This window comes from Streptomyces nitrosporeus, assembly GCF_008704555.1.
Classification (GTDB): Bacteria; Actinomycetota; Actinomycetes; order Streptomycetales; family Streptomycetaceae; genus Streptomyces; species Streptomyces nitrosporeus.
On record NZ_CP023702.1, the window covers coordinates 2,571,123 to 2,686,465 of the forward strand.

At 72.1% G+C, this 115,343-nt stretch carries 97 protein-coding genes and 4 pseudogenes (2 of these 101 cut by a window edge); 39 read left to right on the forward strand and 62 right to left on the reverse strand.

Annotated elements, in window-relative coordinates; genetic code table 11:
* Positions 1-620, reverse strand: partial view of a ferritin-like fold-containing protein gene (locus CP967_RS11130; RefSeq protein WP_150487832.1) — the 5' portion only. Its footprint begins 127 nt before the window's first position; 620 of the gene's 747 nt are visible here — the first part of the coding sequence; its start codon is at positions 618-620; the stop codon falls past the left edge of the window.
* A 474-nt stretch (positions 621-1,094) separates the two neighbouring features.
* Here CP967_RS11130 and CP967_RS11135 point away from each other — a divergent pair, with 474 nt between their 5' ends.
* Positions 1,095-3,176 carry a DEAD/DEAH box helicase gene (locus tag CP967_RS11135; protein WP_229888179.1) on the forward strand — a complete coding sequence of 694 codons (2,082 nt, stop codon included), beginning with the start codon at positions 1,095-1,097 and terminating at the stop codon, positions 3,174-3,176.
* 216 nt (positions 3,177-3,392) lie between these two features.
* Positions 3,393-4,238, forward strand: a complete 846-nt coding sequence (locus tag CP967_RS11140; RefSeq protein WP_150487834.1) for an alpha/beta fold hydrolase — start codon at positions 3,393-3,395, stop codon at positions 4,236-4,238.
* A gap of 88 nt (positions 4,239-4,326) precedes the next feature.
* On the opposite strand, the gene CP967_RS11145 is transcribed toward CP967_RS11140, so the two are convergent.
* Complete coding sequence (locus CP967_RS11145) at positions 4,327-5,238, reverse strand: NYN domain-containing protein (protein ID WP_150487835.1); 912 nt, start codon at positions 5,236-5,238, stop codon at positions 4,327-4,329.
* A 209-nt stretch (positions 5,239-5,447) separates the two neighbouring features.
* On the opposite strand from CP967_RS11145, the gene CP967_RS33945 reads away from it, so the two are divergent.
* Positions 5,448-5,600, forward strand: a complete 153-nt coding sequence (locus tag CP967_RS33945; RefSeq protein WP_167535367.1) for a hypothetical protein — start codon at positions 5,448-5,450, stop codon at positions 5,598-5,600.
* Positions 5,601-5,686: 86 nt separating this feature from the next.
* Here CP967_RS33945 and CP967_RS11150 read toward each other — a convergent pair whose 3' ends face one another.
* The 4 genes from CP967_RS11150 to CP967_RS11165 form a co-directional block, all read right to left on the reverse strand.
* Positions 5,687-6,292, reverse strand: coding sequence for a MarC family protein (locus CP967_RS11150; RefSeq protein ID WP_150487836.1), 606 nt, complete (start codon positions 6,290-6,292; stop codon positions 5,687-5,689).
* Between the two features lie 157 nt (positions 6,293-6,449).
* Positions 6,450-7,316, reverse strand: a complete 867-nt coding sequence (locus CP967_RS11155) for a PHP domain-containing protein (protein WP_150487837.1) — start codon at positions 7,314-7,316, stop codon at positions 6,450-6,452.
* Between the two features lie 252 nt (positions 7,317-7,568).
* Entirely contained in the window at positions 7,569-8,213 is a 645-nt protein-coding gene (locus CP967_RS11160; RefSeq protein WP_150487838.1) for a DUF6758 family protein, read from the reverse strand.
* 76 nt (positions 8,214-8,289) lie between these two features.
* Positions 8,290-8,874, reverse strand: coding sequence for a suppressor of fused domain protein (locus CP967_RS11165; RefSeq protein WP_150487839.1), 585 nt, complete (start codon positions 8,872-8,874; stop codon positions 8,290-8,292).
* Between the two features lie 415 nt (positions 8,875-9,289).
* On the opposite strand from CP967_RS11165, the gene CP967_RS11175 reads away from it, so the two are divergent.
* Both CP967_RS11175 and CP967_RS11180 read left to right on the forward strand, forming a co-directional pair.
* Entirely contained in the window at positions 9,290-10,405 is a 1,116-nt protein-coding gene (locus CP967_RS11175; protein ID WP_150487840.1) for a magnesium and cobalt transport protein CorA, read from the forward strand.
* A 58-nt stretch (positions 10,406-10,463) separates the two neighbouring features.
* On the forward strand, positions 10,464-10,982 hold the full coding sequence (locus tag CP967_RS11180) for a hypothetical protein (protein WP_150487841.1): 519 nt from the start codon (positions 10,464-10,466) through the stop codon (positions 10,980-10,982).
* A gap of 35 nt (positions 10,983-11,017) precedes the next feature.
* Here CP967_RS11180 and CP967_RS11185 read toward each other — a convergent pair whose 3' ends face one another.
* Entirely contained in the window at positions 11,018-11,767 is a 750-nt protein-coding gene (locus tag CP967_RS11185; protein WP_150487842.1) for a hypothetical protein, read from the reverse strand.
* A gap of 168 nt (positions 11,768-11,935) precedes the next feature.
* On the opposite strand from CP967_RS11185, the gene CP967_RS11190 reads away from it, so the two are divergent.
* The 3 genes from CP967_RS11190 to CP967_RS11200 are packed head-to-tail and all read left to right on the forward strand — an operon-like array spanning position 11,936 to position 14,943.
* Entirely contained in the window at positions 11,936-13,210 is a 1,275-nt protein-coding gene (locus tag CP967_RS11190; RefSeq protein WP_150487843.1) for a magnesium transporter MgtE N-terminal domain-containing protein, read from the forward strand.
* Positions 13,200-13,766, forward strand: coding sequence for a DUF1003 domain-containing protein (locus tag CP967_RS11195; RefSeq protein WP_150487844.1), 567 nt, complete (start codon positions 13,200-13,202; stop codon positions 13,764-13,766). Before CP967_RS11190 ends, CP967_RS11195 begins: the two co-directional genes overlap by 11 nt.
* A 43-nt stretch (positions 13,767-13,809) precedes the next feature.
* On the forward strand, positions 13,810-14,943 hold the full coding sequence (locus tag CP967_RS11200; protein ID WP_150487845.1) for an Mrp/NBP35 family ATP-binding protein: 1,134 nt from the start codon (positions 13,810-13,812) through the stop codon (positions 14,941-14,943).
* Positions 14,944-15,009: 66 nt separating this feature from the next.
* Here the strand turns inward: CP967_RS11200 and CP967_RS11205 are convergent, their stop codons facing one another.
* The 5 genes and pseudogenes from CP967_RS11205 to sigE all read right to left on the reverse strand — a co-directional run bounded on the left by CP967_RS11205 (position 15,010) and on the right by sigE (position 20,303).
* On the reverse strand, positions 15,010-15,672 hold the full coding sequence (locus CP967_RS11205; RefSeq protein ID WP_150487846.1) for a hypothetical protein: 663 nt from the start codon (positions 15,670-15,672) through the stop codon (positions 15,010-15,012).
* Between the two features lie 244 nt (positions 15,673-15,916).
* A complete protein-coding gene (locus CP967_RS11210) occupies positions 15,917-16,363 on the reverse strand; it encodes a sec-independent translocase (protein ID WP_150487847.1) in 447 nt (148 codons plus the stop codon).
* Between the two features lie 115 nt (positions 16,364-16,478).
* Entirely contained in the window at positions 16,479-18,467 is a 1,989-nt protein-coding gene (locus tag CP967_RS11215) for a S1C family serine protease (RefSeq protein ID WP_150487848.1), read from the reverse strand.
* Between the two features lie 90 nt (positions 18,468-18,557).
* A pseudogene (locus tag CP967_RS11220) lies at positions 18,558-19,545 on the reverse strand (anti-sigma factor family protein).
* Positions 19,542-20,303, reverse strand: coding sequence for an RNA polymerase sigma factor SigE (sigE, locus tag CP967_RS11225; RefSeq protein WP_190174965.1), 762 nt, complete (start codon positions 20,301-20,303; stop codon positions 19,542-19,544). Before sigE ends, CP967_RS11220 begins: the two are co-directional and overlap by 4 nt.
* 174 nt (positions 20,304-20,477) lie before the next feature.
* Between sigE and CP967_RS11230 the strand changes: the two genes are divergently transcribed.
* Positions 20,478-21,143, forward strand: coding sequence for an O-methyltransferase (locus tag CP967_RS11230; RefSeq protein WP_150487850.1), 666 nt, complete (start codon positions 20,478-20,480; stop codon positions 21,141-21,143).
* Positions 21,144-21,238: 95 nt separating this feature from the next.
* On the opposite strand, the gene CP967_RS11235 is transcribed toward CP967_RS11230, so the two are convergent.
* On the reverse strand, positions 21,239-21,406 hold the full coding sequence (locus tag CP967_RS11235; protein WP_003966491.1) for a DUF3117 domain-containing protein: 168 nt from the start codon (positions 21,404-21,406) through the stop codon (positions 21,239-21,241).
* A gap of 312 nt (positions 21,407-21,718) precedes the next feature.
* Between CP967_RS11235 and chcB the strand changes: the two genes are divergently transcribed.
* Positions 21,719-22,531, forward strand: a complete 813-nt coding sequence (gene chcB, locus CP967_RS11240) for a 2-cyclohexenylcarbonyl CoA isomerase (protein ID WP_150487851.1) — start codon at positions 21,719-21,721, stop codon at positions 22,529-22,531.
* Positions 22,532-22,604: 73 nt separating this feature from the next.
* Here the strand turns inward: chcB and CP967_RS11245 are convergent, their stop codons facing one another.
* Both CP967_RS11245 and CP967_RS11250 read right to left on the reverse strand, forming a co-directional pair.
* Positions 22,605-23,186: a DNA-3-methyladenine glycosylase I gene (locus tag CP967_RS11245; protein ID WP_150487852.1), complete on the reverse strand. Its 582-nt coding sequence runs from the start codon at positions 23,184-23,186 to the stop codon at positions 22,605-22,607.
* On the reverse strand, positions 23,183-23,599 hold the full coding sequence (locus CP967_RS11250; RefSeq protein ID WP_229888215.1) for a cell division protein DivIVA: 417 nt from the start codon (positions 23,597-23,599) through the stop codon (positions 23,183-23,185). The genes CP967_RS11245 and CP967_RS11250 overlap by 4 nt, the downstream gene beginning before the upstream one ends.
* A 163-nt stretch (positions 23,600-23,762) precedes the next feature.
* Between CP967_RS11250 and folP the strand changes: the two genes are divergently transcribed.
* Positions 23,763-24,623 carry a dihydropteroate synthase gene (gene folP, locus CP967_RS11255; protein WP_167535503.1) on the forward strand — a complete coding sequence of 287 codons (861 nt, stop codon included), beginning with the start codon at positions 23,763-23,765 and terminating at the stop codon, positions 24,621-24,623.
* A gap of 189 nt (positions 24,624-24,812) precedes the next feature.
* Here folP and CP967_RS11260 read toward each other — a convergent pair whose 3' ends face one another.
* Entirely contained in the window at positions 24,813-25,598 is a 786-nt protein-coding gene (locus CP967_RS11260) for an LOG family protein (protein ID WP_150487855.1), read from the reverse strand.
* A gap of 88 nt (positions 25,599-25,686) precedes the next feature.
* On the reverse strand, positions 25,687-26,766 hold the full coding sequence (dapE, locus tag CP967_RS11265) for a succinyl-diaminopimelate desuccinylase (protein ID WP_150487856.1): 1,080 nt from the start codon (positions 26,764-26,766) through the stop codon (positions 25,687-25,689).
* A 138-nt stretch (positions 26,767-26,904) separates the two neighbouring features.
* Here dapE and CP967_RS11270 point away from each other — a divergent pair, with 138 nt between their 5' ends.
* Positions 26,905-27,825 (forward strand): VldE C-terminal domain-containing protein, encoded by a 921-nt coding sequence (locus CP967_RS11270; RefSeq protein ID WP_150487857.1) that lies wholly within the window; start codon positions 26,905-26,907, stop codon positions 27,823-27,825.
* 259 nt (positions 27,826-28,084) lie between these two features.
* Positions 28,085-28,414, forward strand: coding sequence for an ATP-binding protein (locus CP967_RS11275; RefSeq protein ID WP_150487858.1), 330 nt, complete (start codon positions 28,085-28,087; stop codon positions 28,412-28,414).
* 47 nt (positions 28,415-28,461) lie between these two features.
* Here CP967_RS11275 and dapC read toward each other — a convergent pair whose 3' ends face one another.
* On the reverse strand, positions 28,462-29,565 hold the full coding sequence (gene dapC, locus CP967_RS11280; protein WP_150487859.1) for a succinyldiaminopimelate transaminase: 1,104 nt from the start codon (positions 29,563-29,565) through the stop codon (positions 28,462-28,464).
* A gap of 117 nt (positions 29,566-29,682) precedes the next feature.
* Positions 29,683-30,003 carry a ferredoxin gene (fdxA, locus tag CP967_RS11285; RefSeq protein WP_014048159.1) on the reverse strand — a complete coding sequence of 107 codons (321 nt, stop codon included), beginning with the start codon at positions 30,001-30,003 and terminating at the stop codon, positions 29,683-29,685.
* Positions 30,004-30,119: 116 nt separating this feature from the next.
* On the opposite strand from fdxA, the gene CP967_RS11290 reads away from it, so the two are divergent.
* Both CP967_RS11290 and CP967_RS11295 read left to right on the forward strand, forming a co-directional pair.
* Positions 30,120-31,151 carry a GNAT family N-acetyltransferase gene (locus tag CP967_RS11290; protein WP_150487860.1) on the forward strand — a complete coding sequence of 344 codons (1,032 nt, stop codon included), beginning with the start codon at positions 30,120-30,122 and terminating at the stop codon, positions 31,149-31,151.
* A gap of 75 nt (positions 31,152-31,226) precedes the next feature.
* Positions 31,227-32,081, forward strand: a complete 855-nt coding sequence (locus CP967_RS11295) for a transglutaminase-like domain-containing protein (protein ID WP_150487861.1) — start codon at positions 31,227-31,229, stop codon at positions 32,079-32,081.
* Between the two features lie 144 nt (positions 32,082-32,225).
* Here CP967_RS11295 and CP967_RS11300 read toward each other — a convergent pair whose 3' ends face one another.
* From CP967_RS11300 to CP967_RS11315, 4 genes are all read right to left on the reverse strand, one after another.
* Positions 32,226-34,373, reverse strand: a complete 2,148-nt coding sequence (locus CP967_RS11300) for a hypothetical protein (RefSeq protein ID WP_150487862.1) — start codon at positions 34,371-34,373, stop codon at positions 32,226-32,228.
* 175 nt (positions 34,374-34,548) lie between these two features.
* The gene (locus CP967_RS11305; RefSeq protein WP_150487863.1) at positions 34,549-35,010 is read right to left on the reverse strand and encodes a DUF6113 family protein; all 462 of its coding nucleotides are present in this window, start codon (positions 35,008-35,010) and stop codon (positions 34,549-34,551) included.
* On the reverse strand, positions 35,007-35,924 hold the full coding sequence (gene mshB, locus CP967_RS11310) for an N-acetyl-1-D-myo-inositol-2-amino-2-deoxy-alpha-D-glucopyranoside deacetylase (protein ID WP_150487864.1): 918 nt from the start codon (positions 35,922-35,924) through the stop codon (positions 35,007-35,009). The genes CP967_RS11305 and mshB overlap by 4 nt, the downstream gene beginning before the upstream one ends.
* Positions 35,925-36,011: 87 nt before the next feature.
* Complete coding sequence (locus CP967_RS11315; protein WP_150487865.1) at positions 36,012-36,206, reverse strand: hypothetical protein; 195 nt, start codon at positions 36,204-36,206, stop codon at positions 36,012-36,014.
* Positions 36,207-36,372: 166 nt separating this feature from the next.
* On the opposite strand from CP967_RS11315, the gene CP967_RS11320 reads away from it, so the two are divergent.
* Positions 36,373-38,499, forward strand: a complete 2,127-nt coding sequence (locus CP967_RS11320) for an alpha/beta fold hydrolase (RefSeq protein ID WP_150487866.1) — start codon at positions 36,373-36,375, stop codon at positions 38,497-38,499.
* 38 nt (positions 38,500-38,537) lie between these two features.
* On the opposite strand, the gene CP967_RS11325 is transcribed toward CP967_RS11320, so the two are convergent.
* The 15 genes from CP967_RS11325 to CP967_RS11395 all read right to left on the reverse strand — a co-directional run bounded on the left by CP967_RS11325 (position 38,538) and on the right by CP967_RS11395 (position 59,863).
* The gene (locus CP967_RS11325; protein ID WP_150487867.1) at positions 38,538-39,626 is read right to left on the reverse strand and encodes a hypothetical protein; all 1,089 of its coding nucleotides are present in this window, start codon (positions 39,624-39,626) and stop codon (positions 38,538-38,540) included.
* A 229-nt stretch (positions 39,627-39,855) separates the two neighbouring features.
* Entirely contained in the window at positions 39,856-41,133 is a 1,278-nt protein-coding gene (locus CP967_RS11330; protein WP_150487868.1) for an ABC transporter ATP-binding protein, read from the reverse strand.
* Complete coding sequence (locus CP967_RS11335; RefSeq protein ID WP_150487869.1) at positions 41,123-42,100, reverse strand: ABC transporter ATP-binding protein; 978 nt, start codon at positions 42,098-42,100, stop codon at positions 41,123-41,125. The genes CP967_RS11330 and CP967_RS11335 overlap by 11 nt, the downstream gene beginning before the upstream one ends.
* A 13-nt stretch (positions 42,101-42,113) precedes the next feature.
* On the reverse strand, positions 42,114-43,106 hold the full coding sequence (locus tag CP967_RS11340; protein ID WP_150487870.1) for an ABC transporter permease: 993 nt from the start codon (positions 43,104-43,106) through the stop codon (positions 42,114-42,116).
* A complete protein-coding gene (locus CP967_RS11345; protein ID WP_150487871.1) occupies positions 43,099-44,022 on the reverse strand; it encodes an ABC transporter permease in 924 nt (307 codons plus the stop codon). The genes CP967_RS11340 and CP967_RS11345 overlap by 8 nt, the downstream gene beginning before the upstream one ends.
* Positions 44,023-44,121: 99 nt before the next feature.
* Complete coding sequence (locus tag CP967_RS11350; protein WP_150487872.1) at positions 44,122-45,756, reverse strand: peptide ABC transporter substrate-binding protein; 1,635 nt, start codon at positions 45,754-45,756, stop codon at positions 44,122-44,124.
* A 167-nt stretch (positions 45,757-45,923) separates the two neighbouring features.
* Entirely contained in the window at positions 45,924-47,066 is a 1,143-nt protein-coding gene (locus tag CP967_RS11355) for an ABC transporter ATP-binding protein (RefSeq protein ID WP_150487873.1), read from the reverse strand.
* The gene (locus CP967_RS11360; protein ID WP_150487874.1) at positions 47,059-48,117 is read right to left on the reverse strand and encodes an ABC transporter ATP-binding protein; all 1,059 of its coding nucleotides are present in this window, start codon (positions 48,115-48,117) and stop codon (positions 47,059-47,061) included. Before CP967_RS11360 ends, CP967_RS11355 begins: the two co-directional genes overlap by 8 nt.
* Positions 48,118-48,128: 11 nt before the next feature.
* Positions 48,129-49,073 carry an ABC transporter permease gene (locus CP967_RS11365; protein ID WP_150487875.1) on the reverse strand — a complete coding sequence of 315 codons (945 nt, stop codon included), beginning with the start codon at positions 49,071-49,073 and terminating at the stop codon, positions 48,129-48,131.
* Positions 49,066-49,995, reverse strand: coding sequence for an ABC transporter permease (locus CP967_RS11370; RefSeq protein ID WP_150487876.1), 930 nt, complete (start codon positions 49,993-49,995; stop codon positions 49,066-49,068). The genes CP967_RS11365 and CP967_RS11370 overlap by 8 nt, the downstream gene beginning before the upstream one ends.
* Positions 49,996-50,114: 119 nt before the next feature.
* Entirely contained in the window at positions 50,115-51,740 is a 1,626-nt protein-coding gene (locus tag CP967_RS11375) for a peptide ABC transporter substrate-binding protein (protein ID WP_150487877.1), read from the reverse strand.
* 442 nt (positions 51,741-52,182) lie between these two features.
* Positions 52,183-54,057, reverse strand: coding sequence for a translational GTPase TypA (typA, locus tag CP967_RS11380; protein WP_150487878.1), 1,875 nt, complete (start codon positions 54,055-54,057; stop codon positions 52,183-52,185).
* 336 nt (positions 54,058-54,393) lie between these two features.
* On the reverse strand, positions 54,394-56,520 hold the full coding sequence (locus tag CP967_RS11385) for an ABC transporter family substrate-binding protein (RefSeq protein ID WP_150487879.1): 2,127 nt from the start codon (positions 56,518-56,520) through the stop codon (positions 54,394-54,396).
* Positions 56,521-56,852: 332 nt separating this feature from the next.
* On the reverse strand, positions 56,853-58,379 hold the full coding sequence (locus CP967_RS11390; RefSeq protein WP_229888178.1) for a DUF6056 family protein: 1,527 nt from the start codon (positions 58,377-58,379) through the stop codon (positions 56,853-56,855).
* Positions 58,376-59,863, reverse strand: a complete 1,488-nt coding sequence (locus CP967_RS11395; protein ID WP_150487880.1) for a glycosyltransferase — start codon at positions 59,861-59,863, stop codon at positions 58,376-58,378. Before CP967_RS11395 ends, CP967_RS11390 begins: the two co-directional genes overlap by 4 nt.
* A 226-nt stretch (positions 59,864-60,089) precedes the next feature.
* On the opposite strand from CP967_RS11395, the gene CP967_RS11400 reads away from it, so the two are divergent.
* Entirely contained in the window at positions 60,090-62,174 is a 2,085-nt protein-coding gene (locus tag CP967_RS11400) for a TPM domain-containing protein (RefSeq protein ID WP_150491798.1), read from the forward strand.
* Positions 62,175-62,268: 94 nt separating this feature from the next.
* Positions 62,269-62,982 (forward strand): PspA/IM30 family protein, encoded by a 714-nt coding sequence (locus CP967_RS11405; RefSeq protein ID WP_150487881.1) that lies wholly within the window; start codon positions 62,269-62,271, stop codon positions 62,980-62,982.
* A 167-nt stretch (positions 62,983-63,149) separates the two neighbouring features.
* Here the strand turns inward: CP967_RS11405 and CP967_RS11410 are convergent, their stop codons facing one another.
* From CP967_RS11410 to CP967_RS11435, 5 genes are all read right to left on the reverse strand, one after another.
* Positions 63,150-65,783 carry a SpoIIE family protein phosphatase gene (locus CP967_RS11410; protein WP_190174993.1) on the reverse strand — a complete coding sequence of 878 codons (2,634 nt, stop codon included), beginning with the start codon at positions 65,781-65,783 and terminating at the stop codon, positions 63,150-63,152.
* 190 nt (positions 65,784-65,973) lie between these two features.
* Positions 65,974-66,405: an ATP-binding protein gene (locus tag CP967_RS11415; protein WP_150487883.1), complete on the reverse strand. Its 432-nt coding sequence runs from the start codon at positions 66,403-66,405 to the stop codon at positions 65,974-65,976.
* Between the two features lie 379 nt (positions 66,406-66,784).
* Entirely contained in the window at positions 66,785-67,186 is a 402-nt protein-coding gene (locus CP967_RS11425) for an NUDIX hydrolase (RefSeq protein ID WP_150487884.1), read from the reverse strand.
* Between the two features lie 137 nt (positions 67,187-67,323).
* Positions 67,324-67,524, reverse strand: coding sequence for an SPOR domain-containing protein (locus CP967_RS11430; RefSeq protein WP_150487885.1), 201 nt, complete (start codon positions 67,522-67,524; stop codon positions 67,324-67,326).
* Between the two features lie 287 nt (positions 67,525-67,811).
* Positions 67,812-68,564 carry a GntR family transcriptional regulator gene (locus CP967_RS11435; protein WP_150487886.1) on the reverse strand — a complete coding sequence of 251 codons (753 nt, stop codon included), beginning with the start codon at positions 68,562-68,564 and terminating at the stop codon, positions 67,812-67,814.
* A 278-nt stretch (positions 68,565-68,842) separates the two neighbouring features.
* Between CP967_RS11435 and CP967_RS11440 the strand changes: the two genes are divergently transcribed.
* Positions 68,843-70,186, forward strand: coding sequence for a glycoside hydrolase family 18 protein (locus tag CP967_RS11440; RefSeq protein ID WP_150487887.1), 1,344 nt, complete (start codon positions 68,843-68,845; stop codon positions 70,184-70,186).
* An 84-nt stretch (positions 70,187-70,270) separates the two neighbouring features.
* Here the strand turns inward: CP967_RS11440 and CP967_RS11445 are convergent, their stop codons facing one another.
* Positions 70,271-71,854, reverse strand: a complete 1,584-nt coding sequence (locus CP967_RS11445; protein ID WP_150487888.1) for a S8 family peptidase — start codon at positions 71,852-71,854, stop codon at positions 70,271-70,273.
* Positions 71,855-72,449: 595 nt separating this feature from the next.
* On the opposite strand from CP967_RS11445, the gene CP967_RS11450 reads away from it, so the two are divergent.
* Positions 72,450-75,044 (forward strand): discoidin domain-containing protein, encoded by a 2,595-nt coding sequence (locus CP967_RS11450; RefSeq protein WP_150487889.1) that lies wholly within the window; start codon positions 72,450-72,452, stop codon positions 75,042-75,044.
* 130 nt (positions 75,045-75,174) lie between these two features.
* Here the strand turns inward: CP967_RS11450 and CP967_RS34565 are convergent, their stop codons facing one another.
* Positions 75,175-75,846, reverse strand: coding sequence for a hypothetical protein (locus tag CP967_RS34565; RefSeq protein WP_229888176.1), 672 nt, complete (start codon positions 75,844-75,846; stop codon positions 75,175-75,177).
* A 124-nt stretch (positions 75,847-75,970) separates the two neighbouring features.
* Entirely contained in the window at positions 75,971-76,759 is a 789-nt protein-coding gene (locus CP967_RS11465; RefSeq protein WP_229888175.1) for a hypothetical protein, read from the reverse strand.
* A 677-nt stretch (positions 76,760-77,436) separates the two neighbouring features.
* Here CP967_RS11465 and CP967_RS11470 point away from each other — a divergent pair.
* On the forward strand, positions 77,437-78,471 hold the full coding sequence (locus tag CP967_RS11470) for an RICIN domain-containing protein (RefSeq protein WP_150487891.1): 1,035 nt from the start codon (positions 77,437-77,439) through the stop codon (positions 78,469-78,471).
* A gap of 407 nt (positions 78,472-78,878) precedes the next feature.
* Positions 78,879-79,094 carry a DUF6243 family protein gene (locus CP967_RS11475; protein WP_150487892.1) on the forward strand — a complete coding sequence of 72 codons (216 nt, stop codon included), beginning with the start codon at positions 78,879-78,881 and terminating at the stop codon, positions 79,092-79,094.
* A 122-nt stretch (positions 79,095-79,216) separates the two neighbouring features.
* On the opposite strand, the gene CP967_RS11480 is transcribed toward CP967_RS11475, so the two are convergent.
* The 5 genes and pseudogenes from CP967_RS11480 to ychF all read right to left on the reverse strand — a co-directional run bounded on the left by CP967_RS11480 (position 79,217) and on the right by ychF (position 85,444).
* Entirely contained in the window at positions 79,217-81,397 is a 2,181-nt protein-coding gene (locus tag CP967_RS11480; RefSeq protein WP_229888174.1) for a DEAD/DEAH box helicase, read from the reverse strand.
* Positions 81,398-81,873: 476 nt separating this feature from the next.
* Positions 81,874-83,095: pseudogene (locus tag CP967_RS11490) on the reverse strand (IS256 family transposase).
* Between the two features lie 401 nt (positions 83,096-83,496).
* Positions 83,497-83,910, reverse strand: coding sequence for a DNA-binding protein (locus CP967_RS11500; protein ID WP_150487894.1), 414 nt, complete (start codon positions 83,908-83,910; stop codon positions 83,497-83,499).
* Positions 83,892-84,176: a hypothetical protein gene (locus CP967_RS11505; RefSeq protein ID WP_028438980.1), complete on the reverse strand. Its 285-nt coding sequence runs from the start codon at positions 84,174-84,176 to the stop codon at positions 83,892-83,894. The genes CP967_RS11500 and CP967_RS11505 overlap by 19 nt, the downstream gene beginning before the upstream one ends.
* A 179-nt stretch (positions 84,177-84,355) precedes the next feature.
* Positions 84,356-85,444 carry a redox-regulated ATPase YchF gene (gene ychF, locus CP967_RS11510; protein WP_150487895.1) on the reverse strand — a complete coding sequence of 363 codons (1,089 nt, stop codon included), beginning with the start codon at positions 85,442-85,444 and terminating at the stop codon, positions 84,356-84,358.
* Positions 85,445-85,863: 419 nt separating this feature from the next.
* Here ychF and CP967_RS11515 point away from each other — a divergent pair, with 419 nt between their 5' ends.
* Complete coding sequence (locus CP967_RS11515; RefSeq protein ID WP_167535368.1) at positions 85,864-86,496, forward strand: DUF6542 domain-containing protein; 633 nt, start codon at positions 85,864-85,866, stop codon at positions 86,494-86,496.
* Positions 86,497-86,558: 62 nt separating this feature from the next.
* Here CP967_RS11515 and ppgK read toward each other — a convergent pair whose 3' ends face one another.
* Positions 86,559-87,296: a polyphosphate--glucose phosphotransferase gene (gene ppgK / locus CP967_RS11520; RefSeq protein WP_150487896.1), complete on the reverse strand. Its 738-nt coding sequence runs from the start codon at positions 87,294-87,296 to the stop codon at positions 86,559-86,561.
* Positions 87,297-87,354: 58 nt separating this feature from the next.
* The gene (locus CP967_RS11525; RefSeq protein ID WP_150487897.1) at positions 87,355-88,335 is read right to left on the reverse strand and encodes a 4-hydroxy-3-methylbut-2-enyl diphosphate reductase; all 981 of its coding nucleotides are present in this window, start codon (positions 88,333-88,335) and stop codon (positions 87,355-87,357) included.
* A gap of 87 nt (positions 88,336-88,422) precedes the next feature.
* Between CP967_RS11525 and CP967_RS11530 the strand changes: the two genes are divergently transcribed.
* The 4 genes from CP967_RS11530 (at position 88,423) to CP967_RS11545 (ending at position 92,231) form a co-directional block, all read left to right on the forward strand.
* Positions 88,423-89,766: an APC family permease gene (locus tag CP967_RS11530; protein WP_150487898.1), complete on the forward strand. Its 1,344-nt coding sequence runs from the start codon at positions 88,423-88,425 to the stop codon at positions 89,764-89,766.
* A 209-nt stretch (positions 89,767-89,975) separates the two neighbouring features.
* Positions 89,976-91,187, forward strand: a complete 1,212-nt coding sequence (gene xseA / locus CP967_RS11535; protein WP_150487899.1) for an exodeoxyribonuclease VII large subunit — start codon at positions 89,976-89,978, stop codon at positions 91,185-91,187.
* A 43-nt stretch (positions 91,188-91,230) separates the two neighbouring features.
* Positions 91,231-91,497 carry an exodeoxyribonuclease VII small subunit gene (locus CP967_RS11540; RefSeq protein WP_150487900.1) on the forward strand — a complete coding sequence of 89 codons (267 nt, stop codon included), beginning with the start codon at positions 91,231-91,233 and terminating at the stop codon, positions 91,495-91,497.
* A gap of 143 nt (positions 91,498-91,640) precedes the next feature.
* Entirely contained in the window at positions 91,641-92,231 is a 591-nt protein-coding gene (locus tag CP967_RS11545) for a malonic semialdehyde reductase (protein WP_150487901.1), read from the forward strand.
* A 185-nt stretch (positions 92,232-92,416) separates the two neighbouring features.
* Here the strand turns inward: CP967_RS11545 and CP967_RS11550 are convergent, their stop codons facing one another.
* Positions 92,417-92,980 carry a DUF4245 domain-containing protein gene (locus CP967_RS11550; RefSeq protein WP_150487902.1) on the reverse strand — a complete coding sequence of 188 codons (564 nt, stop codon included), beginning with the start codon at positions 92,978-92,980 and terminating at the stop codon, positions 92,417-92,419.
* A 144-nt stretch (positions 92,981-93,124) separates the two neighbouring features.
* Between CP967_RS11550 and glpX the strand changes: the two genes are divergently transcribed.
* A complete protein-coding gene (gene glpX / locus CP967_RS11555; protein WP_150487903.1) occupies positions 93,125-94,156 on the forward strand; it encodes a class II fructose-bisphosphatase in 1,032 nt (343 codons plus the stop codon).
* Between the two features lie 153 nt (positions 94,157-94,309).
* Here glpX and CP967_RS11565 read toward each other — a convergent pair whose 3' ends face one another.
* Together CP967_RS11565 and CP967_RS11570 are read right to left on the reverse strand one after the other, a co-directional pair.
* Complete coding sequence (locus CP967_RS11565) at positions 94,310-94,681, reverse strand: WhiB family transcriptional regulator (RefSeq protein ID WP_150487905.1); 372 nt, start codon at positions 94,679-94,681, stop codon at positions 94,310-94,312.
* A 165-nt stretch (positions 94,682-94,846) separates the two neighbouring features.
* The gene (locus CP967_RS11570) at positions 94,847-95,548 is read right to left on the reverse strand and encodes a DUF1707 SHOCT-like domain-containing protein (protein ID WP_150487906.1); all 702 of its coding nucleotides are present in this window, start codon (positions 95,546-95,548) and stop codon (positions 94,847-94,849) included.
* Positions 95,549-95,741: 193 nt separating this feature from the next.
* Between CP967_RS11570 and CP967_RS11575 the strand changes: the two genes are divergently transcribed.
* From CP967_RS11575 to CP967_RS11590, 4 genes and pseudogenes are all read left to right on the forward strand, one after another.
* Positions 95,742-97,409, forward strand: a complete 1,668-nt coding sequence (locus tag CP967_RS11575) for a fumarate hydratase (protein ID WP_150487907.1) — start codon at positions 95,742-95,744, stop codon at positions 97,407-97,409.
* A gap of 327 nt (positions 97,410-97,736) precedes the next feature.
* Positions 97,737-99,140: a class II fumarate hydratase gene (locus CP967_RS11580; protein ID WP_150487908.1), complete on the forward strand. Its 1,404-nt coding sequence runs from the start codon at positions 97,737-97,739 to the stop codon at positions 99,138-99,140.
* A gap of 72 nt (positions 99,141-99,212) precedes the next feature.
* On the forward strand, positions 99,213-99,908 hold the full coding sequence (gene fomD / locus CP967_RS11585) for a cytidylyl-2-hydroxypropylphosphonate hydrolase (RefSeq protein WP_150487909.1): 696 nt from the start codon (positions 99,213-99,215) through the stop codon (positions 99,906-99,908).
* A 393-nt stretch (positions 99,909-100,301) separates the two neighbouring features.
* Positions 100,302-102,018 (forward strand): annotated as a pseudogene (locus CP967_RS11590) (SpoIIE family protein phosphatase).
* Between the two features lie 72 nt (positions 102,019-102,090).
* On the opposite strand, the gene CP967_RS11595 reads toward CP967_RS11590, so the two are convergent.
* Complete coding sequence (locus CP967_RS11595) at positions 102,091-104,295, reverse strand: transglycosylase domain-containing protein (RefSeq protein WP_150487910.1); 2,205 nt, start codon at positions 104,293-104,295, stop codon at positions 102,091-102,093.
* A 220-nt stretch (positions 104,296-104,515) separates the two neighbouring features.
* On the opposite strand from CP967_RS11595, the gene CP967_RS11600 reads away from it, so the two are divergent.
* The 5 genes from CP967_RS11600 (at position 104,516) to CP967_RS11620 (ending at position 109,455) form a co-directional block, all read left to right on the forward strand.
* Complete coding sequence (locus CP967_RS11600; protein ID WP_150487911.1) at positions 104,516-105,487, forward strand: SPFH domain-containing protein; 972 nt, start codon at positions 104,516-104,518, stop codon at positions 105,485-105,487.
* Positions 105,484-105,774 (forward strand): type II toxin-antitoxin system antitoxin, encoded by a 291-nt coding sequence (locus tag CP967_RS11605; RefSeq protein ID WP_150487912.1) that lies wholly within the window; start codon positions 105,484-105,486, stop codon positions 105,772-105,774. Before CP967_RS11600 ends, CP967_RS11605 begins: the two co-directional genes overlap by 4 nt.
* A 137-nt stretch (positions 105,775-105,911) precedes the next feature.
* A complete protein-coding gene (locus tag CP967_RS11610) occupies positions 105,912-106,436 on the forward strand; it encodes a PadR family transcriptional regulator (RefSeq protein ID WP_150487913.1) in 525 nt (174 codons plus the stop codon).
* Positions 106,433-107,119, forward strand: coding sequence for an ABC transporter ATP-binding protein (locus tag CP967_RS11615; protein ID WP_150487914.1), 687 nt, complete (start codon positions 106,433-106,435; stop codon positions 107,117-107,119). The genes CP967_RS11610 and CP967_RS11615 overlap by 4 nt, the downstream gene beginning before the upstream one ends.
* Positions 107,116-109,455 carry an ABC transporter permease gene (locus CP967_RS11620; protein ID WP_150487915.1) on the forward strand — a complete coding sequence of 780 codons (2,340 nt, stop codon included), beginning with the start codon at positions 107,116-107,118 and terminating at the stop codon, positions 109,453-109,455. The genes CP967_RS11615 and CP967_RS11620 overlap by 4 nt, the downstream gene beginning before the upstream one ends.
* 115 nt (positions 109,456-109,570) lie before the next feature.
* Here CP967_RS11620 and CP967_RS11625 read toward each other — a convergent pair whose 3' ends face one another.
* Positions 109,571-110,530, reverse strand: a complete 960-nt coding sequence (locus tag CP967_RS11625; protein WP_150487916.1) for a hydrogen peroxide-inducible genes activator — start codon at positions 110,528-110,530, stop codon at positions 109,571-109,573.
* A gap of 143 nt (positions 110,531-110,673) precedes the next feature.
* On the opposite strand from CP967_RS11625, the gene CP967_RS11630 reads away from it, so the two are divergent.
* Together CP967_RS11630 and CP967_RS11635 are read left to right on the forward strand one after the other, a co-directional pair.
* The gene (locus CP967_RS11630) at positions 110,674-111,228 is read left to right on the forward strand and encodes a peroxiredoxin (RefSeq protein ID WP_150487917.1); all 555 of its coding nucleotides are present in this window, start codon (positions 110,674-110,676) and stop codon (positions 111,226-111,228) included.
* A 6-nt stretch (positions 111,229-111,234) separates the two neighbouring features.
* Positions 111,235-111,768, forward strand: a complete 534-nt coding sequence (locus CP967_RS11635) for an alkyl hydroperoxide reductase (RefSeq protein WP_150487918.1) — start codon at positions 111,235-111,237, stop codon at positions 111,766-111,768.
* Positions 111,769-111,879: 111 nt separating this feature from the next.
* Here the strand turns inward: CP967_RS11635 and CP967_RS11640 are convergent.
* The 4 genes and pseudogenes from CP967_RS11640 to phoH2 form a co-directional block, all read right to left on the reverse strand.
* Positions 111,880-112,167, reverse strand: a pseudogene (locus CP967_RS11640) (type II toxin-antitoxin system death-on-curing family toxin); the annotation flags it as partial.
* Between the two features lie 15 nt (positions 112,168-112,182).
* Entirely contained in the window at positions 112,183-113,619 is a 1,437-nt protein-coding gene (locus CP967_RS11645) for an AI-2E family transporter (RefSeq protein ID WP_150487920.1), read from the reverse strand.
* A 146-nt stretch (positions 113,620-113,765) separates the two neighbouring features.
* A complete protein-coding gene (locus tag CP967_RS11650; RefSeq protein WP_150487921.1) occupies positions 113,766-114,476 on the reverse strand; it encodes an aggregation-promoting factor C-terminal-like domain-containing protein in 711 nt (236 codons plus the stop codon).
* A gap of 390 nt (positions 114,477-114,866) precedes the next feature.
* Positions 114,867-115,343: the final stretch of an RNA 5'-3' helicase PhoH2 gene (gene phoH2 / locus CP967_RS11655; RefSeq protein WP_150487922.1), read on the reverse strand. Its footprint extends 846 nt past the window's final position; 477 of the gene's 1,323 nt are visible here — the last part of the coding sequence; its start codon lies beyond the right edge, outside the window; the stop codon is at positions 114,867-114,869.

Genomic DNA, 115,343 nt, shown 5'->3' on the forward strand with positions numbered 1-115,343 from the left:
TCGCGGTCGGCGACCACCCGCTGCGCCTGGGAGAGCGCCTCCCCCATCAGCCGGCGCGCCCACAGGGCGAGCCTTCCGCCGACCCGGGGCTCCGCCTCGATGGCCGCGCGCACCTTCTCGACCGCGAAGTTGCCGTGCCCGGTGTCGTCGAGCACCGCGAGGACCAGGGAGCGGGTGTCGGAGTCGAGGCGGGCCGCGATCTCCCGGTAGAAGTCACTGGCGATCGAGTCGCCGACGTACGCCTTGACCAGGCCCTCCAGCCAGTCCGAGGGGGCGGTCTGCCGGTGGAAGTCGTCCAGGGCCCTGGCGAAGGGGTCCATGGCCGCGGTCGGCTCCTCGTCGATCGCGGTGAGCCGGTCGGTGAGCTGCTCGAAGTGGTGGAACTCGGCGGACGCCATCCTGGCCAGGGCCGCCTTGTCACCGAGCGTCGGCGCCAGCTTGGCGTCCTCGGCGAGCCGCTCGAAGGCCGCCAGCTCCCCGTAGGCGAGCGCGCCGAGCAGGTCCACCACCGCGGCGCGGTACTGGGGGTCGGCGGAGGCCGTGGCCCAGTCCCGGGCGGCGATCCCGGTGGGTACGGGTGCTCCGTCGGTTGCTTCCGTGGCGTTGTCAGGCGTCTCCATGGAGCGCAGAATAGCCCGCTCGCCACAGGGCGGACGGGCCCGGCCGATCGAAGACATCACACCGTTCCCATGAATTCGCCCAACACACATGCGCGAATCCGGGGTACAGTGGTATTGCGCTTACTGAGCATTTTTCTTGTGCCAGAAGCGCGACCTTGAATGAGGATGCCCGGTCGGTGGCCCGATCGGCTCCGACCCGACAGCCCTCCACGCGGGTCGTACACCACGTACGACCGCAGATGAGGGGCCCCCTCAGCGGCACGAGCGCTCGAGCGACGGCAGTGGTCCCGCGCCACCCGGCCCTCCCAGGGCCGGATGACCAACCCAGGCACGGTTGGACCCCCGCGTTCGCCTCGGGCCGCGTCTCACAGAAGAGGCAGCACCCTGACTACGTTCCGCGACCTCGGAATCCTCACCGAGACGGCCGAAGCCCTTGAGGCGGTCGGCATCACTTCCCCCTTCCCCATCCAGGAGATGACGCTCCCCGTCGCGCTCTCCGGCTCCGACGTCATCGGGCAGGCCAAGACCGGCACCGGGAAGACGCTGGGCTTCGGCCTGCCGCTTCTGGAGCGTGTGACCGTCCCCGCCGACGCCGAGGCGGGCCGGGCGGCCCCCGAAGAGCTGACGGAGGCGCCGCAGGCGCTGATCGTCGTCCCCACCCGCGAGCTGTGCCAGCAGGTCACCAACGACCTGCTCACCGCCGGCAAGGTCCGTGACGTCCGCGTGCTCGCGATCTACGGCGGCCGGGCGTACGAGCCGCAGGTGGAGGCCCTCAAGAAGGGCGTCGACGTCGTCGTCGGCACGCCCGGACGGCTGCTCGACCTGGCGGGCCAGCGCAAGCTGGACCTGTCGCACATCCGCGTCCTCGTCCTCGACGAGGCCGACGAGATGCTGGACCTCGGCTTCCTGCCCGACGTCGAGCGCATCATCACCATGCTTCCGGCGAAGCGGCAGACCATGCTGTTCTCGGCGACCATGCCCGGTGCGGTCATCTCGCTGGCGCGCCGCTACATGTCGCAGCCGACGCACATCAACGCCACGTCGCCCGACGACGAGGGCACGACGGTCAAGAACACGACGCAGTTCGTCTACCGCGCGCACTCGATGGACAAGCCCGAGATGGTCTCCCGCATCCTCCAGGCGGAGAGCCGCGGGCTCGCGATGATCTTCTGCCGTACGAAGCGGACGGCCGCCGACATCGCCGAACAGCTGGAGCGGCGCGGTTTCGCGTCCGGCGCGGTCCACGGCGACCTCGGCCAGGGCGCCCGCGAGCAGGCGCTGCGCGCCTTCCGCAACGGCAAGGTGGACGTCCTCGTGTGCACCGACGTCGCCGCCCGCGGCATCGACGTCGAGGGTGTGACACATGTCATCAACTACCAGTCGCCCGAGGACGAGAAGACCTATCTGCACCGCATCGGCCGCACGGGCCGCGCGGGCGCCAAGGGCACCGCGATCACGCTGGTGGACTGGGACGACATCCCGCGCTGGCAGCTGATCAACAAGGCGCTGGGCCTGAGCTTCCCGGACCCCGCCGAGACGTACTCCACCTCTGCCCATCTCTACGAGGACCTCGGCATCCCGGCGGGCACCAAGGGTGTGCTGCCGCGGGCCGAGCGGACCCGGGCGGGTCTGGGCGCGGAGGAGATCGAGGATCTCGGTGAGACGGGAGGCCGCGGCCGCAAGTCGTCCGCCGCAGCCCCCGCACCGCGTACGGAGCGGGCGCCGCGCACGCCGCGTCAGCGCCGCCGCACCCGGGGCGGGGCCGAGGCGACGGCGGACGCCGCCGTCGCCACCGTGCCGGCGCCGTCCCCGGAGGCCGGTGCCGACGAGCCCGCCCAGCCGCGGACCCCGCGCCGCCGGCGCCGTACCCGTGTCGGCGTGGCCGAGGGTGCCGTCGAGGCCGCGGTGGCCGTCGTCGACGCGCCGGCCGTGGCCGAGGCTCCCGCCGGGGCTCCGGCCGTGGCCGAGGCGGAACCGGCCGCCGGGACCAAGCCGCGCAGGCGTCGTACACGTGCCGCGGAGGCGGCGGTGGCCGAGGCCCCGGACGCATCCGTGGCCGAGGCGGAGCCGGCCGCCGGGACCAAGCCGCGCAAGCGCCGTACACCTGGCGCCGCTCCCGAGGCCGAGCCGGTGGTGGCCGCGGCCGTCGCGCCCGTGGTCGACTTCCAGACCGTGGCGATGGCCGCGGCGGAGCCCGTGACCACCCGGCCGCGCCGCCGTCCGCGCGTCGTGAAGCCGGTCGCCGACGAGGTGGACTTCCAGATCGCCCCGGTCTCGGAGCCGGCGGGTGAGTCCCGGCCGCGTCGCCGCCCCCGCGCCGCCGCGAAGCCGAAGACCGAGGCCGTGGCCCCGGCGGCACCCGTCGCCGAGTCCCCGGTGGAACCGGCGGACGCGGCGGCGGAGACCAAGCCCCGCCGTCGCCGGGCCCGTGCCGCCGTGAAGACGGAGGACGCCCCGGTGGCCGAGGCCGTGGCGGGTGAGGACGCGGCCCCCGCGAAGCCGCGCCGCCGCCGCAGCCGTACGACGGCCGCCGCCACGGAGTCGGCCGAGGCCTGATTCCGGCACGTCAGGCCGGGCCGAGGGCCCCGGGTCCCGCATCTCGCGGGCCCGGGGCCCTCGGCGTGTCCGGGCGCCCCTCCGGCATGTCCGGCCGTGGCGCGAAGGCCCGCGGGAGCTCCCCCGCCGGTGCCCGCGCCGGGGGCCGCCGGGCCGGCTCCCGGCGGGGCGGGGCGGGGCGGGCACCGGTCGCCGGGACGGCGATAACCTCGCCCCATGAGCCGGCCTCCGACCTTCACCCCGCCGCCCTGCGCCCGTGCCCGCGTCCTGCGCACCGGGCGCGGGGACTTCGCCGTACTGGACGCCGCACCGCGTACCCCGCCGCGTGCCACCGCGCTGCTGCTGCCCGGTTACACCGGTAGCAAGGAGGACTTCATCGCGATGCTCGAACCGCTGGCCGGGGCCGGGTTCCGGGTGGTGTCGGCGGACGGCCGAGGACAGTACGAGACCGAGGGGACGGGCCGTCAGGAGGATTACGCCCAGAAGGAGTTGGCTGCCGACGTGCAGGCGCAGGCCGCCGCGCTCGACGCTCCCGGCGGTGTCCACCTGGTCGGGCACTCCCTCGGCGGCCAGATCGCCCGGGCCGCGGTGCTGGCCGACGCCTCGCCGTTCCGGTCGCTGACGCTGATGTCGTCGGGACCCGCCGAGATCTCCCCGGCGCAGCAGGAGAAGGTCCGGCTGCTCGGCGAGGTGCTGGCCACCCTGACCATGGAGCAGGTGTGGCGGGCGATGCGCGCCCTGGATCCTCCCGAGGACGCCGACGCCGACGGCGGTGAGGACATGCGCCGCCGCTGGCTGCGCCACGATCCGGCGCAGCTGCTCGCCACGGGGGCGCAGCTGTCGGCGGAACCGGACCGGGTCGACGAGCTCGCCGCGCTGGCGTTGCCGGTCCATGTGGTCTCGGGCGGGACCGACGATGTCTGGCCCGTGCCGCTGCTGGACTCGATGGCACGCCGGCTGGGCGCCCGCCGCACCGTGATCGAGGGCGCCGAGCACTCCCCGAACACGGCGCGGCCGGCCGAGACGGCGGCGGCGCTCGTCTCGTTCTGGGACGACCTCTGATCCGAGCCGGATCCCGTCCGGGGGGCGGCCCGTCTGCCGGTCCGGACCGGGTTCGGGCCGGTCCGGCGGTCCGCCGGGGCCTGCCGGGTCAGTACTGCGCCTGGAGGTGCTGCCAGAAGCCGTCGCGCAGCGCGCGCCGGAGGTGGGCGTGCCCGCGGAGGGAGCGCTGGAGCAGCCGCTCGGCCTCGACGAGCAGGTCCTGGTCGACGGAGCCGGGGAGGTAGGGGCGGCCGGGCAGCAGGTCGGCGAGGGCGTCCCGGCCGCGGGTGGCGAGCCAGCCGGCGGCGATCTGCGCACCGACGAAGCGCACGTCCTCGCGTGCGGGGGCCGGGCTGTCCTCCTCGTACATCGTGACGGGGCGCCGGGTCACGTACGGCCGGCAGAAGTCGAGGTCGAAGGTGCGCTGGCTGTCGACCTCCCAGAGCAGCGGCTCGGCCTGGTTGCGGCCCTCCCCCGCCTCGATGCCCCAGAGGTGGACGCGGGCGCCGTACCCCTGGGCCGCCTCCACGGCCGACACCAGGTCCTCGTCGCCGCCGACGAGGGCCGCGTCGCTGACGGCCCGGTGCCGGGCGAGCGATTCGAGGTCGGAGCGGATGAGTGAGTCGACGCCCTTCTGCTGGTTGTTGGCGTTGAGGTTGCCCAGTCTGACCTTGACGTCGGGCAGTTCGGCGATGGCCTGCTGCTCGGTGGTGTGGATGCGGCGCCGGGCGCCGTCGTACCAGTAGACGCGGAGCAGTCTGCTGTCCGCGAAGATGGTGCGGGCCTTGTCGATGAACGCCTCGATCAGCCCTTCCGCGTCGAGGTCGAAGGAGCGGCGGTCCTCGGTGCCGGTGACGAGGAGTCCGGCGGCGGCGTAGACATAGCCCGCGTCCACGAAGATCGCGTGGGTGGAAGGGGTCTTCGAGACCTCGGCGAGCACCCGCTGGAGCAGCTCGTTGGTGCGGTCCAGCTGTTCGCGGAGGCCGGGCCCGCCGTCCGGCTGCGGGTCCCTCCCGTTCATGCCGGCCTCATCGGCTGCGTACGGCTCGTTACCGACGGGTACTTAGGCATCCAAAAATTTTCCTTAGCATAGGGAATGTTTGCAGGCTGCAAGTCGTTGGACCCTTTGTGGAGCGCGGGACGCGAGCGTCGTGTGCTCCCATCCTCTCGGACGGCAGACCCGTCCATCCAGTAGTTCTCCATCAGGAGGATCAGACGAAGGGAAGCCTTATGCGCTTCGAGATCACGCGCCTGGACGACGTCGACGGTACCGCCGTGGACAGCACCGTCGTGGACGCCGCCTCCGTCAACCGGATCGTGCAGCAGGCCGCCTCCATCGGCCAGCGCATTCTGATCCGTCCGGCCGACACGCCGGTTTCGTAACGCCTTGGGCCGCACGGCGCGGCCGAGCCGACGCAGATGCGCCCCCGTACGGAAGACGTCCGTGCGGGGGCGCGGTGCTGTCCCGGTCAGGCGTTCTGGACGACCTGGGTGACCCCGTTGATGATCTGCTGCACCGCGATGGCGGAGAGCATCATGCCGGCGAGCCGGGTCACCAGGACCACTCCGCCGTCCTTGATGACCCGGATGATCAGCAGCGAGTAACGCATCGCGAGCCAGAGCACCAGGTGCATGGCGACGATCGCCGACCAGACCGATATCTGGCCGCCCACGCCGTCGGCGTCCTGCACGGCGAGGATCACCGAGACGATCGCGCCGGGGCCTGCGAGCAGCGGCATCCCCAGCGGTACGAGGGCCACGTTGACGTCCTTGGTCTGCGTGGGCTCGTCCGTCTTCCCGGTGAGCAGGTCCAGCGCGATCAGCAGCAGGAGGAGCCCGCCCGCGATCATCAGGGCGGGGACCGAGACGTGGAGGTAGTCGAGGATCTGCTGGCCGAGCACGCCGAAGACGGCGATGACTCCGAAGGCCACGGCGACCGCCTGGGCGGCCATCCGGCGCTGCACCTTGGCGGGGCGGCCCGCGGTGAGGGCCAGGAAGATCGGGGTGATTCCGGGCGGATCCATAATCACAAAAAGGGTGAGAAAGAGGGATCCGAAGACAGCGACGTCGAACACAGTGAGCCTTGCGAGAGAAGAGCGGGCCGAAACAGGGGGCGCCCGCGGCACCGGACGGGCGCGCGGGGGTACGGAAGACAGGAGCGGTGACGGGGAGCCGGGCGCACGGGAGCGCACGGGACCCGGGGGGCGGCGGCCGGAGCGCGCGGAGGGCGCGTTACGCCTGGAGGGCTCCACCGGCGCCCGGCACGGGGAAGGCTCCCGTGGCGCGCCGGGTGATCTCGCCGTAGATCTCGGGGTCGGTGGTGTACTCCCCGAGGCGGACGGTCTTACGGGTGCCGTGGTAGTCGCTGGAACCGGTGGGCAGCAGGTCCAGCTCGGCGGCGAGCGCGCGCAGGCGGGCCCGGGCCGGCTCGTCGTGGTCCATGTGGTCGACCTCGATGCCGTCGAGGCCGGCCTCGGCCAGACCCGCGATCACGGCTTCGGGCACCACCCGGCCGCGCTTCACGGCCATCGGGTGGGCGAAGACGGTGACTCCGCCCGCGGCCTTGACCAGGCGGACGGCGTCGAACGGGTCGAGTTCGTGCTTCCCGGCGTAGGCGCGGCCCCCGTCGCCGAGCCAGGCCGGGGCGAAGGCGTCGGAGACCGAGCCGACCACCCCGAGCTCGACCAGCGCGGTGGCGACGTGCGGACGGCCGACCGAGCCGTCCCCGGCGATCCGGGCGACCTGCTCCCAGGTGACGGGGACCCCGAGCTCCTGGAGCTTGCGCACCATCGCCTTGGCGCGCGGCACCCGGTCGTCCCGCACCAGTTCGCGTTCCCGCGCCAGTTCGGGCTCGGCGGGGTCGAAGAGGTACGCCAGCATGTGCACGCCGATGCCGTCGACGCGGCAGGACAGCTCGGCGCCGGTGACCAGGGTCAGCCCCTCGGGCAGCGCCGCCACCGCCTCCGCGTGGCCGCCCACGGTGTCGTGGTCGGTGAGGGCGACGACGTCGAGGCCCGCAGCGGCGGCGTTCGCCACCAGCCGGGCGGGGGTGTCCGTGCCGTCCGACGCGGTGGAGTGGGTGTGCAGATCGATGCGCACGACGCGGACTCCGGTGCTGGTGGACGGGCAGGGACGCTCAAAAGGATAACCGGCGCTTTCCGGGCCCGGGGCCCCCGGCCGGGCCTGTCCGGTCACACCCGCGCCCGGGGCCGGGCCTGTCCGGCTCCTATACCCGCGCCCGGGGGCCGGGCCTGTCCGGCCTTCCACACCCGCGCCCGGGGCCGCCCCTCGTGTCCGGGCCGGTGCCGCCGCGTCCCGGCGCCCTCCCCGCGCCCGCCCCGGGCGGACCGCTCAGGGCCGGGAGAGCAGCCGGGGGGTGAGGGCCCCACAGGGCACGAGGTCCACCTCGGCGCCCGCGTCCCGCAGATCGGTCAGCACCAGCTCGTCGTACATCAGGAGTCCGGACTGCTCGGGCCAGAGGATCGCCCAGAGCCACAGTCCGCGCGCCTCGCCGGCGAAGACCGCACGGTCGCCCGGGGCGTCCTTGACGTGCCACAGCGGGGTGGGCCGCCCGGCGGCCAGCACCTTGGCGTCGGGCGCCCCGGCGACGTCCAGGCCGGTACCGGGGTCGGGCCCGTCGAGGCCGGCGTACCGCGCCCCGAGCCCGACGCCGAGTTCCTCGGCGACCAGCACCAGCTCGCCCATACCGCCGAGCGGGCCGGGGCCGGAACAGGCGACGGCGGTGGCACGGCCGCCGCTGCGGTCGTCGCCCGCGTACGCCGCACCGGTGAGCAGCCAGCCCACCGGGAGCGGCCAGGGCATCCACACCGGCACCCTGGAGCGGTGCACCACGACGCCCAGCGACTCCACGCTCGGCGGGATCACCGGCTGCATGGGGTGGACCGGGCCGTGCGCGGCACACTGCCAGGAATCGGTGAAGAGACCGGGCGCCCTGACCCGGCCTCCGCACTTCGGGCAACTGGGTTCGCCCCTCATAACGCCCCACGGTCCTCTCCGGCCGCCGCCGCGTCAAGGACGATCACCCGTCCGCAGCGCGGCGGACCCCGGGCGGTCAGTCCAGCGGTACGGAGCCGCGCAGCGGGTCGCGCAGGTCGGTGCCCCGCGCGAGCCAGCGCTCCTGGAGTTCCTGGGCGCCCCGGACGCGCTTCCACGCGGCCTCGTTGTGCGTCATCGGCAGCAGGGGCAGGAAGCGCACCGGGTCCATCGGCCCGTCCAGCTCCAGGTCCTCCACGAGGCCGCCGGGTTCGGCGACCAGGACGGAGCTGAACGGCGCGCCGGGCCAGAGCGGCTGTCCCAGGTCGAGGGAGGCCCCCGGCGCGACGACCAGGCCCTCGACCTGGGGCGAGGCGGCGAGTACGGCCAGGGGCCGCAGCACCTGGTCGGTGTCGGCGCGTCCCGCCCGCACGGACAGGACCAGTTCGGCGCGGGGCCCCTTCACCGGGTCGGCCAGCGGGGAGGTGGGGTCGGCCATGGGCTGCCCGGACATCCCGAGCGTGACGTAGCGCACCACGTCGCCGTCGGCGAAGCGGAGCACCTCGATGCGGTCGGTGCCGATGAACGTCACCCCGGCCCGCGCGTCCGGCTCGCCCAGGGCGCTGCGGAGCCGGGCCTCGACCAGCTCAAGAATTTCTCCCATGCGGCGAGCATAGAACGGGTCTGCGACGGGCAAAGTAAGGGATTGGCCCATGGGCGGCTGATAGCCTGGGGCGTCGGTCGGGACAGCGCGCAGAAGCGGCTTTCGGTCCTGACAACACGTGATCCCCCACGGGGGACCGGCCGGAGGAGGTGGGGCTGCGGTGGATCCAAGTCGACCGTGCAGTACCAGCCGCCCTTCCGTGCGAGGCCTCCTCTCCGCCGTCTGACGCTCCCGTCGGACCTGCCCACGGCCGTTCGCGCACCGGAAGAGCCCCTCGTTTCCGCTTCTGCCTGTCTGTAGCGAACGCCGTCATCGCGCCGTGCGCGGTGCCGCCCGCTTTGCGGACGTGGGTCCACGTCCTCGTTCCGGGCTGTTCCACGCCCCGCCGACGGCTCTCCGTGAAGAGGAGCCAGCCATGTCGATGATCCGTGACCTGCGCGCCGCGGTGCGCCCGTCCCTGCGCAAGAGCAGCACCCCGTACAGCGGCTACGACACCACCCGCGATCCCTCCGCCTCCAGCGCCGTGGTGGACTGCGCTGTCTACCGGGACGGGCGCCGGGTCACCGAGGCCGCCTGCCTGACGCCGCACGAGGCGATGCTGCGGGTCCGGGAGGAGGGCGGTTTCGCCTGGATCGGCCTGCACGAGCCGACCGAGGAGGAATTCGCCGGTATCGCCCGCGAGTTCGGCCTCCACCCGCTCGCCGTCGAGGACGCCGTCCACGCCCACCAGCGGCCGAAGCTGGAGCGGTACGACGAGACGCTCTTCACGGTCTTCAAGACCATCCACTACGTCGAGCACGCCGAACTCACCGCCACCAGCGAGGTGGTGGAGACCGGTGAGGTGATGTGCTTCACCGGCCGGGACTTCGTCATCACGGTCCGGCACGGCGGCCAGGGGTCGCTGCGCGGGCTGCGCCACCGGATGCAGGACGATCCGGAGCTGCTCGCCAAAGGGCCCTCGGCCGTGCTGCACGCCATCGCGGACCATGTGGTCGACGGGTACATCGCGGTGGCCGGCTCGGTGCAGGACGACATCGACGAGGTGGAGATCGACGTCTTCTCCACCCCGGCGAAGGGCGGCCGCCGCGGGTCGGACGCCGGCCGGATCTACCAGCTCAAGCGTGAGGTGCTGGAGTTCAAGCGGGCCGTCTCACCGCTGCTGCGCCCGATGCAGCTGCTCAGTGAGCGGCCGATGAGGCTGATCGACCCCGACATCCAGAAGTATTTCCGCGACGTCGCCGACCACCTGGCCCGGGTGCACGAGGAGGTCATCGGCTTCGACGAGCTGCTGAACTCGATCCTCCAGGCCAATCTGGCGCAGGCGACGGTCGCCCAGAACGAGGACATGCGCAAGATCACGTCCTGGGCCGCGATCATCGCCGTACCCACGATGATCTGCGGGGTCTACGGCATGAACTTCGACCACATGCCCGAACTGCGCTGGACCTACGGCTATCCGATGGTCCTGGGTGTCATCGCCGTGGTCTGTTTCTCCATCCACCGCTCCCTCAAGCGCAACGGCTGGCTGTAGGAGCCCCCGGCGGAAAGAGGGTCCGGGGCTCCGGTGCCCCGTCCCATAGAGTGCGGGCATGACTGCTGCTGACACGCTGCTGGGCCGGGCCCTGATCGAGGAGGCCACCAAGAAGTCGGGGCTGGTCTGGGTGCGCGGCTCCGGCCCCGCCCGGGCGTTGTGGCACGTCTGGCACGAGGGTGCGGCCGTGCTGGTCGGGGACGGCCCCGGTGAACAGCCGCTGCCCGCGGGGCTCGACGCGGGCGGTACCGCGGAGGTGACCGTGCGCAGCAAGGACAAGGGCGGCCGGATCGTCGCCTGGACGGCGGCGGTCACCGTCCTCGAACCGCGCTCCGCGGAGTGGGAGGCGGCGGTCGGCGAGCTCAAGGGCAAGCGGCTGAACGCACCGGACGCCGAGCGGTTGGCCGAGCGCTGGGCGCGGGAGTGCCGGGTGGTACGGCTGACGCCCGGCGAGCCCCTGCCCGAGCTGCCGCGGACCTCCCTGGCCGCGGTGCCCCTGCCGACCGGGGCGACCACCAGGCGGCCCGTGCCCGCCGCCCTCCCCCGGCTGCTGCTGAAGCGCCGCGGGAGGAGCTGAGTCCGGCCGGGCCCCCTGCCCTCAGCTCTCGGCCCTCAGCCCGAGGACTTGGGGAGTTCGCCGCCGTAGTCGACCGTCTCGTCCTCGGCCGGTGCCTCCAGTTCGAAGGCGTGGCCCCAGTCGGCGAGGGTGACCGACCCGCCGCCACCGCCCCGGGCGACCCGCAGGGGGTAGGGGGTGCCCTTCAGGGAGACGTCGAGCGTGCCGCCCTCACCTTCTCCCCCCGTGATCTGCACGGTACGCACCCCTCCGACCGAGCCGCGGTCGCCCTTGCCGACCTTTCCGTGCAGGGTCAGCACACCGTCGAGGAGGGTCTTCTTCTCCGTGAAGCCGCGCAGTTGCCGGTAGGTCGGATCGTCCTCGGGGACCTTCACGTACTTGCCCCCCAGCTTGCCGGCGGCCTGGGCGCTCCCGTCGTCGCTCCCGTCCTTCCAGAAGCCGGCGTCGGCCTTGAGGTACAGCTCGTCGCCGATCCGGAGCAGGGCGAAGGTGTTCTCCCTGGAGGTGACCGAGCCGGTACCGCCGTCGGCGCTGAGCTGCATGTTCAGGGAGTACGTACCGCCTTTGCTGACGAGTTTCCCGGTCAGCCGCACCGCTCCGGCCGCGTCGGCCGCGGCCCGTGTCCTCGTCTCGATCTGTGCCGCCGTCAGCTTCCCGACCCCGTTGGTCCCCGCGTCCGGGTCCTCGCCCGCGCAGGCCGTCAGCGCGGCGGTCAGTCCCGCGCAGAGCACCACGGTGAGCGCGGTCCGGCGGCGGGCCCGGACGGCGGGGGCCAAGGGGGTCACGGCGCACTGCCTCTCATCTGTGTCTGGGTGGCAGACCGCAGCGTACCCGTGCCCCGTGTCCCGTCCGGAGCCGCTCCGGACGGCCGGTCCGCCGGAGCGGCCCGGACCGGTACGGGCTAGCCTGATCACGGCGGAAGACGGACACGGCGGACGGAGGGAGGCCCGGAGATGGCGGCTGGTGTGCCCCGGGTCTTCGTCTCGCACCTGGCCGGCGTCCCCGTGTTCGACCCCAACGGCGACCAGGTCGGCCGGGTCCGGGACCTGGTGGCGATGCTGCGGGTCGGCGGGAAGCCTCCCCGGCTCCTCGGCATGGTGGTCGAGGTGGTGAGCCGGCGCCGGATCTTCCTCCCGATGACCCGGGTGACGGGCGTCGAGTCCGGCCAGGTCATCACCACCGGTGTGGTCAACATGCGGCGCTTCGAGCAGCGCCCGACCGAGCGACTCGTCCTCGGCGAGTTCCTTGACCGGCGGGTGCGCCTGGTGGAGACGGACGAGGAGGTCACGGTCCTGGACGTGGCCATCCAGCAGCTGCCGGCCCGCCGTGACTGGGAGATCGACAAGTTCTTCGTGCGCAAGGGGCGGGGCGGGGCGCTGCGCCGCAAGGGCGAGACCCTGACCGTGGAGTGGCCGGCGATCAGCGGCCTCTCGCTGGAGCAGCACGGGCAGGGCGCCGAGAGCCTGGTCGCCACCTTCGAGCGGCTGCGCCCCACCGACGTCGCCAACGCCCTGCACCACCTGACGCCGAAGCGCCGGGCGGAGGTCGCGGCGGCGCTGGACGACGACCGGCTCGCGGACGTGCTGGAGGAGCTCCCCGGCGACGACCAGGTGGAGATCATCGGCAAGCTGGAGGAGAACCGCGCCGCGGACGTGCTGGAGGCGATGGACCCGGACGACGCGGCCGACCTGCTCTCCGAACTGCCGGAAGCCGACAAGGAGCGCCTGCTGACCCTGATGCGGCCGGGGGACGCGGCCGACGTACGCCGGCTGCTGTCGTACGAGGAGCGGACCGCGGGTGGGCTGATGACGACCGAGCCGATCATCCTGCGGCCCGACGCGACGGTCGCGGACGCGCTGGCCCGGGTGCGGCAGCAGGACCTCTCCCCCGCGCTGGCCGCCCAGGTCTACGTGTGCCGCTCCCCGGACGAGACCCCGACCGGCAAGTACCTGGGCACCGTGCACTTCCAGCGGCTGCTGCGCGACCCGCCGTTCACCCTGGTCAGCTCGCTCGTGGACAGCGACCTCGTGCCGCTCGCGCCGGACACCCCGCTCTCCGAGGTGACGAGCTATCTGGCCGCGTACAACCTGGTGTCGGTGCCGGTGGTGGACGAGAGCATGTCCCTGCTGGGCGCGGTGACCGTCGACGACGTCCTGGACCACCTGCTGCCCGAGGACTGGCGGGAGACCGACTTCGACAGCGGGGAGGCGGTCGGCGGTGGCCGCTGAGGACCGTGACCGCGTGAAGAGCGGTCCGTCGGGCGCGTCGGGCATCGTCCGTCCGCCCCGGTCGCGGCTCGACCAGCCGAAGGCCCCCCGGCGCCGTCTGCTGCCGGAGTACGACCCGGAGGCGTTCGGGCGGTTCTCGGAGCGCATCGCGCGGTTCCTGGGGACCGGGCGGTTCATCGTCTGGATGACGCTGACGATCATCCTGTGGGTGGTGTGGAACATCGTCGCGCCCGAGCACCTGCGCTTCGACGAGTACCCGTTCATCTTCCTCACCCTGGCGCTGTCCCTCCAGGCCTCCTACGCCGCCCCGCTGATCCTCCTCGCGCAGAACCGGCAGGACGACCGCGACCGGGTCACGCACGAACAGGACCGCAAGCAGAACGAGCGCTCGATCGCTGACACCGAGTACCTCACGCGGGAGATCGCCTCGCTCAGGATGGGCCTCGGTGAGGTCGCCACCCGGGACTGGATCCGCTCGGAGCTGGAAGCCCTGGTGAAGGACATGGAGGAGCGCCGGATCATCTCCTCCGCCGAGAGTGACGAAGCCGACCGCTGAGGCGCTACCCGCGCGTAGCACCCGGCGCCGTACCATCGTCCCTATGGCTACGGAAGACGCGGTGCGCGAAGCACTGGCGACAGTGAACGACCCGGAGATCCACCGACCGATCACCGAGCTGGGCATGGTGAAATCCGTCGATATCGATCCTGACGGTGTGGTCGCTGTCACCGTGTACCTCACGGTCTCCGGCTGTCCGATGCGGGAGACGATCACCCGGAACGTCACCGAAGCGGTGGCCCGTGTCGAGGGCGTGTCGCGGGTCGAGGTCACGCTCGACGTGATGAGCGACGAGCAGCGCAAGGAGCTCGCCGCCTCGCTGCGCGGCGGTACGGCGGAGCGGGAGGTCCCGTTCGCCAAGCCCGGTTCGCTGACCCGGGTCTACGCGGTCGCGTCCGGCAAGGGCGGCGTCGGCAAGTCCTCGGTGACGGTGAACCTCGCCGCGGCGATGGCGGCCGACGGTCTCAAGGTCGGCGTGGTGGACGCGGACATCTACGGCCACAGCGTGCCCCGGATGCTCGGCGCGGACGGCAAGCCCACCCAGGTCGAGAACATGATCATGCCGCCGTCCTCGCACGGCGTGAAGGTGATCTCCATCGGCATGTTCACCCCGGGCAACGCCCCGGTGGTCTGGCGCGGCCCGATGCTGCACCGCGCGCTCCAGCAGTTCCTCGCCGATGTGTACTGGGGCGACCTGGACGTGCTGCTGCTCGACCTGCCGCCGGGCACCGGCGACATCGCGATCTCCGTGGCCCAGCTCGTGCCGAACGCCGAGATCCTGGTCGTCACGACCCCGCAGCAGGCGGCGGCCGAGGTGGCCGAGCGGGCCGGCTCGATCGCCGTGCAGACGCACCAGAAGATCGTCGGTGTCGTCGAGAACATGTCGGGCATGCCCTGTCCGCACTGCGACGAGACGGTCGACGTGTTCGGCTCCGGCGGCGGTCAGCGGGTCGCGGACGGCCTGACGAAGACGGTCGGCGCCGAGGTGCCGGTCCTGGGCTCCATCCCGATCGACGTACGGCTCCGGGAGGGCGGCGACGAGGGCAAGCCCGTCGTGCTGTCCGACCCGGACTCCCCGGCCGGTGCGGCGCTGCGGTCCGTGGCGCAGAAGCTGGGGGGCCGTCAGCGCGGCCTGTCCGGCATGTCGCTGGGGCTGACCCCGCGCAACAAGTTCTGACGCGCCGTCGGGCGTACGCGGACGGGCCGGCCCTCGCACGGGGGCCGGCCCGTCGGCGTACCCGGCTCAGTTCTCGTACGTCCTGATGTCGCCGATCACCGCGAAGCCCAGGCCGTAGGCGCTCAGCCCGCGTCCGTACGCGCCGATGTGGACACCGTCGGGCGCCGAGCCCGCGAGGACCCAGCCGAACTCGGACTCGCGGTAGTGGAAGTCCACCGGTACGCCGTCCACCGGGAGCGACAGCGACGACCAGGGGGCCTGGCCCAGTTCGTCGGCGAGCGCGAAAGCGGTCTCGGTCTGCTGGCTCAGCCACTCGCTCCGCAGGACGTGGTCCATCTGCGCGGGCCAGGTGCGGGTGAGCAGACCGGAGCCCGCCAGCAGCGCCGCCGAGGACGCGGTGACGGCCTCCAGCACCCCGGTGCCGTCGCCGCTGTGGCGCAGCGGGCCCGCGCCGACCGTGACCACCACCGCGAAGCGGGCCTTCTCCGCGTTCTCACCGAAGCGCAGGACGGGTTCCTCGCCGTGGCCGGTGCAGCCGTGCTGGACCACGCCCTCCGCGTCGGCGGTGACCTGCATCAGCCAGCGTTCACCGGTGAACGCGTCGTCCAGGCCGTACCAGGGGAACGGCGCCTTGAGATAGCCGTCGACGGTACGCCGGGCCGCCGGCCCGCCCTCCGCGGGATCGGTACCGGGGGCACCGTCCGCCTCTGCCCGACTCGTCGTCTCCATCTGCCCGGCCGCCTCCTCGATCTGTCACTGCTCCGGAGCGGCCCTCCCCCTCGGGTGTGGGCAACCTCGCAACCGGACAGATGGAGAGAATAGCCATACGGTCGTGGCGAGCCGGGAATGACGGCCGTCCGGGCGGTGTCCGGCCCGGTCCGCCGGTGAGCGGGAAGCCGGTGCGCGGCCCCTTCCGGGCCGGTCCCGGTGTCCGCCGCGGACCTCGGTCCGTGACCCCGCGCCCGGTGTCCGCTCAGGTGGCGTCCGCGTCGAAGGGCGGGCGTTCGTCCTTCGCGGGTGCGGCGGGCTTCTTCAGGAGGTCGGGCGTGGCGGCGCCGGCCGCCGCGGCGGCGGGCGCGGCGGGCGCGCTCTCCCGGCCGTTCACCGCGTCGGTGACCTCGGCCATCTCCTTGCGCAGGTCGAAGCTCTCGCGGATCTCCTTCAGCCCCAGGTCGTCGTTGCCCTCCGCGAGCTGCTTGCGGAGATACGTCTTGGGGTTGAGGTCCTCGAACTCGAAGTCCTTGAACTGCGGCCCGAGCTCCGACCGGATGTCCTCCTTGGCGCTGTCCGAGAACTCACGGATCTTGCGGATGGTCCGCGTGACGTCCTGGATGACCTTCGGCAGCTTCTCGGGGCCGAAGACGAGCACGGCGAGAACCACGAGCGTCAGCAGTTCGAGTGCGCCTATGTCGTCGAACACCTTGTTGCTCCTCGTGTTCTCTGCGGGTTCTTCGCGGTTCCGCCCCGGGGTGCCGTGGCCCGGACCGCTCCACGGTACCCGGGGAAGCTGTCCGTGCGGTACCTGCCGATGGCCGTCAGGTGCCGCTCGCCGAACCGAGTGTCAACGTCATGGACAGGTCCTTGCCTCCGCGGATCAGCCGGAGGTCCAGCCGGTCCCCCGGCCGGTGGGCGCGAATCTTGATGATCAGTTCCTCGCCGCTGTGCACCCGCTGGCCCTGCACCTCGGTGATGACGTCACCCGTCCGGATCCCGGCCCTGTCCGCCGGGCCGCCCTCCGTCACCGCGGGTCCGCCGTCGGCGGCCTTGCCGCCGACCCTGGCGCCGTCCCCGGTGAACTGCATGTCCAGCGTGACACCGATCACGGGGTGGGTGGCCTTCCCCGTGTTGATCAGCTCCTCGGCGACCCGTTTCGCCTGGTTGATGGGTATCGCGAAGCCCAGGCCTATGGAGCCGGACTGGCCGCTGTCGGAGCCGGACCCGGTGCCGGCCGCGCGGATGGCGCTGTTGATGCCGATGACCCTGGCCTCGGTGTCGACGAGGGGCCCGCCGGAGTTGCCCGGGTTGATCGGGGCGTCGGTCTGCAGGGCGTCGACGTAACTGACGTCACTGCCGTCGCCCTTCTCGCCGCCCGCGGTGATCGGCCGCTGCTTGGCGCTGATGATGCCGGAGGTGACCGTGTTGGACAGGTCGAAGGGCGCACCGATGGCCACCACCGGATCACCGACCTGGACGTTGTCGGAGTTGCCGAGCGGCAGGGGCGCGAGCCCCGACACGCCGGTGACCTTGACCACCGCCAGGTCGTAACCGCTGTCCTGGCCGACGATCTCGGCCGACGCGGTCTCACCTCCGCTGAAGGTGACCGTGATGTCGCCGGAGGTTCCCGCCGGGGCGACGACATGGTTGTTGGTGAGGATGTGGCCCTTGGCGTCGAGCACGAAGCCCGTGCCGGTCCCCGACTCCGCGGCACCGCTGACGTGCAGGGTCACCACGCTGGGCAGGGCGCGCGAGGCGATCCCGGCGACGCTGTCCGGCGCCCGGCCCCCGCTGTCCCGGCCCGCCTGGGGCAGTTCGACGGTGGTGAGGCCGCCGTTGCGCTCGACGTACGCGCCGACCCCGCCCCCGATGCCTCCGGCGACCAGGGCGAGCAGCACCGCGCCCGCCAGGAGCGCTCCCCGGCGGCTCCTGCGCGGCTGCCCCGCGGTGGCGGAGTCCGGGGCGCTCAGGGGCTGGTGGGGCGGCCGGGGGGCTCCCCAGGGGTCGTAGCGGAGCCACTGGCCGGTCTGCTGCGGGTGCGCGGCGGCCCGGGGCTGGTGCTGTGCCGGGCCGGGCTGGCCGAAGGGAGCGGGCTGGTCGGGCTGGCCGAAGGGAGCGGGCTGCTGGGCGGTACCGGAGGACCCGGCCTGCTGGTGCGGCAGTGTGTGCGCCGCGGAGGGCGGTGCGAAGCCCGCGCCCGGGGGCGGGTACTCCTCGGCCGGCGGGGCGTGCGGGGGAGCCCCCGGGCCGTGCGGGCCCGCGTAGGGCGGGGGTACGGGGGTGCCGTGGGCGGGGGTCGGCACCGGCCGCTGGACGGGCGGCGCGGGGGCCCAGGGCCCCGGTTCGCCGTAGGGCGGGGTGCTGTACTCGTCGGCCGGGTGCAGCGGCCGCGGCCGGGGCGCGGGCTCCCCCGCCGCCACTGCGGCCTCGGCGGGCGCGGACGGTACGGGAGGCCCGGCCTGCGGGACACCGGCGGGCGGAGGGCCGGGCGGGGCGGCGGGCGCGGGCGGCTCGGCGCGGGCCGGCTCGGACGGGTCTGCCACCGGCTCGGCGCGGGGGCCGGGTCCGGGGGCCGGCGGTGCGAGCCGGAACGACTCGTCGGCCTCGGCGGCGGGGTCCATCCCGGGCTCCGCCTGGCCCGTGGCCGGGGGCGCGGGGCTCTCGGCGGGGCCGGCCGCGGGGGCCTGCCCCGTGCCGGCCGTGCTGCCCGGCGCGGGCACCGCGTCTTCCGGCCCGGCGGGGTGGGCGCGCCCCGTGGAGGGGCGGTTCCACCACTTCGTCCTGGGCCCGCTGGGCTTCCCGTCGTCCATGCTCTCCCCGCCCCTGGCCTCTGCGTGCCTCCGCGGAGGCGTTCCTCCCGGAATTCAACCAGGTTTGCCGACCCGTGCGCAGAGGCCGCTTCAGCGCAACGGTGAGAGCGGTATCGCCCGGTCGGCCGACGGTGGTGACGCGGAGGCGGTCGCGGAAGGCGGTACCGACCGCGGATCGGCCGCACGGCCGGGCGGGGACGAGAACAGCGGTCCCGCGTCGGTCGGGCTTATCAGCGGCGGCACGGTCACGTTCAGCGCCGGAAACGCCTGCCCGTGCCCGAGGACCTGCCCGTGCCCGAGGAGCGGCGCGGTGACCAGCAGGGGGGGAGGGCGCCGTCACCAGGACCGGGCCGGGGGGCGCGGACACCGGGGGGACGGGGGCCGGGCTCCGGCCGGACCGGTCGCCGACGGCCAGCGCGCCGCCGCCGCTGCGGCTGGCCGCGGAGCTCCCGCCGCCCGTGCGCGTCTGCTCGTCGAGCGGGGTGGCGGTGGTGCCCGCCCCCTCCGCTCTGAGCGGTGTCTCGGGGGCGTACTCCAGCGGCAGGGTGCCGCCGAGCGCGATGGCCGCCAGGGACACGGCCCCGGCCGCGGCGAACGCGAAGCGCCGGGCACGCAAGGAGGAACGGTCCGCCTCACGGCCCGCCCCGTGCACGGGGAACCCCGCACGGACAGGACCGCCGGGCAGCACCGCGGTGGAACCGTGTGCCGTGGGGAGGTAGCCGAAGCCGCCGGGGGCGCTCCCCGAGCGCCCCCGGGGGTGCCGTGTCACCGGGAAGACGTCCTCCCCGAACCGGCCGGCGCCGCCGAAGGGCCCGTCCGGCCCGCCGCCTCCGCCGCCGGACCCCGCGGGAAGGCCCTGGAGGCGGGCGAGGAAGCCCTCGGAGGGCGGCGGAGGGGTGGAGGCGGCGAAGGCGCTCTTGAGGCGGCGCTGGGCGTCGGCCTCGGCCTTGCAGCGGGAACAGGTCGCCAGGTGGGCCAGGACCCGTTCACGCGCGTCGTGTTTGAGCTCGCCGTCGACGAGCGCGGCGAGGCGGTCCCCCAGGTGCTGCTCCGCGGGGGTCGGGCCGGTGGGACTCACGCCGTTCCGACCTCCCCTGTCAGCACCGCGTCCGCCAGGGAGCGCTGCTCGGCACGGGCCTCGGGCGAACGGTGCCGCAGCGCCTTGCGCAGGTGCGAGCGCCCGCGGTGGATACGGCTGCGGACGGTGCCCAGCTTCACGCCGAGCGTGGCGGCGATCTCCTCGTACGAAAGGCCCTCGATGTCGCAGAGCACGACCGCGGCGCGGAATTCGGGCGCGAGGGTGTCCAGCGCCTGCTGGACGTCCGCGTCGAAGTGCGTGTCGTTGAAGACCTGCTGCGGGGACGGCTCCCGGCTCGGGAGCCGTTCGGCGGCGTCGTCGCCGAGCGAGTCGAAGCGGATCCGCTGCTTGCGGCGGACCATGTCCAGGAAGAGATTGGTCGTGATCCGGTGCAGCCAGCCCTCGAAGGTGCCGGGCGTGTACGTCGACAGCGACCGGAAGACCCGGACGAAGACTTCCTGCGTCAGGTCCTCGGCGTCGTGCTGGTTACCCGTCAGCCGGTAGGCGAGGCGGTACACGCGACCGCTGTGCGTGCTGACGATCTCTTCCCATGAGGGTGGGGTCCACGCCTGGGAATCCGCATCTGAGGCGAAGGTCGCGGTCGGTGCGGAAACGTCGGAAGAACGGTCAGCGGTGTCGGTCACGGATTTCGGCTCACCCGCCGACCTGAGAAAGCGCCGCAGCACTCCGCCCCGATCCACAGGCGCAGCCGCACCTCCCCTATCGGCTCTGGTGGTGTCCAGTGGAGCCCCTACCATAGCCACCTCGCCCGTTAGCTCCGGATAAGCCTTTATTCCCTGAGGGCCCCGGAGGTCCGGGGAGCAAGGGAACATTCCGGGCCGGCCGCCGGGCCGGGCACCGTGTTTTCCCCTGCGTGTTCCTAACGTCCGGTCCCATCTGCGGGTTCCCGGTCACAGCGGATACAGTCACCGTTGCGTCAACTACGGGGACAGGAGAGGGTCATTACCGCCAACCGGCAGACGAGCTGGGCGTTCGCCGACGCCTTTGTCGGCGAGGACGAAGCCCTGCTCAGGGCCCGGGAACGGGCTCACGAGGCGGGGATCCGCTCGGTGTCCCCCGGCACCGGCGCCGCGCTGCGCCTGCTCGCTGCCACCGCGGACGCCAAAGCCGTGGCCGAGATCGGCACGGGCACCGGCGTGTCCGGCATCTACCTGCTCCAGGGCATGCGGCCGGACGGCGTACTGACCACCGTCGACCCGGAGCCCGAGCGTCAGCAGTTCGCACGTGAGGCGTTCCGCGCGGCCGGCTTCGCCACCAATCGCGCGCGCTTCATCCCCGGGCGCGCGCTCGACGTACTACCGCGGCTCGCCGACGGCGGATACGACCTCGTCTTCTGCGACGGCGACCGGCTGGAGGGCCTGGACTACCTCGCTGAATCGTTGCGCCTGCTGCGGCCCGGCGGGCTGGTCTGCTTCGAGGGCGTCTTCGCGGACGGGCGCACGGTCGACTCCGCCGCGCAGCCGGCCGAGGTGCTGCGCCTGCGTGAGCTGCTGCGGGCCGTACGGGAGAGCCCCGTGCTCCTCGCGACCCTGCTGCCGGTGGGCGACGGACTGCTCTGCGCGGTACGCCGCGGCTGAGCCGGCCCCGGGGGGCCCGGCGGGCCCGCGGCGCACCACTGCCCCGGCACGCGGGGCGTGCCGGGGCAGTCAGGTGTGAAGGGTGGGCGCTCCGCTCAGCCGACGACCTTCTTCAGCGCGTCGCCGAGCGCGTCGGCCTCGTCCGGAGTCAGCTCGACGACAAGCCGACCGCCGCCTTCGAGCGGAACGCGCATGACGATGCCCCGCCCCTCCTTTGTCACCTCGAGCGGGCCGTCGCCCGTCCGCGGCTTCATGGCCGCCATGCTCGTTCCCCTTCCTGAAACCAGCTCATCGCAACCGGCGGCCCCATGACAGGCGCTGCCTCACCGGCGTCGAACACAATGCTTCCTCCGCATTATCCCGCATCACAGACCCCGATGACCAACATCGGTCGGCATCGCTTGGGCAACGCGCTCTCTCAAAACCACCCAATTCGGCGATCCGGCTGCGATACTGCGCCGCTGCCGCCCCTCAGCCGAGAGCCAATTGTTAGACGTGGGTCACATTTCCGGCCCGCCCGTCGTCGGCCATGCTTGCCTGGACATCCGATGCCGGAGCCGTAAGGGGACCGAGGAATGGCCGACACCATGGCAGACGCCGTGCTCATGGACGTGGAAGACGGGCTCGCGACGATCACGCTCAACCGTCCGGGGGCGATGAACGCCATGGACACCGCGGCCAAGGCCGCACTCCGCGACGCGCTGGCAGAGGTCGCCCGGGACACCGCCGTACGAGCGGTTCTGCTGACCGCCACCGGGCGCGCCTTCTGTGTGGGCCAGGACCTCAAGGAGCACGTGTCCAAGCTCACCGAGGCACGTGAGCAGCCGGGCGGCAACGCGCTGAGCACCGTCAAGGAGCACTACAACCCGATCGTGCGGGCCCTCACCGGGATGGAGAAGCCCGTGGTCGCGGGCGTCAACGGGGTGGCGGCCGGGGCCGGCTTCGGGTTCGCCCTCGCCGCGGACTACCGCGTGGTCGCCGACACCGCCTCCTTCAACACCTCGTTCGCCGGGGTGGCGCTGACCGCCGACTCGGGGGTCTCCTGGACGCTGCCCCGGCTGATCGGGGCGAGCCGCGCCGCGGACCTGCTGTTCTTCCCGCGTTCCGTCACGGCGCAGGAGGCGTACGAGCTGGGCATCGCGAACAAGGTGGTGCCCGCCGCCGACCTCGCCGAGGAGGCGCGGGCGGTGGCCCGCGCGCTGGCCGACGGCCCGACGGTGGCGTACGCGGCGCTCAAGGCGTCCCTGGCCTACGGAGCGGGGCACACACTCGCCGAGACGCTGGAGAAGGAGGACGAACTCCAGACGAAGGCGGGCGCCTCCCGGGACCACACCGCCGCGGTCGAGGCGTTCCTGGCCAAGCGGACGCCGGAGTACCTCGGCAGGTGACGGCCTCACCCGCGGCCGCCGGCGGATGAGGAGGCCGCGGGCGGAGGCGGATGAGGAGGCCGCGGGCGGGGGGTCAGCCGCCGCCCCGGGCCACGCAGTCGGCCAGGTGGTCGTCGACCAGACCGCATGCCTGCATCAGGGCGTAGGCCGTGGTGGGGCCGACGAAGCGGATGGACCGCTTCTTGAGTTCCTTGGCCAGTGCCGTGGACCCGGGGGTGACGGCCGGGACGTCGCCGAGGGTGCGGGGGGCCGGGCGGGCCGCGGGGTCGGGGGCGTACGACCAGATCAGGGCGTCCAGCTCCCCCTTCTCCCATCCGGCCAGCACCTTGGCGTTGGCCAGGGTGGCGTCGACCTTGGCACGGTTGCGGATGATGCCGGGGTCGGCGAGGAGGCGTTCCCGGTCGGTGTCCGTGAACTCCGCGACGGCCGGGATGCTGAAGCCGGCGAACGCGCTGCGGAACCCCTCGCGGCGGCGCAGGATCGTCAGCCAGGAGAGCCCGGACTGGAACGCCTCCAGGCAGAGCCGCTCGAAGAGGGCGTCGTCGCCGCGGACCGGGCGGCCCCACTCCGTGTCGTGGTAGGTGAGGTAGTCCTCGGTGGCGAGGCCCCACGGGCAGCGCAGGCGGCCGTCCGCCGCGGGACGGGCCCCGCTCACCGGCGCTCCTCCCCGTCCGCCGCCCCGCCGTCCCCCGGCTCCGCGGGGCCCGTCCCGCCCTCCGGGCGGTCACCGGACCGCTTGAAGAGGTCGGGGCCGGTCACCGCGGTCGCCTGGGCGCCGGCCAGCGCGGATTCCAGTTCGGCGATCCGGGCGTCCCGCTCGGCGAGTTCGGCGCCGAGCCGGCCGAGGGCGTCGTCCACGTCCGTCATGCGGTAACCGCGCACCGCCAGGGGGAGCCGCAGGGCCTCGATGTCGGCGCGGCCGACGGGCCGTCCGGCGGGCAGCGGGTCGGTGAGCCGTTCCGGCTCGGCGTCCTGCAGGACGGCGCCGCCACCACCGCCGACCACCGCCAGCGTGACCGCGGCCACCACCACGGCCATCGTGAGCAGCAAGAACCAGAACACGCGCATCTCCCCTGGGAGCCGAAACCTGTCCGGGTCAGATCGTGCCATGCGCCGCCGGAGGTTAGGGTCTTTGGTTTGGATCGGTCCGGCCCCGGGGCCCGGCGCGATCCGGGTTCGAGGCCCTGGGGTGCGGGTGACCGATGAGGAGGAAGCAGGCATGCGAAGCGGTGTGCTCAGGCTGGGACGACGGGAGTTCGGCGTACACGAACCGGTGGTGATGGCCATCGTGAACCGGACCCCCGACTCGTTCTACGACCAGGGCGCGACCTTCCGCGACGAGCCGGCCCTCTCCCGGGTCGAGCAGGCGGTGGCCGAAGGGGCGGCGATCATCGACATCGGCGGGGTGAAGGCGGGGCCCGGCGAGGAGGTGACGGCCGAGGAGGAGGCGCGCCGCACGGTCGGTTTCGTCCGCGAGGTGCGCCGCCGCCACCCGGACGTGGTGATCAGCGTGGACACCTGGCGGCACGAGGTGGGCGAGGCCGTCTGCGAGGCGGGGGCCGATCTGCTGAACGACGCCTGGGGCGGTGCGGACCCGAAGCTGGCCGAGGTCGCCGCCCGCCACGGCGCCGGGCTGGTGTGCACGCACACGGGCGGCGCCGAGCCGCGCACCCGGCCGCACCGGATGGCGTACGAGGACGTGATGGCGGACATCCTGCGGGTCACGGCGGGCCTCGCCGAGCGGGCCGTGGGGCTCGGGGTCCGGCCGGACGGGATCATGATCGACCCGGGGCACGACTTCGGGAAGAACACCCGGCATTCGCTGGAGGCGACCCGCCGCCTGGAGGAGATGACGGCGACGGGCTGGCCGGTCCTGGTCTCGCTGTCCAACAAGGACTTCGTCGGGGAGACGCTCGACAGGCCCGTCAAGGAGCGGGTGATCGGGACGCTCGCGACGACCGCGGTCTCGGCCTGGCTGGGGGCGCGGGTGTACCGGGTCCACGAGGTGGCCGAGACACGGCAGGTGCTGGAGATGGTGGCGTCCATCGCGGGCCACCGCGCTCCGGCGGTGGCCCGTCGCGGCCTGGCGTAGGCCGACCGCCGGCCGCCGACGACCCGTGCCCGCACCGCCCGGAGGGCGCGGGCCGGAGGGCGCGGGCCGGGCGGACAGGGCGGGCGGATGCGTACGGGCCGGGCGGACAGGGCGGGCGTACGGGCCGTGGGAACGGGCCGGGCGGACCGGCGGGCGGGTGCGTACGGGCCGCAGAGGGCGGGCGGGCGGCTACCGCCCGACCTCCTTGGTCACCAGCCGCACCGCCTCGTCCACGTCGTCCGTGACGTGGAAGAGCAGCAGGTCCCGCTCGGACGCCTTGCCCTGGGCGACCACCGTGTCCCGCAGCCAGTCCACGAGGCCGTTCCAGTAGGCCGAGCCGAACAGCACGATCGGGAAGCGCGTCACCTTGCCCGTCTGCACCAGGGTCAGGGCCTCGAAGAGCTCGTCGAGGGTGCCCAGGCCGCCCGGCAGGACGACGAACCCCTGGGCGTACTTGACGAACATCATCTTGCGGACGAAGAAGTAGCGGAAGTTGAGCCCGATGTCGACGTGCGGGTTGAGCCCGGACTCGAAGGGCAGCTCGATGCCCAGCCCGACGGAGATGCCCTCGGCCTCCCGGGCACCCTTGTTGGCCGCCTCCATCGCCCCGGGGCCGCCGCCCGTGATCACCGCGAACCCCGCCTCGACCAGCGCGTTGCCGAGCCGTACGCCGGCTTCGTACTCCGGGGTGCCGGCCGCGGTGCGGGCCGAGCCGAAGACGCTGATGGCGCTCGGCAGTTCGGCGAGCGTGCCGAAGCCCTCCACGAACTCCGACTGGATGCGCATGACCCGCCAGGGGTCGGTGTGCACCCACTCGGAGTCACCCTCGGAGTCGAGCAGCCGCTGATCGGTCGTGCCGGGCTGCACCTGGTCCCTGCGGCGCAGTACCGGCCCCAGCCGCTGTTCCTCCGGCTTGACCGCGCCCTCGGGAATCTGCGCGCCCTCGGGGATCCGTGCGTCCTCCGGGTTGCCCATGACCTGCTCCCTCCGCCGACCCGCGATGTGCGTGCGTCGTCGCTTCAGCGTAGATCGGCGGAGGTTACGAACAGGGGAATACCGCGGGTCAGCCGGTCAGCCAGGAGCGGAGCCGCTCCTCGCAGTGCGTGATCCGTTCGACCCGGACGTGCTCGTCGCGCTTGTGGGCGAAGAGCGGGTCCCCGGGACCGTAGTTGACGGCCGGGATGCCGAGGGCCCCGAAGCGGGAGACGTCGGTCCAGCCGAACTTGGGCTTGGCGGTGCCGCCGACCGCCTCCATGAACGCCTTGGCCGCCGGGTGCGAGAGGCCGGGCATCGCCGCGCCCGAGTGGTCGTCCACCGTGAACTCGGCGACACCGCAGTCCGCGAACACCTCGCGGACGTGCGCCTCCGCCTCCTCGCCCGAGAGGTCGGGCGCGTACCGGTAGTTGACCACCACGGTGCAGGTGTCCGGGATCACGTTGGTGGCGACCCCGCCCTCGATCCTGACGGCGTTGAGGCCCTCGCGGTACTCCAGCCCGTCGATGACCGGGCGGCGCGGCTCGTACGCGGCGAGCCTGGCCAGCACCGGCGCCGCGGCGTGGACGGCGTTGGACCCCATCCAGCCGCGCGCGGAGTGGGCCCGCTCCCCGTCGAGCCGCAGGAACATCCTCAGCGTGCCCTGGCAGCCGCCCTCCACCTCGCCGTCGGACCCCTCCAGGAGGACCGCGAAGTCGCCCTCCACCCAGTCGGGGTGGGCCTCGGTCACCCTGCCCAGCCCGTTGAGGTGGGCGGCGACCTCCTCGTTGTCGTAGAAGACGAACGTCAGGTCGCGGTTGGGCTCGGGCACCGTCGCCGCGATGCGCAGCTGGACCGCGACACCCGACTTCATGTCGGAGGTCCCGCAGCCCCACAGCACGCCGTCGTCGTCGAGCCGGGACGGCACGTTGCCGGCGATCGGCACGGTGTCGATGTGCCCCGCCAGGACGACGCGCTCGGCGCGGCCGAGGTGGGTGCGGGCCACGATGTTGTTGCCGTACCGGTCGACCGTCAGGTGCCCCAGCGGGCGCAGGGCCGCCTCGATCGCGTCGGCCAGGTCTTTCTCCTGCCCGCTGACCGACGGGAAGTCGACGAGCCGGGCGGTGAGGGCCGGGCCGTCCAGGGCGAGGTCAAGGGTGTGTCCGTCCATGGCCACGACCCTAGTCCGTCGCCGCGCCCCGCCACCGGCCTGTCCGGGTGCCGGGCCGGCCGCCCGCCCCGGGGACCCGGCGGGGGTACCGGCGGCAGGGGGCTCGGCTCCGCCCGTACCCTCCAGTACGGTGGGCGCGTGCCCCGGACCGAGACTCCCGCCCGCCGCAGCCTCCTCTCCCGTGCCACGGCCTCCCTCGCCGTCCTCACGGCCCTGGGCGGCTATGTGGCCGTGCAGTACGCCACCGGCCCCCAGGGGTCGCCGCGCTGCACCGTGCGCTCCGACGGCGGGGGCGACGGGGGCGGGTCCGGCGGCTACGAGCTGAGCCCCGAGATGGCCGCCAACGCCGCGACGATCTCCGCCGTGGGCACCGCACGGGGGCTGCCGGAGCGCGCGGTGACCATCGCCCTGGCCACGGCGCTCCAGGAGTCCTCGCTGCGCAACATCGACCACGGCGACCGGGACTCCCTCGGCCTCTTCCAGCAGCGGCCCTCGCAGGGCTGGGGGACGGCCGAGCAGATCATGGACCCGGTGTACTCCGCCGGTGAGTTCTACGAGCATCTGGCCGAGGTACCGGGCTATTCACGGCTGCCGCTGACCGAGGCGGCGCAGCGGGTGCAGAAGAGCGGCTTCCCGCAGGCGTACGCGAAGCACGAACCGGACGCGGCGCTGCTCTCGGCGGCGCTGACCGGACGCGCCCCCGCCTCCCTGAGCTGTTCGCTGCCGAAGGAGACCGCGGGGGCCGCCGGGAGCGCGGAAGAGGTGCGGTCCGACCTGGTGCGCTCCTTCGGGAAGGACGTGCTGCCCGCGACGGAGTCCGCCGGTGCGGCCGCCGCGGGCACGGTGTCGGTGCCGGTACGGGACGGGACGCGGACGGCCGGCGGCGACCGCTCCCGGCGCGGCTGGGAGCTCGCGCACTGGGCCGTCGCCCGGGCCGGCACGCTGGGCATCGCCGAGGTCTCCTACGACGGCCGGGTGTGGAAGCCGGAGACGGGCTGGCGGAAGCAGCGCACGGATCCCGCCTCCACCGCCTCGGTCCGGATGCGGCTCGCCCGCTAGGGACCGTACGGGGCAGCGGGGCGGCGGGCCGGGCGGGGCACCGGCCGTACAGGGACCGGCCGTACAGGGCGGCGGGCCGGGCGGCCCTTCCGTGGCCGGCCGTGCGGCGCATTACGGAGTCTTTACCGCGGCGCCCCGCAACCTCCCCCGCCCCCGGGCCCGTTGTCAGGGCGTCCGATCGCCGGACAGGCGGATTCCGTTCCGCCGCGGCCCGCCGGCGCCCCGCCGGCGCCCGTCGACCTCCCGTCGAAGGAGCATCATGTCCCTCCCCCTGTCCCGCCGGATCGCCCGTGCCGCACTGCTGATCGCCGCGGGGGCGGCCTCCGCGGCCGGCGCCGCGGGCACCGCCGGTGCCGCAGGCCTCCCGCAGGCCCCGGAACTCGGCGGCCTGACCCAGCTCGACGGCGCGCGTGTCGGCGACACCCTGGACTCCACGGCGAAGCAGGGTGCCGAGGTCGCGAACGGGACGGGTGGCAAGGTCGTGGGAACGGCCCTGCCCGCCGCCTCCGGCGCCCTCCGGACGGCAGGCACCGTCGCCGACGGCGAGCTGGCGGACGACTCACTGCCCAAGGGCCTGCCGCTGGGCTGACGGCCGCCGTGCCGGGCCCGCCGCCCGTGGCGGCGGGCCCGCCGGCCTCAGGACAGCCGCTTGACCGCCGCGTCCACCCGCTCGTCGGTGGCCGTCAGGGCGACCCGTACGAAACGGTCGCCGGCGGGCCCGTAGAAGTCGCCCGGAGCCACCAGGATGCCGAGTCCGGCCAGGTGCGCCACGGTGTCCCAGCAGCCCTCGCCGCGGGTGGCCCACAGGTAGAGGCTCGCCTCGCTGTGCTCGATCCGGAAGCCGTGCGCCTCCAGCGCCGCCCGCAGCGCGGTGCGGCGTCGTGCGTAGCGTTCCCTCTGCTCGGCGACGTGGGTGTCGTCGCCGAGCGCGGCGACGGTCGCCGCCTGGACGGGGGCGGGGACCATCATCCCGCCGTGCTTGCGGATCTGGAGCAGCTCGCCGAGCACCGCCGCGTCACCGACGACGAAGGCGGCACGGTATCCGGCGAGGTTGGAGCGCTTGGACAGCGAGTGGACGGCGACGAGGCCCTCGTGGTCGCCGCCGCAGACGTCGGGGTGGAGCACGGAGACCGGTTCGGCCTCCCAGCCGAGCTCCAGGTAGCACTCGTCGCTGAAGACCAGCACCCGGTGTTCACGGGCCCAGGCGACGATCCGTGCCAGCTCCTCCTTCGCCAGCACCCGGCCGGTCGGGTTGGACGGCGAGTTGAGCCAGAGCAGCCGGAGTCCGGCCGGGTCCAGTTCCGTCGGGTCGTCGTAGGCGACGGGCTCCGCGCCGCAGAGCCGCGCCCCCACCTCGTAGGTCGGGTAGGCGAGCCGCGGGTAGGCGACCTTGTCGCCGGCGCCGAGCCCGAGCTGGGTGGGCAGCCAGGCCACCAGTTCCTTGGAGCCGACGACCGGCAGGACGTTCTCGTGCGTCAGGCCCGTGGCTCCGAGCCGCCGCCCGGCCCAGCCGGTCAGCGCGTCCCGCAGCGCCGGGGTCCCCCACACCGTCGGATAGCCCGGGCTGTCGGCCGCCGCGACCAGTTCCCGCTGGATCAGGCCGGGCACCGGGTCGACGGGGGTGCCGACGGACAGGTCCACGAGGCCGTCCGGGTGGGCAGCGGCCGTCGTCCTGTAGGACGTGAGCTTGTCCCAGGGGAAGACCGGAAGGCGTGAGGAGACGGGTGCTGCTGCGGACACGGGACTCTGCTTTCTCGTACGTGGGGGTGGGCCCGGCGCGTACACGGGCCCGGAGAACACCTCGGTCCCGCACGGTGACGAACCGTACGGGACCGGGCGGCGCTCATGGGGCCGGTGTCACTGGTTCTGCGGCGGCAGCGCGGCGACGAACGGGTGGTCGCGCTCGATGAGGCCCAGCTTGGAGGCGCCGCCCGGCGAGCCGAGGTCGTCGAAGAACTCGACGTTCGCCTTGTAGTAGTCCTTCCACTCCTCCGGGGTGTCGTCCTCGTAGAAGATCGCCTCCACCGGGCAGACCGGCTCACAGGCTCCGCAGTCGACACACTCGTCCGGGTGGATGTACAAGGACCGCTGGCCCTCGTAGATGCAGTCGACGGGGCACTCTTCGATGCAGGCCTTGTCCTTGACGTCGACACAAGGCTGTGCGATGACGTAGGTCACGCTGTCGTTCCTCCTCGGTAGGGCGTTGGCTCTCGCGCGGGAGCGCGGCGTCGTCGATGCCCGCCCTAGTATCTCCGTTCCGGAGCATGAACCGAACAGGAGGGGCGGACTCAGCGGTGGAATTCACCATCAGCGGACGGCTCGAGGTTCGCATAACACCTGCTGACGTGGGTAAACGTGTATCGGTCCGGCAGGTGTTGGAAGGCGGCCGCGAGGGTGCCGGGTTCACGGACACGGTAGGGGTTCTCACATCGTGGACCGGCGGCGTGCTGTCCGTCACGACGAAAAGTGGACAGAGTGTCCACATTCCGGAGCCGGCGCTGGTGGCGGGGAAGACCGTACCGGCGGCTCCGGCGCGCCGGCGCGGTCCGGCCGCCTCCTTCGAGGAGCTCACCCGTGTCACCGCGCGCGCCTGGCAGCCGGTGGAGGAGGAGGCGCTCGGCGGCTGGCGGCTGCGTGCCGCGGCCGGTTTCACCCGCCGCGCCAACTCCGTTCTGCCGCTCGGCGATCCGGGCCTCCCGCTGGAGGCGGCCCTGGAGCGGGTGGGGCGCTGGTACGCGCAACGGGGCCTGCCCGCCTACGTCCAGGCCGGTACGGGCGCCGAAGGCGCCCAGGAGGGGCTCTGTGCCGGGCTGGAGGAGCACGGGTGGCGGCGCGAGGTGTCGGCCGAGGTGCGGATCGCCGCGCTCGCCCCCCTGGGCGACCTGGAGGCGGACGCCTCCCGGGTGCGGCTCGCCCGTGCCGCGGACGACGCCTGGCTCTCCCGCTACCAGCGTTTCAGCACCCTGGGGCGCGCCCCAGGCGCCCCCGTGCTGAAGGTGCTGGGGAGCGGTCCCTCGGTGTGGTTCGCGTCGGTGCCGGGTGACGGCCCGGACGCGGTTCCCGCCGCGATCGGGCGTGCGGTGGTGGACGGCCGCTGGGCGGGGTTCATGGCCGTGGAGGTGGGCCCGGAGCACCGTCGGCGCGGCCTGGGCACCGCGGTGATGACGGCGCTCGCCCGCCGGGCCCTCGACGAGGGCGCCTCGGCCGCCTGGCTCCAGGTCGAGACGGACAACGGGGCGGCCCGCGCGCTGTACGACGGCATGGGCTTCGCCACCCACCACCTGTACCACCACTTCCGGGCCGCCGAGGGCGTGTTTCGAAAGTAGCGCCGTCCGCCCGGAGGGCGGGAAGGCGGGACTTTCGAAACACGCCCCAGGTCCCAGCAGCAGGAGCAGAACGGTATGGACGCCAGGGATCCCGGCAGGGCGGAGCGCCGACGGCGGTTCGCGGACGAGGCACGCGCCGAGCGGCCGGATATCGCCCTGCTCTGCCTGCTGCTGGGCGCGGAGGCGGTACCGGCCGACCCCGCCTCCCCGGCCGATCCGTACGGCATCGACGCCGCGCAGGCGGAACTGGACCGGCTGGCGGGGATGGTGCCGTACGGGGCGCGTCCCGCCCGTGCCTGGGTGCCGGTGTTCCACGAACTGCTGGGCGGGCGCTACGGTTTCGGCGGTCTGCCCGCCGACTACCGGCGGCTGGAGTCCTCGCTGCTCCAGGAGGTCCTGCGCCGGCGGCGGGGCCTGCCGATCCTGCTCTCGGTGGTCTGGACGGAGGTCGCGCGCCGGGCGGGCGTCCCGGTGTACGGGCTGGCGCTGCCGGGTCATTACGTGGTCGGCTTCGGCGACCCCGCCGAGGGCGTGCTGGCCGACCCGTTCGCCGGCGGGGCCCCGCTGAGCGGCGAGGACGCCGCGCTGCTGGTGGCGGGCACGACCGGGGTGCGGCCGGACATGTCGGCTTTGGTTCCCGCGGATCCCTCGAAGACGGTGCTGCGGATCCTGGCCAACATCAGGGCGTGGGCGGCGGCCAGGCCCGAACGCACGGATGTGGCGCTGTGGGCTCTGGAGTTGTCGCTGCTGCTGCCCTCGCACCCGGCCGGGCTGCGTTACGAGCGGGCCGAGCTCCTGGTGCGGCGCGGGGAGTTCCTGCGGGGGGCGGCGGAGATGGAGGAGTACGCGGAGATCGTCGGCGCCGTCGAGCCGGCGGCGGCCGAGGAGATCCGCCACCGCGCACGGGCCGCCCGGTCACGGCTCAACTGAGCCGGTGCGGGCCGGGCCGCCACCCGCCCGGCCCGCACCGCCGCCGTACCGGCACCACGAGCGCGTACGGCACCGCCCCCGCCGGGTCCTCCGGGCGGGGGCGGTGCCGTAGCGGGAGCGGAGCCGCAGGACGGGCGTGCGGCGTCAGCCCTCGCCGCCGAGGTCGATGACGACGGTGCGCTCGGCGGGGGTCTTGCCGAGCAGGGCGGTCTGCATGGCGTGCGCCACGTCGTCGGCGCCGACCTGGTGCTGCTTGCCGTCGCCCTTGGTGATCATGATGCCGTCGAAGACGCCGTCGAGAAGGGTCTCGATCGCCTTCTTGTCGTACACCTCGACCAGCCGGCCGTCGACCGGCTTCATGGACAGGATCTTCGGCAGCGACAGGGCGGGGCCGAAGTCGATCGACTTCGGTCCTGCCTTGATCGTGATCAGTCCGGACATCGCCGGTTCGGCGAACTCCTTCATCGCCCGGTCCAGTTCGGCCTGGCCGATGGTGGGCTCCGTCTCGGTGACGGGGAGTTCGACGACGGATGCCTTCCCGGTCTCGACCTGCGCACGGTAGGCGTCCCGTACGGAGATCAGCGACCGGTTGACGTCCAGTCCTTTGCCCGGCTTGCCGGGGACGGCGACCGCCTTGTTCGGCTCGAACCTGATCGTGCCGTCGTTGCCGCCGGACGAGACGCCGGCGAGGTCGGCCAGGGCGACGCCCAGCTTCTCCTCGTCGACCGGGATCACGGGGTCGGCGGGGCGCGCCCCGCCGAACAGCGAGCCGATCACGGAGACCGGGTTGTAGTCGCTGCCCGCGGCACCGCGCACGGTCTCCTGGCTGTCCAGGGTAAGGCCGGCCTTCTCCGGGTCGAGCTGCTGCTTCCTGCCGTCCACGGAGAGCTGGAGAGGAGCGTGGACACGCTTCCCGAAGGCGGCTTCCAGCCTGGAGACCGCCTCCTCCTTCGTGCCTCCGCCGATGTCCACACCGAGGACGGTGGTGCCCTTGGGAACCTCCGAGTGGTTCATCAGGAGCCCGGCACCGTACGCGACGCCCAGCAGGACCACGAGACCGGCGCCCAGCAGGACCAGCTTGGAGCGCCCCTTCCTGGCGGGCGGCGCGGGCCTCGGCTCCGGCTCGGGGGCCGGGGCCGCGGGCCTGCCGGAACCAGGGCGTCCGGGTGCGGCGGGGCCGCCGCCGGGCCCGCCGGGGAACGGCGGGCGGGGCTCGGCGGGCACCACCGGGACACCGCTGGTGAGGGTGTCGCCGGAGACGTTGCCGCCGGGCTTCGGACCGGGGGCGGGAGCGGGCGCCTGCGGCGTCAGGATCGCCGTGTCGTCCGACATCCGCGGCGGTACGCCGCCGGGCGCCCCGGGGGCCGGAGCGGCGCCGCGGGGGACCGTCTGGCCGGTCTGGGGCGGACCGAAGATCTTGTCGAGGTCGGGGGTCAGGGACGAACTCCCGGTGACCGGACCGGCGGTGGGCCCGGAGGGCTCCGCCGCGGGGCCGCCCGGAGCGTCCGTACCGAGCGCGTCGAGGCCGCTGCGCTCCCGCCGGGGCGCACCCGCGCCCGGCGGCGGACCGTCCGAGCCGTACGGCCGGCTGTCGCGGCGCGGCAGGGGCGAACCGCCCTGCGGGGCCGCCGGCCCGCCCGCCCCGGGGCCGGGTACCGGACCGGGAGCGGAACCCGGGCCGGGAACGAACCCGGATCCCGGCCCCGCGCCCGTCCCGCCGCCCGGAGCGGGGACCTGGCCGGAACCGCCACCCGTACCGGGACCGGAACCCTGTCCGGGACCGGAAGCCTGTCCGGGACCGGACTCCGGACCGGGGGCCTTGCGCGGCGCGAACCAGTCGCTGCCGCTCTTCTCCTTGGCGGGCTTGCCCTCGGGCGCCTCACCGTCCGGGCGGCCCCCCTCCCGCACCTGGGGCGCGGCGGCGCCGCGTTCATGGGTGACGGCGTCGCTCCCGGAGGGCGCGGGTACGCCCGGCCGGGGGGTGCTGCCGGTGCGCTCGGCGTCCGGGCGGCCCTCGGCCGCGTCGGTGTCGCTCACCGGCGTACGCATGACGACGGGCGGGATCGGACGCGAACCCGGGATGTTGATCCGGATACGGGTCGTCAGCGTCGTCTCCGTCCTGGGCTCCTCGGGCTGCGGCGGGCCCGCAGGCTCGGGAGCCTCCCCCTGCCCGTCCTCGGACGGGTGGAGCGACGGATACCGGCGTGATCCGTACGGCGGCGTACCCGACGGGTACGCGGCCCCTCCACGCCCCTGGGGCCCGGAGGGCGAACTGTCAGTTTCACGACTCAAAGCAGGTTCTCCCGATTGGCTCCGCCGCCCGTACTTCCCCCATGCCGCAGGCCAGGGGACGGCTCGGCGCGCGCACTACCTTACTGGCCGCAGCCGTAGGACATTCCGCTCGTGTGCGTGAGGGGAAGGCGCCCGCCCCTCCCCGCGGCGGCGGCGGGGAGGCGGACGCAGCACCTCACGTACCGGGCGGGCGGGGGCCGTCGGCCGGATACGGCAGCCGCGACATCGTGGCACACATCACAGCGATGCCCATCGTGCCGAGCATGAAGAGCGCGAGCCCGAGCTCCTCGCCGAAGACGAAGTCGCCCTCGGGCCGCCCGCCCAGCAGCAGGACCACCACGACGAACCAGCCCACCGCGGGCGCCAGCGCGCCGAGCTGGGTACCGGTCAGCACCCGGCCGCCGTAGAAGACCCCCGCCGCCGCCAGCAGCGCCAGCAGCAGTCCGCCCGGGAACAGCGCCCCCTGGAGCAGCGTGCCGGCCAGTCCGACGGCCGCGCCCAGCACCGCGAGGCCGGCGTACGCGGCGATCCGGCCGGGCTTCGGCGCGGCCGCCAGGCCGGTGGGCTCCGGGGCCCGGGGCGGGGCGTTGGTGCGCGGCGCCCGCGAGGAGGCGCGCGGTCTCTGCCTGCTGCTCATGTCCGTGCTCCCGGTGCGGCCGCCACGTCCGGCAGTCCCGCGAAGAGGTCGTGCTCCCTGGCGCCGGGGCCGCCGCCCGAGGGGCCCCGCACCAACTCGTAGTACTCGGTGGTGAAGACGGGCTGACCGAGGTCGTTCGAAAGAGCGAAGAAGGGGCCGTCCACCGCGATCTGGGTGGCGTGTGCCCGCATGGCCACCGTCTTCGCCCCGGCGTGGGCGGTGCCGTCGATCTCGGTGGTGATCCGCCCGTCGTCCACCACCCCGGGGACGTCACCGACCTCGGCGACACCGCCGAAGGCGTCCGGCGCGGTCTCCCGCAGCCGGGCGAAGGCGGCCTCGGCCACGGTGCGCGGCACCCGGTTCCAGTAGATCTTCGCCACGGTGTGCGCTTCGCCGGGCACCGCGCCGTACGCGGTGTCCCCGGCCAGTTCGGCGGCGCGCATCGCGACCCGGTGGGCCTGGATGTGGTCGGGGTGGCCGTAACCGCCGTCGGGGTCGTAGGTGACGAGGACCTGGGGCCGCACCGAGCGGATCACCTCCGCCAGGAGCCCGGCCGCCTCGTCCACGTCGGCGTCCCAGAAGGCACCCGGCCGGTGGTTCTGCTCGGTGCCCATCATCCCGGAGTCCCGGTACCGCCCGGCGCCGCCCAGGAAGCGGTGGTCGGTGACGCCCAGCGCCTTCATCGCGGCGGCGAGCTCGCCGGCGCGGTGGGCGCCCAGGGTGCCGTCCCGGTCGGCGGCGAGGTGCGCCAGGTCCGGCGGGATCACCTCGCCCTCTTCGCCGAGCGTGCAGGTCACCAGGGTGACGTGGGCCCCCTCGGCCGCGTATCTGGCCATGGTGGCACCGTTGTTGATCGACTCGTCGTCGGGGTGCGCGTGCACCAGCAGCAGACGGCGGGCGGGATGGTCCTTCATGGGACCAGCCTACGAGCAGCCCGGCCCCGCGGCCGACCGCCCCACGCCCGGGTGCCCGGCGCCTTCCCCCGGGGCCGGGCCCGGCCGTCAGAACTTGATGCCCCCGATCATGCTCGACACGTTCGACGTCACCTCCGAGATGGTCGGGGCGATCGAGGAGCTCGCGAGATAGAAGCCGAGCAGCATGCAGACCACCGCGTGTCCGCCCTTCAGTCCGGATTTCCGGATCAGCAGGAAGACGACGATCGCCAGCAGCACCACCACCGAAATCGAGAGTGCCACGGCGGTTCACCTCCATCGGTACGGTCGGGACAGGCAGCACACATGGAGCCGGCGGGTTCCTACCCACCGAGCGCTACGAATCATAACTATCCGTGCCGACGCATCGATCGGTGCACAGCAGCACGAGGGGCGCACGGACCGGCGCCCCGGGACTAGGTTCGACGCCATGACCTCGAAGAAGCTGTCTTTTCCCCGCCTGCACGCCCGGACCCAGCGATTCGCTCTCGGCGCACCCCGGGCCTTCACCGTCTCACCGGATGGGACGAGAGTGGTCTTTCTCAGGTCGGCGTCCGGCACCGACCGGGCCAACCGCCTGATGGTGCTGGACACCGGGACCGGCGAGGAACGCGTCGCGGCGGACCCCGGTGCCCTGCTGGGCGGTTCGGCGGAGAAGCTCTCCGCCGAGGAGCGTGCCCGCCGCGAGCGCACCCGGGAGGGATCGGCGGGCATCGTCGGCTACGCGCTGGACGGCGCGGCCGAGTTGGCGGCCTTCGCCCTCTCCGGCACGGTGTACGTCGCCGAGCTGCGGGCGGGTACGGCGCGCGCCCTGCCGGTGCCCGGCCCGGTCATCGACCCCAGGCCCTCCCCCGACGGCAGGCACGTCGCCTATGTCTCACGCGGCGCCCTGCGGGTCGTGGGGGCGGACGGCGGGGGTGACCGGCCGCTCGCCGAACCGGAGGACGGGCACACGGTGTACGGCCTCGCGGAGTTCGTCGCGGCCGAGGAGATGGGCCGCCACCGGGGCTTCTGGTGGTCCCCGGACTCGGACCGGCTGCTGGTGGCCCGCGTGGACGACCGTGCCGTCCAGCGGTGGTGGATCGCGGATCCGGCGAACCCGGGCAGCAAGCCCGCCGAGGTCGCCTATCCGGCCGCCGGCACGGCCGACGCCGAGGTACGGCTCTTCCTGACGGACCTGGACGGCACCCGTACCGAAGTTGTCTGGGATCGCACCCGCTTCCCGTACCTGGCCCGGGTCCACTGGTCCGCCCACGGTGCCCCGCTGCTGCTGGTCCAGGCCCGTGACCAGCGCAGTCAGCTGCATCTGGCGGTGGACACGGAGAGCGGGGCGACCCGCACGGTCCATGTGGACGAGGACGATGTCTGGCTGGATCTTTTCGCCGGTGTACCGGCCTGGGCACCGGACGGAAGGCTCGTGCGCGTCGCCGACGAGGGCGGGGCGCGGGTGCTCTCGGTCGGCGACCGCCCGCTGACCGGACCGCAGCTGCACATCCAGGCGGTCCTGGACATCGGGGAGTCGGACGTCCTGGTGTCGGCGGTCGCGGGTGAGGAAGCGGCGGAGCCGGAGACCGGCCAGGTCCACGTCTACCGGGTCAACGAGCTGGGCGTGGAGCGGGTCAGCGAGGGCGCGGGCGTCCACACGGCGGTGCGCGGGGGCGGGGTGACGGTGCTGCTCTCGGCCACCCTCGACCGCCCGGGGACGGCCGTGCGCGTCCTGCGGGACGGCAAGCGGATCGCCTCGGTCGCCAGCCTCGCCGAGTCCCCCGGACTGACGGCCGCGCCCGTACTGACCGAGGGGGGCGCACGCCGCATTCCGTGCGCCGTGCTGCTCCCCACCGGCTACAAGGAATCCGACGGTCCGCTTCCGGTCCTGATGGACCCGTACGGCGGCCCGCACGGCCGCCGGGTCGTCGCCGCGCACAACGCGCACCTGACGTCCCAGTGGTTCGCGGACCAGGGCTTCGCGGTGGTCGTCGCGGACGGCCGCGGCGCCCCCGGCCGCTCGCCCGCCTGGGAGAAGGCGGTACGGGACGACTTCACCCTCACCCTGGACGACCAGGTGGAAGCCCTGCACGCCCTGGCCGGCCGCTTCCCGCTGGACCTGACGAAGGTCGCCATGCGCGGCTGGTCGTACGGCGGTTACCTCTCCGGTCTCGCGGTGCTGCGCCGCCCCGACGTCTTCCACGCGGCCGTCGTGGGCGCCCCGGTCACGGACTGGCGGCTCTACGACACGCACTACACGGAGCGCTATCTCGGCGACCCCGCGGCGCAGCCGGAGGTGTACGCGGCCAGCTCCCTGGTCACCGACGAGGGTCTGTCACGCCCGGCCGCCGAGGTGCGCCCGATGCTGATCGTCCACGGGCTCGCCGACGACAACGTGGTGGTCGCGCACGCCCTGCGCCTCTCCTCGGCCCTGCTGGCGGCGGGGCGCCCGCACGAGGTGCTGCCGCTGAGCGGGGTGACCCACATGACCCCGCAGGAGCAGGTGGCCGAGAACCTGCTCCTGCTCCAGGTGGACTTCCTGAAGCGGTCCCTGGGCCTGCCGCGCGCCTGAGGACCGTCCCCTCCCGGCCGCGGGCCGTCGCCGCGGGGTCACCAGCCGGGCGGTACCGGCCCCGGCGGCGGCGGGGCCGGCGGGGCCCCGGGCGGCGGCCCGAACCCGCCGGTGCCCCCCGGCTGCGGGTAGCCGTAGCCATGGCCGGGGGCGGGGCCGGCCGGCGGGTAGCCGTAGCCCTCGGGCGGGTAGCCGTAACCGCCGTAGCCGGGGTCCTGCCGGTCGTCGGCCGTCCCCCGGGGGGCGAGGGCGAGCAGGGCCGCCGCTCCCGCGAGGGCGAGGAGGAACGAGGTGGCCACGTTCAGCTGGTATTCGAGGGTGAGCTCGCCGAAGTGCTCCAGCACCTCGTGGTGGGCGGCCTGGGCGATGGCGAGGGCGCCCGAGACCAGCAGGAAACCTCCCGCGGTCAGACCGAGCGGCCGGGCGTGGACGGCCCTGAAGAGCGCGGTCCACGCCGCCACCAGGCAGGCGGCCGAGAGCGCCACGCTGTTCCAGCCGGGCGGGGCGCCGGTCAGCGACACCGGGATCGCGTCCCCGCCGGTGAACCAGTCCGGGTAGACCGCGTCGGGGAGGACGAACAGCCGCCGGATCTCCCACGCCACCGACACGGCACCGGCGGTCCCGAGCGCCAGGAAGGCCACGACCCCGGCTCCCTGGGCGGGCCGGGCGGGCAGCGGCTCGTAGGCGTCCGCGGGCTGTCCGCGCCCCGCGCTCCCGGTGACGATCAGCGCGAGGGCGGCGGCCAGGACCACGAAGGCGCTGACCAGCGCCCGGGTCCGCAGTTCGTCGCTGTAGCGCCCGTCCATCCAGGAGGAGCCGGCCGACCAGACGGAGGGCAGCCGCAGGACGAAGGCGACCACGCCGGTGACCACCATCGTGGCGGCGGCGGCCGTGGAGTGCCGGACGGTGGCGCCGGCGACGGCCAGGACGGCGAACAGCACCGCGTCGGTCTGTGTGGTGGCGGGTGACGCCCCGGGGTGCGCGTCCGCGTAACCGGCCCAGAAGCGCAGCAGTTCGAGCGGTTCGTCCACCGCCAGGACGTCACGGACGATCCAGCAGACGACGACGGCCCCGAGCACGGCGTACAGCACCGCGCCGGTGATCCTGGCTCCCCGGGTGAGTGTCACCCCAGCGATAATCCACCGCGCTACACGGTTGGACAAGGGGGCCGGGGGCCGGGCGGGAAGGGAAGACCGGCCGGGGCGGCGTGATGCGCCCCGGCCGGCTCACGGCACCCGCACGGCCGTACGTTCTCCATGGTGGAGCGTTCGTATATCGGTGAGGTGACGGCCGGGTTGCCTCTGTGTTAGGTCCTGTCCGGGGTCCGCCGGGCAGGCCGTGACACCGCTTCCACGGTCATCCCGGATGGCCGCCGTCCCGCTCCCCGCCGTCCGGCTCCCCGCCGTCCCGCTCCCCTCCGTCCGGCTCCCCTCCGTCCGGCTCCCCGCCGGAGCGTGTGTGGCCGGTCCCGTCCCCGGTGTCCCGGGCGTCGGCGGGCTCGGGCGTCTCCAGCAGTCCCTCCGGCGGGACCACCTGCTTCTCCTCGGCGAAGTGGCAGGCCGAGTCGTGCCGGGCCGCCGTGTCCGAGTCCCGGAACACCGCCGGGACGGCCAGCAGGGGCACTTCGCGCGCGCACCGCTCCTGCGCCTTCCAGCAGCGGGTGCGGAAGCGGCAGCCCGACGGGATGTTCGCCGGTGACGGTACGTCCCCGTGGAGGATGATCCGCTCGCGGTACTCACGGGCCGTCGGGTCGGGCACCGGGACGGCGGACAGCAGGGCCTGGGTGTAGGGGTGCGTCGGGTGGTCGTAGATCTCCTCGCCGGTGCCGGTCTCGACGATCCGGCCGAGGTACATCACGCCGACCCGGTCGGAGATGTGCCGCACGATCGACAGGTCGTGCGCGATGAACACGAAGCTCAGCCCGAACTCCGCCTGGAGCCGGTCCAGCAGGTTGACCACCTGCGCCTGTACCGACACGTCGAGCGCGGAGACCGGCTCGTCCGCGACGATGATCTCCGGGTTGAGGGCGAGGCCGCGGGCGATGCCGATGCGCTGGCGCTGGCCGCCGGAGAACTGGTGCGGGTAGCGGTTGATGTACTCCGGGTTCAGCCCGACGACGTCCAGCAGGTCCCGCACCCTCTGCCGCCGGCTGCCCTTGGGCGCCACCTCGGGGTGGATCTCGTACGGCTCCCCGATGATGTCGCCGACCGTCATCCGCGGGTTCAGCGAGGTGTACGGGTCCTGGAACACCATCTGGATGTTGCGGCGCACGGCCTTCAGCGCACGGCCGGACAGCTTGGTGACGTCCTCCCCCTTGTAGCGGATCGCGCCCCCGGTCGGGGGTTCCAGGTGGACCAGCATCCTGGCGACCGTCGACTTCCCGCAGCCGGACTCCCCCACGATGCCCAGCGTCTCTCCCGCCGAGAGGTCGAAGTCCACGCCGTCGACGGCCTTGACCGCGCCGGTCTGCTTCTTGAAGAGGATGCCCCGGGTCAGCGGGTAGTGCTTGACCAGTCCCCGTACCTGGAGGATCGGATCACCCTCCGCGTACGGCCGCCCTTCGCCGGATTCCCGTGCCACGGCCTGGAGCGTGGCCCCGCCGCCGGCCGGACGGCCGGTGTCCTCAGCGCGCATCGAGCGTCTCCTTCCAGAAGTGGCAGGCGCTCCTGCGGTTCTCGTCCACGGTGTAGAGCGGCGGCTCGTCGGTACGGCACACCGGCCGGGCCATCGGGCAGCGCGGGTGGAAGGCGCAGCCGGGCGGGATGTGCAGCAGGTTGGGCGGCAGACCCTTGATCGCGTACAGTTCCTGGCCCTTCTGGTCCAGGCGCGGGATCGACCGCAGCAGGCCCTTGGTGTAGGGGTGGGCGGGTGCCCGGTAGATGTCGTGGACGGGCGAGGTCTCCACGATGCGGCCGGCGTACATCACCGCGATCTTGTCGGCGACGTCGGCCACCACGCCGAGGTCGTGGGTGATGAGGATCAGTCCCATGTTGAGTTCGCGCTGGAGCTCGGCGAGCAGGTCCATCACCTGGGCCTGGACGGTGACGTCCAGAGCGGTGGTCGGCTCGTCGGCGATGATCAGCGAGGGTTCCAGCGCCATCGCCATGGCGATCATGATGCGCTGGCGCATACCGCCCGAGAACTGGTGCGGGTAGTCCCCCACCCGCTCGCGGGCGGCCGGGATGCGCACCCGGTCCATCAGCTCGACGGCCTTGGCCCTGGCGTCGGAACGGGACATCCCCCGGTGCACGACGAACATCTCGCCGAGCTGGTCCCCCACGCTGAGCACCGGGTTCAGCGAGGACAGCGCGTCCTGGAAGATCATGGCCATCTCCTGGCCGCGGATCCTGCGGCGTTCCTCGGCCTTGAGTTTCAGCAGGTCGCGGTCCTTGAAGATGATCTCGCCCCCGCTGATCCGCCCCGGCGGCATGTCGAGGATGCCCATGATCGCCTGGGCGGTGACGGACTTGCCCGACCCGGACTCGCCGAGCACGGCCAGCGTCTGCCCCGCCTCCACGCTGTAGTTGACCCCGTTGACGGCCTGGGCCACGCCGTCGCGGGTGTGGAACTCCACGTGCAGGTCGCGCACTTCGAGCAGCATGGCGGTGGACTCCTCAGCGCAGCTTGGGGTCGAGGGCGTCGCGTACCGCGTCGCCGAGCATGATGAAGGCGAGCACGGTGACCGCGAGCGCCCCGGCGGGCCAGAGCAGCATGTGCGGCGCGTTGCGGATGTACTGCGAGGCGGCGGAGATGTCGATCCCCCAGGACACGGCCGGTGGTTTCAGTCCGACCCCGAGGTAGGAGAGGGTCGCCTCCAGCGAGATGTAGGTCCCCAGGGCGATGGTCGCGACGACGATCACGGGGGCGATGGCGTTGGGGGTGATGTGCCGCAGCATCATCCGCGCGTTGGAGGCCCCGAGCGCCCTGGCCGCCTGGACGTAGTCGTTCTGTTTGGCGGTGATGACGGAGCCGCGTGCGATACGGGCGATCTGCGGCCAGCCGAGCAGGACGATGAAGCCGATCACGGGCCAGACGGTGGAGCTGGTGACCACGGAGAGGAAGACCAGGCCGCCGAGGACCACGGGGATGCCGAAGAAGACGTCCGTGATGCGGGAGAGGACCGCGTCCCACGTCCCGCCGAAGAACCCGGCCAGCCCGCCCAGTACGCCGCCGAGCAGGGAGACCCCGAGCGTGGACAGCACGCCGACGGTCACCGAGGTCCGCGCGCCGTAGACGGTGCGGGTGTAGACGTCGCAGCCCTGGCCGTCGAAGCCGAAGGGGTGGCCGGGCTGGGAGCCTTCCTGCGCCTTGCCCAGGTCGCAGTCGAGCGGGTCCTGGGAGGCGATCAGCGACGGCCAGACCGAGATGACCACCAGGAACAGGATGATCAGCCCGGAGATGATGAAGACGGGGTTGCGGCGCAGGTCGCGCCAGGCGTCGGACCACAGGCTGCGGGGCTTGCCCGCGGGCCCGGCCCCGTCGGGGCCGCCCGGGGTTTTCTCCAGCGTCGCGCCCTCGTCCATCGCGAGGTCCATGGCCCCGCCCGCCCCGGCCCCCGAGATCGCTCCGCTCCCCGACGGGTCGTCCCACGGCTGCTGCTCAGGCATAGCGGATCCTCGGGTCGAGTACGGCGTACAGGAGGTCGACGATCAGGTTGGCCGCCAGGAAGACCAGGACCAGGACGGTCACGAACCCGACGACGGTCTGGGAGTTCTGGCGCAGGATGCCCTGGTAGAGCTGGTAGCCGACGCCGTGGATGTTGAAGATCCGCTCGGTGACGATCGCGCCGCCCATGAGCGCCCCCACGTCCGTCCCGATGAAGGTGACGACGGGGATGAGCGAGTTGCGCAGCAGGTGCCGGATCACCACCCGGCGCCTGGGCAGCCCCTTGGCCACGGCGGTGCGGACGTAGTCCGCGCGGGAGTTCTCGGCGATCGAGGTCCGGGTGAGCCGGGTGACGTAGGCGAGGGAGACCGAGGCGAGGACGAGTCCGGGGACGATGAGCTCGTCCAGCGGTGCGCCGGTGGAGACGGACGGTTTGATGACGCCCCACTGGACGCCGAGCAGGAGCTGGAGCAGCAGGCCGGTGACGAACGTCGGCACGGAGATGACGATCAGCGTGAGGATCAGCACGGTGGTGTCGACGGGCCGGCCCCGGCGCAGGCCCGTGACGACGCCGAGGCTGATGCCGATGACGATCTCGAAGACGATGGCGACGACGGTCAGCCGGATGGTGACGGGGAAGGCGGTGCCCATCAGCTCGGTGACCTTCTGCCCGTTGAAGGCGGTGCCGAAGTCGCCGGTGAAGACGTTGCCCATGTAGGTCACGTATTGCTGCCAGACGGGCTTGTCCAGGCCGAATTCGGCCCGCAGCCGGGAGGCTGTCGCGGGGTCGCACTGCCGGTCGCCGCAGAGGCCCGCGATGGGGTCTCCCATCACGTTCACCATGAGGAAGATCAGAAGCGTGGTGCCGAAGAAGACGGGGATCATCTGCAGCAGCCGCCGGATCACATAACGTCCCATGAAGGGCTCCGGGGGTCGGGGCGAGGAGGCCGGGCGGGGATGCGGGAGGCCGGGCGGCCGGTGCGCGGACGGCGCACCGGCCACCCGGCCCCGGTCAGGTCACTTGACCTTGATCTCGTTGTAGACCGGCACGCTGAACGGGTTGAGCGAGACGCCGCTGATCCGGTCCGAGTAGCCGGCGCTGCCGTTCTGGTACCAGAGCGGGATGGCCGGCATCTGCTCGGCCAGGACCTTCTCGGCGTCCTGGAAGGTGGAGACCGCCTTGGCCTTGTCGGTCTCGGCGTTGGCCTTGTCCACCAGGCCGTCGAACTCCTCGTTGCTCCACTTGCCGTCGTTGGAGGAGGCGTCGGTGTAGTAGGTCGGCTGGAGGAAGTTCTGGATCAGCGGGTAGTCCATCTGCCAGCCGGCCCGCCAGGCACCGGTCAGTTTCTGGTTGGAGACCTGGCTGCGGAAGTCGGCGAAGGTGCCGACCGGGGCGCCGACGCATGCCTTGTTGTCGCCCATGACGTTGTTGATGCTGTTGCAGACGGCGTCGACCCATTCCTTGTGCGAGCCGGTGTCCGCGTTGTACGAGATCTTGAGCTGGCCGCCCGGGATCCCGCCGCCCTCCTCGATGAGCTTCTTGGCCCCCGCCTTGTCGTACTCGCACGGGGAGCCGCACAGGCCCTTCTTGAAGCCGCCGTCCTTGCCGAGCACCGGGGAGGTCCAGTCGGTGGCCGGGGTGCGGGTCTTCCGGAAGATCTGGTCGGTGATCTGCGCGCGGTTGATCGCCTTCGACAGTCCCTGGCGCACCTTGGCCGCGTCGGGGGTGTCCCACTTCTTGTCGTAGAAGGGGAAGGCGAGGGTCTGGATGATCCCCGCGGGGGTGTTGATGTACCGGTCGCCGAGGTCGGCCTGCACGTTCTTGAGCTGCGAGGCCGGGATGTCGTCGACGAGGTCGAGGTTGCCGGCGGTCAGGTCGGTGTAGGCGGTGTTGTTGTCGGTGTAGACCTTGAGGTCGATGCCGCCGTTCTGCGCCTTGTCCGCCCCCGGGTACCCGTCCCACCTGCGCAGGCTCATCGAGGAGCCCTTGTCATAGCTCTCGATGGTGTAGGGGCCGTTGCCGACCGGCTTGGAGAGCCATGCGTCGTGGTCGTCGTAGAAGGCCTTGGGCAGGGGCGCGAAGGCCGCGTAGCCGAGGGTGTCGGGCCAGGTGGAGAACTTCTGCGACAGCTTCACGGTGAAGGTGGTGTCGTCCACCGCCTTCAGGCCGGAGAGGGTGTCGGCGCTCGCGTCGCCCGAGTCGGGGTGGACCTTGTCGTAGCCGTCGATGTAGCCGAAGAAGTAGGCGTTCTTCTGGTTGTTCTCCAGCGCGGCGCCGTAGTTCCAGGCGTCCACGAAGGACTTGGCGGTGATCTTCTCGCCGTTGCTGAAGGTCCAGTTGTCCTTGATCTTCACGGTGAAGTTCTGCGAGTCCTTTGACGTGATCGACTGGGCGATCTCGTTCTTGGCCTCGCCGGTCTTCGGGTCGTAGCGGACGAGTCCCCGGAAGACCATGTCGAGGACCTTGCCGCCCTGCACCTCGTTGGTGTTCGCCGGCTCCAGCGGGTTCTGCGGGTCACCCCAGGAGGAGCTGACGATGCCGTCCGCGCCGCCTCCGCCGCCGCCACCGCCGTCCCCGCCGCCGCAGGCCGTGGCCGCCAGGGCGACGGCTACGGCACATGCGGCCCACCTGGCCTGTGTGGCTCCGCGCATGGAGTGCCTCCTAGGGTTCCCTTGAGTAGCTCAATGCCCTATATCACCCCATTTGACGGTACGTCGCATGCGTATGTCCTCCGTACGGGCGCGCCCGTAACACGCGAAGGCGCCCGGCCCCCCGTGTCGGGGAGGCCGGGCGCCTGTCGTCGTCCGCGCCGGGCGGGTTACGCCGCGTTCACGACGTTCTTCTCCTCGGCGAAGTGGCACGCCGACTCGTGCGCCGCGGGCGTGTCCGTGGCCTTGAAGCGCTCGGGGACCGCCAGCAGCGGCACCTCGGTGGCGCACTTGTCCTCGGCCTTCCAGCACCGGGTGCGGAAGCGGCAGCCCGAGGGCGGGTTGGCCGGCGAGGGGACGTCACCGGTGAGGATGATCCGCTCGCGGCCCTCACGGGCGTCCGGGTCGGGGACCGGGACCGCCGACAGCAGCGCCTGGGTGTAGGGGTGCGTCGGGTGGTCGTAGATCTGCGTGTCGGTACCGATCTCGGCCATCTTGCCGAGGTACATCACGCCGACCCGGTCGGAGATGTGCCGCACGATCGACAGGTCGTGCGCGATGAAGAGGTAGGACAGGTTGAACTCGTCCTGGAGCTTCTCCATCAGGTTGATGACCTGGGCCTGCACCGACACGTCGAGCGCGGAGACCGGCTCGTCGCAGATGATGATCTCCGGGTTGAGCGCGAGGCCGCGGGCGATGCCGATGCGCTGGCGCTGGCCGCCGGAGAACTGGTGCGGGTAGCGGTTGATGTACTCCGGGTTCAGCCCGACGACGTCCAGGAGCTCCTGCACCCGGCGGCGCCGGTCGCCCTTCGGGGCCACCTCGGGGTGGATCTCGAAGGTCTCCCCGATGATGTCGCCGACCGTCATCCGCGGGTTCAGCGAGGTGTACGGGTCCTGGAACACCATCTGGATGTTGCGGCGCACGGCCTTCAGCGCACGGCCGGACAGCTTGGTGATGTCCTGGCCCTTGTAGAAGACCTCGCCCGCGGTGGCCCGCTCCAGCGTCATCAGCAGCTTGGCGACCGTGGACTTGCCGCAGCCGGACTCACCGACGATACCGAGGGTCTCGCCCTGGTAGAGGTCGAAGGAGACCCCGTCCACGGCCTTGACCGCGCCGACCTGCTTCTTGAAGAGGATGCCCTGGGTCAGCGGGAAGTGCTTGACCAGGTTGCGGACCTGGAGGATCGGCTCCCCCTTGGAGACGGGGGCGTCGATCGCCGCCACGGCCTCCGTCTCGGTACCCGCGTTGACGGTCGCCACTTCGGTGACGTTCGGGGTGGCGTCCACGGACTCCTTCTTGAGCTCAGCCATGGATCGTCTCCTTCCAGAAGTGGCAGGCGCTGCCGCGGCCGGCCAGCTCGGTGCCGTCCTGCTCGGTCACCGGGAGCAGGGCCGGGATGTCCGTACGGCACACGTCCTGCGCCATGGTGCAGCGCGGGTTGAAGGCGCAGCCGGACGGCACGTGCAGCAGGTTGGGCGGCAGGCCCTTGATCGCGTAGAGCTCCTGGCCCTTCTGGTCCAGGCGCGGGATCGAGTCCAGCAGCCCCTTGGTGTAGGGGTGCGCGGGACGCTTGTAGATCTCGTGGACCGGGGCGGTCTCGACGATCCGGCCCGCGTACATCACGGCGATCTTGTCGGCGACGTCAGCGACGACACCGAGGTCGTGCGTGATGAGGATCAGACCCATGTTGAAGTCACGCTGGAGCTCCGCGAGGAGGTCCATGACCTGGGCCTGGACCGTCACGTCGAGCGCCGTGGTGGGCTCGTCCGCGATGATCAGGTCCGGCTCCAGGGCGAGCGCCATCGCGATCATGATGCGCTGGCGCATACCGCCGGAGAACTGGTGCGGGTAGTCCGAGACACGGGCCTTGGCCGCCGGGATCTTCACCCGGTCCATCAGCTCGATGGACTTGGCCTTGGCCTCCTTCTTGGACATGCCCTTGTGGACCCGGAACATCTCGCCGAGCTGGTAGCCGACGCTGAGGACCGGGTTGAGCGAGGACAGCGCGTCCTGGAAGATCATCGCGATCTTCCGGCCGCGGATCTGCCGGCGCTCCTCGGCCGACATCTTGAGCATGTCCTGGCCGCGGAAGAGGATCTCGCCCTTCGGGATGCGGCCGGGGGGCATGTCCAGGATGCCCATGATCGCCTGGGCGGTCACGGACTTGCCGGAGCCGGACTCGCCGAGCACCGCGAGGGTCTCGCCCGCGCTGACGTTGTAGTTGACGCCGTTGACGGCCTTGGCGACCCCGTCACGGGTGTGGAACTCCACGTGCAGGTCGCGGACCTCGAGCAGCGGGCCGCCCGTGTCGTCGGACCCGCGCGGAGCGGGGACGTCCGCGGTCTTGTCGATGATGGTCATGTACGCCTCCCTCAGCGCAGCTTGGGGTCGAGGGCGTTGCGTACAGCATCGCCGAGCATGATGAACGCCAGAACGGTGATCGACACCATGACCGACGGGATGATCAGCACGAACGCGGCGTTGCGCAGCTGCTCCTGGCCGGAGGAGATGTCGACACCCCACGACACGGTCGGCTCGGCGAGTCCGATGCCCAGGAAGGACAGCGTGGCCTCGGCCGAGATGTAACCGCCGAGGGCGATGGTGGCGACCACGATCACCGGGGCCATGGCGTTCGGCAGGATGTGGCGGAGCAGGATGCGGCTGGTCGAGGCGCCGAGCGCCTTGGCCGCCATCACGTAGTCCGCCTGCTTGATCGTCAGCACGGAACCACGCGCCACACGGGCGATCTGGGTCCAGCCGAGGAAGGCCAGGGCCAGGATGACGACCCAGACGTGACGCTCGTCGAACGAGGTCAGGATGACCATCGCGCCGAGGATGAAGGGGACTCCGAAGAAGATGTCGGTGACCCGGGAGAGCAGCGTGTCGATCCAGCCGCCGAAGTAGCCGGCCAGCATGCCGACCACGGTGCCCAGGATCGTGACGAGGGCGGTGACGATCACCGCGACCATGATCGAGGCACGGGCGCCGTAGATGACACGTGCGTAGATCGAGCGGCCCTGGATGTCGTAGCCGAACCAGTCCTCCTGGAAGAAGTTCCCCCACTTGGGCTTCTGGAGGTAGTGGTTGGCCAGGTCCGCGTAGCGCGGGTCCGCGCCGGTGAACAGGCCGGGGGCTATCGCCATCATCAGCAGGAAGAAGATCAGGACGGCCGAGACGATGAACAGCGGGCTGCGCCGCAGGTCGTGCCAGGCGTCCGACCACAGGCTGCGGGGCTTGCCCACCGGCGCGGAGGCCGCCTGCTCGGCGGCCGAGTCGGCGGACAGGCCGGTGGGGGCTTCCTTGAGCACCTCAGGCATAACGGATCCTCGGGTCCAGGACCGCGTAAAGCAGGTCGACGAGCAGGCTGGTGACGAGATAGACGATGACGATCAGCGTCACGATGCCGACGACCGTGGCGCCTTCACGGTGCTGCAGCGCACCGAAGACCGCCCGGCCCACACCCTGGACGTTGAAGATCCCCTCGGTGACGACGGCGCCGCCGAGCAGCGCACCGAGGTCGGTACCGAGGAAGGTGACCACCGGGATCATCGAGTTGCGCATGAGGTGGACGCCGATGACGCGACGGCGCGGCAGGCCCTTGGCCACCGCGGTGCGCATGTAGTCGGCGCGCAGGTTCTCCGCGATCGACGTACGGGTCAGGCGCGCGACGTACGCGAGGGAGAGCGACCCGAGGACGACCGCCGGCAGGAGCAGCTCACCCCAGTTCGCTTCCGCGCTGACGTTGGGGTCGACCCAGCCGAGCTGGTGGGCGAAGAAGTACTGGGCGAGGAAGCCGAGCACGAACGACGGCACCGAGATGAGCAGCAGCGTCAGGACGAGCAGGCCGCGGTCGCGGAGGGTGTCGGCCTTGAGTCCGGCGAAGACGCCGATGGAGATACCGACGAGAACGGTGAAGACGAAGGCAAACAGCGCCAGCCTGATCGTGATCGGGAAAGCGTCCGCGATGGTCTCGGACACCGGACGACCGCTGGCGATCTCCGTTCCGAAGTCACCCTGGAAGAGCCCGACCAGATAGTTCCAGTACTGGTGCCAGAACGGCAGGTCGAGGCCGAGGTCCTTCTTCATGGCCGCGATCTGTGCGGGGTCGACGGTCTGCTCGCCTGCGAGTGCGCGCACGGGATCGCCGGGCAGCACATACATCATGGCGAAGACCAGCATGGTTGATCCGAGGAAGACCGGGATCATCTGGAGCAGTCGCCGCGCGACGTAACGCCCCATGTTTGCCTCCGATTTGGGGTCATGCAGCCCGGGGACCGCGCTCCGGATATCGAAGCGCGGCCCCCGGGACCTACTGCCTGTGTGGGCGGCTGATGGCCGAGTGGGGCCCTCAGGCGTGGTTACTTCACGGTGACGTCGGTCATGACGTAGTCACCACGGAAGTCGATCGCGACGTTGTCGACGGACTTGCCGTAACCGCCGTTGATCTTGTACTCCCAGAGCGGGATCGCCGGCATCTTGTCGAGGACGAGCTTCTCGGCCTCCTGGTACGCCTTGATCGACTCGTCCAGGGAGGGGGCGTTGTCGCCCTTCTTGAAGGCCGCGTCGACCTCCTTGTCCGAGAACCGGCCGTTGTTGGCCTCGGCGGTGGTGCCGTACAGCTCCCGCATGAAGTTGACGTTCAGCGGGTAGTCGGCGACCCAGCCACCGCGGTACATCGACTTCACCTGGTCGTTGTCACGCGCTTCCAGGTCGGTCTGGAAGTCCGGCTTGGCGTCCGGGATGCAGTCGACACCGGTCGAGTTGCGGATGGACTCGCAGACCGCGGTCACCCACTCCTTGTGGCCGCCGTCGGCGTTGTACTGGATCCAGATCTTGTTGTCCGGAACACCGCCGCCTTCCTTGACGAGCGCCTTCGCCTTGGCCGGGTCGAACGTGAAGACGTCCGTGTCCAGCTGCTGGTTGCCGGCGACGCCCGGGGGCGTGAAGCTCTTCGCGGGCTCGCGGGTGCCGTTGAGCACGGTCTTGGTGATCGTGTCACGGTCGATGCCCATGGACAGACCCTGGATGACCTTCGGGTCGATGTCCTTGAAGGTCTTCGAGTAGAAGGTCGGGACCAGCGACTGGACGGCCGCGTACGGCTCGTCGATCACGCGGTCACCGAGGTCCTGCTTGTACTTCGGCAGGTCCTTCGGGCCGACCTGGCGGATCATGTCCAGGTTGCCGGAGATCAGGTCCTGGTACGCGGCCTCGACGGTCGCGTAGTTCTTGAACAGGATGCCCTTGTTCTTGGCCTTGTTCGGACCCTGGTAGTCCGGGTTGGCCTTGACCTGGATGAGCTTCTTGTGGTCCCACTTCTCGAAGATGTAGGGACCGTTGCCGACCGGCGCCTGGCCGAAGGCCTTGGTGTCCTTGTAGAACACCTCGGGCAGCGGGGCGAAGGTGTAGTAGCCGAGCTTGTACTCGAAGTACGGGACCGGCTTGTCGAGCTCGATCGTGAAGGTGGTGTCGTCGACCGCCTTCAGACCGGACATCTCCTCGGACTTCGGGTCACCCTTCTCCGGGTGGACGTCCGCGTAGCCCTTGATGTCCTCGAACCAGAAGGCGTTCTGCTGGTTGTTCTTGATGTTGGCGTACCAGTTCCACGCCTTGATGTACGACTCGGCGGTGACCGGGGTGCCGTCGTGGAACTTCCAGCCGGGCTTGAGCTTGACCGTCCAGGTCTTGGAGTCCTCCGTCGTCACGGACTCCGCGTTCGTGTAGACGATGTTGCCCTCGCCGTCGAACTCCAGGAGCTGCGTGAACACGGCCTGGATGACGTAGCTGCCGAGCTGCTCGTTCGTGTCGGCCGGGATCAGGGGCTTCTGCGGCTCACCGACGTCGACGGAGACGTAGCCCGCGGGCTTGCCCTTCTCCTTCGAAGCAGAGTTGCTGCTGTCGTCGCCGTCGCCCCCGCCGCAGGCGGTCGCGGCCAGGGCGATGATTGCCGCTCCCGCGACCCACTTGGCGCTCTTGGCACCGCGCATGGGTTTCCTCCTCATGAGTCCACTTTTGACTACAAGAAGGGCACTGGAGAGATCCACCGACACCCCTGACGGCGATCGTTTCCCGTGCCCCGAGTGTGCTCGTGAGTCGGCACTCCCCACAGTGCGCTGACCCATTGACCCGAGCTCAATGGAGCCAACTATTAAGGAACACCGGGCTGTAAACCACACTTAAAGGGTCTCGGTTTGACAACATCAGGACACCCCGGATGACCGAAATCCGGACAAAGTGATCCCAGACAGACACCCCCGAAACGGACCGTTAACACATGTTCCGGAGAGCGACGCACGATATCCGGACACCTCGGTCAGATAATCCGGTTGACGGAAAGGCCCGGGCCCCCACAGTGTCTGCGGGGGCCCGGGCCTCGTGTCCATGGCTCATCGGCCGGTTCGCCGGCGAAGGACGGCGCTCCGGGACGGCTCAGCCGTGCTTGGCGCGCGAGGCGGTGCGTCCGCGCTGCTTCTGGTCCAGGACGACCTTGCGGATGCGGACCGTCTCCGGGGTGACCTCGATGCACTCGTCGTCGCGGCAGAACTCCAGGGACTGCTCCAGCGAGAGCTTGCGGGCCGGCACCACGTTCTCGGTGGTGTCCGCGGAGGCCGCGCGCATGTTGGTGAGCTTCTTCTCCTTGGTGATGTTCACGTCCATGTCGTCGGCGCGTGAGTTCTCACCGATGATCATGCCCTCGTAGACCTCGGTGCCGGCCTCGGTGAAGATGACACCGCGCTCCTGGAGGTTGACCATCGCGAAGGGCGTGACCGTGCCCGCGCGGTCGGCGACCAGCGAGCCGTTGTGGCGGGTGCGCAGCTCGCCGAACCACGGCTCGTGGCCCTCGAAGATGGAGTGCGCGATGCCCGTACCGCGGGTCTGGGTCAGGAACTCCGTACGGAAGCCGATCAGGCCGCGGGAAGGAACGATCCACTCCATGCGGACCCAGCCCGAGCCGTGGTTCGTCATGGTCTCCATACGGCCCTTGCGGGTCGCCATCAGCTGTGTGATGGCACCGAGGTGCTCCTCGGGGGAGTCGATCGTCATGCGCTCGATGGGCTCGTGCGTCTTGCCGTCCACCTGCTTGGTGACGACCTCGGGCTTGCCGACGGTCAGCTCGAAGCCCTCGCGGCGCATCTGCTCGACCAGGATCGCCAGCGCGAGCTCACCGCGGCCCTGGACCTCCCAGGCGTCGGGGCGCTCGGTGTCCAGGACGCGGAGCGAGACGTTGCCGATCAGCTCGCGGTCGAGGCGGTCCTTCACCTGGCGGGCGGTGACCTTGTGGCCCTTGCCGCCCTTGCCGACGAGCGGCGAGGTGTTCGTACCGATGGTCATCGAGATGGCGGGCTCGTCGACCGTGATCAGCGGCAGCGCGATCGGGTTCTCGGGGTCGGCCAGGGTCTCGCCGATCATGATGTCCGGGATGCCGGCGATGGCGCAGATGTCGCCGGGGCCGGCCTTCTCGGCGGGCTTGCGGGTGAGCGCCTCGGTCATCAGGAGCTCGGTGATGCGCACGTTGGACATCGTGCCGTCGCGCTTGATCCAGGTGACCGTCTGGCCCTTGCGCAGCTCGCCCTGCTCGACACGGCAGAGCGCGATACGGCCGAGGAAGTTGTCGGCGTCCAGGTTGGTGACGTGCGCCTGGAGCGGGGCCTCGTCGTCGTACTCGGGAGCCGGGACCGTGGAGAGGATCGTGGTGAAGAACGGCTCCAGGTTGTCGCTGTCGGCGGGGACGGTGCCGTCCTCGGGCTTGGTCAGCGAGGCGACGCCGTCACGGGCGCAGGCGTAGACGATCGGGAACTCGATCTGGTCCTCGTCGGCGTCCAGGTCCAGGAAGAGGTCGTAGGTCTCGTCGATGACCTCGGCGATACGCGAGTCCGGGCGGTCCGTCTTGTTGATGCAGAGGATGACCGGCAGCTTGGCGGTGAGCGCCTTGCGCAGCACGAACCGGGTCTGCGGGAGCGGGCCCTCGGAGGCGTCGACGAGCAGGACGACCGCGTCCACCATCGACAGACCGCGCTCGACCTCGCCGCCGAAGTCGGCGTGGCCGGGGGTGTCGATGATGTTGATCGTGATGGGGTCCCCGCCGTCCTTGGGGTGATACTTCACCGCCGTGTTCTTGGCGAGGATCGTGATGCCCTTCTCACGCTCCAGGTCGTTCGAGTCCATCATGCGTTCGTCGAGGTTCTCGGCAGCGTGCGCCGCGAAGGCGCCCGCCTGCTTGAGCATGGCGTCGACCAGGGTGGTCTTGCCGTGGTCGACGTGGGCGACAATGGCTACGTTACGGATGTCGTGGCGCGTGGGCATGGGTGGCTTGCGCTTCTCTCGATCGTGGGATCAGGCGTCTCTGTCGGTCTCGAGTCCTCGTACGCCCGCCGGGCGGACACGCCACGGCTGGTCCAATGGTACGGGCACGACGCGCCCGGGGCTTCCCGGCCCGTTCCGCGAGACGGTTCGCCGGGCGTTGTCCAACGGGTGTTCAGCCACGGCCGCTGCGGCGTCCGGGGGCCCTCGGGGCCGGACGGCGTGGGGTGCGGGGTGGATGCGGAGCCCGGGTCCAGGCAGCCACGACCTTGCCCGCCGGCACTGCCGACGGGCAAGGGAATTGAGCGGATCCTGAGCTTTGGATACCGCCGTGACCTGCTACTTCGCGCGTTTCGCAGGGGATCCTGCCGCTTGGCCCTCCAGGAAGCCGATGTCCTGGTAGCGGGGGGTGGCGAAACCGAAGGCGCCGACGTTCCTGAGCCGCTTGTCGACGGCGACGAGCTGGGGCCGCTGGTACAGCGGAATCGATCCCGCGGCGGCCCAGATCCGTGCGTCCGCCTGCTTCAGCAGGTCCCTGGCCGCCTTGGCGTCGAGTTCCGAGACCGCCCGGTCGAAGAGCTGGTCGATGTGGTCGGAGCCGACCCGGGTGTAGTTCTGCTCCACGATCAGTGATCCGTCGGCGGCCGGTTCCGGTTTGGCGTAGATGGGGCGGCCGTCGGTGGCCGGGTAGGCGGTGGCGGGCCAGGAGTACAGGGCCATGTCGTAGTCGCCGGAGGCGATGTGGTCCTTGAAGTAGCTCTCGTCCTCGACCTTCACGATCCGGGCGCCGATACCGACCGCGTCCAGCATCCGGACGATCTTGTCCCCGACCGCGCGCAGCGACCGGGTGCCGGGACCGGAGGGCAGGACGAAGCGCAGGTCCAGCGGCTTTCCGTTCCTGCCCAGGCGGTTGCCGGCCGGGGCGGGCGCGGGCGCGGGGGCGGCGGTGCCCTGTGGGGCGTACGCGCCGGGTGCCCCCCCGGGCCGCTGGTCCTGGGCGCGCGGGCCGGCGGCCCGTTCGTACGGCCGGTCGCCCGGCTTGCCGTCGGCGCCGGCGCTGTCGGCCTCGCTGCCCGCCTTGACGTCCTCGGGCGGCTCGCCCGCGCCGTCCCGGGTCCAGCCCGCGTCCGCCAGCAGGGCCCGGGCCTCCTCGGTGCTGTGGTCGCCCAGCGCCCCGCTGGCGTCGTGGTAGGCGGGCTGCCCGGCCAGGGCCAGGTGGCTGCCGGGCGGCCGGGCGGGCAGGCCCAGCGGCTTGAGCACGGTCTCGGCGAGTTCCCGGCGGTCCAGGGCCCGGGCGATCGCACGGCGGACCCGTTCGTCGGAGAGGGGGCCGGAGGTGCCGTTCAGGGCCAGCTGTGTGGTGGCGGGCTCCAGGGACTTGCGTACGGCGAAACCGTTCAGCGCCTTCTGTTCGGCCGCGTACGCGGCGACGGCCTCGCGGTTCTCCGCGCGGGCCGCCCGGGCGGCCTCGGCCGCCTCCTCGTCGGACCCGTGGGCCAGGGCCCAGGACCGCAGGGCGGCGGCCGGGGTGATGCCGGCGCCGGGGCCGTGCGCGGGTGCGCCGCCGCCGGTGCGGTAGCGGGCGGCCCGGGCGAGGGTGTCCGCCGCCGCGGGGTCGACCTCGGCGACGTCCACCGTGCCCTCGGTGAGGGCCTCGGTGCGGTCCTCGGGCTTCACGGCCCGGAAGACCAGTGATCCGAGCCTGGCCCGGTCGCCCCACCAGCGGGGGTTGCGGTCGAGGGTGACCGTCCCCGCGTCCTCGTCGGTCTTCCCCAGCCGGAACGGTCCGGCGGTGTTCTCCAGGGCGGTCCGGGCCCCGTCGTTGAAGGCGTCGGGCGAACCGGTCACGTCCTTCGGGTAGAGCGGGGAGAAGAGGGAGCGCCAGTCGGCGTACGGCTTGGCGAAGGTGACCCGGACCTCCAGGTCGTCCTTGCCGCGTTCGATCTTCTCGATACGCTCGTAGCCGGCGTTGCGCGCGGTCCAGAACGCCGAGTCCCTGCCGTTGAGCGCCCGCCACTGGGCGAGGAAGTCGGGGGCCCCGACCTCCCGGCCGTCGCTCCAGACGGCCTGCTGGCTGAGCTTGTAGAGCACGACCTGCCTCGGCTCCCGCTCGATGACCTCCGCGGATTCCAGGTAGTCGGGGTTGAGCCGGGGCTCCCCGCGCGCGTCCATCGTGAAGAGGGCGGGCAGCACGGCGCCGGTGATCCGGGCGGTCGCGCCGTCCGCGTCGGCCTGGAAGGCGTTGAGGGTGGTGGGCAGCGCGTCGACCGCCCAGGTGAGCGTGGAGCCGTCGGCGAGCCGGTCGCGGGGGGCGGGGGCGATGTCCTGTCCCGCCGCCACCGGGACGCGGGGCTCGTCGTCGGAGGTGCAGCCCGCCAGTCCGGGAACCGTGAGTACCCCCGTCACCAGGAGTGCGACCGAGCGGCGCTTTCGGGCCGTCCCGCGCGGGACGCCGAGGTGGGCCATGGCTGATACCTCCGGGGCCGGCCCGGCCCACCCGTACCGGAATGGACCGGATGATTACGTTCTGGTGTCATTTGCAGTTCATCAGACTGATCCGCTGATCCACTGAACGCCACCTCTTCGCGCACGAGGAGGCAGGCGCGGCCGGTGCGATGACCGCTGTCACCCGTGCGGCCCCGGGGGACGTACTCGAGTACGTCGTACGGATGTGCGGCATTTCGGCGGACGCCGTTCCCCGTCTCCGGTGCCGTCACGGCGCCCGGAAACGGCGGGTCCGGGCGGGCCGGAGCGGTGGGCCCGGCATCAGGGGAGGGGCGGGTTCCGGCGGCCCGGGGTCAGGGGGTGCGGGTGGCGTCGGTGACGCGGTCGATCCGGTAGTAGTCGGCGACGCATCCGCCGGGCCAGTAGGCACGCCCGCCCTGGCTGAACGGCTCCAGCATCCCGCTCACCACGAGCCGTTCGTACGGGAGGACCCGGGCACCGGCGGCGGCGCCCTCGCGCAGCCGCCGGTCCTGGGCGTCCCACTTCTCCGCCCGTTCCCGCATCGTGGCGCCGAGGCCGTCCAGCGCGACGGCCGGACCTGCGCAGACCAGGACGCACAGCACCGCGCAGGCGGCCGTCAGGGCTCCGGTGCGCCGGGCGTGCCGCCGGGCCGCCGCCCCGAGCAGCGCTCCGGCCCAGACGAGCAGGGCGACGAGGAGCAGGAGGTAGTCGTTCCAGAGCCGGTTGGCTCCGGGGTCGCTCACCCGGTCCCGGAAGACCGGGTAGGTGAGGACCGTGCACAGGTAGCCGGCCAGGAGGAGCGAGAGCACCCCGGCGGTGGCGAGCAGCGGCCGGTGGGCGGGCGGGCGCGGGAGGCCGCCGTCAGGCCTGCGGGCCGACAGCCCCAGGAGCACCCCGGCCGCGAGCGCGCCGGCGTACTGCCAGGTGGTGGCGACGGTGGCGGCGATCTCGGCGAAGCCGCGCAGTGAGGCGGCGAGGGACTCCGGCGCGAGCATGGACGCCGTGCCCGCCCCGAACCGGTCCCGCCGGGAGTTCGAGCCGGGTGAGGTGACCAGCACGAGGGCGCCCGCCCCGGCCCCCGCGATGCCCGCGGCGCACCAGAGGCGGACGAACGCCCGGGAGGGGCGGGCGACGACGCGTCCGCAGAGCAGGAGGACGGCCGCCAGCAGCACCACCACCACGACGGCGGTCTCCTCCGACAGGGTGCCGAGCACCAGGCCCGCGGCCAGGGCGACGGCGACGGCCGCCCCCCTGCCCCGGCGGGTGCGGGCCACCAGGAGCGGGATCAGCGCGGCGCACGCCAGCACCGGGGGCATCGTGTGGGAGACGGAAGCCGCGGGCCAGTAGAACGTCTTGTAGGTGTTGGGCGTGACGAAGAGGAAGAGCGCGGTCGCCATCGCCGCGACCAGGAGGGGCACGCCCCGGGGCACCACGAGCCGGGCCCGCCGCAGCGCGAGCACCGTGACCGCCCACAGCACCGCGAGGGTCAGTGCGCCGCTCACCGCGCCGAACCACTGGTGGCCCGCCACCTGGAACTTCGCGTAGGCGCCGACCAGCACCGCGTTGGCGACCCTGCCGTTGTCGTCGAGGTAGAACTTCCCGACGAGGCCGGTGACGCCGCGGTCGCGTACGGCGGGCAGGAAGCACCAGTCGTCCGCGCCGGGCCGGACCCACCGTCCCAGCCACGCGGCGGCGGCGAGCAGGGCGAGGGGCGGGAGCGCGAGGACGGCCGGCAGGAGCGAGGCCCGGCGCCGCGGCCGGCGGCGGTGCGCGGGCCCGGCCGGTGCCGGGCGGCCGGGCTCCGGGTCCCCGCCCTCCGGCCGGCCGGGGACCTCGGTCCCCGGTGCGCTGTCGCTCATCCGCGCTCCCCGGTCCGGTCCGGGGCGGGGGTGGCTGGGGCGCCCGCCGGCGGTTCCCGCGGTACGGCGCCGGGCCCTTCCGCCACGGGGGTGCCGGCCCGGCCGGACATGATCGCCCAGCGTGCCACCAGGAAGGAGAGGGGGGTGACGAGGACGCCGGCGGCGAGGGCGGCGAGGTTCTTGTCCATCCCGAGGCCGCTGACGGCTCCGTAGAGCAGCACGCCCGAGGCCACGAGGTTGACGGCGCTCGACAGGGGGAAGCGGACGAATCCGCGCCAGGTCGGCCTCGTCCGGCAGGTGACGTAGGAGTTGAGCAGGAAGGAGCAGACGATGCCGACGGCGTATCCGAGCACATGGGCGGTCAGATAGGGGACCCACCGGTTGAGCGTCGCGTAGACGCCGAGGTAGACGGCCGTGTTCACGAAGCCGACCAGGACGAAGCTGGTGAACTGGCGGACGGTGCCCGGCCGCCCGGCGCCGGCGGCGGCCACCGGCGGTGCGGTCACCACGGGCGGGGCCCGGTCCGGGGCCGGAGCGTGCTCCGGTGGCGCCGGACAGGTCTCGTCGGTCTCGCGCACCACGTAGGGCGGGCGGTGTTTCGCCTCGTGGTAGATGCGGCCCACGTATTCGCCGATGACGCCGAGGGTGACCAGCTGGATCCCGCTGAGTGCCACCACCGCGGTGATCAGGGTGGCGTACCCCGGGGTGTCGGCGCCGTGCAGCACGACCTTCACGACGGTCCACGCCGCGTAGGCGAGCGCCGAGACGAACACCCAGAACCCGGTGTAGATGGCCAGGCGGAGCGGACGGTTGTTGAAGGAGAGCAGTCCGTCGATGCCGTAGTTCAGCAGCCGTCTGCTGCCCCACTTCGACCGGCCGGCCACCCGCTCGCTGTTGCGGTAGCGGAAGCTGACCGTGTCGAAGCCGATCCAGGAGAAGATCCCCTTGGAGAACCGGTTGCTCTCGGGCAGGGACAGCACGCTCTCCACCGCCCGCCGGGACAGCAGCCGGAAGTCTCCCGACCCGTCGATGAGTTCCACGTCCATGCAGCGGCGCACCACCGCGTAGTAGGTGTGGCTGAGCGTGGTGCGGACCATGCCCTCGCCCGAGCGGTCGCGGCGGGGGATGACCTGGTCGTAGCCGTGCCGGTGCAGTTCGAGCATGCGCGGGATGAGTCCGGGCGGGTGCTGGAGGTCGGCGTCCATGATCACCACTGCCGAGCCCCGCGTCATCCGGAGGCCGGCGAGCATGGCCGCCTCCTTGCCGAAGTTCCGGCTGAACGCCGTGTAGCGGACCCGTCCGTCGCGGGTGGCGAGGGCGTTGAGCAGCAGCCGGGTGCCGTCGCGGCTGCCGTCGTCGACGTAGCAGATCTCGAAGGTCTCCCCCAGGTCCGCGAGGACGGCGTGCAGGGCCGTGTGGAAGGACTCGATCACCTCGGCCTCGTTGAAGCAGGGCACGACGACCGACAGCTGAACGTCGGTCACCGCGCACCTCCGCACGTCCGCCCCCGGCCGCGGGGCTCCGCTCTCTCCCGGTGCCCAGCATCGGCCCGGCCGGTGGTGAGGGGCCGTCCCGGCGGCCCGGACGCGCCGGACCGGGCGGACTTTCGCGCGAACGGCGCAGGCTCCCGGGGGCCGCCGGCGGCGCCCCGGGCCCCGGACGGGCGCCGGGTCGCTGGGGGTCTCGGCCGTACATATCATCACAAAGGTGATGCGCTCCCTGGCCCGCGGGCGGAGTTCCGCGCCCGGCGGGGCTCTCCTCCCCGCCCTGCTCGCCGCGCTGGCCGCCCTGTGCTGGCTCGCGGTCCCCGCCGCCCCGGGCGCCCGCGCCGACGATCCCGTCCGGCTCTCCCGTGCGGGGCAGGTCACCGACCGGGTGGGCGCCCTGGGCGACCGGACGGGGCAGGTGGAGGCGGCGCTCGACCAGCTGTACACGGACCACCGGATCCAGCTCTTCGTCGTGTACGTACGCGACTTCTCCGGCCGTTCCGCGCAGACCTGGGCCGACGAGACCGCCACGCGCAACGGCCTGGGGCAGGACGACGTGCTGCTGGCGGTGGCCACGCACGACCGGCGGTACGCCTACTCCGCCGGACAGGACGTCCGGCTCACCGACGGGCAGCTGCGGGACGTGGCGGGCACGGCGGTCGAGCCGGCCCTGCGGGAGAACGACTGGGCGGGGGCCGCCGTCGGCGCCGCCGACGGTTACGCCGCCGTCCTCGCCGGTGATCCCGTCCCCGCCCCCGCGATCACCCCGGGACCGGCGGACCCGGGGGCGGGCGCCGGCGTCTCCAGAAACCTCGTCCTGCCCCTGGCCGTGGTCCTCGTGGCCCTCGCCGTCGCGGGGTACGCGTGGCTGCGCCGCAGGCGGCGTACGACGACCCGGACCACCCCCGCGGTGCCCGGGACCGCCACCGGCCGGCCCCTGCCGCTGCCCGAGCTGGAGGCGCGGGCCGAGGCGGACCTCGTGGACACGGACGACGCGGTGCGTACGAGCGAGGAGGAGCTGGGCTTCGCCACCGCCCGGTACGGCGAGGAGGCGGCGCGGCCGTTCGCCGAGGCGGTCGCGTACGCGAGGAGCGAGCTGACGGCCTCCTTCCGGCTGCGGCAGCGGCTGGACGACGCCTTCCCGGAGACCGACGCCGAACGCCGGGGCATGCTCGACGAGATCGTGCGCCGCTGCGCCGGCGCCAACGCCCGGCTGGACGCCGTGGCCGAGGACTTCGACCGGCTGCGCGACCTGGAGGAGAGGGCTCCGGAGGCGGTGGCCGCGGCCGAGTCCTCCTTCCGCGAGCTCCTCGGCCGGGTTTCGGCGGCCGAGAGGACCCTGGGCGGGATGCGGGAGCGGTACGCGCGGCCGGCCTCCGCGCCCGTGGCGGACGCGGTCGAGCAGGCCAAGGACCGGCTGGTCTTCGCGACGTCGAGCCTCAACCAGGCGCGCCAGGCCGTGGACGGCGACAGCGCCGGGGCCGCCGTCCACCTGCGCGCCGCCGAGGGGGCGATCAGCCAGGTCGCCACGCTGGTGGAGGCGGTGGAACGGCGGGCGGCGGAGCTGGCCGAGGCGGAGGAGAGGCTGCCGGGGGCGCTCACCGAGACGGAGACGGACCTGGCCGACGCCCGGGGCCTGCTGGAGGGCACTCCGGGGGACGTGCCCACGGCGGATCTCCGGGGCAGGACCGGGCGGGCCGAGGCGGTCGTGAGCACCGTGCGGGAGGAGCTGCGGTCCGGGCCGCTGGACCCGGTCGACGCCCTGCGCCGGGTGGAGGAGGCGGACGCCGCGCTGGACGAGGGGCTCGCCGGTGCCCGGGAGCGGGAGCACGGCGACCGGCGTGCGCGTGACCTTCTCGGCCAGGCGATGCTGACGGCGCGTTCGGCGATCGGCGCGGCCGCCGGCTACGTCACCACCCATCGGGGCGCGGTCGGGGGGCAGGCCCGTACCCGGCTGGCGGAGGCCCAGCGCCGGTGGGAGCGGGCGCGCGCGCTGTCGGAGGGCGACGACCCGCAGGGGGCGCTGGCCGAGGCCCGGCAGGCGGACGCACTGGCCGCGCAGGCGCAGGCCCTGGCCGAACAGGACGTCCGCCGCTACCTCGACCGGCAGGACCCGGGCGGCCCGGGGGCGGGGGGCGGCATGGGCGGCGCGGTGCTCGGCGGCATCCTCCTGGGCGGCCTCTTCGGCGCCGGGCGGGGCGGGCCCGGAGGGTTCGGGGGCGGCCTGGGAGGCGGCTTCGGCGGGGGGCCCGGCAGTTTCGGCGGCGGTGGCACCCGGGGCCGGCGGGGCGGCGGTGGCCGTTTCTGAACGTTCCGGCGCGGTGGGACGGGCGGCGGGTGGCGTGCCCGCCCCGCGTCCGCCGCGCGGGTGGACCCGTCCGTACGTACAAGGAGAGGTATCCATGACCAAGCAGACCGTCCTCGGACGTGTGACCCAGCTGGCGCGGGCCAACATCCACGCTCTGCTGGACCAGGCGGAGGACCCGCGGAAGATGCTGGACCAGCTGATCCGTGAGTACACGGGCAACATCGCGGAGGCCGAGCAGGCGGTGGCGGCCACCATCGGCAACCTCCGGCTGATGGAGGAGGACCACCGGGAGGACGTCGACGCGGCCCGGGAGTGGGGGCAGAAGGCCCTCGCGGCCAGCCGGAAGGCCGACGAGCTGCGTGCCGCGGGGGCGGGGCCGGAGGCCGACAGGTTCGACAGCCTCGCCAAGGTGGCGCTCGGCCGCCAGCTCCGGGCGGAGCAGGAGGCGAAGACGGCGGAGCCGTCCATCGCCTCGCAGACCGTGGTGGTGGAGAAGCTGAGGACGGGCCTCGACCAGATGAGGTCCAGACTCTCCGAGCTGAGCTCCAAGCGGGACGAGCTGGTCGCCCGCGCCGCCTCGGCCCGCGCCCAGGACCGGATGCTGGACGCGGTCAAGAGCCTGGACGTGATGGACCCGTCCAGCGAGCTCGGCCGTTTCGAGGAGAAGGTGCGGCGCGAGGAGGCCAGGGTGGTGGGCAGGCAGGAGCTGGCGGCCTCGTCCCTGGACGCCCAGTTCGAGGAGCTGGACGGGCTGGGTGAGTCCGCCGAGATCGAGGCACGGCTCGCCGCCCTCAAGTCGGGCGTCTGACCCGGGGGGAGGACGGCGGTCCGGGAGCCACCGGGCGGCGGGGCGGCGGCGGGCAGCGGGGCCGGTGGTGGGGCTGCCGGGCGGCGGCGAGGGGACGGGGGCCTGCGGTGGAGGCTCGACGGACCGTGCCGCCCCGGCCCCACCGCGCCACCGCCCGGCCGCCCCTTTCAGTACATGCTCAGCAACTGATCGACGGAGAGTTCGGGACTCGCGGCCCCGTCGGGCAGGGCCAGTTCGAACCAGACCGTCTTGCCGCGTGGTGTGCGGCGCGAGCCCCAGGCCGCGCTGAGCAGTCCCACCAGTTGCAGCCCGCGGCCCCCCTCGTCGGTGTCCCGTGCCCGCCGCCGGCGGGGCTGCACCAGGCCCGCGTCCCAGACCTCGCAGACGAGGGTGCGGTCGCGCAGCAGTCTGAGCCGGATCTCGCCCTCGCCGTACCGCAGGGCGTTGGTGACGAGTTCGCTCACCAGGAGTTCGGTGGTGTCCACCAGACCTCCGAGGTCCCAGGCCAGCAGCCGGTCGCGGGCCAGTTCGCGGGCGCGGGCGACGGACCGGAGCTCGCGGGGCAGCAGCCAGTCCCCCACCGCCTCGGCCGGCAGCCCCTGGATCCGGGCGGTCAGCAGCGCGATGTCGTCCTCGCCGTGCCGGGTGTCGAGCGTACTCAGCACGTGGTCGCAGACGTCCTCCAGCGGCCGGGCCGGACCGGCGAGGGAGTCGCGCAGCGCCTCCAGTCCCTCGTCGAGCGGATGGTGGCGGGACTCCACCAGGCCGTCGGTGTAGAGCGCGAGCAGGGTCCCCTCCTTCAGCTCCACCTCGACCTCCTCGAAGGGCTCGCCGCCGACCCCGAGCGGCATCCCGGGCGGCACGTCGAGCAGCAGGGCCGGCTCGCCCGGCTCCACCACGACCGGGGGCAGATGGCCGGCGTTGGCGAAGGTGCAGCGACGGGTGACGGGGTCGTAGACGGCGTAGACGCAGGTCGCCAGGTAGACCTCGGAGAGGTCGGCCTCGTGCGAGGTACGCGCGGTCCTGGCCGGCCACCGGCCGCCGCTCCGGTCGCCGCCTCCCGGGGCCCCGAGACCCCGGGCGACCTCGTCGAGGGCCGAGAGCACTTCGGCCGGCTCCAGGTCCAGCAGGGCCAGGGTGCGTACGGCGGTGCGGAGTTCGCCCATGGCGACGGCCGCCCGCAGACCGCGTCCCATCACGTCACCGACGACCAGCGCGGTGCGGTGGCCGGGGAGTTCGATCACGTCGAACCAGTCACCGCCCACCTCGGTGGCCGTGTTGCCGGGGAGGTAGCGGCAGGCGATGTCCAGGCCCGCGGCCTCGGGGTCGCCCGGGGGCAGCAGGCTGCGCTGGAGGATCAGCGCCCGTTCGTGCTCCCGGCGGTAGAGGCGCGCGTTGTCGATACAGACGGCGGCGCGTGCCGCGAGCTCGGTGGCCAGGGCCCGGTCGCGCTCGCCGAAGGGTTCGCTGCCCTTCGTACGGGAGAACTGGACGAGGCCGACGACGCTGTCGTGGGCGACCATCGGCACGGCCAGGGTGGAGTGGACGAAGCCCGTCCCGTCCACGGGTACGTCCATGACGCGGGCGGTACGCAGGGCTCCCGCGCAGGGCGAGCGGAACGGGTAGCGGTGGACCGCGCCCAGCGGTGGCGGGCCGGTGTCCTCGGCTCCCTGGAGCCGGTAGGCGCCCGGGGTCCCGTAGGCGCCGGGGACCTCCGCCGCGTACCCGGGTCCGGGGACCGAGCCGGGCGGGGGACCGGGCACCTTCCCGGTCAGGATGCCCGGCAGGACGTCGGGCACCGCACTGGCGTGGGCGACGCGCCGCAGTTCCGCCGAACCGCTGCCGGATTCCTGGTGGCGGCTGCCCCAGCTGCCGGGGGACGCCTCGTCACCGGTGAGCAGTGTCTCGTACAGGTCGACGGAGGCGAGGTCGCAGAACCCGGGCACGGCGACGTCCAGGAGTTCCCGGGCGGTGGCCTCCAGGTCGAGGGAGTTGCCGATGCGTGCGCTGGCCTCGTTGAGGAGGGCGAGGTTACGCCGGGCGCTGGCCGCCTCACGCGCGGCGATATGGCGCTGGGTGACGTCCGTGGCGAGGCCGGCGATGCCGACGGGGCGGCCGGAACCGCTGTGCACCCGGTAGAGGTTGACGGACCAGTGGCGGCGGTCGGCGGATCCCGGGACGGTGCCCACGAGCTGGAGGTCGGTGACGGCGTCCCCCGTGGCCAGGACCCGCTTCAGGGTGGCCAGGAGCCGGTCGGCCTCGGACCGTCCCAGGTAGTCGTCGACGGTGCGGCCCCGGTGGTCGTCGACGTCCCCTCCGAAGACGGTGGCGAACCGCTCGTTGGCACTCACCACGCTGAAATCGGTACCGAAGAGCACGAACCCGAACGGCGATTGGCCGAATATCGCTTGTGAGGCCGCCAGGTCGGTCTCGATGCGCCGCAGTGCGCGCACGTCCACGACGATGCAGAGCGCGGCCCGTTCACCGGTGCCCGTCTCGCTCGGCATGACGTAGATCTCCGCGAGTCCGCGGACTCCGTTCTCGCCCGGCAACCGGAACGGGACGAGGCCCGTCCACTCCTTGCCGTCGAGGATCTCGCCGATCCGACGGTGGGCGCGGGGCCGCAGTTCGGAGGGCATGAACGCCTCGACCGGGTCCCGGCCCACCACCTCGCCGGACTCCATGCCGAACAGGCCGGCGGCCCGCCGGCTCCACTGCTCGACCAGCCCGTCGGGGCCGATCGAGAAGGAGGCGACCCTGATGTAGTCATAGATCGAGCCAGGCGGGCTGCTCTGCCACACGACGTCGCCCGCTGTCCCAGGTATCTCGCTCACGCGACCGTCCCCTCCAGCTCACACACCGGACCGGTCCTTCCCGCAGTATTCAGCACCACGGCCCCGACCGACACGGCGTTCACGATCACAGCACGGTCTCAGTCCTTTTCGGCCAGACCTTCCGACCCCGGTGATCGCGGCTGTGTCCCCTCCACTCCTAACCAGGCAGAGCGAGCTCGAACCACACCGTCTTGCCGCTGTCTCTCCGCCGGATCCCCCAGCGGCGCGCAGAACAGGCCACGAGCTGCAACCCCCGGCCCCCTTCGTCGTCGGGTCCGGCCGTGCGTTCGGTGGGCGGATCCGGAAGAGGATCGGAGACTTCCACCAGCAGGCCACGCCCGGGGCCGGCACCGTCCCCGTCGGGACACGGGCGCACCAGCCGGACCCCGATGGGGCCGGAGGTGTAGCGGAGGGAATTGGTCACCAGCTCACTGACCAGGAGGACGGCGATGCCGCTCACCTCCGCACCGATACCCCAGCTGTGCAATGCGTCACGTACGGCGTGCCGGGCGCCGCGCACCGACCCCGGCCGTGCGGGAAAGCTCCATGCGGCACCGTCGCCTCGGACACGGCCTTCGGTACCGGTCACACCGAATCACTTCCCAGGGGCCGACAGCGGGGCAGTCCTCACGCCCCGGAAAAGCGGGACTGGTCAGCACATACCCGGCATCCAGGACGCCGTATCGCGAGAGGCGGCGGGTGACGGCGTACGGGTGGGGGCCGGTGGAGTGCGGCGAGGCGCCCGCGGGGGGCGGGAAGGCGCGGGAGGGCGGACGGAGCGGGGCACGGGTGCGCCCCCGGACCGGTCGTGGTCCGGGGACGGCCGTGGTCCGGGGCAGCCGTGGGCCGGGGGCGGCCGTGGTCCGGGGCAGCGGCCCGGGGGCGGGCCGCTCCGGGACAGGCGCTCCGGGGCAGGCGCTCCGGTCGCGGAACGGCTCAACGGCGGCCCGGGGCACGGTCCGTGCGGTTCAGCGCAGTTCGCCCGCGGCCTTGAGGTCGTCGAAGAGCAGCTGGTCGACGGGAGGGACGTGGGGCCGGTCCGCGTAGGAGAACCAGGCCATCTCCTCTATCTCGTTGCTGACCGCGAGCGTTCCGCTGTAGTCCGCGTAGTAGCAGCTCATGCGCACCCGCACCCCGTCCGGCCGGCCGTGGGCCTGGGCCTCGTACGTGCCCGCGTGCCGGACGCTCGACGGGTCGACGGTGACCGTCAGCTCCTCCTCGACCTCGCGCACCAGGGTCTGCAGGTCGCTCTCGCCGTCCTCCCGCTTGCCGCCGGGGATGTAGAAGGCGTCCTTGCCCTTCGACCGGGCGCAGAGGATCCTGCCGTCCTCCACCCGCACCCAGGCCACCGTGTCGATCAGTGCCGTCATCGTTCCGTCCCTGCTCCGCCTTCGGACCCGTCCGGCCCTCACCTTAGGGCCCTGCGCGGAGCCGGCGGCCGGGGCCGGTACGGGGGGCGCGGACGGGGCGCGGACGGCGGACCGCGTGCGCCGGGCGCCCTTCGGCGTCAGGGGTGCGTGCTCTGGCTCACGCGCTCCACCCGGTAGAGCTGCCGGCGCGCCTGACGGTCCAGGCCGTCCGCGATCTTCTGGGCCTCGTCCCGTGTGGCGTAGCGCCCCACCCGGTAACGGCTGCCGTTGTCGTCCCGTCTGATCACCATCCAGGGCAGGACGGCACCGCTGTCGGTCATCGCGCCCCTCCCCGGCATGTCGCCCCTCCCCCTGTCACCGTGCACGTCTCTAAGGATCCCCAGGAAACCGCAGTACGCATATGCCCGAGCGTACGCCTGACCTTCACGCAGAGGATGCGTGTTTACACAAAGAGGTACGCATCCGGCCATGCCGAAGGGGGCGCACCCAGACGAATGCGCCCCCTTCGACCCCCAGGGCCAGCCGGGCGACGGCCGAAGACCCGTCTTCGCCGTACGGGGCGCGCGCCAGGTGCGCGCCCCGTACGGCGACGGTGGAACACCCCGGAACTTCCGGGAGCGAGGGGCTATTTGACCGGCAGGTGGTAGGCGACCCGGTAGCGGTCGGCCGGGACGACCACGTCGGCGGTCTCCACGGCCCGGCCCGAGGCGTAGTACGTCCGCGCGATGACCATGACCACGTGGCCGGGCACACCGCCGAGCGTCAGGAGTTCCTCCGCCAGCCCCGGGCGCGCGCCGACCTCCTCGGCGACGTTGTCCACCACGAGGTCGATGGCCGCCATCCGCTCGACGACACCGCAGCCGCCGAGCGGCCCCTCCTCCGGGAGCATCACCGGGGTCCGCCCCGTGACGGCCAGCGGCTCCCAGGAGGTGGAGAGCATCATCGGCTCACCCGCGTCCCGGTAGACGTACCGGGTGCGCATCACCCGGTCGCCGGGCTCGATGCCGAGGCGCTCGGCGATCTCGGCGCTCGCCCCCTCCTGTTCGCTGCGGGACTCCCAGGTACCCCTGGCACCCTCCGCCGCCTGCTCCTGCCGGAACGGTCCGGCCCCGGACTCTGGGCGGTAGCCGGAGCGGGCGATCCGGCGCGGCACGGGGCGCTCGCGCACATAGGTACCGGAGCCGGAGCGCCCCTCGACGAGCCCTTCGGCCATCAGCACCTTCCGCGCCTCCAGGGCGACGGTGTCCGAGACGCCGTACTCCTCACGGATACGCGCCTGCGACGGGAGCCGCGTATGGGGCGGCAGCGTGCCGTCGACGATCTTCTCCCTGAGATCGCTCGCCACGCGCAGATAGGCAGGCTGCTCACCGAAAGCCACGGGCCACTCCCAACAGGTTGACTGAGAGCAACAGCGTGACAACCCTCGGTTGGCCCTCGCAAGCGCAGGCCAGAGATTAACTCGAAGTGTTGACTCTCCCCCGACCAGCGCATACCCCGACCGAAATCGAACAATGTCTTGACCATTTTTGGTCCAGACCAATACTTTCCCTGTGCACAGCACGGCCCTCGTCGCCCTCAGCACTTCCCCGCGTCCGACTCCCGGCTTCCCGCCCGGACCGCCCTGCCCTGCCCGGAACCACGTACAGGAACGAGCCCATGCGTCGAAGAAACCTGACCGCACTGACCACCGCCGCCTGCGCCTTCGCACTGCTGGCCGGAATCGCCCCTTCCGCCGGAGCGCACGGAGCCGACCGGGGCGAGAGCCGTCACGACCGCGCGTACAAGCGCGTCGGTTATTTCACCCAATGGGGTGTCTACGGGCGTGACTTCCAGGTCAAGGACCTGGACACGAGCGGTACCGCGGCCAAGCTGACCCACATCAACTACGCCTTCGGCAACGTCAGCGCGGACGGCAAGTGCTTCACCGGGAACGTGCCGGGCGAGGCCGACGCCTGGGCGGACTACGTCCGTCCGGTGAGCGCGGCCGAGTCCGTGGACGGGGTCGCCGACACGGACACCCAGCGGCTCGCCGGCAGCTTCAACGAGCTGCGCGAGCTCAAGGCCAAGCACCCGGGCCTCAAGGTGATGATCTCCCTGGGCGGCTGGAGCTGGTCCACGCACTTCTCCGACGCGGTGCGCACCGAGGCGTCCCGCAAGGCGCTCGTCTCCTCCTGCATCGACCTCTACATCAAGGGCAATCTGCCCGTGGACGGCGCACGCGGCGGGGACGGGGCCGCGGCGGGCCTCTTCGACGGGATCGACGTCGACTGGGAGTGGCCGGGTTCGGCCGGTGACTCCGACACGGTCTACCGCCCCGAGGACAAGCGGAACTTCACCGCGCTGGTGCACGAGTTCCGCACCCAGCTCGACGCCTACGCGAAGTCCCAGCGCAAGCCGGGGAAGAAGGCCAGACACTACGACCTCTCGGCCTACGTCCCCACCGACCCCGCCAAGATCGACGCGGGCTTCGACGTCCGCCGGATCATGCGGGACTTCGACTTCGTGAACCTGCAGGGATACGACTTCCACGTCTCCGGGGAGCCGAGGACCGCCCAGCAGTCCGCCCTGTACGCCAAGGGCGACTTCAGCGTCGACCAGACGGTCCGGGACTGGAAGAAGCGCGGCGCGCCCGCCCACAAGCTGGTGATGGGCATGCCGTTCTACGGCCAGGGCTGGACCGGAGTCACCGGCGGCGGGGACGGTCTCGGCCAGCCGGCCGCGGCACCCGCTCCCGCCACCTACGCGGCGGGTTACGAGGACTACAAGGCCCTCCGGAAGCTGGCCGGTTCCGGCGCCTACACCCTGCACCGGGGCAACGGCCACGCCTGGCTGTTCGACGGTACGACCCTGTGGACGTACGACGACCCGAAGGTGCTGCGCACCAAGTCCGCCTACATCCGTGAACAGGGTCTCGGCGGTGCGATGTTCTGGTCGCTCGACGGTGACACGGAGGACGGCGAGCTGATCAGCGCCGTCGACCGGGGCCTCGGCCGGCGCTGACGGTCCCCCGGCACGGCAGGCGGGGCGGGCGCCGGTCCCGGCGTCCGCCCCGCTGTACTTCACGGGTTCAGCGTGTGGCGCGGATCAGAACTGCAGGGCCCAGGAGTTGATGCGCCCGGTGTCGTAGGTGGCGTTGTCGCCGACCCGGAGCTTCCAGGTGCCGTTGGCCGTCTCCGACGAGGCGTTCACCGTGTAGGTGGTGATGACGTTGTCGGCGCTGCCGCCGGTGCCGTACGCCTTCAGGTTGTAGACCGAGCCGTCGGGCGCGACCAGGTCGATCCTCAGGTCCCCGGAGTAGGTGTGGGTGATGTTCACCGGGACGCTCAGCGCGGCGGGGGCGTTGCCGGCGACTCCGGTGACGGTGATCGGTGACTCGACCGTGGCGTTGTCGGCGATCGTGTAGCCGGTGGTGCTCTCGAACCTGTCACCGGGGGGCGGGGTGGTTCCGCCGGTGCCCACGTACAGCAGCTTGTTGGGCGAGCCGGTGCCCGGGTTGGTGACCACACCGCTGGTCGCGGCGGCGACGAGGCCCGCGGAGACCTGCGCCGGGGTCTGGCCCGGGTGGTCGGCCAGGTAGAGCGCGGCGGCGCCGGCCACGTGCGGGCTGGCCATCGACGTACCGGAGATGGTGTTGGTGGCGCTGTCGCCGGTGTTCCACGCCGAAGTGATCGAGGAACCCGGGGCGAATATGTCCACGATGCTGCCGTAGTTCGAGAAGCTCGAACGGGCGTCGGTGCTGGTCGTGGAGCCGACCGTGATCGCGGCGGCGACCCGGGCGGGAGACTTGGTCGACGCGTTGGTGGACTCGTTGCCCGCCGCGACGGCGAAGGTGATGCCGGCGTCGATGGCGCCCTGCACGGCCGCGTCCAGGACGGAGTCCGCGCCCCCGCCGAGGCTCATGTTGGCGACGGCCGGCTTGACGGCGTTGGCCGCCACCCAGTCGATACCGGCCACGACCTGCTCGGTGGTGCCGGAGCCGCTGTTGTCCAGGACCCGGACGCCGACGATCTTCGCCTTCTTGGCCACGCCGTACGAGGCGCCGGCGACGGTGCCCGCGACGTGCGTGCCGTGGCCGTGGCCGTCCTGCGCGACGTTGTCGTCGTCGATGGCGTCGTACCCGTTGGAGGCCCGGCCGCCGAAGTCGCTGTGGCTGATGCGCACCCCGGTGTCGATGACGTACGCGGTGACGCCCTCGCCCGCCTTGTCGGGGTAGGTGTAGCTCTGGTTCAGCGGCAGGGCCGCCTGGTCGATCCGGTCCAGGCCCCAGGACGGCGGCGAGGGCTGGGTGGCCGAGATGGTGAAGGTGCGGTTCTGGACCACGGACTCGACGGCCGGGTCCGCGGCGAACTTCTTCGCCTGTGCCTCGGACAGCCGGACCGAGTAGCCGTTGACCGCCGTGCGGTACGTCTTCTTGATCTTCGCGCCGTACTCGGCGGCGAGGGCCCTGCCCTCGGCCGATCCGGCCTCGGCCGCCGACTCGTCGAGGGTGACGATGTAACTGCCGCTGATGGCGCCGGGGACGCCGGCGTTCTCGATCACGCCTTCCGGCGCGTTCGTCGAGGCCAGGGCCGGGAGGGACGCGGCGGTCGTCAGGGCGAGAGCGGCGCCGGTGAGAACGCTGGTCGCGGCCAGTCTTCGCGCGTAGTGCGCGGGTCGCTTCACTGCCATGGTGAGGGTTCCCTTTCGGTTGCGGTGCGCGGGTGGGGGATGCACGGGTACGTGCATGTCCCGCATCGCGGTGTGGGGGTGCAAGGGCGTGTGCGTGGGGGGTGCAGGGGTGTCTGCGGGGGCGATGTGGGAGGTCCACCCCTACAGCCAACATGGGCATGACAAGTAACCACGTCTTCTCCGCCCACATGTGGCTCCATGCGAGCGGCATGCCCTGCCGACAGCGAAAGATTGGCCGATCCACAGGAATCGCACAAGGGCGCACCTCGCCCGGCCGCACGCTCTCCACCCGCCCGCCATCCGGTCATCCGCCCGCGCCCCCCACCGTCCGCCACCCGGGACCCGGCCCGCGAAACCGCCCCCGGCCTGGGCGTTCTCCCGCCCGACCGGCCGCCGGCCCGGGAGCACCGGTGTCCTGTCAGCGGGCGGCGCAACCCGCTGACAGGACGCGCGAATTCATCACGGTGTTACGAACGGCGGCCACCGCCACCGGCCGGCGGCAAACCTGACGTCCCGTCAGTGTGCTGGGGAGGCACGCCCTTCCGCTCCCGCGCGCCGCTGCCTCCCCGGCACGGTTCTTCCTTACCTTCGTACGGTGAGCCTCAAGCGCATCCCCCTTCTCACGTCCCTGGTGGCCGGCGCGCTGATCGCCCCGCTGCCCCCGCTCTCCCACGCCGCCGCACCGCCCGCTCCCCCGGTACCCGTGTGCGGCGGGACCGGGGCCACGGACGCGTCCTGGAACCGCTCGTCCACCGTCTTCGGCGAGGCCGGGGGCTACGACCCCTACGTCGGCAACGGCTACCTGGGCCACCGGGTCCCGCCCGCCGGAGCCGGATACGCGTCGACCGGCCGGAAGACGGGCTGGCCCCTCTACACCCCGCACTACGACGGCGCCTTCGTCGCCGGGCTGTACGCCCGCGACGGGGATCTCGCCGGGGGGCGGGAGATGGTCGCCGCCCTCCCCAGCTGGACCACCCTGGACGTACGTGTCGGCCGGGAGACGTACGGCACCGGGACACCGGCCGGGCGCGTCTCGCGCTATCGCCAGACCCTGGGCCTGCGGTGCGGTGTCGTGGTCACCTCGCTGCGCTGGACGACCGCCGACGGCCGCGCCACGGACCTGACGTACGAGGTCGTCGCCGACCGCTCCGACGTGCACGCCGGTGCCGTCCGGCTGCGGATGACCCCGCACTGGAGCGGTACGGCGACGGTCACCGGGCGGCTGGACGAGCGCGGGGCGCGCCGGGTCGCCGTCGCGGACGACGGCACGTTCGAGACCCTGGGGACGGGCACGGAGGGCGCGGTCGTCCAGAGGGGCAGCGGGGCCGGCGCGCACACCGTCCGGGTCGCGGCGGGACGTTCGTACACCTTCGAGAAGTACGTCGGTGTCGACACGGCGCTCACCTCGCGGGACCCGCGGGCCTCCGCCCGGGCCGCCGCCCGGCGCGCGGAGCGGCGCGGCTGGTCCGGCGTCCTCGACGACAACGCGGCGGCCTGGCGGGCCGCCTGGGCCGCCGGCGTCGAGGTGAAGGGCGGCGGTGACCTGACGGGCCTGCTGCGGGCCGCGCAGTACGGGCTGCTGGCCTCCACCCGCCCCGGGGCCTCCGAAAGCATCGCCCCGGCGGGCCTGACCAGCGACAACTACGCGGGAATGATCTTCTGGGACGCGGAGACCTGGATGTTCCCGGGCCTGCTCGCCACCCGCCCCGAGCTGGCCCGGTCCGTCGTCGAGTACCGCTACCGCACCCGTCACGCGGCCCGCGCCAACGCCGAGAAGCTGGGCTACGAGGGCCTGTTCTATCCCTGGACCAGTGCGAGCAGGGGCCGGCTGGACTCCGAGTGCCAGAGCTGGGACCCGCCGCACTGCCTGACCCAGAACCACCTCCAGGGCGATATCGCGCTGGCCGTCTGGCAGTACTACCTGGCCACCGGCGACCGGGACTGGCTGGCGGAGCGCGGCTGGCCGCTGCTCAGGGGGATCGCCGGCTTCTGGCGGTCGCGGGTCACCGCCAACGCGGACGGCAGCTACTCGGTGAACGACGTCGCGGGCCCGGACGAGTACAGCAACGGCGTCGACGACGCCGTGTTCACCAACGCGGTCGCGGCCACCGCCCTGCGCCACGCCACCCGCGCCGCCGGTCTGCTCGGCGAGAGCGCCCCCGAGGACTGGGCCCGGATCGCCGACGGGCTCCGCATCCCGTACGACCCGGAGCGGAAGATCTTCCTCCAGTACGCCGGGTACAACGGCTCGACCATCAAGCAGGCCGACACGGTACTGCTGGTGTATCCGCTGGAGTGGCCGATGGAGGAGGGCGCCGCCGCCGCGACCCTCGACCACTACGCGGCCCGCACCGACCCGGACGGGCCCGCGATGACGGACTCGGTGCACGCGGTCGACGCGGCGGCCATCGGGGCGCCGGGCTGTTCGACGTACACCTATCTCCAGCGCTCCGTACGGCCGTTCACACGCGGCCCGTACGACCTGTTCTCCGAGGCGCGCGGCGAGAAGTCGGGCGCCGGGGACCCGCTGTCCGGCTTCCCAGCCGAGGACTTCCTCACCGGCAAGGGCGGCTTCCTCCAGGTGTTCACGCACGGCCTGACCGGGCTGCGGCTCCGGGAGGACGGCGTACGGCTCGACCCGCTGCTGCCGCCGCAGCTGGGCGAGGGCGTCGAACTGACCGGGCTGCGCTACCGGGGGCGTACCTACGACGTGTCGATCGGAGCCCGGACGACGACGGTCCGGCTGACGGCCGGTGACCCGTTCACGGTCCACACCCCGGCCGGGCCGCGCCGCCTGGCGGACACCCTGACCCTGCCGACCCGCCGTCCCGACCTCGCCCCGACCCCGGACGCGGCCCGGTGCCGGCCGGCGACGGCGAGCTCCGAGACACCGGGCCTGTACGCGGAGGCGGCGGTGGACGGCAGCCCGGCGACCGCCTGGGCGCCGGCCGGGGGGACGGGCACGCTGACGGTGGACCTGGAACGGCGGGTGCGGGTCACGTCCCTCTCCCCCGTGTGGACGGACGTCGCCCCGGCCTCCCACACCCTGGAGACCTCGCCGGACGGACGGACCTGGCGGCCCTTCCGGGCCGGGGACGTGGCCCGGAAGGTGCGTGTGACGGTCACGTCCGAGGACCCGGAGAAGCCGGCGGGAGTGACCGGACTGACCGCCGGTACGGAGGAGGGCTGAGGAGGACCGGCGGAGCGGCCGGGTTCCTGGGGGCAGGAGGCGGGCCGGGTTCCTGGGGCAGGACGCGGCCGGGGGTGGTGGGGCGGGAGGCGGGCCGGGGGTGTCCGGCGCCCCGGCCCGGCGGGGCGGTTCACCAGTCGATGTGCGCCTCGATCCACTTCTCCAGCGCCTCCCGGTCACCCTCGGGCGGCAGTCCGGGAGCGCAGTCGAGCGGGGTGCAGGAGAGCTGCAGGTGGGTGAGGTAGCCGTAGGGCCCGTTGTCGGCGCACGGTCCGAGTACCAGGGCGTGGGCCGGGGTGCGCCAGACACGATGGGTCAGCGGCGGCCCGGTGACCACGGACGCGGACGAGACCGCACTCCGCTCGGGCCCCGCCCCCAGGTGCTCGGACACGGCCCGTGCCGCCGCTTCGAGCACCCTCTCGCAGTCCTCGGCGGTGCAGTTCTCCCGCGCCTTCCAGCCCGGCAACCCCCTCCAGGTGTCCATGTACGGGCCCAGCCAGGCCCCGCCGTCCTCGTAGCCGTCGTCCGGGTCGTGCGGGTGCATCTCGCCGAAGACGAGGAACCGCCGGGCGTCCGGGTACCCGAACGGTTCGTATCCGTCGACGCACACCACATGCCCGTGCCCGGTGAGAAGCGAGTCGCAGACCGCTTCGTGTTCCCAGGCCCACCCGCGCCGCCGTACCTCCGCGTCGACGGCGTCGTCGTCACCGTGGAAACAGACCCCGGTGGGCAGGGCGACGAACTCGGCGACGGCTTCGGTGGTCAACTCGCGGTGAGCCAGGGCGTGTACGGGGTACGGCATCGGGTCAGCCTACGGCCCGCCGGGGCGAGGGTGTACGCGCCCCCGCCCCGGGCACGGGTGCGGGGCGGGTGCGGGTGCGGGTGCGGGTGCGGGGCGGGTGCAGGTGCGGGTGCGGGTGCGGGGGTCAGCCCAGCTTGGCGGCCTGCGCTTCGATGACGGCGGTCGGCTGCCCGTACGCCTCGCCCCGGGCGACGGACGCGATGTTGAAGGACGAGAACCCCGCGAGGGTGGTGCCCTGCCGGAAGACGACGACCTTGGTGTCGGCGGCCGTGCCGTCCGACTTCGTCGCCACCGTCCAGGCCACGGCGTCCTCACCGACGGCGAGCTTCTCCTCGCTGATGCCGGTGATGTGCTGCTCCTCCCCGTCGGCCGTCATGGTGAAGCCGCCGGCGCACTTCCCACCGGCCTCGCGCAGCGCGGCGAGGCTCTGTTCGGCACCGTCGGCGTCGTAGGACCACAGCGAGGTCATCGTCTTGGTGATGTCGAGCGAGTCGATCGTCGCCTCCTCGGCCTCCTTCTCCGTCATGCCGGCGAGTTCCTCGACGGAGGGCATGCCCTTCCCGGCCGCCTCGGTCTCGTGGACGACGAGCCGCTGGACGCTCGCCACCGGCTCGCCGGCCGGCAGGGACGTGAGCACCCGGGCGACGGGCTCGCACTCGGCCCTCTCCGCGGAGACGGAATTCGGGTCGGACACCTCGCCCTTGCCCGGCTCCCCGACCTCATGGCCTTCCACGTCACCCTCGGTGACCATCAGCTTCGCCAACTCGTCGGCGGTGAGCGCCTTCGCCGCGGTCTTCCCGGGCCCGGGGGCGCCCTTCGCCGGAGCGTCCCCGCTGCCCTGCGAGCCGCCCCCACAGGCGGTGACCAGCAACGCGAGCGAGATCGCGGAAGCGGAAAGGACGCTACGACGCATGGCAACTGCTCGCACTACGGGTCTCCCTGAACTCACACCCCACGCCCGATGGCGCGGAGCCTTCATGATCAAGACCCTTGTGTCCGGAGCAGGGTTGTACCCGCGGCCAGGAAATGATCATGCGAGGGGCCGCGCCGGCCGGCCCCGTCAGCCGGATCCGTCCTCACCCTGCACCCCGTGCCCTGTGCACCGTGGCCGCCGGGTGCCACAGCCACCGGGTGCCCGTGGCCGGCAGCCCTCCCGGTGCCCTGCCGACGGCTTCCCGCCATCCGGCGTCGCAGCCACTCGTGACCGCCGCGCCGGGGCATCCGCCCACCGGCGCGGCGGATCGGGGGCCAGGCGTACGGCCCCCTCACGGGCGTCTTCCGCGGGAGACCTCGGCAGAACGGTCCCGGACCTCCCAGGAGTTCGGCCCCGCCTGGGGCCGAACGGCCCCTCACGGACCACTCCGTCAACTCGTCTCCCCACACGGCGTGTTCACCTTTCCCCAGTAGGAGGTGCGGCGTTTAGATAAGGGCTGGTCCACTGGCCCCCTCACTCCTCTCGAGAGCAACCACCCGCTGGGACACGGCTGTCCGCACCGCCTGCCACGTCAGGGGGAAGCACGTGCCGTCGGTCGCCCTCTCGTTCCGGAGCATCCCTCAGGGCTCGGCCCCGTACTCAAGGAGCACAACCAGATGTCAGAGTTGCCGAAGCGAAACGTCGCCGGGCGCATCAACTCACAGCCGGCCGGACCCGCTCGAAGCAACGACGCGGCAAAACTGGATTCCGCCCGTGCGGCGCTCGCCCGTGCCATCGCGGCGCATCAAGCCGAGAACCCCGGAAGCTCCGAGGACGCCGAGAACGCCGAGACCGAGGCGGACCGGAACGCACCGGGGCAGCGCCTCGCGGCCCCGGGCTCCCCGCACTCCTCCGGACAGCCGGCCGATGAGGCACCTCCGGCCACTTCCCCCCGCCGCCGGGTGTTCCCACGGAACAGGAGATGGGCCCTGGTGGCGGCCGCCGGCGCGGCGGTCGTCGCCGTCGTCGTGGGGGTGGCCGTCACGGTCGGCGGAGGCTCCGACAGCTCCGGCCACCGGGCGGACGCCCCCGCCGAAGGACTCATAGGGTCCGACGACGGGGGCAGAGGGGCCGGGGAACGGTCGCCGCTGCCGGGAGTCACGGACGCGGAGCCGACAGCCTCCTCCTCCGCCTCCCCCACCTCGTCGTCGTCGAGCGAGAGCGCCCGGGACACGCCCCGGCCGGACGAGAGCGCCACCTCCGCGAAGCCCGGCTCGTCGCGGGCCGCGGACACCCCCGGACCGGACAGCGCCGTACAACCGGACAACGGCGACCCCGGCGGCCCGGCCGCGGGGAGCGGCGGCCCGCTGGTCGTCGAAGCCTCGGGCAAATGCCTGACCGGCACCGGGGCGGGATCACAACTCGTGGCATCCGCCTGCGACGGCTCCGCCGGCCAGTCCTGGAGCTCCGGACCCGACGGCAGCCTGCGCCAGGGCGGCCTCTGCGCGACCCTCACCGGGACCGAGGACCGCACCCCGGTCGTCCTGACCACCTGCGACCAGTCCGCCACCCAGCGAATCGGCCTCTCCGGGACGGCGCTGGTGGCCGGGTCGAACGGCAAATGCCTGGATCTCTTCGGAGGTGCGAGCGGCACCCAGATAGTGCTCTGGGAATGCAACGGCCGTGACAACCAGCGCTGGCGTACCGCCTGATCTTCCGACCGCCTGACCGCGCTGTACGTGTCCGGGCTCCGGGAGGCCACACGGCCGCGGAACCGCGAGCCCGGGCGGGGCGGGGCCGACGGGCCGTCCGGAGGGGCCGACGGACGGCCGTCCGGAGGAGCGGAGGGCCACCCCGCAGGACCCGGCGGGCACCGGCGGTACCGGTGCCCCCGGAAGGAAACGGCTGCCCTCGGACGTTCACCGAAGACCGGCCCGCGCCGGGCGGCGAAAGGGCTGGTGCGCGGGGCCGGCGGGACCGGGTACCGTCTTTGTCATGTTCTTCCAGACGCCGATTCACGAGTGAGAGCGTGATGGGCCTCTGCTGACGTCCTTCGATGTCATCGCCCGTCCCCACCGATGAATCCGCAGATCACCTCACATCATGACCGGGAGAGCCCGTGACCGACAGCAAGAACATCAACAACCCCGTGGGCCAGGGCGGAGGCCAGCGCAAGAGGCTGTCCCGCGCCGAACGGCAGAACAACGGCCCGCACCGCAACCGCGACCGCCAGGACGCAGCCGACCGGAAGGCGGAGCTGGTGCGCAAGATGCGCGAGAAGGCCGGCACGGCCGGGAGCACCGGGCAGACGGACCAGGACACCGCACAGAGCTGACGCACCGCCGCCGCGAGGCGGCACCGTACAGAGGCAGGGCGGTACCGCACGAGGACAGAGCGGCACCGCAGGTCACCACGGGGGTGCCTCCTTCCGCGGACCGGTTGCGGACCTGAGGCGCCTCACCCGGGTGCCGTGGTCCTTCCGTCCGTCACGCCCAGCCGCGCCTGCTCCTCCTCGACGATCCGGCGGGCCAGTTCGGTGTCCGACACGTCGACCGCGTCCGGGGTGGCTTCGGCCACAGCACTACGGCGGGCGTAAGCATCGAACAGACGGGTCTTCTCCTCCAGCATCTTCACCATGCGCGCGTCCACTCCCCCGGTGGCGAGAAGACGATGCGTGTGGACCGGCCTGACCTGGCCCATGCGGTGGGCCCGGGCCACTGCCTGGTGTTCGATGGTCGGCTTGATCTGCGGCTCGCAGATGATGACGACGGAGGCAGCCTGCATATTGAGACCGACTCCAGCCGCCTGGATCTGTGCCAGGAGCACCGCTGGGCCCGGGGCCCCGGCGAAGTCGTCGACGATCTGCTGCCGTCGCCCGGCCGGAACGCTGCCGGTGAGCGGACCGAACATCGGAGCACCGGCAGTGGACCCCGTGGCGAGCGCCGTCTTCACCACACCCAGTACGTCCTTGAAGTTGGAGAAGACCACTGTCTTCTGTCCGTTCTCGCCGGCCTCCTGAACGATCTCGCACAGCCGGTCCAGCTTGGCCGATTTCTCGGGGCGCATGTAGGCGGCCCTGCGCATCGCCATGAAGTTGCCCGCGCGCACGGCCTCCCGGTACGCCTCCTCGTCCGACGCGCTCAGTTCCTCCCACTCGTCGGTCTGCTGGAGACTCGGGAGCTCCGTCAGCACGTCTTCCTGGTTGCGCCTCAGGTAGACAGGGGCAACGGCCTTGCGGAAGGCGACCGATCCCACCAGGACGTCCCGCTCGCCGAGCGCGTGTGCCACCCCTTCATCGAGCATCCGGACCAAGTTGCGGAACTCCACGACCCGGTTCTCCATCGGAGTTCCGGTCATGAAGAGGGTGCGCTCACAACGGTCCGCCCACAGGGCGACCGACTGCGACCGCTTGGTCTTCGGGTTCTTCACGGAGTGCGCTTCGTCGACGACGAGCAGCCCGACCTCCCCGCCGCCCGGCGCCGGAAATCCGCGCAGTGCGTCGAACGTGGTCACTCCCACCCCGCCCCGCCCCTTCCAGTCGGCAAACGCGTGGTGCCGGTCGGGGCCGTGGAGCACCATGACGCGAAGGAGGCTGCGGGCCTCGATCTCCCGCGTCCAGTTCACGAGAACGCTCGCCGGGCAGACGACCATGAAATGGCTCTGCCCTTCGGCGGCCAGGTGTGCCAGCACGGCAATCGCCTGGATCGTCTTCCCGAGACCCATCTCGTCGCCGAGTATCACCTTGCGCTGCGCAAGGACGAATCGTGCGCCGAACGCCTGGTAGCCGCGCAGGGAGACCCGCCGGTACGAGTCGTCGAGCTGTTGCGTCCGTACCCGTTCGGCGACCTCCTCCGGCAGGAACCCCTCCGCGGCTGCCGCGTCCGGCAGCCGCCCGGAGATCTCGGCGAGCAGGCTGTAGTACTCCGTGGAGCGGAGTTCGAAGTCCACCCAGGCCGCGATGTCGGACGAAGATCCACGGAGCAGGTCCACCGAGACCTGGGCGAACAGCCCGGGCAGACCGGCCTGCTCCGCTTCGTCCACCAGCGAACGGATCTCGATGACCGCCGCCAGGGCACGTGCTTTCTTCCCCCGGCCCGCCAGCAGCATTCCGAGACGCCCGGCGGCGGGCCTCGCGTCGGCCAGCAACGGGCCGAGCCGTTCCGACAGGGCTGCGGCTCGGTCCACCGCGCGCCGGGCGTCCGGACCGGCTTCCACCAGTACGTGCAGGGCCATGACGAGCGCGGTGGTGTTTGGTTCCGGCCGGTCCACATCGATGTGAACGGCTACCGTCTCGTGCACCGCTTCGGAAAGCCGGCGGGCAGCGGCAAGGATCTGGTCGACAGTGCGCTGCCCGACACCAGGGATCTGCCGCAACCGGTAGGGGCCCGCTTCGAGGACACGGCCCACCGTGCCAAGGCCGCTCTTCTCGACGTTCCCCAGCCGCAGGCGTCCTTCGGTGACGTCCTGCAGCCGGGCGACGGGGATGGCGTCGAGCTCCCGGGTGACTGCTACGTCGTGAAGCGGCTTCAGCGCCGCCCGCACCGCCTCGACGGACCTGGCGTGGTCACCGACCACCGCCTGCGCTGCCGCGTACAGGCGCGTTCCTCTCGCGACCAGGTCCCTCTCGTCACGCCCCACGCGCCCCACCCCTCTCTCGCAGTCCCCGCATCCTTCCACCATCCGCTCCGGCCCTGAGCCGGCATCCTGTCCGGCCCGGGCAGGATGCCGGTGGCCCGTAGGGCCTTGACCCAAGACCCCCGGCCCTCGCGCGCCGGCCCTGCCCGACCGGGAAGACGCTCGTCGCGCCGGCCGACGCGCTCGTGGCCGCCTCCCACGACGAGTACCGAGGCGGGGGAGACGTGGTCGTCTTCGCCGCGTGCACCCCGCCGCACGTATCGGGGAGATCTCGGGCTGCCGTGTCAAGGACATCGACACCACCCGCTGCGGACTCCGTGCGGACCGCAAAAGCCGTCCGACCCGCTCCGCCGCAGGTCGGACGGCCTTTCGCCGGACGTATCAGACGTTGAAGCGGAACTCCACCACAAGGCTGTGACCTGCGGAAATACAGGCGCATCCCAGCACGGGGGTCACGTCCCTTTGCGTGGTGTAGGCGATCAGTCGTTTGATGCAGCGGGCAGGACGGTGGGCTCGTCGGTGTAGAGGGCGTCCATGCTTTCGTTGGAGAGGCAGCGGCGGGGGAAGGCGATCCACTCGTCGTGGAGTTCGGCGAGGACCGCGGTGGCCGGGCGGAGGACCGCGGGCGGGTTGGGGAAGACCTGGACCACGTCGGTGTGACGTTTGATCTCCCGGTTCAGCCGCTCCAGCGGGTTCGTCGACTGGATCTTCTTCCAGTGCTGATGAGGAAAGTCCGCGAACGCGGTCAGGTCCTCCTTGGCCTCCAGCAGCATCACTCTGACCTTGGGGAACTGTCGGCCGAGCATGTCGGCGACGGTGTCGAGCTGGGTGCGAACGGCGTCTGCGGTGGGCTGGGCGAACACCGTGCGGATCGTGGCGGCGACCATCTCCGCCGAGCCTTTCGGGATGGCGGCGAAGACGTTACGGACGAAGTGGACCCGGCAGCGCTGCCAGGCGGCGCCGAGCATGACCTTGCGGACGGCCTTGACCAGGCCGCTGTGGCTGTCGGAGATGACCAGGCGGACGCCGGTCAGTCCGCGTTCGCGCAGGTGCCGCAGGAACTGGGCCCAGAAGGCTTCTGTCTCGCTGTCGCCGACCATGACGCCCACGACTTCCCGGCCGCCGTCCTGGGTGACGCCGGTGGCGATCACGATCGCCTGGGAGACGATGCGGTGGTCGACGCGGGCCTTGACGTAGGTGGCGTCGAGGAACAGGTAGGGGAACCGGATGTGGTCCAGCGGACGCGACCGGAAAGCATCCAGCTGTTCGTCGAGGTCTGCGCAGATCCGGGAGGCCTCGCTCTTCGATATCCCGGTGTCCGAGCCGAGGGCTTTGACCAGATCGTCGACCGACCGGGTCGAGACACCGTGGACGCAGGCTTCCATGACGACCGCGTAGAGAGCCTGGTCGATACGCCGGCGCCGCTCGAGCAGGCTGGGGAAGAAGCTCCCGGCCCGTAGGCTTCGGGATCGCGAGCTCGAGGTCACCAGCCTGCGTGGTCACGGTCTTCTCCCGGTGGCCGTTGCGCCAGGTCGTGCGGGTGTCGCAGTGCTCGCCCCACTCGGCGCCGGTCTTCACACTCGCCTCGGCCTCGATCAGTTCCTGCAGCAGCCGCTCGGCGACTTCGCGGACGAGTTCAAGACCATCGGCCGAACGTAGTGACTCAAGGAGGCGAAGCAGGTCATGCCGGGACAAGGCCACCGTGCATCCTCCTAGGTCGAACTGCCCGTTCACCAAGGAAAGTTGCACGGTGGCCTGCCATGTGAGCAGGGAGTACTCACCGGCAGACGACGTATTCCGGGGAGCAGACCCCGCGCACTCAACAGCGGAGATCCCCTGTACCACACGGCGGGACGCCATCCGCCTGACTGAATACGTCGCAGCAGTAGGCGTCCATGCCACATCACTTCCGCCCGGGCAGGAGCGGACCGAGGTCGAGGCGTGGCTCGCGTTCGCGGACGCGCACCTCCAAAACCTCACCGAATCGGCCTCAGCGCCGAAACTGCCCACGCCGCCGAAACCCAGCGGCGACGACCTCAAGCCATTCCTCGGTCACTGGAGCCCCTACGGACCCCGCTCCTGCTGAGCCGGACCAAGGGAAATCACACCGCCACGAGCCGGACCCGCTCGCCGCACAGCTTGGCCATGTCGTCAATATCGGAAGTCAGCATGACCACGGGGCGGTGCTGTCGCAGCGCGGCCTCGGCGACGGCCGCATCGATCGCGTACTTGTGTCCGTGCAACCCGGCATTCATCAGCAACTCCGAGGCAGCCCTCGCCTCCTCGTCACCGACCGGGACGACCCGCAGCCCGGAAAGCACCCAGTTCAGGCGTGACTTGTTCGTACGGGCGTGGACGGCCTCGATGATGGCGAGCGCACTGATCACAACCTCCATGCCACGCGAACGCGCCTCAGCGATCAAAGCCACCACCTGCTCGTCGTCAGCGAGCAGCTTCGAGAGTCCCTCGCTGTCGAGGACCAGCGTCCCCTCGTGACTCAGCCTGCGGCGGGCCACTCGGCCTCCTCGGCGAACACCTCGTCGAAGACCTGGCGCGCCCGCTGCCGGGCCGGCTCGGAGACCGGCCCCTTGCGGCTCTCGTAGTCCGCCAGGTACTCGTCCAGGACCTGCCCGCGCAGCTCACGCTCGACCGCCTCGGCGATGAACGCGGAGAACTCCCGCTTGCCCACCCGAGCCCGGATCGCCTCCGCGGTCCCCTCCGGCAGCGACAAGCTCACCCGCGTCGCTGGCCCTTCCCCGATGCTGTACGTCGCCTCAGCCATGCCCCCAATTGTGTCAAACGAGTAGGAAAAGCGCCACGTCCGCACTACCTTCACAGCTCGGCCAGCGCCGCGCTCACACGAATCCCAGCACGGGAAAAACAAAGGGCCCGACTCCGAAGAGTCGGACCCCATCTGACCTGTACGTTTGCCAGATCAGCGACGTGGTGCTACATCACCCGTCACACATTGAAGCGGAACTCCACCACGTCGCCGTCCTGCATCACGTAGTCCTTGCCCTCCATGCGGGCCTTGCCCTTGGCGCGGGCCTCGGCGACGGAGCCCGTCTCGACCAGGTCCTCGAAGGAGACGATCTCCGCCTTGATGAAGCCCTTCTGGAAGTCGGTGTGGATCACACCGGCCGCCTCCGGGGCCGTGGCGCCCTTCTTGATCGTCCAGGCGCGGGCTTCCTTCGGGCCTGCCGTGAGGTAGGTCTGGAGGCCCAGGGTGGCGAAGCCGACGCGGCCCAGAGTGGCGAGGCCGGGCTCCTCCTGGCCCATGGACTGGAGGAGTTCGAGGGCCTCGTCGTCGTCGAGTTCGATCAGCTCGGACTCGATCTTGGCGTTGAGGAAGATGGCCTCGGCCGGGGCGACCAGGGCGCGCTGCTCGTTCTTGAAGTCCTCGTCGACCAGCTCGTCCTCGTCGACGTTGAAGACGTACAGGAAGGGCTTGGTGGTGAGCAGGTGCAGCTCGTGGAGGAGGCGGCCCTTCTCGGTGCCGGCGGTGATGCCGCGGGAGAAGAGGGTGTCACCCGCTTCGAGGATCTTCTGGGCCTCCTCGACCGCGGCGAGGACCGCGACCTTGTCCTTCTGGAGGCGGGATTCCTTCGTCAGGCGCGGGACGGCCTTCTCCACGGACTGGAGGTCGGCCAGGATCAGCTCGGTGTTGATCGTCTCGATGTCGTCCTTGGGCGAGACCTTGCCGTCGACGTGCACGACGTTCTCGTCCTTGAAGGCGCGGATGACCTGGCAGATCGCGTCGGACTCACGGATGTTCGCGAGGAACTTGTTGCCCAGTCCCTCGCCCTCGCTGGCGCCGCGCACGATGCCCGCGATGTCGACGAAGTCGACCGTGGCGGGGAGGATCCGCTGCGAGCCGAAGATCTCGGCCAGCTTGTCCAGGCGCGGGTCCGGGACCCCGACGACGCCGACGTTGGGCTCGATCGTGGCGAACGGGTAGTTGGCCGCCAGCACGTCGTTCTTGGTCAGGGCGTTGAACAGGGTCGACTTGCCGACATTCGGCAGACCGACGATTCCGATCGTGAGCGACACTTTGGCGACTTCCTGGAGTGAGGAGAGGGGCTCTGCGGGCGGGCCGGGAGTCGGACCGATTCTCCAGTTTACGGGCGGGCCGGTGCGGCCGGTCACGGGTCCCGCGCGGGAGGGACCGGGGTGGGGGCGGTCGGGGCCGGGGTGTGCGTGGACGGGTCCGGGGCGCGGGCGGTCGGAGCACGGGCAGAGGCGGTCGGGTCCGGGGCGCGGGCAGAGGCAGGCGGGCCCGGGGTACGAACGGACAGGGCTCGGGCAAAGGCTGACGGGCCCGGAGCGCGGGTGGCCGGGTCCGGGGCGGAGGCCGTGACGCGCCGCGGGCGCGCCGGTTTCCGGCCATGGGGTTCGAACGCAGTGTCAAGGTCGGCCAAAGCGCGTGTCCTGTACCCATGTGCACCCATAAGGCGACCTAGGTTGTACCGGTGGAGCAGCACAGGACACGTACCCCGCAGCGCAGGCAGGCCCCGGCCCCCGAGCAGGTGCCGGTGGCGCCGCGCGGCGGTGTCGCCGGGGCCGCCGCCGCGCCCGTGGCGGTGGCGGACGCTCCTGTGGCGGCGAAGCCGGGCGGCCGGGCCGCCGGGCAGGGGGCGCGTCCCGGCAGGGTCGCGCCGTTCGTCCTCGCGCTGCGCAGGTTCCCCGATCCCCGGCTGACCGGTATCGGCGCGGGGCTCTTCGCCGTCGCCGCCATGTTCCTGCTGGGCTGCCTGGACCAGCTGCTCCTGGACGGCTCCGAACCGGCGTACGGGCTGCTGTTCCTGCCCGTGAGCGCGCTGACCGCGCTCTGGGTCCGCCCCGCCGACCTGGTCACCGCGCCGATCAGCGTGCCGATCGCGTTCGCCGTCGGGGTGGTCCCCATCGCCGGGGGCACCGGTGGTTTCGGCGGGCAGGCGATGGCGGTCGTCACCGCGCTGGCCGTCCAGGCGGGCTGGCTGTACGGGGGCACGCTCGTCGCCGGGCTGATCGCCACCGTACGGAAGGTCCGGCGGATGCGGGAGCGGCAGCGGCACCTCGCGAGGGCCGCCGCCGCTCAAGGGGCGCGCCGCCCCCGTTCCTGACCGCTTCCCGGCCGGCCGTTCCACGGCCCGGTCCTCCGGCTCCGCTCAACGGCCGGAGCCGGTCACCTCCCGGCGGCCGCCATCGCCGCGCCGACGATACCGGCGTTGTTCTGGAGCTGCGCCGGGACGATTTCGGCGCGTACGTGTTCGATGAGCGGCAGGAACTTCTCGGCCTTGCGGCTGACTCCCCCGCCGATGACGAAGAGCTCGGGCGAGAACAGCATCTCGACGTGGACCAGGTACTTCTGCACCCGGCGGGCCCAGTGCTGCCAGCTGAGGTCCTCGTCCTCCTTGGCCTTCGTGGACGCCTTCTTCTCCGCGTCGTGGCCGTGGAGCTCCAGATGGCCGAGCTCGGTGTTGGGGACGAGGTGCCCGTCGGTGAAGACGGCGCTGCCGATGCCCGTACCGAGGGTCAGCACGATCACCGTGCCCTTGCGGCCGCGTCCCGCGCCGAAGGTCATCTCGGCGACGCCGGCCGCGTCGGCGTCGTTGAGGATCGTGACGTCCTGCCCGATCCGCTTGCCGAGCAGGGCGCGGGCGTCGGTGTCGATCCACGCCTTGTCGACGTTGGCGGCGGTGCGGGTGACGCCGTCGGTGACCACTCCGGGGAAAGTGATACCGATCGGTCCCCGCCAGCCGAAGTGCCCGACGACCTCGGCCACCCCGTCGGCGACGCGTGCCGGGGTGGCCGGGTGCGGGGTCAGCACCTTGTGGCGTTCCTGCGTCAGCTCTCCACGGTCCAGGTCCACGGGAGCGCCCTTGATCCCTGACCCGCCGATGTCCACACCGAAGATCTCCATGGACCCACGGTACGGCCAGCGGGCCGGGCACACTGCCCGGACGCCCGGGTGGCCGGGGTCAGTTCCCGGAGAGTTCCGCGGCTTCGGCGCGCAGGTCGCGGCGGAGCTCCTTGGGCAGCGAGAAGGTGATCGACTCGTCCGCCGTCCGCACCGTCTCGACGTCCGCGTACCCGCGTGCGGCCAGCCATTCCAGCACTCCGTCGACCAGTACGTCCGGGACCGAGGCGCCGGAGGTGAGGCCGACGGTGGTGACGCCCTCCAGCCATGCCTCGTCGATCTCGTCGGCGAAGTCCACCAGGTGCGCGGCGGGAACGCCGGCGTCCAGCGCGACCTCGACCATACGGATCGAGTTCGAGGAGTTCTTGGAGCCCACGACGATGACGAGTTCGGCGTCCTCGGCGAGCTTCTTCACCGCGACCTGGCGGTTCTGTGTGGCGTAGCAGATGTCGTCGCTGGGCGGTGAGAGCAGGTTCGGGAACTTCTGCTTGAGCGCGTCGACCGTCTCCATCGTCTCGTCGACGGAGAGGGTGGTCTGGGAGAGCCAGACGACCTTCGACTCGTCGCGGACCTCGACGTTCGCCACGTCCCCGGGACCGTCGACCAGGGTGATGTGGTCGGGGGCCTCACCGCTGGTGCCGATGACCTCCTCGTGGCCGTCGTGGCCGATCAGGAGGATGTCGTAGTCGTCCTTGGCGTAGCGGACGGCTTCCTTGTGGACCTTGGTGACCAGGGGGCAGGTCGCGTCGATCGTGGCCAGTTTGCGCTCGGCGGCCTCCGCGTGGACGGTCGGCGCGACGCCGTGCGCGGAGAACATCACGATGGATCCCTCGGGCACCTCGGCCGTCTGCTCGACGAAGATCGCACCCTTCTTCTCCAGGGTCTGCACGACGTACTTGTTGTGCACGATCTCGTGGCGGACGTAGATCGGGGCGCCGTACTGCTCCAGCGCCTTCTCCACGGCGATCACGGCACGGTCCACGCCCGCGCAGTAGCCACGGGGCGCGGCGAGCAGGACACGGCGGGCAGGAGTTGCAGTCATGCGCCCATCGTAAGGCCGTGTCGGACAGGGGCGGGGACGGGCCGGATCGGGACACTGATGCGTACGCGATCGAGCGACGGAGGGCTCATGGCCGGCGGCAGCACGGACCAGGCAGGACTGCGGCGGACACTCGGTTTCCGGGACCTGGTGGTCTACGGACTGCTGTTCATCGCCCCGATGGCCCCGGTCGGCGTGTTCGGCACGCTGGACGCGAAGTCGCACGGGGCGGTCGCTCTCGTCTACCTCGCGGCGACCGTCGTGATGGCGTTCACCGCGTTCAGTTACGCGCAGATGGTGCGGGTGGCCCCGCTGGCCGGTTCGGTCTTCGCGTACGCGCGCAAGGGGCTCGGGGAGGGGCCGGGGTTCATCGCCGGGTGGATGGCGATGCTGGACTACCTGCTCATCCCGGCCGTCGCCTACCTCTTCTCCGGGATCGCGATGAACGCGCTGGTCCCGGAGGTGTCGCGGTGGGTGTGGACGGCGCTGGCCGTCGTGGTGACCACCCTGCTCAACCTCTGGGGGGTGCGGGCGGCGGCGCGGGTGGGTTTCGCGGTGCTGGCCATGGAGATCGCGGTGCTGCTGGTGTTCGTGGTGTCGGCGGTGGTGGTGCTCGTACGGGACGGCGCGCAGCGCGGCTGGCTGACCCCGCTGACCGGGGACGCCGGGTTCTCGCTGACGGCGGTGCTGGGGGCGGTGTCGGTCGCGGTGCTGTCGTATCTGGGATTCGACGCGATCGCCTCGTTCGCCGAGGAGGTGACGGGCGGCTCGGCGAAGGTGGCGCGGGCGGTGCTCTTCTGCCTGGTGCTCGCGGGGACGCTGTTCGTGGTGCAGTCGTATCTGGCGGCGCTGCTGGAGCCGGTGTCCTCGGCGGAACTGGCGGCGGACCCGGGGAAGCAGGGCTCGGCGTTCTACGACGCGGTGGACTCCTCGGTCGGGACGTGGCTGCACGACCTGGTGGCCGTCAGCAAGGCGATCGGCGCGGCCTTCGCGGCGCTGGCCGGGCAGGCGGCCGCGGGGCGGCTGGTCTTCGCGATGGCGCGGGAGGGGCGGCTCCCCTCGGTGCTGTCCCGGGTGGACGCGAAGTCCGGGGTGCCGAGGCTCGCGATCCTGGGCGCGGCGGTCGTGACGCTGGTGGCGGCGGTGTGGGCGGCCCGGCGCGACGACGGGCTCGACCATCTGGTGTCGGTGGTGGACATCGGGGCGCTCACCGCGTTCGTGCTGCTGCACGCGTCGGTGGTGGGCTGGTTCGCCGTACGCCGTATGGAGGGGCGGCCGAGCTGGTGGCGGCACGTCCTGGTGCCGGTGGTGGGGGCGGTGGTGCTGATCGCGGTGATCTGGGAGGCGACGACCAGCGCCCAGGTGGTGGGTGTGTGCTGGCTGGGTGTGGGGCTGGTGGTGCTGGCGCTGCAGTGGGGGCGGCGGTCGGCCTGAAGGGCCCCTCAGCCGCCCCGCTCCCGGGCCGTCCCGCCCCCGACCCTCCCGCTTTCCCGGCCGCCCCGCTCCCGGGCCGTCCCGTCCCCGGGCCTCCCACTCCCCGGCGGCCCGCCGGTGCCCCGCTTCCGGGTGTTCCGCCTTTGCCGCCTCCGCCGCCGGGGCCGGTCGCGGGCCCGTTGTCCTTGCCGGCCGCTACGCTCGCCCGTATGGCTCTCACCACGTCACCGGAAGCCCCCCTGCCCGTTGGCGACGTGTCGCGCCTGATCGGGGGGTGGATCGACCGGCTCGGCGCGGTCTGGGTCGAGGGGCAGATCACCCAGCTCTCGCGGCGGCCGGGCGCCGGCGTGGTCTTCCTGACCCTGCGGGACCCGTCCCATGACATCTCGGTGAGCGTGACCTGTTTCCGGCAGGTCTTCGACCGGGTCGCCGATGTGGTGACGGAGGGCGCCCGGGTCGTCGTCCTCGCCAAGCCCGAGTGGTACGCCCCGCGGGGGCAGCTGTCCCTGCGGGCCACGGAGATACGGCCGGTCGGCATCGGCGAGCTGCTGGTCCGGCTGGAGCAGCTGAAGAAGGCGCTGGCCGCCGAGGGGCTGTTCGCCCTGGACCGCAAGCGGCCGCTGCCGTTCCTTCCGCAGCTGATCGGGCTGGTCTGCGGCCGGGCCTCCGCCGCCGAACGCGACGTGCTGGAGAACGCCCGCCGCCGCTGGCCCGCGGTGCGTTTCGAGGTACGCAACACCGCCGTGCAGGGGGTGCACGCGGTGGACCAGGTGGTGCGGGCGGTCCGCGAGCTGGACCGGATCCCCGAGGTCGACGTGATCGTCGTGGCGCGCGGCGGCGGCAGCGTGGAGGACCTGCTGCCGTTCTCCGACGAACAGCTGATCCGGGCCGTCGCCGAGTGCCGTACGCCGGTGGTGTCGGCGATCGGCCATGAGCCCGACTCCCCCCTGCTGGACCTGGTCGCCGACCTGCGGGCGTCGACGCCGACGGACGCGGCGAAGAAGGTCGTACCGGACGTGGGCGAGGAGCTGGAGCGCGTCCAGCAGCTCCGGGACCGGTCGCTGCGGACCCTGCGGGGGCTTCTCGACCGGGAGGAGCGGGGGCTGGCGCACGCGCTGGGCAGGCCCTCGATGGAGCGGCCCCAGCGGATGGTGGACGAGCGCGAGGCGGAGGTGGAGGCGCTGGCCGGGCGGGGCCGCCGGGTGCTGGGGCATCTGCTGGACCGGGCCGACTCGGAGCTGGCGCACACCCGGGCCCGGGTGGTCGCGCTGTCGCCCGCGGCGACGCTGGAGCGGGGTTACGCGGTGCTCCAGCGGCCCGACGGGCATGTGGTGCGCTCCCCCGAGGACGCCGGGGCGCCCGGCACCGAGCTGCGGGCGCGGGTGTCGGAGGGCGAGTTCACGGTGCGGGTGGAGGAGTGAGTGGCGGCCGGTTCTGTCGGACCTCGCGCATAGGGTGGATCGTATGACGGACGACGGGACGACGGCGGTGTCCGGAGCGGGCACGCTCGGATACGAGCAGGCGCGGGACGAGCTGATCGAGGTCGTGCGACGCCTGGAGGCAGGCGGCACGACGCTGGAGGAGTCGCTGGCGCTGTGGGAGCGCGGCGAGGAGCTGGCGAAGGTGTGCCGGCACTGGCTGGAGGGCGCCCGCGCCCGTCTGGACGCGGTGCTGGCCGGCCCCCGGGAAGCCTCCGAGGACGACGCCCCCGAGGGGCCCCGCCCGGACTGAGCGCGCGTCCGGGGAGTCCCGGAACGCCGCCGCGGGCGTGTGTGCCGGGTCACCCGGGCCCGATTTAGTTGAACGTTAACCTTTCTCTCGGTTACGGTGGTCCGCAGACCGAACCCGTATCCCTCCGGAAGGCAGTTCCACAGATGTCCCTCGTACTCGACCCCGCCGCCCAGGACCTCCTCTTCCGCGAGGCCCGCACCGCGAACACGTTCACGGACGAGCCGGTGACCGACGAGCAGGTCCAGGCGATCTACGAGCTGGTCAAGTACGGCCCGACCGCCTTCAACCAGTCCCCGCTGCGTGTCGTCCTGGTCCGCACCCCCGAGGGCCGCGAGCGCCTGGTCAAGCACATGGCCGAGGGCAACCGGCCCAAGACCGCCACCGCCCCGCTGGTCGCGCTGCTCGTCGCGGACAACGAGTTCCACGAGGAACTCCCGGCGCTGCTGCCGCACTTCCCGCAGGCCAAGGACGCGTTCTTCTCCGAGCGCCCGGTCCGCGAGCAGTCCGCCGCGCTGAACGCCGCGCTCCAGGCCGCCTACTTCATCATCGGCGTGCGCGCCGCCGGCCTGGCCGCCGGCCCGATGACCGGTTACGACGCCGCGGGCATCGAGAAGGAGTTCCTGGACGGCGACCACAAGCTCCTCATGGCCGTCAACATCGGCAGGCCGGGCGAGGACGCCTGGTTCCCGCGCCTGCCGCGCCTGTCCTACGACGAGGTCGTCACCACCGTCTGATCCGTCCGGGTCCACCGCCGGACCCCGCTACCCTCCGGTTCGCCGGAGGGCAGCCGGAAGCCCCGCGACGCCGAGCGTCGCGGGGCTTCCTCATGCGGCGGACGGGGCCCGCGGGCACCCCGGGACGGGACCCGCGGACACCCGGGGCGGGGGCGCGGGCACCCCTGCGGGCGGGGCGCCCGGGCTCAGAACGCGGCGGGGGCGCCGGACGTGGTGACCGCCGGGGCCTCCGCGTCCGGGCTGAGGGCGGCGGCCATCTGCTCCAGCCGCTCCGCCGGGGCGGAACCGGTGACCACCGTGGTGACGCCCTCGGCGTGCAGCACGAGCGCGTCGTACTTCGCGCCCTCCCAGACCTCCCACGACTTCCCGGAGACCTCACGGGTGCGGCCGGTGTCCTCCGCTCCGTGGCTGACCTTGGCCACGTACTTCTTCGCGGGGAGCGTCGACTGCTCCACGGCCACGTACCGGTTGTCCGGGTCGAGGTAGCCGAGGTGCCAGCCGGCGCCCCGGTGCCCCTCGTACGAGACGGAGGTCGGCCGCCAGCCCTCGGCCAGTCCGTCCGGGGCCACCACCGGGTACGGTGCGGCCCGCCGCGCCGTGGTGAGCTCGACCCGGTAGTCGACCGCCTTGATCGGGTCCGCCTTGTCGTCGTGCGGGATGAAGAGGTAGACGACGCCCGCCACTGCGGTGATCACGAGCATCGACAGGATCATGTCCCGGACGGTCTGCTTGCCTCGCTTGCTTGCCACGGGGTCAATGGTGGCACGAGCCCTCGCGCGTCCGACCGGCGGGCATCCGCTCATCCGTGACCCGGTCTGCTCATTTTATCGGTCTACAGATAGAGTCACAGCACCCTCATATCCGGTCGTCGCCGTACAGAAAGGTGCGCTCCGATGTCCGAGCACCATCTGCCGTCCCAGCTCGAGGTCTCCCCGGAGGCCCCTGACCGCAACCTGGCCCTGGAACTCGTCCGCGTGACCGAGGCCGCGGCCATGGCCGCCGGGCGCTGGGTCGGGCGCGGTGACAAGATCGGCGCCGACGGCGCAGCCGTGAAGGCCATGCGCACCCTCGTCTCGACCGTCTCGATGAACGGCGTCGTCGTCATCGGTGAGGGCGAGAAGGACGAGGCCCCCATGCTGTTCAACGGCGAGCGGGTCGGCGACGGCACCGGAGCGGAGGTCGACATCGCCGTCGACCCCATCGACGGCACCACGCTGAACGCCAAGGGCATGCCGAACGCGATCGCCGTGCTGGCCGCGGCCGACCGCGGCGCCATGTTCGACCCTTCGGCCGTCTTCTACATGGACAAGCTGGTCACCGGCCCCGAGGCCGCCGACTTCGTCGACATCAACGCACCGGTCTCGGTCAACATCCGCCGGGTCGCGAAGGCCAAGAACTCGGCTCCGGAGGACGTCACCGTCGTCGTCCTGGACCGTCCCCGGCACGACGGCATCGTCAAGGAGATCCGGGAAACCGGCGCCCGCATCAAGTTCATCTCGGACGGCGACGTCGCCGGTTCGATCATGGCGGCCCGTGAGGGCACCGGCGTCGATCTGCTCATGGGCATCGGCGGCACCCCCGAGGGGATCATCTCGGCGTGCGCCATAAAGTGCCTCGGCGGTGTCATCCAGGGCAAGCTCTGGCCGAAGGACGAGGCCGAGCGCCGGCGCGCCCTGGACGCGGGCCACGACCTGGACCGGGTGCTCTCCACCGATGACCTCGTCAGCGGGGACAACGTGTTCTTCGTGGCCACCGGCATCACCGACGGCGAGCTGCTGCGCGGGGTGCGCTACCGCTCGGAGACCGCCACCACCGACTCCCTGGTGATGCGCTCCAAGTCGGGCACGATCCGCCGGATCGACTCCACCCACCGGCTGTCGAAGCTGCGCGCCTACAGCGCGATCGACTTCGACCGGGCGAAGTAGGACCGGCAGCCAGGACGGGGCCTGCCGGCAGGACGGAGCCGGCCGCCGCGCCGGACGCCTGTGCGGGGCGGTCCGGGCGTGGCCGGCCGGGAGGAGAGGAAGGGCCGCCGGTGGTGTGCGGGTGCGGACGGGTCCCCGCCCGCACCCCCGCGGTCAGCCGGCCGCGGCGACGTGTCCGGCCGGGGCCGCCGTCTTGAGTTCGATGTCGCGCCTGCGGCGCCGGGTGAGGACGACGCGGCGCTCGGCCGCGGTGAGGCCGCCCCAGACACCGTAGGGCTCGGGCTGTATGAGGGCGTGCTCCCTGCACTCCACCATGACCGGGCACCTGGCGCAGACCTGCTTGGCGGCCTCCTCACGGGAGAGCCGGGCGGCCGTCGGCTCCTTCGACGGGGCGAAGAACAGCCCGGCCTCGTCCCGGCGGCACACCGCCTCCGAGTGCCAGGGGCCCGCCTGGTCCTCCCGCGCGGGAGTGCGCTGAGGAGGCACAGCGGCGACCTGCAGGGGCTGATGCGGCGGTTGCAGCACGGTCCACTCCTGACGACGGCTTCGGCTTCGTGAGCGAGAGACGATGCAGCAGTCCCTACCCGCTGTGCGCGCGCCTATGCACTGAGTGGCACCGGCTTACGGACACCACAGGGCCTTCCAGGGGCCTCTGTGGCCGGAATGCGAACAGAACCAGCCGTGTCCGGGTCAGCCGCCGAGGTGTTTGCGCAACTGCTTGTGGAGGTTGGCGATCAGCTTGCCACGCTTGGGTTTCGCCTCGACGTTCCCGAACACGGAATAGCCGTTCACCACGACGACCGGGGCTTCCGGGTCTGCGGATTCCAGTGTGTCGACCTCGAAATTGCCGAAAATGCCCGTACCGCTGCCGCGCAGCGAGATGTTCTCCGGCACCTTGATCTCGACGCTGCCGAAGACGGACGTCGCGTTCACCACCGTCAGACGCTGGCCGAAAAGAGCCTCGGTCAGGTCGATCTCGACACTGCCGAAGAGAGCGAAGGCGTTCGTACGTCCGCCCACCCGCCAACGGCCCCTGCGGGTCGAGGCGCTGAAGACCGCCACGAGGTTCTCGGCGGGCCCGGACGGCACTTCGGGGCCGTACGGGGAGGGCGGGGCCGCGGGACGGGCGGCCCCGCCGCCGGCCGGCAGGTCACCCACCAGCGGTTCGAGTTCCCCGAGGGTCCTGGCGCGGTAGACCAGGTCGACCCGCTCCGCGTGCTCGTCCGCGGTCAGCCGGCCCTCGGCCATGGCCTCCCGCAGGATGTCCGCGAACCGGTCGCGGTCCGCGTCGGAGGCGCGGATGCCGACGGGCGCGGCACCCGCGGGTGTGGGGCCGGCGGGCACGGGCCCGGCCGGGCCGACGGGCTGCTGGGGCTGCTTTTCGAGGTCCACCGCCCCAGACTACCCAAACGCGATAGATCGCGACCAGTACCCGGACGGCCCGTCGTCACCCGGGTTCCGCCCCGCCTCCGGGCCGGACCGGGTGAGCCTTACCTCACAGGCCCGGCACGCCCGGGGCGTTCTACCCTGTTGGATGCGCTGCCCGAGGGCGGTCAGCGCTGTCGCCGAGTGAGGAATGGCCGTAATGCCAGAGTTTGCGTACTCCGATCTGCTTCCCCTGGGTGAGGACACCACGCCGTACCGGCTGGTGACCTCCGAGGGCGTCTCGACCTTCGAGGCCGACGGCCGTACGTTCCTCAAGGTGTCGCCCGAGGCGCTGCGCACCCTCGCCGCCGAGGCGATGCACGACATCTCGCACTACCTGCGCCCCGCCCACCTGGCGCAGCTGCGGCGCATCGTGGACGACCCGGAGGCCTCGTCCAACGACAAGTTCGTCGCGCTGGACCTGCTGAAGAACGCGAACATCGCCGCCGCGGGCGTCCTGCCGATGTGCCAGGACACCGGCACGGCGATCGTCATGGGCAAGCGCGGGCAGAACGTGCTCACCGAGGGCGGTGACGAGGAGGCCCTGTCGCACGGCATCTTCGACGCCTACACGAAGCTCAACCTGCGGTACTCCCAGATGGCCCCGCTGACCATGTGGGAGGAGAAGAACACCGGGTCGAACCTGCCGGCCCAGATCGAGCTGTACGCCACGGACGGCGGGGCGTACAAGTTCCTCTTCATGGCCAAGGGCGGCGGCTCGGCCAACAAGTCCTTCCTCTACCAGGAGACCAAGGCGGTCCTCAACGAGGCCTCCATGATGAAGTTCCTGGAGGAGAAGATCCGTTCGCTGGGTACGGCGGCCTGCCCGCCCTACCACCTGGCGATCGTCGTCGGCGGCACGTCCGCCGAGTTCGCGCTGAAGACCGCGAAGTACGCCTCCGCGCACTACCTGGACGAGCTGCCGGGCGAGGGTTCGCCGACCGGGCACGGCTTCCGGGACCAGGAGCTGGAGCAGAAGGTCTTCGAGCTGACGCAGCGGATCGGCATCGGCGCGCAGTTCGGCGGCAAGTACTTCTGCCACGACGTGCGCGTGGTGCGCCTCCCCCGGCACGGCGCCTCGCTGCCCGTCGCCATCGCCGTGTCCTGCTCGGCCGACCGCCAGGCCACCGCGAAGATCACCGCCGAGGGCGTCTTCCTGGAGCAGCTGGAGAAGGACCCGGCGCGCTTCCTGCCGGACACCACCGACGAGCAGCTCGACAGCGACGGGGACGTCGTCCGCATCGACCTGAACCGGCCGATGGACGAGATCCTCGCCGAGCTGACCAAGTACCCGGTGAAGACCCGGCTCTCGCTGACCGGTCCGCTGGTCGTGGCCCGTGACATCGCGCACGCCAAGATCAAGGAGCGGCTGGACGCGGGCGAGGAGATGCCGCAGTACCTGAAGGACCACCCGGTGTACTACGCGGGCCCGGCGAAGACGCCCGAGGGGTACGCCTCCGGTTCCTTCGGCCCGACGACGGCCGGCCGGATGGACAGCTACGTCGCCCAGTTCCAGGCGGCGGGCGGCTCCAAGGTGATGCTCGCCAAGGGCAACCGGTCCAAGCAGGTCACGGACGCCTGTGGCGCGCACGGCGGTTTCTACCTCGGCTCGATCGGCGGCCCGGCGGCCCGGCTGGCGCAGGACTGCATCAAGAAGGTCGAGGTCGTGGAGTACGAGGAGCTCGGCATGGAGGCGGTCTGGCGCATCGAGGTCGAGGACTTCCCGGCGTTCGTCGTCGTCGACGACAAGGGCAACGACTTCTTCACCGAGCCCGCCCCGGCGCCGACCTTCACCAGCATCCCGGTGCGGGGCCCGGGTCTGGGCTGAACCGGCGGGCCCGTCTGCCGGGCCCGGGTGACCACGGGGGCGTTCCGGCCGCGGCCGGGGCGCCCCCGGCCGTCGCACGGCCCGGTGCGGGTGCGGTGGTCCCCGGCACGGGTACGCCCCGGGCGCGGGTGCGGCGGCCTTCGGGACGGATACGGGCCCCGGCCCACGGCGTCCGGCTCCCCGCCCACGGGGCTCCGGGGCCCGGGGCTCCGGGGCCCGGTGTCCCTGACGGCCCCTCGGAGCGCCCCGTTGTTTACTGGCGGCGGGGGCCGCCGGGGAACAGCCGGGGCCCGCCGCACGCTTGTCTCCAGCAGGAGGGTTGACACCATGGCCGGATCGGCGAAGGACACGGAGTACCGCATCGAGCACGACTCGATGGGTGAGGTGAGGGTTCCCGCGCACGCGAAGTGGCGGGCCCAGACGCAGCGGGCGGTGGAGAACTTCCCCGTCTCCGGGCAGCGTCTGGAACGCTCGCACATCGAGGCGCTGGGGCGGATCAAGGCGGCCGCCGCCACGGTCAACGCCGAGCTGGGGGTGCTGGATCCGGACATCGCCCGGGCGGTCCGGGAGGCCGCCTCGGAGGTCGCCGCCGGGCGCTGGGACGAGCACTTCCCCGTGGACGTGTTCCAGACGGGTTCGGGCACCTCGTCCAACATGAACGCCAACGAGGTGATCGCCACCCTGGCGAGCGAGCGGCTGGGCCGCGAGGTCCATCCCAACGACCACGTCAACGCCTCGCAGTCGTCCAACGACGTGTTCCCCTCCTCGATCCACATCGCCGCGACCGCGGCCGTCACCGGCGACCTGATCCCGGCCCTGGAGCACCTGGCGTCCTCGCTGGAGCGGAAATCAGCCGAATTCTCGGAGGTCGTGAAGTCGGGACGTACGCATCTGATGGACGCCACGCCGGTCACGCTCGGCCAGGAGTTCGGCGGTTACGCGGCACAGGTCCGCCACGGTGTGGAGCGGCTGCGCGCCTCGCTGCCCCGGCTCGCCGAACTGCCCCTGGGGGGCACGGCGGTGGGCACGGGCATCAACACGCCGCCCGGTTTCTCCGGTGCGGTGATCGCCGAGGTGGCCCGTACCACCGGGCTGCCGCTCACCGAGGCCCGTGACCACTTCGAGGCGCAGGGCGCCCGGGACGGGCTGGTCGAGACGTCCGGCCAGCTGCGGACGGTCGCCGTCTCGCTGACCAAGATCTGCAACGATCTGCGCTGGATGTCCTCGGGTCCCCGCACCGGGCTCGCCGAGATCAACCTGCCCGATCTGCAGCCCGGTTCGTCGATCATGCCGGGCAAGGTCAACCCGGTGGTCCCCGAGGCGGTGCTGATGGTCGCCGCCCAGGTGACCGGCAACGACGCCACGGTGGCCGTGGCCGGCGCGGCCGGGAACTTCGAGCTGAACGTGATGCTCCCGGTGATCGCGAAGAACCTCCTGGAGTCGGTGCGGCTGCTCACCACCGCCTCGCGGCTGCTCGCCGACCGCACGGTGGACGGCATCACGGCCAACGCCGAGCGGGCCCGGCGCTACGCGGAGTCCTCCCCCTCGGTGGTGACCCCGCTGAACAAGTACATCGGTTACGAGCAGGCGGCGAAGGTCGCCAAGAAGTCCCTGGCCGAGGGCACAACGATCCGGGAGACGGTGCTGGCGGAGGGGTACGTGGAGCGGGGCGACCTGACGCTGGAGCAGCTCGACGCGGCCCTGGACGTGCTGCGCATGACCCGGCCGTGACCCGAGCCGCCGGGGCCGTAACGGGTGTTCGAGGCCCGGCCGCGGCGGGGCGTCAGCTTCTAAGATCCCTTCATGACAGCCATGGAGGCGGGGACGGGAACGGGAACGGGCGGCGGCGTCGGGTACTGGGAGCCCGGGGATCACATCCTCTGGCGCTACCGGGGCAACGGGGACGGGCACGCGGTGCACATCTGCCGTCCGGTCACGGTGGTGCGGGACACGGCCGAACTACTCGCCGTGTGGATGGCGTCCGGTACCGAGTGCATCAGACCCGTGCTCGCCGACGGCACCCAGGTGCACGCCGAGCCGCTGGCCACCCGCTACACCCGGCCGCGCACCACCGTGCGTTCGCGGTGGTTCGGCTCGGGCGTGCTCAAGCTGGCCCGGCCCGGCGATCCCTGGTCGGTGTGGCTGTTCTGGGACCGCGGCTGGGTGTTCCGCAACTGGTACGTCAACCTGGAGGAGCCGCTTTCGCGTTGGGCCGGAGGGGTGGATTCCCAGGATCACTTCCTGGACATCTCCGTACGCCCGGACCGCACCTGGGAGTGGCTCGACGAGGACGAGTTCGCCGAGGCCCAGCGGGTCGGCCTGATGGACGCGGCGACCGCCCGGAAGGTGCGCGGGGCCGGGCTGGCGGCGGTCGAGGTGATCACCGCCTGGGGGTCGCCGTTCGGGGACGGGTGGGAGCACTGGCGGCCCGATCCGGGCTGGTCCGTGCCGGCGCTGCCGGATGACTGGGACCGCACCCCCGCCCGTACGCCCTCGTGAGACCCTTGTCGCACCCCAGGGGGGCGACCGTAGGATCGCTCCCGACGTGAAGTGCTCCACCGCCCCGAGGTGTTCCAACGGTCGCACGGAGCACTGGGCCTGACCACAAGTCACCGCACGATCCGCACCACACGCACGGTCCACGGAAGCCGGGCGCCAGGCGCGGTCGCACGAACCACTACGAGGGGGTGGAGACGTGCTCACTGTCCGCTGCCCCGCCACCGGAGCAGGTGGCCCGGGGCTGCCGCGCGGCCGTACGGTTTCGGCCCCGTCCGGCGGGGCATCCGGTGACAGCCGTTGTTCTCACCGCGCTCGCCGGGGCACAGTGGCGCCACCCCACGGGGTGACTGTGACCGCCTCATACAACCGGCCCGGACGGACGGAATCCCACGCGTGACGGAGCATCCCACCTCCCACGAAGGACGGCAGCCCCTCGCCGCCCGGCCGCAGGAACGCGCCCGGCCCCGGCAGCAGGAGGCTCTGCCGGGCCTCGGTCCCGACCTTCTCCGACGCCATACTCGTCTATCTGCGGGACCCGCTCCCGGTGGGCGACGAGCGTCCCGTCAGCCCTTTCGTGCTGCGGCTGCGCCGTACCGACCGGCTGCGGCTCACCGACGAGGAGCCGGAGACGGGCCCGGAGGGCGAGCGGCTGCGGCTGCCCGTCACGGATCCGCAGGCGGGGCTGCTGCCCGCCGCCGAGCTGTGCGAGGTGCCGGCGGGCGGGGCGCTCGCCGAGGTGCTGCGCGGGGTGCGGCCGGTCTTCGGTGACTCCGCCGCGGCCCGGGCCGCCCTGCCGGAGCTGCTGGGGGCGGGCTGGGGCGTGCCCACCGGCCATCGGGTGATCCTCGCGCCGCTGCGCGGGCGGCGCCGGGTGATCGGCGCCGCGGTGTTCCTGCGGGGCCCCGAGCGCCAGCCCTTCGAGGCCGGCGATCTGCTGGTCGCGGCGCAGCTGGCCACGCACACCGCCCTGGGCATCGACAAGGCGGTGCTGTACGGCCGCGAGGCGTACATCGCCGACGAGCTGCAGCGCACCATGCTGCCCGACTCGCTGCCCCAGCCCACCGGTGTCCGTCTGGCCTCGCGTTATCTCCCGGCCGCGGAGACGGCCCGGGTGGGCGGTGACTGGTACGACGCGATCCCGCTGCCCGGCAGCAGGGTCGCCCTGGTCGTCGGTGACGTCATGGGCCACTCGATGACCTCCGCGGCGATCATGGGCCAGCTGCGGACGACCGCGCAGACGCTGGCCGGTCTCGACCTGCCGCCGCAGGAGGTCCTGCACCACCTGGACGAGCAGGCGCAGCGGCTGGGCAGCGACCGCATGGCGACCTGCCTGTACGCGGTGTACGACCCGGTCGCGCACCGGATCACCGTGGCCAACGCCGGCCATCCGCCGCCCGTCCTGCTGCATCTGGGCGGCCGTGCGGAGGTGCTGCGGGTGCCGCCGGGTGCGCCGATCGGTGTCGGCGGCGTCGATTTCGAGGCGGTGGAGCTGGACGCCCCGGCGGGTGCCACGCTGCTGCTGTACACGGACGGGCTGGTGGAGTCGCGGCTGCGGGACGTGTGGACGGGCATCGAGCAGTTGCGTGAGCGGCTCGCCGCGACCGCGCGGCTGACGGGGCCGGACCATCCGCCGCCGCTGGAGGCCCTCTGCGACGACGTGCTGGACATGCTGGGGCCCGGCGACCGTGACGACGACATCGCCCTGCTCGCCGCGCGTTTCGACGGGATCGCGCCGAGCGACGTCGCGTACTGGTTCCTGGAGCCGGAGGACGCGGCTCCGGGCCGGGCCCGCAGGCTGGCGCGCCGGGCGCTGGGGCGCTGGGGGCTGGACGCCGTCTCGGACGAGGCGGAGCTGCTCGTCAGCGAGGTGGTGACCAACGCCGTGCGGTACGCGGAGCGCCCGGTGACGCTGCGGCTGCTGCGTACCGACGTGCTGCGCTGCGAGGTCGGGGACGACGCGCCGCAGCTGCCGCGGCAGCGCCGGGCACGGGACACCGACGAGGGCGGCCGGGGGCTGTTCCTGGTCAACCGGCTGGCCAGGCGGTGGGGGGCGACGCGGCTGTCCACCGGGAAGGTCGTCTGGTTCGAGATGGCGGTGCCGGGCTCGTAGGCCGCGCGGACGGCCGGGTACGGGGGGAGGGGCGGTGCCCGGGACACCGCCCCTCCCCCCGTGTTCACCGCGTCACCGTGATCCGGGCAGCTGGTCCTGCGGCCGTTCGCCCGGCGGCTGTTCCTCCTCCGGGCTCTCGGGCGCCGTGGGTGTGCCGCTCGGCGTCCAGGAGGGGGTGTCGCTGGGGGTGGCCGGCGGGGAGGATTCCTCGGCCGGCGGGGTGCTCGGGCTCTCGGACGGCTCCTCGGGTTCCTCGGTCGGGGTCTCCCGCGGGGTGGGCGACTGCGCGGGCGGGGTGGAGGGGGCCCGCCTCACCGGGGCCTCGCCCCGTTCCACGCCCTCCAGATCGAAGGCCGCGTCGGAGCCGCCGCCGAGGGCCTCCAGGGTGTAGTCGGCCCAGATCCGTGCGGGGAAGCCACCGCCGTTGGCCCGGCCGGAGTTGGCGGTGCCGGTGAGGGAGACCTGGCCGCCGCCCTCCGCGGTGGACTCGCCGAACAGGGCGACGACGGTGGTGAGTTCCGGGGTGTAGCCGGCGAACCAGGCCGACTTGTTGTCCTCGGAGGTGCCGGTCTTGCCCGCGGCGTCGTAGGCGGGGGTGTTGGCCTCGTGGCCGGAGCCGTTGTCGACGACACCGGTCATGCCCTTGGTGACGGTGTCGGCGGAGGCCCTGCTGATCACCTGTCCGCCGATGGTGTCGACCGGTTCCATGGTGCGGTCGCGGTGCTCGGCGGACTTGACGATGGCCGGGGTGACCTTCTTGCCGTGGTTGTCGAGGGTGGCGTACACCCCGGCCATGTCCCAGGTGGAGGCGTTCATGGTGCCGAGGGTGATCGCGGGGCGCTCGGGGAAGTTCTTGTCGGGCACACCCAGCGAGAGTGCCGTCTTCTTCACGGCGCTCGGGGTGACGTCCACGACCATCTGCGCGAAGACGGAGTTGATCGACTTGTTCAGCGCCGTCTGGACGGTCGGGTCGGTGTAGCTGATGTCGTCCTCGTTCTGCGGGGCGAACGGGGTGTCGCTGCCGACGACGGGGCGCTTGCTGGTGCCGTCGTAGACGGTGTCCAGGCCGATCCGCTCACCGTTCCGCGTCTTCGCCCCGTTCTCCAGGGCGGAGGCGAGCACCAGCGGCTTGAAGGTGGACGCGGGCTGGTAGTCCTGGCGGGTGGCGTTGGAGACCCAGTGCTCGGTGGCGCCGACACCGCCGTAGAGCGCGAGGACCTTGCCGGTCTTCGGGTCCACGGAGGTGGCGCCCGCCTGGACGGTCGCGTCGGTCTTGCTGCCCTTGCGGTCGAGCTGGTTCTCCAGCTCGGCCTCGACCGACCGCTCCAGCTGCTTCTGCTTCTTCTTGTCGATGTTGAGGGTGATGGTCCAACCGCCGGCCTCACGCATCTCCTCGGTGATGCCCTGGCGGGCCATCTCCTGGTTCGCCGCCTCGACGAGGTAGCCGGCCTGGCCGTCGAGGCCGGGGGCGGGCCTGGGCGACTCGGGTACGGGGAAGGTGAGGCCGGCCCGCTCGGACTTCGTGAGCCAGCCCTCGTCCACCATGTTGTCCAGGGTGTACGCCCAGCGGTCCTTGACCAGCTTCTTCCCGGTCTTGTTCGCGTACGCCCAGTCGTACTGGCTGGGGGCCTGGAGCAGTGCCGCGAGGTAGGCGCCCTGGGAGACGTCCAGGTCCTCGGCGTCGACGCCGTAGTAGGCCTGGGCCGCCGCCTGGATGCCGTTGGCGCCCCGCCCGTAGTACACGGTGTTGAGGTACCCGGCGAGGATGTCGTCCTTCTCCATCCGCTGGTCGACCTTGAGCGAGATCACCAGTTCCTTGAGCTTGCGGGTGACCGTCCGGTCCTGGGTGAGGTAGTAGTTCTTGACGTACTGCTGGGTGATCGTGGAGCCGCCCTGCTTGCCCTTGCCGGAGAGGGTGTTGAGCAGGCCCCGGGTGGTGCCCTTGAGGTCGACGCCCTGGTCCCGGTAGAACGACTTGTTCTCGGCGGCGACGAAGGCGTGCTGGACCTTCTTCGGCACGACGGCCAGATCGACTATCTCGCGGTTGACCCCGGAGCCGGTCCGGGCCAGGAGCGAGCCGTCGCTGTACTTGTAGACGTTGCTCTGCTTCTGGGCCTGGGCGTTGGCCTCGGGCACGTCCACGTAGAAGTAGAGCGCGGCGAAGGCCCCCATCACCAGCAGGCAGAACCCGAAGAAAGTGCCCAGTATCTTCCGCCAGGTGAAGAGCCGGCGTATGCCGCCGCTCCCGGCGGCCCGGCGCGCATCCGCTCGACCCATCGCTGTGGTGCTCCTGTTCCTCGGCTCGTACCGCTCTGGTCAGACCTGCCAGCTAACACCGAAAGCCTGGACATATGGCAAGCGATCCGGTCTTTTCCGGACGTGAGAATCAGCACCCGCCCCTATGGAACCGACGCGCCAGGGGTGCGCATGGTTGTGATTCCGGTTAATGTGTAATCACATTGCTAGCGCGGTGATGAGCCGCGAGAACGGGGGACCCATGTCCGCACCGCACGAGCGCCCTGACGCCGCAGGCTCCGCCCCGGACCTCACCCCGGACACGCCCACGATGCCCGAACCGCAGGTCAGAGAGGTGACGGCGCACTCCATCCCGGGCGGACTCGGTCTGCTCCTGACCGTGCTGGGGGTGATCCTCGGCGTGGGCCTGGCCGTCATGGGAGGCGTCATCGGGTCGGGCGGGAACAACGCCGTCGGCATCCCGGTCTGCGTCTTCGGGGTGCTGCTCGCGATCGCCTCCCTCTTCTGCATGTCCGGCGTGAAGATGGTCGCCCCGGGAGAGGCCCGGGTCATCCAGCTCTTCGGCCGGTACGTCGGCACCATCCGCACCGACGGTCTGCGCTGGATCAACCCGCTGACCTCCAGCCGCAAGATCTCCACCCGGGTCCGCAACCACGAGACGGCGGTCCTGAAGGTCAACGACGCCTACGGCAACCCGATCGAGCTCGCCGCGATCGTCGTCTGGAAGGTGGACGACACCGCGCAGGCACTCTTCGAGGTCGACGACTTCCTGGAGTTCGTCGCCACCCAGACCGAGGCGGCCGTGCGGCACATCGCGATCGAGTACCCCTACGACTCCCACGACGAGGGCGGCCTGTCCCTGCGGGGCAACGCCGAGGAGATCACCGAGAAGCTGGCGGTGGAGCTCACGGCCCGGGTCCAGGCGGCCGGCGTCTCGATCATCGAGTCGCGTTTCAGCCACCTCGCGTACGCCCCGGAGATCGCCTCGGCGATGCTCCAGCGGCAGCAGGCGGGGGCCGTCGTGGCGGCCCGGCAGCAGATCGTCGAGGGCGCGGTGGGCATGGTCGAGATGGCGCTGACCCGGATCGCCGAGCAGGACATCGTGGAGCTGGACTCCGAGCGGAAGGCTGCGATGGTGAGCAATCTGATGGTGGTCCTGTGCGGTGACCGTGCGGCGCAGCCGGTCCTGAACACGGGCACGCTCTACCAGTGACGGACGAGGACGCCCCGCCGGGCGGGGGCGCCGGACCGGGCGGCGCCCCCGCCCGGCGGCAGCGGAAGCAGACGCTGCTGCGGCTGGATCCCGCGGTGCACGACGCCCTGGCCCGGTGGGCGGCGGACGAACTGCGCAGCGCGAACGCGCAGATCGAGTTCCTGCTGCGGAAGGCGCTGGCGGAGGCGGGCCGGCTGCCGGGGAGCGCGGCGCCGATCCCGCGCCGGGGGCGCCCCCCGAAAGCGGGGCCGGGGGCCGGGGACGCCACGGGGCCGCCGGGCGCCTGAGCCCCGGGCCGGCCCGGCCGGGGGCGTTCCGCGCCCGCCCCGCCGCTCCACCCCCGTCCCGGGCCGGGACAAGGGCGGAGCGGCGCGCGCCAGGGCGGTATACATTCAAGGTATACACACCATGTACAGTGCTCCGCATGTCAATCGGTCACACCCTGCTCGGACTCCTGGAGTCCGGCCCCCGCCACGGCTACGACCTCAAGCGCACCTTCGACGAGAAGTTCGGCCAGGACCGCCCGCTGCACTACGGGCAGGTCTACGCGACCATGTCCCGGCTGCTCAAGAACGGCCTGGTCGAGGTCGACGGCGTCGAGTCCGAAGGCGGCCCGGAGCGCAAGCGCTACGCCATCACCGACGCCGGGATCACCGACGTCTCCACCTGGCTGGCCACCCCGGAGAAGCCCGAACCGTATCTGCAGTCGACCCTGTACACCAAGGTCGTCCTGGCCCTGCTCACCGGCCGCAGCGCCGCCGACCTGCTGGACACCCAGCGCTCCGAGCACCTGCGCCTCATGCGTACCCTCACCGACCGCAAGCGCAAGGGCGATCTCGCCGACCAGCTGATCTGCGATCACGCGCTCTTCCATCTGGAGGCGGATCTGCGCTGGCTGGAACTGGCCGCCGCGCGTCTGGACCAGCTCGCGAAGGCGGTCGCTCCGTGACCCCCGCCGGCTCCCTGCTCGTCGCCCAGGACCTGCGCAAGACCTACGGCTCGACGCCCGCACTGGACGGCGCGTCCTTCTCCGTGCACCCAGGCGAGGTCGTCGCCGTCATGGGGCCCTCCGGGTCCGGCAAGTCGACGCTGCTGCACTGCCTCGCCGGGATCGTCACCCCCGACGAGGGCACCATCACCTACGCGGGCCGCGAGCTGTCCGCGATGTCCGACGCCGAGCGCAGCGCCCTGCGGCGCAGCGACTTCGGCTTCGTGTTCCAGTTCGGCCAGCTCGTCCCCGAACTGACCTGCCTGGAGAACGTCGCCCTGCCGTTGCGGCTGAACGGCGTCCGCCGCAAGGCCGCCGAACTGACGGCCCGGCGGTGGCTGGAGCGCCTGGAGGTCGAGGACGTGGCGGGCAAGCGGCCCGGCGAGGTGTCCGGCGGCCAGGGCCAGCGGGTCGCCGTGGCGCGGGCGCTGGCGGGCTCCCCCAAGGTGGTCTTCGCCGACGAGCCGACCGGCGCCCTGGACTCCCTCAACGGCGAGCGGGTGATGGAGCTGCTCACCGAGTCGGCCCGGTCCGAGAACACCGCCGTCGTCCTGGTGACGCACGAGGCGCGGGTGGCCGCCTACTCCGACCGTGACGTCGTCGTGCGCGACGGCCGTGCCCGGGACCTGGAGTTCGCCGTATGACCTGGCTGCGGGACCTCGGCCTGGGCATACGGTTCGCGGCGGCGGGCGGGCGTGAGGGCTGGGCGCGGACCGCGCTCACCGCCGTCGGCGTCGGGCTGGGCGTGGCGCTGCTGCTGGTCGCCTCGTCCGTACCGCATCTGCTCGACCAGCGGTCCGCGCGGAACGACGGGCGCAAGGAGGCCGGGTCCTCGCTCGGCGCGCCCGTACCGGAATCGGACAGCACGGTCCTGAGGACCGACGCGGAGACCGAGTACCGCGGTCAGGCCGTCGGCGGGTTCCTGATGCGGGCGGAAGGGCCGGATCCCGTCCTCCCGCCCGGGGTCGCGCACTTCCCCGCCCCCGGCGAGATGGCGGTCTCCCCCGCGCTGCGGGAGCTGCTGGCCTCGCCCGAGGGCGAACTCCTGCGGGAGCGGCTGCCGTACGAGATCACCTCGGTCATCGGTGACCAGGGGCTGCTCTCGCCCGGCGAGCTGTACTTCTACGCGGGCAGCGACACCCTCGCCCTGGCCACCGACAGCCGCCGGGTGGCCGGTTACGGGCGCGGCGGGGAGGGCGAACCGCTCAGCCCGATCCTGGTGATGCTGGTCATCATCATCTGCGTGGTGCTGCTGGTGCCGGTGGCGATCTTCATCGCCACGGCCGTGCGGTTCGGCGGTGAGCGCCGGGACCGCAGGCTGGCCGCGCTGCGGCTGGTGGGGACGGACATCCGGCAGACCCGCCGGATCGCCGCGGGCGAGGCCCTGTTCGGTTCGGTGCTGGGGCTGCTGGCCGGGACGGTGTTCTTCCTGGTGGGACGGCGGTTCGTGGGCCGGGTGGAGCTGTGGAACCACAGCGCCTTCCCGTCCGACCTGGTGCCCGCGCCCTGGGCGGCGGCCCTGGTCGCCGTCGCCGTACCGCTCGCCGCGGTGCTGGTCACGCTGGCCGCCATGCGCTCGGTGGTCGTCGAACCTCTGGGGGTCGTGCGCCGCGGCGGCGACCGCAGGCGCCGGCTGTGGTGGCGCCTGTTCGTCCCCGCCGCGGGGCTGGCGGTGCTCGGGGCGACCGGCCAGGTGGACGAGTTCACCCCCGTCAACCCCTATCCGATCGCGGCCGGAGCGGTCCTGGTCCTGGTCGGTCTGGCCCTGCTGCTGCCCTGGCTGGTCGAGGCGGTGGTGAAATTGCTGGGCGGCGGCCCGCTGTCCTGGCAGCTCGCCGTCCGCCGGCTCCGGCTGAGCAGCGGGTCCGCCTCACGGGCCGTCAGCGGCATCACCGTCGCGGTGGCGGGTGCGGTGGCCCTGCAGATGCTGTTCGCGGCCGTCGGTGACGAGTTCGACTCGATGACGGGCCAGGATCCCTCGCGGGCCCAGTTCCACACCTACTCCGGGCAGGTCGACGGGGACTCGGCCACCCGGACCATCGCGGCCTTCGAGGCCACCGAGGGCGTCGAAGCCGTCATCGGCACCGTGGAGACGTACGCCATGAAGCCGGGGAAGCCGGAGAACGAGGAGGACATCCAGCCCATCACCTCCCTGACCGTCGGCGACTGCGCGACCCTGAGGGAACTGGCCCGGATCGGCTCCTGCGAGGAGGGGGACACCTTCGTCGCCCACCCCGAGAACGACAAGGAGCAGGCCGACTGGATCGACGAGACCGCCCGCAAGGGCGAGCGGGTCGAGCTCAACCCGATGGTGGGCGACGAGCCCGGCGCGAAGTCGGTGCTCTGGACCCTGCCCGCGGGCACCCGCACGGTGACGGCCGGTCTCGACCCGCTCGGCAAGGAGCACTGGGGCATCCTCGCGACGGCGGGGGCGCTGGACCCGAAGATCCTGCCGACCGCGCAGACGGTCACGCAGATCCGGATCGACGAGAGCGTGCCGGACGCCTCGGAGCACGTCCGCAACACCGCCGCCCGGATCGACCCGGGGATGCGGGTCGCCACTCTCACGGCCACGTACAGGGACCGGCAGTACGCGAGTGTGCAGACCGGCCTGCGGTTCGGCGCGGTGGCGACGCTCCTGCTGATCGCGGTCTCGATGCTGGTCTCGCAGCTGGAGCAGCTGCGGGAGCGCAAGCGGCTGCTGGCGGTGCTGGTCGCCTTCGGCACGAAGCGTTCCACGCTGGGCTGGTCGGTGCTCTGGCAGACCGCCCTTCCGGTGGCCGTGGGTCTGCTGGCCGCTGTCGCGGGCGGCCTGGGGCTGGGGTGGGTGCTGACCTGGATGCTGGCGAAGACGGTGACCCAGTGGTTCCTGTTCTGGCCGCTGGCGGGGGCCGGAGCGGTGCTCGTCGCGGGGGTGACACTGCTCTCGCTGCCGCCGCTGTGGCGGATGATGCGCCCGGACGGTCTGCGTACGGAGTGAGCGGGAGGCTCCGTACGGCGTGGGCGGGAAGCCCCGCACGGTACGGGCGGGAGGCCCCGCGCGGTACGGGCGAGAGGCCCTGGACGGCGCGGGCGTGGCGGAGGGCCGGGTGTGCTCAGCCCTCCGCCACGACCCGCACCGGCAGGGCGCTCAGCGCCTCGCGCAGCGCTGCCGCGAACTCCTCGAACTCGGCGTGCCGAGCGGTGCCGGTCCGTACGGCCAGCGCGATACGCCGGGAGGGCGCCGGTTCGGTGAAGTACCCGGTGTCCAGGGCGTCGTTGCGTGCCGTCTCGATCTTCACCGCGGTGCGCGGCAGCAGTGTCACGCCGAGTCCGCCCGCGACGAGCTGTACGAGGGTCGAGAGGCCCGCGGCGGTCGTGGTGACCGGGGCGCCTTCGGTGCGGCCGGCCTCGCGGCAGATGTCCAGGGCCTGGTCGCGCAGGCAGTGCCCCTCGTCGAGGAGCAGCAGCGGCAGGTCCTGCAAGGCGTCACGCGGGATGTCCCCGCGTCCGCCCAGCCGGTTGCCCCGCTCCATGACGAGCACGAAGTCCTCGTCGAAAAGCGGGAGTTCGGTGACGCCGGACACTCCGAGCGGCACCGCGAGCAGCAGCAGGTCCAGGCGCCCGGCGCCCAGTCCGTCCAGCAGCGAGGAGGTCTGCTCCTCGTGTACCTGGAGGTCGAGTTCCGGGTAGCGGTCGTGGACCAGGGTGAGGACGGTCGGCAGCAGGTAGGGGGCGACGGTCGGGATCACGCCGAGCCTGAGCACCCCGGTGAACGGCGCCCGTACCGCCTCCGCCTCCTCCATCAGATCGGCGAGCGCCTCCAGTACGGCGCCGGCCCGCACGGCGAGGCGTTCCCCGGCGGGAGACAGCAGCACCTTGCGCGTCGTACGCTCGAGCAGCTGGACACCCAGTGCCACCTCCAGCGCGGAAACCGCCCCGGAGAGCGCCGGCTGGCTCATGCCGATGGCTGCCGCCGCGTCCCGGAAGTGCAGGTGCTCCGCCACGGCCGCGAAGGCGCGCAGCTGCGACAGGCTCGGCTGTTTGGGCCGGTTGGGCTGATTTACGTATCCCACGATCACTCCACTGATAGGCACCTCCGATCATCACGGCAGAGTGTAGCTATTTCCGTGATCAATGCACTCTGTGCCAGAGTGGAAACCGTCCAACCCCCGGGAAATCCCCCTAAAGGGGATGTCCCATCCAGCAAGGAGTGCGCGTGCTCACTGTCGGTGACAAGTTCCCCGAGTTCGACCTGACCGCTTGTGTGTCGCTGGAGAGCGGCAAGGAGTTCGAGCAGATCAACCACAAGACCTACGAGGGCAAGTGGAAGATCGTCTTCGCGTGGCCGAAGGACTTCACCTTCGTGTGCCCGACGGAGATCGCGGCCTTCGGCAAGCTGAACGACGAGTTCGCCGACCGTGACGCCCAGGTCCTCGGCTTCTCCGGTGACTCCGAGTTCGTGCACCACGCCTGGCGCAAGGACCACCCGGACCTGACCGACCTGCCCTTCCCGATGATGGCCGACTCGAAGCACGAGCTCATGCGTGACCTCGGCATCGAGGGCGAGGACGGCTTCGCCCAGCGCGCCGTCTTCATCGTCGACCAGAACAACGAGATCCAGTTCACGATGGTGACCGCCGGTTCCGTGGGCCGTAACCCCAAGGAGGTCCTGCGGGTCCTCGACGCCCTGCAGACCGACGAGCTGTGCCCGTGCAACTGGACCAAGGGCGAGAACACCCTCGACCCGGTCGCGCTCCTGTCGGGCGAGTGATCTGACATGGCACTCGACGAGCTGAAGTCCGCCATACCGGACTACGCCAAGGACCTGAAGCTGAACCTCGGTTCGGTCATCGGGAACAGCGACCTCCCCCAGCAGCAGCTGTGGGGCACCGTCCTGGCCTGCGCGATCGCCTCGCGCTCGCCCAAGGTGCTGCGCGAGCTGGAGCCGGAGGCCAAGGCCAACCTCTCCGCCGAGGCGTACACCGCGGCGAAGTCCGCGGCGGCCGTCATGGCGATGAACAACGTCTTCTACCGCACCCGGCACCTGCTGTCGGACCCGGAGTACGGGACCCTCCGCGCGGGTCTGCGGATGAACGTCATCGGCAACCCCGGTGTGGAGAAGGCCGACTTCGAGCTGTGGTCGTTCGCGGTCTCCGCGATCAACGGCTGCGGCCAGTGCCTGGACTCGCACGAGCAGGTGCTGCGCAAGGCCGGCCTGGACCGGGAGACCATCCAGGAGGCCGCCAAGATCGCCGCGGTGATCCAGGCGGTCGGCGTGACCCTCGACTCCGAGGCCGTGCTGGCCCAGTAGTACGAGTACCTTTGTACGAGAAGGGCCCCGTGGACGACCGACCGTCCGCGGGGCCCTTCTCGCGCCGCCCCGGCGAGAGCCCGGCTTCCCCCCGGCCCGAGCGGCCGGGTCTCAGGGGAGGGGGAACCAGTCCGACAGGCGCTTGGCGATGGCCGGTACGTCGAGAAGGTCCTGCGCGACCTCCTCGACGAACGGTCCGGCGACGGAGACGGGTGGCGGAGCCGTGTCGGCGCCGGCGCCGTTGAACCGCAGGAAAACACGCATGGCGAGCCAGGCGGTGCGCTTGTTGCCGTCGATCAGCGCGTGGTTGCGGGCGACGGAGTGCAGCAGGGCCGCCGCCTTGTCGTGCAGCGTGGGGTACAGCTCGGCCCCGAACACATGGGTCCGGGGCCGCTCGACCGTGTCCGTCCGCCGCTACGCCTGGGGGGTCTCCGGCCCCGCCGGTCCGTCCGTCCCCTCGCCGTCCCGGGTGCCGGGGCCGGGGTCCCCGGCGCGGGACGGCTCCGGGACCGGGGTCGGGGCGGTGGCCAGGGCGGTGGCGCCGTGCGGGGGCGGCACCCGGCGCATGGCCTCCTGTTCGCCGTACGCCTTGAGGTAACCGACCACCGTGTTGGTCACCGCGACCAGCGGTACGGCGACGACCGCGCCGCCGATGCCGGCGATCACGCCGCCCGCGGCGACCGCCAGGACGACGGCCAGCGGGTGGACGCGCACGGCGCGGCCGAGGATGAAGGGCTGGAGGATGTGGCCCTCGATCTGCTGCACGGCGAGCACCACGATGAGCACCATCAGGGCGGTGAACACGCCCTGGGTGACGAGCGCGACGACCACGGCGAGCGCCCCGGAGATCACGGCGCCGACCAGCGGGATGAAGGCGAAGAGGAAGATGAAGACGGCGAGCGGCACCGCCATCGGCACATCGAGGAAGTAGATCCCGAGCCCGATGAAGATCGCGTCGATCAGGGCGACGATCACCGTGCCCCGCACATACGCCGTCAGGGTCCGCCAGGCACGCGGCCCCGCGCCCGCGACACCCGGACGGGCCTGGGTGGGCACCAGTTTGAGGAACCACTGCCAGATGCGCTTGCCGTCGTAGAGCAGGAAGAGCGTCGAGAACATCGCCAGCAGCAGCCCGGTGAGGAACTCCACCATCACGGTCACGCCCTGGAGCCCGGCGGAGGTGATCTCCTCGGTGTTGGTGCCGATGGTGTCGCTGAGGTTCTTGGCGATGTCGTTGATCTGCGACTCGGTGACGTGGAACGGGCTGTCCAGCAGCCAGCGCTTCAACTCGTCGATGCCGTCGCGGACCCGGTCGGAGAGCGTGTCCAGGTTGTCCATCACCTGCCACACCACGAACCAGCCGACCAGTCCGATGATCACGAAGCCGAGCACGGCGGTGACCGCGGTCGCCAGCCCGCGGGGCAGCCCGAGCCGCTTGAGCCGTACGACGGTCGGCTGGAGCATCGCCGTCACCAGCAGGGCCGCGGTGAACGCCAGGACGATCAGCTGCACCGCGCTGATGACCCGCATCAGCACCCAGAGCGTGCCCGCCAGGACAAGCAGCCGCCAGCCGGCCTCCGCCGCGACCCGCATGCCCCACGGGATCGCCGCGACCGGATCGGGCTTGGCGGAGACGTAGGGGGCGTAGTCCGGTGGGCGCGGCACCTGGTCCGCCTGTCCGGCGGCCTCCCGGGCGTCGGCCGCGGCGGCCAGCGCCTCGGGGGAAGGACTCGTGGCGGCCACGTCCTCGTCCTCCGGGTGCGCGCTCCGGGCACGGCGCTCTTCCAGGCGTGCCCCGATATCGCTGAGTCCGGCGCCCAGCCGGCCGAGCCACCCCGGAAGTTTGGACATGGTTCTTCCCTTTCCCCCGCCTGCTCCCATCACTCTCCTGGAGCTGTTCGGATCCGACCGTACACGCGTGAAGCCCCGCACCGTAGGACGGTGCGGGGCTTCACGGGGTTGAGCGTCCGGCGGTTCCCGCCGGAGGAATTCCCGGCCTAGTACCAGTGGTTGGCCTGCCAGAAGGACCAGGCGCCGCAGGGGCTGCCGTAGCGGCCGTCCATGTAGCTGAGGCCCCACTTGATCTGGGTGGCGGGGTTGGTCTGCCAGTCGGCGCCGGCGGAGGACATCTTCGAGCCGGGCAGTGCCTGGACGAGCCCGTACGCACCGGAGGAAGGGTTCTGCGCCCGGTAGTTCCAGGTGGACTCGTGGTTCACGATGTTGCTGAAGCACTGGAACTGGTCGGCGGGGACCATCTGCCGGGCCATCGCCTGTACCTGGGCCACGGTGTAGGAGCCCTGCGCGGCGAAGGAGGTGGCGTCGCGGACGGCGGACCGGCTCGCACGCTCGGCCTCCGCCGCCTTCTCCTTGGCCTTGCGATCGGCCTCCAGCTTGTCCTCGGCGGCCTTCTTCTTGGACTTGGCGTCCTTGGCCGCCTGGACGCGGGCCGTCTCCTCGGCCGACTTCTTCGCGGCCGCGTCGGCCGCGGAGGCCTGGGCGTCGGCCTGCTGGGTCAGCGAGGCGGTCTGGACCTGGGCCTGCTGGCCCGCGGGGATGTCTGCGAGCAGCGTGGTGTCGGCTGCGGCCGCCTCGAAGTTGTTGTCATCGGCAGCGGGAGTGCTGCCCGAGGCAACGCCTACGACGGCGCCAACGGTGGTGACCGCGGTGGCTGATGCCACTGCGAACCCCCGGACCGAGATCCGGCTCACACGGTGTCCTTCCAGCATCGCCCGCTTAGGTGACCTCGCGGGCGCAATCGTGCCCCTGGCACTGGCCTCCCTACTGCTTGGGTCACGGGAGGCACGGGCCCGGTGGGCGGCTTCCTCACGGGAAGCGCCGCGTGGTACTCGCGGGCGGCATACGGACGGCGTGTGTTGAGTTGTCTGGTGCGCGGCGCCTGCGGGAGGCGCCAGTTGCCGTATGCGGGGCCTGACGGAAGCAAGACTCTGCCGGAGAGACACGCACTGTTGCAATTCTGTGTCGCGTGGGAAAGCTCACACCCCGTTTGGGCCAAGTGTTTTGCGGAAATGACGGCGCAGCACAATGCCGCCCGGCTAAGCTCTTTCGCTCGCCGGGCGGCACCTTCGGGACTTTCCCTGTCAGATGTGCCCTTCCTCCAGCATTTCGGTCACCAGCGCGGCGATCGGCGAGCGCTCGGAACGGGTGAGCGTGACGTGGGCGAAGAGGGGATGCCCCTTCAGTTTCTCGACCACGGCGACGACTCCGTCGTACCGGCCGACCCGGAGGTTGTCCCGCTGGGCGACGTCATGGGTGAGCACGACACGCGAATTCGTGCCGATCCGGGACAGAACGGTCAGCAGGACGTTCCGTTCGAGGGACTGGGCCTCGTCCACGATCACGAACGCGTCGTGCAGCGAGCGGCCCCGGATGTGAGTGAGCGGGAGGATCTCCAGCATCCCCCGGCCCAGCACCTCTTCGATGACCTCGCGTCCGGCGACCGCCGACAGCGTGTCGAAGACGGCCTGCGCCCAGGGGCTCATCTTCTCGGCCTCGGTGCCGGGGAGGTAGCCCAGTTCCTGCCCGCCGACCGCGTACAGCGGGCGGAAGACCATCAC

Excerpts from the sequence above, each read along its gene's own strand:
- CP967_RS11645 (WP_150487920.1), bottom strand. The coding sequence starts at position 113,619 with ATGTCCAAACTTCCGGGGTGGCTCGGCCGGCTGGGCGCCGGACTCAGC.
- CP967_RS11425 (WP_150487884.1), bottom strand. The coding sequence starts at position 67,186 with ATGACGGCACTGATCGACACGGTGGCCTGGGTGCGGGTGGAGGACGGC.
- CP967_RS11440 (WP_150487887.1), top strand. The coding sequence starts at position 68,843 with ATGCGTCGAAGAAACCTGACCGCACTGACCACCGCCGCCTGCGCCTTC.
- CP967_RS11335 (WP_150487869.1), bottom strand. The coding sequence starts at position 42,100 with ATGCTGCTCGAAGTGCGCGACCTGCACGTGGAGTTCCACACCCGCGAC.
- CP967_RS11635 (WP_150487918.1), top strand. The coding sequence starts at position 111,235 with ATGGCACTCGACGAGCTGAAGTCCGCCATACCGGACTACGCCAAGGAC.
- CP967_RS11160 (WP_150487838.1), bottom strand. The coding sequence starts at position 8,213 with ATGAGGGGCGAACCCAGTTGCCCGAAGTGCGGAGGCCGGGTCAGGGCG.
- CP967_RS11190 (WP_150487843.1), top strand. The coding sequence starts at position 11,936 with ATGGCGGCTGGTGTGCCCCGGGTCTTCGTCTCGCACCTGGCCGGCGTC.
- CP967_RS11205 (WP_150487846.1), bottom strand. The coding sequence starts at position 15,672 with ATGGAGACGACGAGTCGGGCAGAGGCGGACGGTGCCCCCGGTACCGAT.
- CP967_RS11575 (WP_150487907.1), top strand. The coding sequence starts at position 95,742 with ATGCCAGAGTTTGCGTACTCCGATCTGCTTCCCCTGGGTGAGGACACC.
- CP967_RS11350 (WP_150487872.1), bottom strand. The coding sequence starts at position 45,756 with ATGCGCGGAGCCACACAGGCCAGGTGGGCCGCATGTGCCGTAGCCGTC.
- mshB (WP_150487864.1), bottom strand. The coding sequence starts at position 35,924 with ATGAAGGACCATCCCGCCCGCCGTCTGCTGCTGGTGCACGCGCACCCC.
- CP967_RS11430 (WP_150487885.1), bottom strand. The coding sequence starts at position 67,524 with ATGCCGGGGAGGGGCGCGATGACCGACAGCGGTGCCGTCCTGCCCTGG.
- CP967_RS11600 (WP_150487911.1), top strand. The coding sequence starts at position 104,516 with ATGTCCGCACCGCACGAGCGCCCTGACGCCGCAGGCTCCGCCCCGGAC.
- CP967_RS11275 (WP_150487858.1), top strand. The coding sequence starts at position 28,085 with ATGTCCCTCCCCCTGTCCCGCCGGATCGCCCGTGCCGCACTGCTGATC.
- chcB (WP_150487851.1), top strand. The coding sequence starts at position 21,719 with ATGGCCGACACCATGGCAGACGCCGTGCTCATGGACGTGGAAGACGGG.
- CP967_RS11540 (WP_150487900.1), top strand. The coding sequence starts at position 91,231 with ATGACGGACGACGGGACGACGGCGGTGTCCGGAGCGGGCACGCTCGGA.
- CP967_RS11405 (WP_150487881.1), top strand. The coding sequence starts at position 62,269 with ATGACCAAGCAGACCGTCCTCGGACGTGTGACCCAGCTGGCGCGGGCC.
- CP967_RS11580 (WP_150487908.1), top strand. The coding sequence starts at position 97,737 with ATGGCCGGATCGGCGAAGGACACGGAGTACCGCATCGAGCACGACTCG.
- CP967_RS11305 (WP_150487863.1), bottom strand. The coding sequence starts at position 35,010 with ATGAGCAGCAGGCAGAGACCGCGCGCCTCCTCGCGGGCGCCGCGCACC.
- CP967_RS11175 (WP_150487840.1), top strand. The coding sequence starts at position 9,290 with ATGTCGATGATCCGTGACCTGCGCGCCGCGGTGCGCCCGTCCCTGCGC.
- CP967_RS11360 (WP_150487874.1), bottom strand. The coding sequence starts at position 48,117 with ATGACCATCATCGACAAGACCGCGGACGTCCCCGCTCCGCGCGGGTCC.
- ppgK (WP_150487896.1), bottom strand. The coding sequence starts at position 87,296 with ATGGAGATCTTCGGTGTGGACATCGGCGGGTCAGGGATCAAGGGCGCT.
- CP967_RS33945 (WP_167535367.1), top strand. The coding sequence starts at position 5,448 with ATGCGCTTCGAGATCACGCGCCTGGACGACGTCGACGGTACCGCCGTG.
- xseA (WP_150487899.1), top strand. The coding sequence starts at position 89,976 with ATGGCTCTCACCACGTCACCGGAAGCCCCCCTGCCCGTTGGCGACGTG.
- glpX (WP_150487903.1), top strand. The coding sequence starts at position 93,125 with ATGTCCGAGCACCATCTGCCGTCCCAGCTCGAGGTCTCCCCGGAGGCC.
- CP967_RS11340 (WP_150487870.1), bottom strand. The coding sequence starts at position 43,106 with ATGCCTGAGCAGCAGCCGTGGGACGACCCGTCGGGGAGCGGAGCGATC.
- CP967_RS11145 (WP_150487835.1), bottom strand. The coding sequence starts at position 5,238 with ATGAACGGGAGGGACCCGCAGCCGGACGGCGGGCCCGGCCTCCGCGAA.
- fomD (WP_150487909.1), top strand. The coding sequence starts at position 99,213 with ATGACAGCCATGGAGGCGGGGACGGGAACGGGAACGGGCGGCGGCGTC.
- CP967_RS11215 (WP_150487848.1), bottom strand. The coding sequence starts at position 18,467 with ATGGACGACGGGAAGCCCAGCGGGCCCAGGACGAAGTGGTGGAACCGC.
- CP967_RS11135 (WP_229888179.1), top strand. The coding sequence starts at position 1,095 with ATGACGCTCCCCGTCGCGCTCTCCGGCTCCGACGTCATCGGGCAGGCC.
- CP967_RS11330 (WP_150487868.1), bottom strand. The coding sequence starts at position 41,133 with ATGCGCGCTGAGGACACCGGCCGTCCGGCCGGCGGCGGGGCCACGCTC.
- CP967_RS11250 (WP_229888215.1), bottom strand. The coding sequence starts at position 23,599 with ATGCGCGTGTTCTGGTTCTTGCTGCTCACGATGGCCGTGGTGGTGGCC.
- CP967_RS11345 (WP_150487871.1), bottom strand. The coding sequence starts at position 44,022 with ATGGGACGTTATGTGATCCGGCGGCTGCTGCAGATGATCCCCGTCTTC.
- CP967_RS11530 (WP_150487898.1), top strand. The coding sequence starts at position 88,423 with ATGGCCGGCGGCAGCACGGACCAGGCAGGACTGCGGCGGACACTCGGT.
- CP967_RS11320 (WP_150487866.1), top strand. The coding sequence starts at position 36,373 with ATGACCTCGAAGAAGCTGTCTTTTCCCCGCCTGCACGCCCGGACCCAG.
- CP967_RS11445 (WP_150487888.1), bottom strand. The coding sequence starts at position 71,854 with ATGGCAGTGAAGCGACCCGCGCACTACGCGCGAAGACTGGCCGCGACC.
- sigE (WP_190174965.1), bottom strand. The coding sequence starts at position 20,303 with ATGGTAGGGGCTCCACTGGACACCACCAGAGCCGATAGGGGAGGTGCG.
- CP967_RS11545 (WP_150487901.1), top strand. The coding sequence starts at position 91,641 with ATGTCCCTCGTACTCGACCCCGCCGCCCAGGACCTCCTCTTCCGCGAG.
- CP967_RS11505 (WP_028438980.1), bottom strand. The coding sequence starts at position 84,176 with ATGGCTGAGGCGACGTACAGCATCGGGGAAGGGCCAGCGACGCGGGTG.
- CP967_RS11375 (WP_150487877.1), bottom strand. The coding sequence starts at position 51,740 with ATGCGCGGTGCCAAGAGCGCCAAGTGGGTCGCGGGAGCGGCAATCATC.
- dapE (WP_150487856.1), bottom strand. The coding sequence starts at position 26,766 with ATGGACGGACACACCCTTGACCTCGCCCTGGACGGCCCGGCCCTCACC.
- CP967_RS11385 (WP_150487879.1), bottom strand. The coding sequence starts at position 56,520 with ATGGCCCACCTCGGCGTCCCGCGCGGGACGGCCCGAAAGCGCCGCTCG.
- CP967_RS11260 (WP_150487855.1), bottom strand. The coding sequence starts at position 25,598 with ATGGGCAACCCGGAGGACGCACGGATCCCCGAGGGCGCGCAGATTCCC.
- CP967_RS34565 (WP_229888176.1), bottom strand. The coding sequence starts at position 75,846 with ATGCCGTACCCCGTACACGCCCTGGCTCACCGCGAGTTGACCACCGAA.
- typA (WP_150487878.1), bottom strand. The coding sequence starts at position 54,057 with ATGCCCACGCGCCACGACATCCGTAACGTAGCCATTGTCGCCCACGTC.
- CP967_RS11165 (WP_150487839.1), bottom strand. The coding sequence starts at position 8,874 with ATGGGAGAAATTCTTGAGCTGGTCGAGGCCCGGCTCCGCAGCGCCCTG.
- CP967_RS11465 (WP_229888175.1), bottom strand. The coding sequence starts at position 76,759 with ATGCGTCGTAGCGTCCTTTCCGCTTCCGCGATCTCGCTCGCGTTGCTG.
- CP967_RS11180 (WP_150487841.1), top strand. The coding sequence starts at position 10,464 with ATGACTGCTGCTGACACGCTGCTGGGCCGGGCCCTGATCGAGGAGGCC.
- CP967_RS11400 (WP_150491798.1), top strand. The coding sequence starts at position 60,090 with ATGCGCTCCCTGGCCCGCGGGCGGAGTTCCGCGCCCGGCGGGGCTCTC.
- CP967_RS11595 (WP_150487910.1), bottom strand. The coding sequence starts at position 104,295 with ATGGGTCGAGCGGATGCGCGCCGGGCCGCCGGGAGCGGCGGCATACGC.
- CP967_RS11365 (WP_150487875.1), bottom strand. The coding sequence starts at position 49,073 with ATGCCTGAGGTGCTCAAGGAAGCCCCCACCGGCCTGTCCGCCGACTCG.
- CP967_RS11610 (WP_150487913.1), top strand. The coding sequence starts at position 105,912 with ATGTCAATCGGTCACACCCTGCTCGGACTCCTGGAGTCCGGCCCCCGC.
- CP967_RS11470 (WP_150487891.1), top strand. The coding sequence starts at position 77,437 with ATGTCAGAGTTGCCGAAGCGAAACGTCGCCGGGCGCATCAACTCACAG.
- CP967_RS11525 (WP_150487897.1), bottom strand. The coding sequence starts at position 88,335 with ATGACTGCAACTCCTGCCCGCCGTGTCCTGCTCGCCGCGCCCCGTGGC.
- CP967_RS11235 (WP_003966491.1), bottom strand. The coding sequence starts at position 21,406 with ATGGCGGCCATGAAGCCGCGGACGGGCGACGGCCCGCTCGAGGTGACA.
- CP967_RS11620 (WP_150487915.1), top strand. The coding sequence starts at position 107,116 with ATGACCTGGCTGCGGGACCTCGGCCTGGGCATACGGTTCGCGGCGGCG.
- CP967_RS11140 (WP_150487834.1), top strand. The coding sequence starts at position 3,393 with ATGAGCCGGCCTCCGACCTTCACCCCGCCGCCCTGCGCCCGTGCCCGC.
- CP967_RS11370 (WP_150487876.1), bottom strand. The coding sequence starts at position 49,995 with ATGGGGCGTTACGTCGCGCGGCGACTGCTCCAGATGATCCCGGTCTTC.
- CP967_RS11295 (WP_150487861.1), top strand. The coding sequence starts at position 31,227 with ATGGACGCCAGGGATCCCGGCAGGGCGGAGCGCCGACGGCGGTTCGCG.
- CP967_RS11200 (WP_150487845.1), top strand. The coding sequence starts at position 13,810 with ATGGCTACGGAAGACGCGGTGCGCGAAGCACTGGCGACAGTGAACGAC.
- CP967_RS11390 (WP_229888178.1), bottom strand. The coding sequence starts at position 58,379 with ATGAGCGACAGCGCACCGGGGACCGAGGTCCCCGGCCGGCCGGAGGGC.
- CP967_RS11355 (WP_150487873.1), bottom strand. The coding sequence starts at position 47,066 with ATGGCTGAGCTCAAGAAGGAGTCCGTGGACGCCACCCCGAACGTCACC.